Source organism: Flavobacterium sp. FlaQc-49, from assembly GCF_044005985.1.
GTDB classification, from domain to species: Bacteria; Bacteroidota; Bacteroidia; order Flavobacteriales; family Flavobacteriaceae; genus Flavobacterium; species Flavobacterium cupriresistens.
The window spans coordinates 461,371-576,713 of sequence record NZ_JBIPCS010000003.1 but is presented as its reverse complement, the minus strand read 5'-3'; the positions used below and the strand labels follow the sequence as shown (position 1 = coordinate 576,713).

Annotated in this window: 87 protein-coding genes, 3 tRNA genes and 1 riboswitch (2 of these 91 only partly in view); of the genes, 50 read left to right on the top strand and 40 right to left on the bottom strand. The window is 36.0% G+C overall.

From position 1 onward, the window contains the following. On the bottom strand, window positions 1-473 hold the 5' end (the start) of the coding sequence (gene der, locus ACHRV3_RS08885) for a ribosome biogenesis GTPase Der (RefSeq protein WP_047778006.1). The gene continues 835 nt to the left of window position 1, outside the view; 473 of the gene's 1,308 nt are visible here — the first part of the coding sequence; the start codon lies at window positions 471-473; its stop codon lies beyond the left edge, outside the window. A 399-nt stretch (window positions 474-872) separates the two neighbouring features. Next, a complete protein-coding gene (gene era / locus ACHRV3_RS08880) occupies window positions 873-1,754 on the bottom strand; it encodes a GTPase Era (protein ID WP_047778007.1) in 882 nt (293 codons plus the stop codon). A 149-nt stretch (window positions 1,755-1,903) separates the two neighbouring features. Here era and ACHRV3_RS08875 point away from each other — a divergent pair. Together ACHRV3_RS08875 and ACHRV3_RS08870 are read left to right on the top strand one after the other, a co-directional pair. Further along, window positions 1,904-1,976: transfer RNA gene (locus ACHRV3_RS08875), tRNA-Met, on the top strand. Between the two features lie 895 nt (window positions 1,977-2,871). Further along, window positions 2,872-3,279 (top strand): XRE family transcriptional regulator, encoded by a 408-nt coding sequence (locus ACHRV3_RS08870; RefSeq protein WP_230004700.1) that lies wholly within the window; start codon window positions 2,872-2,874, stop codon window positions 3,277-3,279. A 111-nt stretch (window positions 3,280-3,390) separates the two neighbouring features. On the opposite strand, the gene ACHRV3_RS08865 is transcribed toward ACHRV3_RS08870, so the two are convergent. The 4 genes from ACHRV3_RS08865 to ACHRV3_RS08850 form a co-directional block, all read right to left on the bottom strand. Continuing rightward, window positions 3,391-4,779 (bottom strand): serine hydrolase, encoded by a 1,389-nt coding sequence (locus ACHRV3_RS08865; protein ID WP_395433988.1) that lies wholly within the window; start codon window positions 4,777-4,779, stop codon window positions 3,391-3,393. Window positions 4,780-5,224: 445 nt separating this feature from the next. Then, entirely contained in the window at window positions 5,225-5,365 is a 141-nt protein-coding gene (locus tag ACHRV3_RS08860; RefSeq protein WP_395433987.1) for a hypothetical protein, read from the bottom strand. Between the two features lie 512 nt (window positions 5,366-5,877). Continuing rightward, window positions 5,878-7,890, bottom strand: a complete 2,013-nt coding sequence (locus tag ACHRV3_RS08855; RefSeq protein ID WP_395433986.1) for a M13 family metallopeptidase — start codon at window positions 7,888-7,890, stop codon at window positions 5,878-5,880. 362 nt (window positions 7,891-8,252) lie between these two features. After that, complete coding sequence (locus ACHRV3_RS08850) at window positions 8,253-10,265, bottom strand: M13 family metallopeptidase (protein WP_395433985.1); 2,013 nt, start codon at window positions 10,263-10,265, stop codon at window positions 8,253-8,255. Window positions 10,266-10,734: 469 nt separating this feature from the next. Between ACHRV3_RS08850 and ACHRV3_RS08845 the strand changes: the two genes are divergently transcribed. The 4 genes from ACHRV3_RS08845 to ACHRV3_RS08830 all read left to right on the top strand — a co-directional run bounded on the left by ACHRV3_RS08845 (window position 10,735) and on the right by ACHRV3_RS08830 (window position 14,652). After that, window positions 10,735-11,430 carry a pseudouridine synthase gene (locus ACHRV3_RS08845; protein WP_395433984.1) on the top strand — a complete coding sequence of 232 codons (696 nt, stop codon included), beginning with the start codon at window positions 10,735-10,737 and terminating at the stop codon, window positions 11,428-11,430. A 510-nt stretch (window positions 11,431-11,940) separates the two neighbouring features. Continuing rightward, window positions 11,941-12,012 (top strand) — tRNA-Glu (locus ACHRV3_RS08840). A gap of 273 nt (window positions 12,013-12,285) precedes the next feature. Next, complete coding sequence (locus tag ACHRV3_RS08835; RefSeq protein WP_395433983.1) at window positions 12,286-12,723, top strand: hypothetical protein; 438 nt, start codon at window positions 12,286-12,288, stop codon at window positions 12,721-12,723. Window positions 12,724-13,557: 834 nt separating this feature from the next. Beyond that, window positions 13,558-14,652: an exopolyphosphatase gene (locus tag ACHRV3_RS08830; RefSeq protein WP_395433982.1), complete on the top strand. Its 1,095-nt coding sequence runs from the start codon at window positions 13,558-13,560 to the stop codon at window positions 14,650-14,652. Between the two features lie 89 nt (window positions 14,653-14,741). Here ACHRV3_RS08830 and ACHRV3_RS08825 read toward each other — a convergent pair whose 3' ends face one another. Beyond that, the gene (locus ACHRV3_RS08825; protein WP_395433981.1) at window positions 14,742-17,183 is read right to left on the bottom strand and encodes an arylsulfatase; all 2,442 of its coding nucleotides are present in this window, start codon (window positions 17,181-17,183) and stop codon (window positions 14,742-14,744) included. A 474-nt stretch (window positions 17,184-17,657) separates the two neighbouring features. Here ACHRV3_RS08825 and ACHRV3_RS08820 point away from each other — a divergent pair, with 474 nt between their 5' ends. Both ACHRV3_RS08820 and ACHRV3_RS08815 read left to right on the top strand, forming a co-directional pair. Further along, window positions 17,658-18,206 carry a hypothetical protein gene (locus ACHRV3_RS08820; protein ID WP_395433980.1) on the top strand — a complete coding sequence of 183 codons (549 nt, stop codon included), beginning with the start codon at window positions 17,658-17,660 and terminating at the stop codon, window positions 18,204-18,206. Window positions 18,207-18,277: 71 nt separating this feature from the next. Further along, a complete protein-coding gene (locus ACHRV3_RS08815; protein WP_395433979.1) occupies window positions 18,278-19,552 on the top strand; it encodes an OprO/OprP family phosphate-selective porin in 1,275 nt (424 codons plus the stop codon). A 263-nt stretch (window positions 19,553-19,815) separates the two neighbouring features. Here ACHRV3_RS08815 and ACHRV3_RS08810 read toward each other — a convergent pair whose 3' ends face one another. After that, a complete protein-coding gene (locus ACHRV3_RS08810) occupies window positions 19,816-20,055 on the bottom strand; it encodes a hypothetical protein (RefSeq protein ID WP_395433978.1) in 240 nt (79 codons plus the stop codon). 208 nt (window positions 20,056-20,263) lie between these two features. Beyond that, window positions 20,264-20,731: a hypothetical protein gene (locus ACHRV3_RS08805; RefSeq protein WP_395433977.1), complete on the bottom strand. Its 468-nt coding sequence runs from the start codon at window positions 20,729-20,731 to the stop codon at window positions 20,264-20,266. Window positions 20,732-21,026: 295 nt separating this feature from the next. On the opposite strand from ACHRV3_RS08805, the gene ACHRV3_RS08800 reads away from it, so the two are divergent. Beyond that, window positions 21,027-21,572 (top strand): GNAT family N-acetyltransferase, encoded by a 546-nt coding sequence (locus tag ACHRV3_RS08800; protein WP_395433976.1) that lies wholly within the window; start codon window positions 21,027-21,029, stop codon window positions 21,570-21,572. A gap of 191 nt (window positions 21,573-21,763) precedes the next feature. Here the strand turns inward: ACHRV3_RS08800 and ACHRV3_RS08795 are convergent, their stop codons facing one another. Continuing rightward, a complete protein-coding gene (locus ACHRV3_RS08795; RefSeq protein ID WP_395433975.1) occupies window positions 21,764-22,693 on the bottom strand; it encodes a DUF4421 family protein in 930 nt (309 codons plus the stop codon). A 404-nt stretch (window positions 22,694-23,097) separates the two neighbouring features. Here ACHRV3_RS08795 and ACHRV3_RS08790 point away from each other — a divergent pair, with 404 nt between their 5' ends. The 3 genes from ACHRV3_RS08790 to ACHRV3_RS08780 all read left to right on the top strand — a co-directional run bounded on the left by ACHRV3_RS08790 (window position 23,098) and on the right by ACHRV3_RS08780 (window position 26,417). Further along, entirely contained in the window at window positions 23,098-24,090 is a 993-nt protein-coding gene (locus ACHRV3_RS08790; RefSeq protein ID WP_395433974.1) for a fumarylacetoacetate hydrolase family protein, read from the top strand. Window positions 24,091-24,676: 586 nt separating this feature from the next. After that, window positions 24,677-26,203 carry a glycosyltransferase family 39 protein gene (locus ACHRV3_RS08785; protein ID WP_395433973.1) on the top strand — a complete coding sequence of 509 codons (1,527 nt, stop codon included), beginning with the start codon at window positions 24,677-24,679 and terminating at the stop codon, window positions 26,201-26,203. Between the two features lie 141 nt (window positions 26,204-26,344). Then, window positions 26,345-26,417, top strand: a tRNA-Met gene (locus tag ACHRV3_RS08780). Window positions 26,418-26,706: 289 nt separating this feature from the next. Here ACHRV3_RS08780 and ACHRV3_RS08775 read toward each other — a convergent pair. The 3 genes from ACHRV3_RS08775 to ACHRV3_RS08765 all read right to left on the bottom strand — a co-directional run bounded on the left by ACHRV3_RS08775 (window position 26,707) and on the right by ACHRV3_RS08765 (window position 31,866). Beyond that, window positions 26,707-27,627, bottom strand: coding sequence for a serine hydrolase domain-containing protein (locus tag ACHRV3_RS08775; protein WP_395433972.1), 921 nt, complete (start codon window positions 27,625-27,627; stop codon window positions 26,707-26,709). Between the two features lie 480 nt (window positions 27,628-28,107). Then, window positions 28,108-30,102, bottom strand: coding sequence for a hypothetical protein (locus tag ACHRV3_RS08770; RefSeq protein ID WP_395433971.1), 1,995 nt, complete (start codon window positions 30,100-30,102; stop codon window positions 28,108-28,110). 45 nt (window positions 30,103-30,147) lie between these two features. Then, entirely contained in the window at window positions 30,148-31,866 is a 1,719-nt protein-coding gene (locus ACHRV3_RS08765) for an alpha-keto acid decarboxylase family protein (protein WP_230004680.1), read from the bottom strand. 1,251 nt (window positions 31,867-33,117) lie between these two features. Between ACHRV3_RS08765 and ACHRV3_RS08760 the strand changes: the two genes are divergently transcribed. The 25 genes from ACHRV3_RS08760 to ACHRV3_RS08640 all read left to right on the top strand — a co-directional run bounded on the left by ACHRV3_RS08760 (window position 33,118) and on the right by ACHRV3_RS08640 (window position 67,428). Then, the gene (locus ACHRV3_RS08760; RefSeq protein WP_230004679.1) at window positions 33,118-33,720 is read left to right on the top strand and encodes a DUF4255 domain-containing protein; all 603 of its coding nucleotides are present in this window, start codon (window positions 33,118-33,120) and stop codon (window positions 33,718-33,720) included. Then, complete coding sequence (locus ACHRV3_RS08755; protein WP_395433970.1) at window positions 33,717-34,556, top strand: hypothetical protein; 840 nt, start codon at window positions 33,717-33,719, stop codon at window positions 34,554-34,556. Before ACHRV3_RS08760 ends, ACHRV3_RS08755 begins: the two co-directional genes overlap by 4 nt. A 19-nt stretch (window positions 34,557-34,575) precedes the next feature. Continuing rightward, the gene (locus tag ACHRV3_RS08750; RefSeq protein ID WP_047778579.1) at window positions 34,576-36,672 is read left to right on the top strand and encodes a phage tail sheath C-terminal domain-containing protein; all 2,097 of its coding nucleotides are present in this window, start codon (window positions 34,576-34,578) and stop codon (window positions 36,670-36,672) included. Between the two features lie 29 nt (window positions 36,673-36,701). Further along, on the top strand, window positions 36,702-37,130 hold the full coding sequence (locus ACHRV3_RS08745; RefSeq protein WP_047778578.1) for a phage tail protein: 429 nt from the start codon (window positions 36,702-36,704) through the stop codon (window positions 37,128-37,130). Between the two features lie 2 nt (window positions 37,131-37,132). Next, the gene (locus tag ACHRV3_RS08740) at window positions 37,133-37,579 is read left to right on the top strand and encodes a phage tail protein (protein ID WP_047778577.1); all 447 of its coding nucleotides are present in this window, start codon (window positions 37,133-37,135) and stop codon (window positions 37,577-37,579) included. A gap of 2 nt (window positions 37,580-37,581) precedes the next feature. Further along, window positions 37,582-37,740 carry a DUF5908 family protein gene (locus tag ACHRV3_RS08735; RefSeq protein WP_165579391.1) on the top strand — a complete coding sequence of 53 codons (159 nt, stop codon included), beginning with the start codon at window positions 37,582-37,584 and terminating at the stop codon, window positions 37,738-37,740. Window positions 37,741-37,743: 3 nt separating this feature from the next. Next, window positions 37,744-38,427 carry a LysM peptidoglycan-binding domain-containing protein gene (locus ACHRV3_RS08730; protein WP_395433968.1) on the top strand — a complete coding sequence of 228 codons (684 nt, stop codon included), beginning with the start codon at window positions 37,744-37,746 and terminating at the stop codon, window positions 38,425-38,427. Further along, window positions 38,427-40,172, top strand: a complete 1,746-nt coding sequence (vgrG, locus tag ACHRV3_RS08725; RefSeq protein ID WP_230004676.1) for a type VI secretion system tip protein VgrG — start codon at window positions 38,427-38,429, stop codon at window positions 40,170-40,172. Before ACHRV3_RS08730 ends, vgrG begins: the two co-directional genes overlap by 1 nt. A 4-nt stretch (window positions 40,173-40,176) precedes the next feature. Next, window positions 40,177-40,467: a PAAR domain-containing protein gene (locus ACHRV3_RS08720; protein WP_047778574.1), complete on the top strand. Its 291-nt coding sequence runs from the start codon at window positions 40,177-40,179 to the stop codon at window positions 40,465-40,467. A gap of 2 nt (window positions 40,468-40,469) precedes the next feature. Next, the gene (locus ACHRV3_RS08715) at window positions 40,470-40,880 is read left to right on the top strand and encodes a GPW/gp25 family protein (RefSeq protein ID WP_047778573.1); all 411 of its coding nucleotides are present in this window, start codon (window positions 40,470-40,472) and stop codon (window positions 40,878-40,880) included. An 11-nt stretch (window positions 40,881-40,891) separates the two neighbouring features. Continuing rightward, window positions 40,892-44,065 (top strand): baseplate J/gp47 family protein, encoded by a 3,174-nt coding sequence (locus tag ACHRV3_RS08710; RefSeq protein WP_395433967.1) that lies wholly within the window; start codon window positions 40,892-40,894, stop codon window positions 44,063-44,065. Next, window positions 44,053-46,800, top strand: a complete 2,748-nt coding sequence (locus tag ACHRV3_RS08705) for a hypothetical protein (RefSeq protein ID WP_395433966.1) — start codon at window positions 44,053-44,055, stop codon at window positions 46,798-46,800. The genes ACHRV3_RS08710 and ACHRV3_RS08705 overlap by 13 nt, the downstream gene beginning before the upstream one ends. A gap of 12 nt (window positions 46,801-46,812) precedes the next feature. Beyond that, window positions 46,813-49,509: a hypothetical protein gene (locus tag ACHRV3_RS08700; RefSeq protein WP_395433965.1), complete on the top strand. Its 2,697-nt coding sequence runs from the start codon at window positions 46,813-46,815 to the stop codon at window positions 49,507-49,509. 206 nt (window positions 49,510-49,715) lie between these two features. Further along, entirely contained in the window at window positions 49,716-51,296 is a 1,581-nt protein-coding gene (locus ACHRV3_RS08695; RefSeq protein ID WP_395433964.1) for a contractile injection system tape measure protein, read from the top strand. A gap of 12 nt (window positions 51,297-51,308) precedes the next feature. Next, window positions 51,309-52,256, top strand: coding sequence for a DUF4157 domain-containing protein (locus ACHRV3_RS08690; protein WP_395433963.1), 948 nt, complete (start codon window positions 51,309-51,311; stop codon window positions 52,254-52,256). A 20-nt stretch (window positions 52,257-52,276) separates the two neighbouring features. Beyond that, complete coding sequence (locus ACHRV3_RS08685) at window positions 52,277-54,598, top strand: DUF4157 domain-containing protein (RefSeq protein ID WP_395433962.1); 2,322 nt, start codon at window positions 52,277-52,279, stop codon at window positions 54,596-54,598. A 74-nt stretch (window positions 54,599-54,672) separates the two neighbouring features. Continuing rightward, a complete protein-coding gene (locus tag ACHRV3_RS08680; RefSeq protein ID WP_395433960.1) occupies window positions 54,673-55,779 on the top strand; it encodes a hypothetical protein in 1,107 nt (368 codons plus the stop codon). 31 nt (window positions 55,780-55,810) lie between these two features. Beyond that, window positions 55,811-58,234: a DUF4157 domain-containing protein gene (locus ACHRV3_RS08675; RefSeq protein ID WP_395433959.1), complete on the top strand. Its 2,424-nt coding sequence runs from the start codon at window positions 55,811-55,813 to the stop codon at window positions 58,232-58,234. Between the two features lie 91 nt (window positions 58,235-58,325). Next, window positions 58,326-58,679: a hypothetical protein gene (locus ACHRV3_RS08670; protein WP_395433957.1), complete on the top strand. Its 354-nt coding sequence runs from the start codon at window positions 58,326-58,328 to the stop codon at window positions 58,677-58,679. A 26-nt stretch (window positions 58,680-58,705) separates the two neighbouring features. Beyond that, window positions 58,706-63,634: a DUF4157 domain-containing protein gene (locus tag ACHRV3_RS08665; protein WP_395433956.1), complete on the top strand. Its 4,929-nt coding sequence runs from the start codon at window positions 58,706-58,708 to the stop codon at window positions 63,632-63,634. Window positions 63,635-63,682: 48 nt separating this feature from the next. Next, window positions 63,683-64,258, top strand: a complete 576-nt coding sequence (locus tag ACHRV3_RS08660; protein WP_230004666.1) for a hypothetical protein — start codon at window positions 63,683-63,685, stop codon at window positions 64,256-64,258. After that, window positions 64,255-65,559, top strand: coding sequence for an ATP-binding protein (locus tag ACHRV3_RS08655; protein WP_047778564.1), 1,305 nt, complete (start codon window positions 64,255-64,257; stop codon window positions 65,557-65,559). The genes ACHRV3_RS08660 and ACHRV3_RS08655 overlap by 4 nt, the downstream gene beginning before the upstream one ends. Before the next feature lie 114 nt (window positions 65,560-65,673). After that, window positions 65,674-66,144 carry a hypothetical protein gene (locus ACHRV3_RS08650; protein WP_395433955.1) on the top strand — a complete coding sequence of 157 codons (471 nt, stop codon included), beginning with the start codon at window positions 65,674-65,676 and terminating at the stop codon, window positions 66,142-66,144. 166 nt (window positions 66,145-66,310) lie between these two features. After that, the gene (locus ACHRV3_RS08645) at window positions 66,311-66,892 is read left to right on the top strand and encodes a TetR/AcrR family transcriptional regulator (protein ID WP_230004662.1); all 582 of its coding nucleotides are present in this window, start codon (window positions 66,311-66,313) and stop codon (window positions 66,890-66,892) included. Window positions 66,893-66,942: 50 nt separating this feature from the next. Then, window positions 66,943-67,428, top strand: a complete 486-nt coding sequence (locus tag ACHRV3_RS08640) for a thioesterase family protein (protein ID WP_047778560.1) — start codon at window positions 66,943-66,945, stop codon at window positions 67,426-67,428. Between the two features lie 1,078 nt (window positions 67,429-68,506). Here the strand turns inward: ACHRV3_RS08640 and ACHRV3_RS08635 are convergent. After that, window positions 68,507-69,229: a hypothetical protein gene (locus ACHRV3_RS08635; RefSeq protein WP_395427019.1), complete on the bottom strand. Its 723-nt coding sequence runs from the start codon at window positions 69,227-69,229 to the stop codon at window positions 68,507-68,509. A gap of 321 nt (window positions 69,230-69,550) precedes the next feature. Beyond that, window positions 69,551-69,786, top strand: a riboswitch (cobalamin riboswitch). Window positions 69,787-69,905: 119 nt separating this feature from the next. Between ACHRV3_RS08635 and ACHRV3_RS08630 the strand changes: the two genes are divergently transcribed. Further along, entirely contained in the window at window positions 69,906-71,039 is a 1,134-nt protein-coding gene (locus ACHRV3_RS08630) for a PKD-like domain-containing protein (protein WP_395433954.1), read from the top strand. A gap of 474 nt (window positions 71,040-71,513) precedes the next feature. On the opposite strand, the gene ACHRV3_RS08625 is transcribed toward ACHRV3_RS08630, so the two are convergent. Together ACHRV3_RS08625 and ACHRV3_RS08620 are read right to left on the bottom strand one after the other, a co-directional pair. Next, on the bottom strand, window positions 71,514-71,819 hold the full coding sequence (locus ACHRV3_RS08625; protein ID WP_047778555.1) for a hypothetical protein: 306 nt from the start codon (window positions 71,817-71,819) through the stop codon (window positions 71,514-71,516). A 780-nt stretch (window positions 71,820-72,599) separates the two neighbouring features. Continuing rightward, window positions 72,600-73,457, bottom strand: a complete 858-nt coding sequence (locus ACHRV3_RS08620; protein WP_230004658.1) for a Two component regulator three Y domain protein — start codon at window positions 73,455-73,457, stop codon at window positions 72,600-72,602. Between the two features lie 181 nt (window positions 73,458-73,638). Here ACHRV3_RS08620 and ACHRV3_RS08615 point away from each other — a divergent pair, with 181 nt between their 5' ends. After that, window positions 73,639-74,127, top strand: a complete 489-nt coding sequence (locus tag ACHRV3_RS08615; protein ID WP_395433953.1) for a DUF1761 domain-containing protein — start codon at window positions 73,639-73,641, stop codon at window positions 74,125-74,127. 120 nt (window positions 74,128-74,247) lie between these two features. Then, window positions 74,248-75,393: a GNAT family N-acetyltransferase gene (locus ACHRV3_RS08610; RefSeq protein WP_395433952.1), complete on the top strand. Its 1,146-nt coding sequence runs from the start codon at window positions 74,248-74,250 to the stop codon at window positions 75,391-75,393. Between the two features lie 2 nt (window positions 75,394-75,395). Here the strand turns inward: ACHRV3_RS08610 and ACHRV3_RS08605 are convergent, their stop codons facing one another. Beyond that, window positions 75,396-76,265: a diacylglycerol kinase family protein gene (locus tag ACHRV3_RS08605; RefSeq protein WP_047778551.1), complete on the bottom strand. Its 870-nt coding sequence runs from the start codon at window positions 76,263-76,265 to the stop codon at window positions 75,396-75,398. Window positions 76,266-76,328: 63 nt separating this feature from the next. On the opposite strand from ACHRV3_RS08605, the gene ACHRV3_RS08600 reads away from it, so the two are divergent. Further along, window positions 76,329-77,291: an App1 family protein gene (locus ACHRV3_RS08600; RefSeq protein ID WP_395433951.1), complete on the top strand. Its 963-nt coding sequence runs from the start codon at window positions 76,329-76,331 to the stop codon at window positions 77,289-77,291. A 230-nt stretch (window positions 77,292-77,521) separates the two neighbouring features. On the opposite strand, the gene ACHRV3_RS08595 is transcribed toward ACHRV3_RS08600, so the two are convergent. From ACHRV3_RS08595 to ACHRV3_RS08525, 15 genes are all read right to left on the bottom strand, one after another. Continuing rightward, the gene (locus ACHRV3_RS08595; RefSeq protein WP_047778549.1) at window positions 77,522-79,435 is read right to left on the bottom strand and encodes an ABC-F family ATP-binding cassette domain-containing protein; all 1,914 of its coding nucleotides are present in this window, start codon (window positions 79,433-79,435) and stop codon (window positions 77,522-77,524) included. 270 nt (window positions 79,436-79,705) lie between these two features. Beyond that, window positions 79,706-80,704, bottom strand: coding sequence for a TerC/Alx family metal homeostasis membrane protein (locus ACHRV3_RS08590; protein WP_047778548.1), 999 nt, complete (start codon window positions 80,702-80,704; stop codon window positions 79,706-79,708). Between the two features lie 31 nt (window positions 80,705-80,735). Further along, window positions 80,736-82,247 (bottom strand): helix-hairpin-helix domain-containing protein, encoded by a 1,512-nt coding sequence (locus tag ACHRV3_RS08585; protein ID WP_395433950.1) that lies wholly within the window; start codon window positions 82,245-82,247, stop codon window positions 80,736-80,738. Window positions 82,248-82,250: 3 nt separating this feature from the next. Beyond that, window positions 82,251-83,660 (bottom strand): PP2C family serine/threonine-protein phosphatase, encoded by a 1,410-nt coding sequence (locus ACHRV3_RS08580; protein WP_395433949.1) that lies wholly within the window; start codon window positions 83,658-83,660, stop codon window positions 82,251-82,253. Between the two features lie 5 nt (window positions 83,661-83,665). Next, window positions 83,666-84,718 carry a TerY-C metal binding domain-containing protein gene (locus tag ACHRV3_RS08575; RefSeq protein WP_395433947.1) on the bottom strand — a complete coding sequence of 351 codons (1,053 nt, stop codon included), beginning with the start codon at window positions 84,716-84,718 and terminating at the stop codon, window positions 83,666-83,668. 1,000 nt (window positions 84,719-85,718) lie between these two features. Then, window positions 85,719-86,354 carry a VWA domain-containing protein gene (locus tag ACHRV3_RS08570; protein WP_230004650.1) on the bottom strand — a complete coding sequence of 212 codons (636 nt, stop codon included), beginning with the start codon at window positions 86,352-86,354 and terminating at the stop codon, window positions 85,719-85,721. 26 nt (window positions 86,355-86,380) lie between these two features. Continuing rightward, the gene (locus ACHRV3_RS08565; RefSeq protein ID WP_047778543.1) at window positions 86,381-87,040 is read right to left on the bottom strand and encodes a TerD family protein; all 660 of its coding nucleotides are present in this window, start codon (window positions 87,038-87,040) and stop codon (window positions 86,381-86,383) included. Window positions 87,041-87,059: 19 nt separating this feature from the next. Then, complete coding sequence (locus ACHRV3_RS08560) at window positions 87,060-87,611, bottom strand: TerD family protein (protein ID WP_047778542.1); 552 nt, start codon at window positions 87,609-87,611, stop codon at window positions 87,060-87,062. Between the two features lie 8 nt (window positions 87,612-87,619). After that, on the bottom strand, window positions 87,620-88,585 hold the full coding sequence (locus ACHRV3_RS08555) for a hypothetical protein (RefSeq protein ID WP_395433946.1): 966 nt from the start codon (window positions 88,583-88,585) through the stop codon (window positions 87,620-87,622). Between the two features lie 26 nt (window positions 88,586-88,611). Next, window positions 88,612-89,700, bottom strand: a complete 1,089-nt coding sequence (locus ACHRV3_RS08550) for a toxic anion resistance protein (protein WP_047778540.1) — start codon at window positions 89,698-89,700, stop codon at window positions 88,612-88,614. A gap of 4 nt (window positions 89,701-89,704) precedes the next feature. Next, window positions 89,705-90,313 (bottom strand): TerD family protein, encoded by a 609-nt coding sequence (locus ACHRV3_RS08545; RefSeq protein ID WP_047778539.1) that lies wholly within the window; start codon window positions 90,311-90,313, stop codon window positions 89,705-89,707. Window positions 90,314-90,316: 3 nt separating this feature from the next. Then, window positions 90,317-90,871, bottom strand: coding sequence for a TerD family protein (locus ACHRV3_RS08540; protein ID WP_047778538.1), 555 nt, complete (start codon window positions 90,869-90,871; stop codon window positions 90,317-90,319). Window positions 90,872-90,874: 3 nt separating this feature from the next. Next, window positions 90,875-91,681 carry a phosphoribosyltransferase family protein gene (locus ACHRV3_RS08535; protein ID WP_395427011.1) on the bottom strand — a complete coding sequence of 269 codons (807 nt, stop codon included), beginning with the start codon at window positions 91,679-91,681 and terminating at the stop codon, window positions 90,875-90,877. Between the two features lie 2 nt (window positions 91,682-91,683). Then, complete coding sequence (locus ACHRV3_RS08530) at window positions 91,684-92,349, bottom strand: HAD family hydrolase (protein ID WP_395433945.1); 666 nt, start codon at window positions 92,347-92,349, stop codon at window positions 91,684-91,686. A gap of 208 nt (window positions 92,350-92,557) precedes the next feature. Next, the gene (locus ACHRV3_RS08525) at window positions 92,558-93,133 is read right to left on the bottom strand and encodes a TerD family protein (RefSeq protein ID WP_230004645.1); all 576 of its coding nucleotides are present in this window, start codon (window positions 93,131-93,133) and stop codon (window positions 92,558-92,560) included. A gap of 345 nt (window positions 93,134-93,478) precedes the next feature. Between ACHRV3_RS08525 and ACHRV3_RS08520 the strand changes: the two genes are divergently transcribed. Further along, window positions 93,479-93,874 (top strand): DUF983 domain-containing protein, encoded by a 396-nt coding sequence (locus tag ACHRV3_RS08520; RefSeq protein WP_230004644.1) that lies wholly within the window; start codon window positions 93,479-93,481, stop codon window positions 93,872-93,874. A gap of 4 nt (window positions 93,875-93,878) precedes the next feature. Here the strand turns inward: ACHRV3_RS08520 and ACHRV3_RS08515 are convergent, their stop codons facing one another. From ACHRV3_RS08515 to topA, 8 genes are all read right to left on the bottom strand, one after another. After that, window positions 93,879-94,928, bottom strand: a complete 1,050-nt coding sequence (locus ACHRV3_RS08515; RefSeq protein WP_395433944.1) for an NAD(P)/FAD-dependent oxidoreductase — start codon at window positions 94,926-94,928, stop codon at window positions 93,879-93,881. A gap of 76 nt (window positions 94,929-95,004) precedes the next feature. Further along, window positions 95,005-95,994, bottom strand: coding sequence for a gliding motility protein GldN (gene gldN / locus ACHRV3_RS08510; RefSeq protein ID WP_047778531.1), 990 nt, complete (start codon window positions 95,992-95,994; stop codon window positions 95,005-95,007). Window positions 95,995-96,402: 408 nt separating this feature from the next. Next, a complete protein-coding gene (gldN, locus tag ACHRV3_RS08505) occupies window positions 96,403-97,392 on the bottom strand; it encodes a gliding motility protein GldN (protein WP_230005148.1) in 990 nt (329 codons plus the stop codon). 44 nt (window positions 97,393-97,436) lie between these two features. Then, on the bottom strand, window positions 97,437-98,978 hold the full coding sequence (gene gldM, locus ACHRV3_RS08500; protein ID WP_047778529.1) for a gliding motility protein GldM: 1,542 nt from the start codon (window positions 98,976-98,978) through the stop codon (window positions 97,437-97,439). Window positions 98,979-99,030: 52 nt separating this feature from the next. Then, window positions 99,031-99,678 carry a gliding motility protein GldL gene (gene gldL / locus ACHRV3_RS08495; protein ID WP_047778528.1) on the bottom strand — a complete coding sequence of 216 codons (648 nt, stop codon included), beginning with the start codon at window positions 99,676-99,678 and terminating at the stop codon, window positions 99,031-99,033. Between the two features lie 60 nt (window positions 99,679-99,738). Continuing rightward, window positions 99,739-101,133, bottom strand: a complete 1,395-nt coding sequence (gldK, locus tag ACHRV3_RS08490; RefSeq protein WP_047778527.1) for a gliding motility lipoprotein GldK — start codon at window positions 101,131-101,133, stop codon at window positions 99,739-99,741. Between the two features lie 263 nt (window positions 101,134-101,396). Continuing rightward, a complete protein-coding gene (locus tag ACHRV3_RS08485) occupies window positions 101,397-102,548 on the bottom strand; it encodes a formimidoylglutamase (protein WP_230004642.1) in 1,152 nt (383 codons plus the stop codon). Between the two features lie 3 nt (window positions 102,549-102,551). Further along, window positions 102,552-105,068 carry a type I DNA topoisomerase gene (gene topA / locus ACHRV3_RS08480; protein WP_047778525.1) on the bottom strand — a complete coding sequence of 839 codons (2,517 nt, stop codon included), beginning with the start codon at window positions 105,066-105,068 and terminating at the stop codon, window positions 102,552-102,554. Between the two features lie 326 nt (window positions 105,069-105,394). On the opposite strand from topA, the gene ACHRV3_RS08475 reads away from it, so the two are divergent. The 8 genes from ACHRV3_RS08475 to ACHRV3_RS08440 all read left to right on the top strand — a co-directional run. Further along, entirely contained in the window at window positions 105,395-106,984 is a 1,590-nt protein-coding gene (locus ACHRV3_RS08475) for an FAD-dependent oxidoreductase (protein ID WP_395433943.1), read from the top strand. Window positions 106,985-107,000: 16 nt separating this feature from the next. Next, on the top strand, window positions 107,001-108,497 hold the full coding sequence (glpK, locus tag ACHRV3_RS08470) for a glycerol kinase GlpK (RefSeq protein WP_395433942.1): 1,497 nt from the start codon (window positions 107,001-107,003) through the stop codon (window positions 108,495-108,497). A 25-nt stretch (window positions 108,498-108,522) separates the two neighbouring features. Then, window positions 108,523-109,254 (top strand): MIP/aquaporin family protein, encoded by a 732-nt coding sequence (locus ACHRV3_RS08465; RefSeq protein ID WP_047778522.1) that lies wholly within the window; start codon window positions 108,523-108,525, stop codon window positions 109,252-109,254. 803 nt (window positions 109,255-110,057) lie between these two features. Then, window positions 110,058-111,503: a tRNA (N6-isopentenyl adenosine(37)-C2)-methylthiotransferase MiaB gene (gene miaB, locus ACHRV3_RS08460; RefSeq protein ID WP_395433941.1), complete on the top strand. Its 1,446-nt coding sequence runs from the start codon at window positions 110,058-110,060 to the stop codon at window positions 111,501-111,503. 85 nt (window positions 111,504-111,588) lie between these two features. Further along, window positions 111,589-112,113 carry a YcxB family protein gene (locus ACHRV3_RS08455; protein WP_047778413.1) on the top strand — a complete coding sequence of 175 codons (525 nt, stop codon included), beginning with the start codon at window positions 111,589-111,591 and terminating at the stop codon, window positions 112,111-112,113. A 55-nt stretch (window positions 112,114-112,168) separates the two neighbouring features. Beyond that, entirely contained in the window at window positions 112,169-113,428 is a 1,260-nt protein-coding gene (locus ACHRV3_RS08450) for a sigma-54-dependent Fis family transcriptional regulator (protein ID WP_047778412.1), read from the top strand. A gap of 145 nt (window positions 113,429-113,573) precedes the next feature. Continuing rightward, entirely contained in the window at window positions 113,574-114,077 is a 504-nt protein-coding gene (locus ACHRV3_RS08445; protein WP_395427004.1) for an LptE family protein, read from the top strand. A gap of 97 nt (window positions 114,078-114,174) precedes the next feature. Next, window positions 114,175-115,343, top strand: the 5' portion of a protein-coding gene (locus ACHRV3_RS08440) for a hypothetical protein (RefSeq protein WP_395433939.1). The gene runs 271 nt beyond the window's last position; only the first 1,169 of its 1,440 coding nucleotides appear in the window; the start codon lies at window positions 114,175-114,177; its stop codon lies beyond the right edge, outside the window.

The window sequence follows — 115,343 nt, the reverse complement described above, 5'->3', positions numbered from 1 at the left end:
GCATCTAACAAATCTCCGGTTCCGCTTCCTGAAATACTGGCGAAAGTGAAATAATCTCCTAAACCAAGATTATAAAACTCAATCGCGTCTTTCTCACGCATAGCGTTATCAACCTTATTTACAGCCAATAAAACAGGCTTAGTTACTTTACGCAACAATTTAGCCACCGTTTCATCCATTGGTGTAATACCTTCCTCAACATCAACTACAAAAATAATAACATCAGCTTCATCGATAGCAAGCTCTACTTGTTTACGGATTTCACCTTCAAATACGTCATCACTTCCGCGAACGTATCCACCGGTATCAATTACAGAAAACTCTTTTCCGTTCCACTCGCTTTTACCGTAGTTTCTATCTCTGGTAACTCCAGAAACTGAATCTACAATAGCTTCTCTTCTTTGTATCAGCCTATTAAAAAGGGTTGATTTCCCTACATTAGGTCTTCCTACTATCGCAACAATGTTATTCATCTTTTTTTATTTTAGATCCCGGACTTTAGATTTTAGATTCCGGTTTCCCAAAATCACAACTCTTATAAATCCAAAATACTGTATTTTAATTTTTTGCAAAGGTAGTTAAAAAAGTGGCTAAGTCACTATCTAACTTTTTTGCTGTGGTTTTTGTTGTTTTTTTTTAGTTTCAGGTTTCACGTTAACGTTCCAAAACTTGAAACTTGAAACCTGAAACTAAAAAAACAAAATAATTTATTCTCTAAGGAGCTGATTCCTGCTATCCGTTTCAATCTTTTGTTCGCTAAAGAAGCTCACAAAAGGATTTCCACTACTATCAGGGCTAGTCCAAAATACACAAGAAATTCTCGTTTCACATTTCACAACCTCAAACCTCAAACCTGAAACAAAAAAAACTCCTTACTGATTATATCCAAATCGTTTCAACATATTCGCATTACTTCTCCAGTTTTTATTCACTTTAACATAAAGTTCAATGTGAATTTGTTTTCCGAAGAATTTCTCTAAATCGATACGGGAATCCATACCTACTTTTTTAAGAGCTGCTCCTTTATGTCCAATGATAATTCCTTTTTGTGTTTCGCGCTCCACCATAATTACCGAACGAATTCTGATGATTTTTTCATCTTCAAAAAATTCTTCTGTCACAATTTCAACTGCGTATGGAATCTCTTTACTGTAATTCAATAAGATTTTCTCACGGATGGTTTCGTTTACAAAGAAACGTTCCGGTTTGTCTGTCAATTGATCTTTTGGATAATAAGCAGGTGATTCCGGAAGCAACTCAATAATTCTCGAGAAAACTTCAGGTACATTAAAATTCTGCAAAGCCGAAATTGGGAAAATCTCCGCGTTTGGTACTTTTGCTGTCCAAAATGCTACTTGCTCTTCTAATTGTTCCTGATTTGAATTGTCAATTTTATTCAACAATAATAGAACCGGAATTTTAGCATGAATGATTTTATTAAAGAAAGCTTCGTCTTTTAAGTCCTGCTCCCCTATTTCGACCATATAAACCAGAATGTCTGCATCTTCAAAAGCTGACTTCACGAAGTTCATCATCGATTCCTGCATTTCATAAGCCGGTTTGATGATCCCTGGAGTATCCGATAATATAAGTTGAAAATCCTCACCATTTACGATTCCAAGAATACGATGGCGTGTTGTTTGTGCTTTTGATGTAATGATCGATAATCTTTCTCCAACAAAGGCATTCATCAATGTTGATTTTCCAACGTTTGGATTCCCGATGATGTTTACAAAACCTGCTTTATGTGACATTTGTGTATTATTTAATTTTATTCCGTACGGTTCGACCCAAAGGTCTTGGGTGCAAAGGTAGTCATATCAACTCAATACAGAAAATAAAACATTTTTTTAAGTTTTCGTTGGATTTCTCAAAAATCAGCGTATCTTTGCACCCGAAACAACGCGGGATAGAGCAGTAGGCAGCTCGTCGGGCTCATAACCCGAAGGTCACAGGTTCGAGTCCTGTTCCCGCTACTAGGTAAAGCTTCAGAGAAATCTGAGGCTTTTTTGTTTTTGCCATACTCATAAGGAAAATTCCAATATTTTTAAATTCCAAATTCCAACTTTTTGCGAATCCTTTTCTATCCAATAACGGAAACTATCAAAATAGAAAACTATTTAAAATCTAGTATTGAAAGATAATTTATTATAAAATCTAATTTTAAATTATAATCCAGAGGTCTTATATCCGCCGCGGCGGACACAGGTTCTAGTCCTGTTCCTGCTACTAAGTAAAGCTTCAGAGAAATCTGAGGCTTTTTTGTTTTTGCCATACTCATAGGGAAAATTCCAATATTTTTAAATTCCAAATTCCAACTTTTTGCGAACCCTTTTCTAGGATCAAGTCCGAAAGTTGTGGGGAAGTAAAAATCTCGAAGAGTCGCAAAATCGCAAAGTTTTAATGAAAAAACAGAAAAAACATTGAGACTCTATAATATTTTTAGAAATCCAAACCGAGAAAGTAGAAAGGTGGTACTTAAAAATAGGAAAAAAACTTAGCGGCTTGGCGTCTTTGCGAGATCGTCAAAGCGAGAAGTTGGAAAATTAGGCACTTAAAAAGCTCTGGCGAAAAAGTATATGATTTGCCACTTCTAACAAAAGAAATTTCTAAAAATTATTTCACAACTTTTGAACTTGATTCGAAATTACAGAACTACAAGATATTTGTTCCTCCACAATAATATGTCTTGATACCACAGATCCCAAATCTGTTCTAATAAATGAACTATGGATCAACACAAAACCATTCCAGATTCGGATATAATATCTGACAAAAATAATATTTACAGGATATTTTTTTATCTTTGAAATTCAGTCTTTTTAATCCGAATAGCTTTATCTTTGAGCCTTCGGAAAATCAAATTCGTTTATGGAACAGAAAATACATCAGGGAAGAAACGTAAAACGTTTTAGAGAAATGCTTAACATTAAACAGGAAGCATTAGCTTATGATCTGGGAGAAGACTGGAACCAGAAGAAAATTTCTTTACTGGAGCAGAAAGATGTTATTGAAGATAATCTGCTTAAACAAATCTCCGCAGTTTTAAAAATTCCTGTTGAAGCTTTTCAAAATTTTGATGAAGAGCAAGCGATAAATATTATTTCTAATACATTTTCAGATTTTAAAGATGGAGCTTCGGCAATTAATATTCAGCCTACATTTAGCCCTATAAAAGAAGTTTTAAAACTTCACGAAGAAAAAATTGCGTTATACGAACGTATGCTGAAAGAAAAAGATGAGATGATGCAGAGACTTGAAAAACTGCTCAACAAATAATTATAAGTAAAAAGCCTCAGAGAAATCTGAGGCTTTTTTGTTTTCAAAACTTTTATTCGTTGTGTTCACGAGCGAGACGCAAGCGCTAGTGAGGTGTATTGGTGGCAGTTTTTATTTCGTCCGTTTTGCTTCTATCTTATTTCCATTCTGTAATAAAAACAAATTTGAAATTTCTCCTTTTTCGTTCTTTTCAAACTGAATTTGTGCATCTACTACTTTATAGAAAAATAACATTTCACTTTCTACAAATATCGGGAACACATTTTGTCCTGTCAATTGTGAAAATAGTTGGTCTTTATCTAATGAAATTTTGATTTCAAAATCTTTTTCAACTTGATAAGTCCCAACAAACTTTTGAAGTTCTTCAGTTGTAATAATAACTTCTTTTCTGATTTTTTGCACAGGTAATGGTTTATTATATAGAATACTTCTAATTGCTTTTGAAGGAATTGTAACGTTGTTGTGATTTTGAAGTATTATTATTGTTTTATCATTTGTAATATGTCTATCGATAAAAGTTACATAACCGGGCCAACCACCATTATGGTTTGCAATTTTTCCAAAATCAGCATTTTCTTCAATTCCCCAACCAAAACCATAATTTCTTTTAGCTCCGTCTTTCAAAGTTGTTACTTCAAAAACTGCTTTCATTCCCTCTTTTGTGAGTAATTTATTGGTGTATAATGCTCTATCCCAAATCAGCAGATCCTTTACAGTTGAATTAACTGTTCCGTCTCCAACAATACCATCAAGCCAAATAACCATTTTAGTTTCTTTCAATTCATCTGGTAAAACATATTTTTTCAAACTATCTGAGTAAACATAACCAAAAGCATAATTGTCAATTTTCTTTGGCGATAATCTACGAGTGTACACAAAGGTATTTTTCATTTTCAACGGTTGGAAAATAGCTTTCTTTAGATAGTCAGCGTATGTCAAACCCGATACTTTCTCAATTATTGATGCCAATAGTGCATAGCCCGTGTTGCTATATTCCCATTTAGTATTTGGCTCAAATAATATTTTTGGCTGCTGTTTACTAAATATAGTAATTATGTCTTTGTTAGTAGCAATTTTAGATTTGTCAAATAAACTATCCATAAGCTGCATATAGTCTGGTAGACCTCCAGTATGATTTAATAAGTTTCTTACAGTTATACCTTTATAAAAAGAAAGTTCGGGTAAGTATTTTTTGATGTCATCGTCCAAATTCAACTTCCCTTTTTCTTTAAGTATCATTATCCCCATAGCTGTGAACTGCTTTGAACAAGATGCCAATTCAAAAATCGAATTTTCGTTCAATTTATCTTTTGTTGTTTCGTTTGCAAGTCCAAAACTATGGCTATATATAACTTTCCCTTTTTCTGCAATTAGAACATTTCCATTGATTTTCTCTTTTGAATAAAGGGAATTAAGTAAACTGTCAATTTTTTGAATTCTGTCTTGTCCAAATGTAAGATGTCCAATTAAAAGAAGTCCGATTGTAATTGTTAATTTCATTTTTTATTTCTTGTTAATTAATGTAGGTGAGAAGTCTCGCAAAATTGCCACCAAAGTATTTATATGTGTGATAAATTTTATATATTATTTATTTTCAAATATATAATATTTCCACTACAAACTATCAAAAGGATATTAAATTGGATTGATGCTTTTTAGCACTTATAGGAGTGGCTATACAAACAAAAAGCATAGAAAAAATTAAGATGCACATGCTAAAATATTGTAATAATCCGCTGCGCAAATGTCTTCGACTTTGCGCTTTTTAAAAAGTCTTAAAATCACAAACCTCTATAAAGTCTCTGACTTTAAAACAAATTTATACATTACTCTCTTTATACAATTAAATTAAAACAAACTGAATACAAATCTTATTTATCACCAAAACACAGAAAAAAGACAGTCATAAAGCTGTCTTTTCTTTAAACTCAAAAAACTTAAACTTCTAATCTTTTGGCTTGTGGATATGAGGTTTTAAATCCGGATGTTTTGGTTGATTTGGCGGAGCAACTCTCCTTCTTTCATCAGGTGTTCCATCAGGAGTTTTCGGCTTTGGCCCTGGCTTAATAGCTTCAATTTTTTCCATAATATATTTTTAAATTAAACAATAAACTCTTCAACCAAGAAGAGTACTAACAGCAAATAACATTAATAAATTCATAGCTTTATTATGGAAATCCATAATTACCTTATATTGCGGAGTTTCTTGCGAAGATTTCTCCTTCGTCGAAAGGACAATACTGGAGAAATTTCGTTAACGATACACTTTTATGAAATCTACGCAACCCTGTTGTGCGAAGTCTTCCTACTTCGTCCCCATAAACTAAGAACAATTTAGTAAAAGTCTCCAATAAGCTGCATAGCTATTTGAATAGCTCCTGGTACTAGACAAAAGCTTCGGAGAAATCTGAGACTTTTTGTTTTTAGTCATACTCAGAGGGTAAATTCCAATATTTTTAAATTCCAAATTCCAACTTTTTGTGAGCTCTTTTCCTGTTCAGAAGTTGAAACATAATTTCTAATAAGCCAAAAAGCTACGCAAAGTTCACAGGGACCTTTGCGTAGCTTTTCACGGGAATACTCCACAGAGCGAAGGTATTACCAAATTGTTATTCTGTCTTTCTTCGGCAAAAACATTTTATCTTTTGGTTGTACATTAAAGGCGTCGTAAAAAGGTGTCGTATTCATTAGGGGGCCATTAACACGCCAATTTGGTGGAGAATGTGGGTTATTGTTAATCAACAAACGCAGGGACTCGTCTTTCATTTTTACTCTCCATATTTTGGCTATAGAAATAAAGAAGCGTTGGTCTGGAGTAAAACCGTCAATTTTTGTATTTCCCTTTCCTTCTTCAGTCATTTTAAAAGCATCATAAGCAACTGCTATTCCGGCAATATCCGCCGTATTTTCACCAACTGTCATTTCGCCATTAACGTGTAGATTGCCTAAAACGGTATAGGTACTGTACAAATTGATAACCTGTTGCATTCTTGATTTAAACTTTGCATAATCCTCTTTTGTCCACCAGTTTTTTAAGTTTCCATCCTTGTCATATTGGGCACCTTGGTCATCAAAAGTATGGGTCATTTCGTGGCCTATAACCATTCCAATACCTCCATAGTTAAGCGCATCGTCTGCATTATTATCAAAATACGGGGGTTGTAAAATACCTGCAGGAAAAACAATTTCATTTGCAGTTGGGTTATTATAAGCCGCAACTGTTGGAACTGTAGTATACCATTCTGATTTACCGACTGGTTTGCCCAATTTTGCCAATTGAAATTGATAGGCAACTGTAGCAGCCGAAACTACATTCTCAAAATAGGTGTTCCTCGCTATCTGTACATTGCTATAATCTTTCCATTTGTCCGGATATCCTATTTTCTTAGTCATAGCTGCCAATTTTTCTTTGGCTTTTTGTTTTGTACTTTGACTCATCCACTCCAATTTATCAATTCTTTTGGCATACGCTTTTTGCAGATTATTCACCAGAATCAACATACGCTTTTTGGCATCTTCTGAAAAATATTTCTTTACATACAATTCGCCCAACGCGTCGCCTAAGTAATTATCAAGGACATTCGCCATTATTTCGCCACGTGATTTTTGAACAGCTTGACCGGAAAGTACTTTGGTATACTCAAATGAAGCATCTACAAAAGGCTTACTTAAATCATCTGCATATCTTTCCAGAGAATTTGCTTTCAAGTAAATTTTCCAATTCGTTATGGAAATGGTTTTTAAGAGCTTATTAAGGGCATCATAATAGACAGGTTGGCATACATTAATAGAATCGGTTTTGGCACCTAAATTATTTAAAAAAGTAGTCCAGCCTATGTTGGGATGTCTTTTTACAAGATCTGTCACAGCCATTTTATTATAATTTGCCTGCACGTCCCGAAGTTCAACTTTTGTTTTATGCGAAACGGCAAGTTGTTTGTCAATATCGTAAACCAAATTAGCATTCTTTATAGCCTCTTTGGCATTGCTGCCTGTTTGCTGAAATAATGCGGCAAGGTATTTTTTGTACGATTTCTGTATGGCAACAGTTGATGAATCTGATTTGAAATAATAGTCCTTATCAGGCAAACCGATACCCGTTTGGTAGACTTGGGCAATATTCATACTGCTGTTTTTATCATCGGGTAACACTCCGAAACCTATAATAGAAGAATTGTCCACTTTTACTTCATTAACCACAAAGTTCATTAAGGACGGTACATCGCTGATTGCTTCAATTTTGGCAAGTACGGGTTTGATAGGTGTATAACCACGTTTATCAATGGTTACAGTATCCATACCTGATGCATAAAAGTCTCCTACCTTTTGTGCTATACTTCCTGCCGGATTCTTGCTTTGCGAAATACTGTCCAATATTCCTTGCAAGCGCATTCGTTGTGGGTAATTCATAAACATACCAGCACCAACTCCGGCTTGAGATGCAGGTATTGGCACAGAATCATACCATTTGCCATTTACATATTTAAAAAAATCATCACCTGGTCGCAGTGTGGAATCTATTCCAGTGATCGCAACATTTTTTTTCCCTTGATGTTTTGAACACGATGTAAAAGCTAAGAATGCAATGAAGAGTAGTAATGAATTTTTCATGATTTAGATTATTTCTATTAAAATGAACGGAAAAACATTTGAAGACAGCTATTCTAAAGCGTATCTGTTTGGTATATACAATTTTAGCAGAACAATATACGAATTCAGTTTTTAATTTTAAAGTTTTTGTTGGAAGGCTTTCTGGTACTGAAATAAAGTCTTGGTGAAATCTAGGGATTTTTTGTTTTTAGCAATACTTATAGGGGAAAATTCCAACTTTTTAAATTCCAAATTCCAACTTTTTATGAGCTATTTTCCTATTCAGAAGTCGAAACATAATTTCTAATAAACCAAAAAGCTACGCAAAGTTCACAGGGACCTTTGCGTAGCTTTTCATGGGGACATTCTAGAGAACGAGGGTATTACCAAATTGTTATCCTGTCTTTCTTAGGCAAAAACATTTTATCTTTTGCCTGCACATTAAAGGCGTCGTAAAAAGGTGTCGTATTCATTAGAGGACCATTAACACGCCAATTTGGTGGAGAGTGTGGATTATTGTTAATCCACAAACGCAGGAACTCGTCTTTCATTTTTACTCTCCATATTTTGGCTATAGAAATAAAGAAGCGTTGGTCTGGAGTAAAACCGTCAATTTTTGTATTTCCTTTTCCTTCTTCGGTCATTTTAAAAGCATCATAGGCAACTGCTATTCCGGCAATATCCGCCGTATTTTCACCAACTGTCATTTCGCCATTAATATGTAGATCGCCTAAAACGGTATAGGTGCTGTACAAATTGATAACCTGTTGTATTCTTGATTTAAACTTTGCATAATCCTCTTTTGTCCACCAGTTTTTTAAGTTTCCATCCTTGTCATATTGTGCACCTTGATCATCAAAAGTATGGGTTATTTCGTGACCTATAACCATTCCGATACCTCCATAGTTAAGCGCGTCGTCTGCATTATTATCAAAATACGGGGGTTGTAAAATACCTGCAGGAAAAACAATTTCATTTGCAGTTGGGTTATTATAAGCCGTAACTGTTGGAACTGTAGTATACCATTCTGATTTATCGACTGGCTTGCCCAATTTTGCCAATTGAAATTGATAGGCAACTGTAGCAGCCGAAACTATATTCTCAAAATAGGTGTTCCTCGCTATCTGTACATTGCTATAATCTTTCCATTTGTCCGGATATCCTATTTTCTTAGTCATAGCTGCCAATTTTTCTTTGGCTTTTTGTTTTGTACTTTGACTCATCCACTCCAATTTATCAATTCTTTTGGCATACGCTTTTTGCAGATTATTCACCAGAATCAACATACGCTTTTTGGCATCTTCTGAAAAATATTTCTTTACATACAATTCGCCCAACGCTTCGCCTAAGTAATTGTCAAGGACATTCGCCATTATTTCGCCACGTGATTTTTGAACGGCTTGACCGGAAAGCACTTTGGTATACTCAAATGAGGCATCTACAAAAGGCTTACTTAAATCATCTGCATATCTTTCCAGAGAATTTGCCTTCAAGTAAATCTTCCAATTCGCAATGGGAATGGTTTTTAAGAGCTTATTAAGGGCATCATAATAGGCAGGTTGGCACACATTAATAGAATCGGCTTTGGCGCCTAAATTATTTAAAAAAGTAGTCCAGCCTATGTTGGGATGTCTTTTTACAAGATCTGTCACAGCCATTTTATTATAATTTGCCTGCACGTCCCGAAGTTCAACTTTTGTTTTATGCGAAACGGCAAGTTGTTTGTCAATATCGTAAACCAAATTAGCATTCTTTATAGCCTCTTTGGCATTGCTGCCTGTTTGCTGAAATAATGCGGCAAGGTATTTTTTGTACGATTTCTGTATGACAACAGTTGATGAATCTGATTTGAAATAATAGTCCTTGTCAGGCAAACCAATACCTGTTTGGTAGACTTGGGCAATATTCATACTGCTGTTTTTATCATCGGGCGACACTCCAAAACCTATAATAGAAGAATTGTCCACTTTTACTTCATTAACCACAAAGCTCATTAAGGACGGTACATCACTAATTGCTTCAATTTTGGCAAGTAGAGGTTTGATAGGGGTATAACCGCGTTTGTCAATGGTTACAGTATCCATACCTGATGCATAAAAGTCTCCTACCTTTTGTGCTATACTTCCTGCCGGATTCTTGCTTTGCGAAATACTGTCCAATATTCCTTGCAGGCGCATTCGTTGCGGGTAATTCATAAACATATATACACCAACTCCGGCTTGAGATGCTGGTATTGGTACAGAATCATACCATTTGCCATTTACATATTTAAAAAAATCATCACCTGGTCGCAATGTGGAATCTATTCCGGTGATCGCAATATTTTTTTTCCCTTGATGTTTTGAGCACGATGTAAAAGCTAAGAATGCAATGAAGAGTAGTAATGAATTTTTCATAATTTAGATTATTTCTATTAAAATGAACGGAAAAACATTTGAAGACAGCTATTCTAAAGCGTATCTGTTTGGTATATTTAATTTTAGCAGAACAATATACGAATTCAGTTTTTAATTTTAAAGTTTTTGTTGGAAGGCTTTCTGGTACTGAAATAAAGTCTTGGTGAAATCTAGGGATTTCTTGTTTTTAGCAATACTTATAGGGGAAAATTCCAACTTTTTAAATTCCAAATTCCAACTTTTTATGAGCCTTTTTTCTATTCAAAAGTAGAAACTATCAAAATAGAAAAAGCTATAAAATCCAAATTCCAACTAACGGATAACATAATTAACCAATTTACAAATCAGAAGATTATTATCCGACGTCTCTGACATCGATTTGAGTCTTATTCTCGCTACTAAAATAAAAGAATCCAAATAAATAAGTCTTATAAGTGATTTTAATCGAAATCTCCTTTATTTTTGCCAAATGTTAGAAATTCTTTACCAAGACGAATATATTATAGCAATCAATAAACCAAGTGGATTGTTGGTTCACAAATCATTTTATGCGCGCGATGCAAAAGTTTATGCTATTCAAGAATTGAGAAATCAAATAGGACAACATGTCTATCCTGTTCATCGGTTGGACCGAAAAACATCCGGTGTCTTGTTATTTGCTTTGGATAAAGAGGTCTTGAAAATTATGAATGATCGTTTTGCTACACGCGAAGTCGAAAAAAAATATTTAGCAATTTTACGTGGTTGGTCACCCGAAGAACTAACGATTGATTATGATCTAACCAATGATGATGACATTAAACAAAATGCAATAACATACTTTCGTCGTTTGCAAAATGCTGAAGTTGAGTTAGAGTTTAACAATAAACCAACGTCACGATATTGTTTGGTAGAAGCGATTCCTGAAACTGGACGTATGCATCAATTACGAAAACATTTCAAACATATTTTTCATCCCATTTTAGGAAGTCGTCCACATGGTTGTAACAAACAAAACAAATTATGGCTGGAGAATTATGACCTGAAAGAAATGATGCTTCATGCACATCAGTTAACTTTTACTCATCCGAAAAAAGAGGAACAACTAATCTTGAACGCAAAGATTAATGAAGAGTTTAGCAGAGTTGGCACTATTCTTAATCTGGATTTGAGTAAATACCAATAGAAATAGTCATTTGTAAATTCTACTATTTTAAATTCCAAATCCCAACTTAATTGATGGTTTGGATTGCAACCCCATACTGTTTAGAGTAAAAAATTCAACCTATTTTGTCTCTTGGCTATCGCTCGAATCTAAATTTTAAATTTTTATAGCTCTTTTTCCGTTCTAAAAGCAAAGGTTTGAGAAGAAATCGACAACTAAAGACTGGAATTAAAAGAGGACTTATTAAAAATCACAACAAAACACAGTAAGAATACTCCTTAAAAAATAACTATTTTAAATTTTATTGAAAATTATTTATTTTAATAACGAAAGAAAAAAACGCTCTTCCTCTCTTCCTAACACAAAAACAAACGATTATTAATCAAATAAATACACATTACTTAACTCTATCACTTTACGATTTCTTACTTTTTAATGCCTTGTTTTTAGAAAAACGAAAAAAATAAATTTTCAAAATCTCATTGTGTATTCCAAAAATAGTTGCATTTTTGCACTCGCAATAACAAAGCAGGCCCGTTCGTCTATCGGTTAGGACGCATGGTTTTCATCCATGTAAGAGCGGTTCGATTCCGCTACGGGCTACTAAAGACAAAGCTTCAGAGAAATCTGAAGCTTTTTTGTTATACACTGTTTTTAGACAAAATCAATTGATTCTTTTTGGATCAAGTTCAAAAGTTGTGGAGAAGCTAAATCTCGCAAAGTCGCAAAGTAAAAAGGTTACGCTCTCCGTTTATCCTTTTGACAAACTAGAAATCTTCTTCTTCTTTTTTACAGAAATTTTGAATCTAGTCTATTTTTTATTTTGCTACAGATTAAATGAATTAAAAAACCTTAATCAACTATACTAATTAAATCATGAAGATTAAAACTTTAAACACTGTTCCTTTTGTGATTGCTTACCTGATTTCCTTACCAATTGAAGGATTTATTTTGACCCTTTTAGGATTTAAAGCTCTAACTATTCCATTGCTTGTTTTTAATATTGCCTCTACCATTTTACTATTCCGTGCATTTACCGGCACATTGCATATTGATTTACAAAATGAAGCAGAAATAATTATAATACAATGGGACAAAAAGCCCTTATTTTCTAAAATGGAAAATCAAACGATTAAGCTATCGGATATAAAAAACTGGAAGTTTTACAGTGGTCGTATTGCCGATAGACTGAAAATATACTTTAATGACAATAGTTCTCTAAAAATAGATTTTAACAACATGATTGATTTCGGAGAAAATGGTAAAAACGCCGAGAAACTGTTGATTTTTTTAGACACAAAAAATAGTAAATAAGAGTAATCTGAATGTGAAACTGGTACTCAACAATCCTTTGTACTATTGTTTTTTATTCAACAAATCTGACCAATTTTTTAAAGTTATCAGATTAATTATTTACGAATTAGTAGTAGATTACAAGGAAAACAAAAGACTTTACGGACGTTTAGTTCAATCTGAAAAGCATAAAAACGAATATTTAGAAAAATTACTGAAAGAAAAATACTCTTTTAAAAGATATAGTGATTCCAAAAAGAATTAACTACTAAGTCAAAGCTTCGGAGAAAACTGAGGCTTTTTTTTGCACTAAACACAATTCTTATCTTAATTTTATTCTTTTGAAGTAGCGGAAACCTTTACCGGCAACTCCGATTATGTAAGTCCAAAATACTTCCTGAAAACAAAAAGTATCAGACGATATTTTTGACCTACCATTTCGCTTCTTACTCTTATTCAACACTTTACAAACCTAAGTCCACCCGTCCATAACTTTGAAACACCGTACCAGTAATTAAACCCTATATTTTTTTAATAACTGAGTTTGTATTCGTAAAGGTTTTTATAAATTTGCAAACTCAAATTTAACAGTTTTTACTACGCCGTTTTAGGCCGGGTAACCAACTATTATCTTTCATTTTATAATTTACACATTCGCAACCATGATATCCTTTTTTACTTTGAAGGCTACTCTAAAAATTAATCCATTCTTCTTGAAAAGTATACCGCTGCGGTCCTAAATTATTAGCCTCTAAAACAACAATAACCTACATATCTATGATTTACAAACAAACACAACAACAAATTACCCTAACTACTTTATTCAAAATTATACTAAAACCGTAATTAAATCCAATGTTTACAAAAAACAAACCCCAAATTTTATTTTTCATTCTTTTTAGCTTATTATTTTCCATTAATACATTTTCTCAAAAAAATATTTATGCCGGAATTGAAATCGGACGTCGTGCGATCAAAGTTTCCGTTTTAGAGATGAATAATATCAAAAAAGCAGAATACGATATTCTATACTTTTCGAATAACAGACTTAGTCTTGCCGATCATATTTCTGCAAACGGTGAGCTTACTCAGGACGACATCAACAAATCGATTAATATAATTGTTGACCAATTACAGAAAATAAAAACTGAATTTAAAATTCGCGAAGATCATATCTTTATCGTAGCGGCTCCCGTTTTCTCCGCTGCCCGCAACGTTGACGTCTTAAAAAATAAAATCAGTACGCTAACCGATAAAAATTTAGATATAATGAATGTTAGCGAAGAGGCTAAAGTATTAGTTAAAGGCGGTATTCCTCCTGCTAATTACTCTAGTGCTCTATTACTGGATATTGGCGCTCAGAGCACAAAAGGGGGATACATTGATGAGCTTGAAGACAACAAATTAGAGTTCATTCCTTTGGAACTTGATTTCGGTACGATGACTCTTACTGATGCCGTACAAAAAACGGTTGTAAATCAAAGTCAGGCTAATGATCTTTCGACATTTCAAGAAAAGTCGTTTGATTATAACACGGTACTGCGTAAGAAGATAAAAGAAATGCTTGATGCTAACCCTCTTTTACTAAAAAAAGATAAAATCTACTTATCGGGTGGCGCTGTCTGGGCTTTTGCAACTCTTTATTACAATGAAAACGTTAAAGATCATTATATTCCTTTGACCTTAGAAGACGTTATCAATTACGATGCTATTGTGAAGAATAATTTCAACAAACTTAATAGCCTTTCTAAAACCAATAAAGAAGCAGCCAGAGTTTTGAGTACCTATGACCAGAAATACCTTATCTCTGCAAACAACATACTATTGTCTTGTCTGGAAAGCATTCCAAGTTTAGAGACCAAAGAAGTGTACTTTGTGAAAGAAGGACAGGTAACCTGGCTTATCTCCTACATTGCAGATCGTTCTAAAAAAGTGAATACTAATTTTTAAGCAACTGCTTTACGGCATTACAAAGCCAATAAATCATAAAAGCCCGATCAGATTTGATCGGGCTTTCATTTTTCTTATTCTATTATTTTTTAATCTCGCTTAAGTGCTCTTGCAGCTTCTTTTTGCAAATCCTGATATTGTTCTTTTCCAACAGAGACACCAACACCCAATATCGTTCCTCCTTTGAAGGTTCCAGGGGTTTTGTACTCCTTACTTACAGCATCGCCACTATCAAAACCTACACAAAGTCCGTCTCCGGAAAGTGTAAATTTACCGGGTTGCGTTTTCATCGGTCCTGAAGCAACTTCTTTGTCATTGATGTATAATTTCATCTGACCGATTTGTTCTCCGTGTTCTCCTGTTTTTTCTCTGATAAACTCCATACCCAGTGTATATTTACCCGGCGCAAGTGTAGTCGAAGAAACAAATTTTTGTTCGGGTTGAATTCCTAAGAAATTGTATACATAATTTAATTTACCGTCTTTTATAAACAAGGTATGTCCACCAAAACGAGAACCGTGTGCAAAAATTACTCCTGAAGCCTTAGCGTCCTTAATTTCTACATCACCAACAATTTTAAAAGATCGCCCTCTTACGTTTACAGCCACCCCTTCCGGTACTGGAGCTGTTCCTGGATAGTACACGTATTTTTCACGTGGTGCTTCTTCAGAAGGTCTTTCTAATCCAATAATTTCAATTGCGGTTCTGTCATCCAGTGGCAGCACTAAGTTTTTATCTGCTTCGTCGAACCAGGCGTCAATTAATTCTTTTAATTTATCCGGATTTTTCTTTGCTAAATTAGTCGATTCAGAACGGTCAACATTGGTATTGTACAATTCCCATTCGTCTTTATCAAAATGCCCTTTACCGGTTAATGGTGCATGAAGCGCAACTGCTTTCCAGCCGTCTTTCCAGATGGCACGAGAACCTAACATAGCGTAATATTGAATGTGTTTTTCTGTAGCATCATCCGGTTTGGCTGCAAAACTGTATTTCATAGACACTCCGGAAAGTGGATACTGCCCCACCCCATTATGAACCTTTGGCATTTCAAGACCACAGATATCTAAAATAGTAGGAACAATATCTGTCGAATGGTGGTATTGATTACGCACTTCACCTCTAGCTTTTATTCCTTTTGGCCATGATATTACCAATGGATCAGCGGTTCCTCCTGCATATTCGCTGTAACGTTTAAACATTTTAAATGGAGTAGAAAATGCAGCCGCCCATCCTGTCGGATAATGCTCGTATGTATCAGGGCCACCTAATTTGTCCAGTAATTTTAAATTTTCAGCCAATTCATCCGGATATCCGTTAAAGAATTTATTTTCGTTTACAGAACCGTTTGGAGACCCTTCACCAGAAGCACCATTATCGGCTGCATAAATTACAACTGTGTTTTCTAACTGACCTGTTTTTTCCAGATAGTCGACTACTCTACCCACTTGAGCATCTGTATATTCAGAGAAACCAGCATATACTTCCGCTAATTTTGAGAATAATTTTTTCTCTTCCGGTTTTAATTTATCCCAAGGGCGTACATAATCGGCCTCGTTGGCAATATTTGGTGGTAAAAAGTTAAGATCCGTTAATTTAGTATCTTTTGGTAAAACACCTTTCGCAATCATACGAGGTAAAACCCATTTACGATACGATTCATATCCGTCATCAAACTTCCCTTTGTATTTATCAATATACTCTTGTGGAGCATGGTGTGGCGCGTGATTAGCTCCCGGACAGTACCATAAAAACCATGGTTTCGAAGGGTTCGTCGCTTTTTGATCTCTAATATATTCTATTGATTTATCCGCTAAATCTTTAGATAAATGATAACCTTCTTCCGGGCTGTAAGGCGCTTCGGTAAAATGATTATCTTCCACTAAATCAGGATACCATTGATTGGTTTCTCCTCCTAAAAATCCATAATAACGGTCAAAACCTAACTGAGTTGGCCATTGTTTACGACTCGCTCCTGAAGCTACATCCTGCTCCGGTACGTTATGATCTTTTCCGATCCAGAAAGTACTCCAGCCATTTTCCTGTAGAACTTGTCCAATTGTAGCACATTGTTCCGGAATACGTCCATGAGCTCCCGGAAATCCGTTAGCCGTTTCTGTAATAGCCGCATTACCGGTCAGGTGATGGTTTCTTCCTGTCAATAAAGTGGATCTTGTTGGCGAACATAAGGCTGTTGTGTGCCATTGGCTATAAATCAACCCATTATCTGCCAGTTTTTGCAAGGTCGGCATATTAATAGCTCCTCCATAAGGAGACCATGCCGCCATACCGGTATCGTCATATAAGACAAACAGTACATTCGGTGCTCCTTCGGGTGCCTTTTTTGGAGTATATGGCGCCCAGTCGGCTTTTGAATCTCTTACATCGAGTTTGATAACTCCTTTAAAATTTTCTTTTCTAACTTCTCTTGGATCTGATTGTGCGCGTGCTTTTTGAGAGAGAACAGCAAAAAAGCATACCATAATCAGTAAAAAAATGGGCTTGAGCATCGAATCTTGAATTGTCTTCATAGTTAATAAGGATTAAATTATTATATGTTTCTGAATTTAGAGATGCTGTTATCTTATGCATTTATGAGTAAAAAATTAGTTACTTTCTATCATTGAATTTTTCAAAAAAAATGAATCTATAGCAATTCTTTCAATTGATAAAAACTAAAAAATCTTCATAAAGAAAAGACCAAACATCCTAAAATATGGTATCCTTTCAAATTTCCTGATTTCATTTAAGTTTACCTCTTCAATTAGCTCTAATTTGGTTGCAAGTTATAAGATGAAACATGTTTTTTACTAAAAAATCCCAAACAACACTAGCGGTCAACTACTTTTATTATATTTTTTAAATTTCTTGCCACAAGAAGAAGATCATAAATACAACACTCTTTTTTGCTAAAAAAACGGCGTAAATTATTCCATTAATGAAGCTCCTTTTTAAGGAAAACACAATAAAGAAAAACGATTTTTAAAAACTAAAAAGAACTGTAAATGAAAATAACAGCTTTACTTACCATCCTGCTTTTAAGTTCATATGTCCATGCACAGGAAGAAAATAGCGAACAAAGTGAGAAAGGAAACCATCGCATTTCGTTAGGCCTTAGCCATGTAAATATAGCACAAGGCGTAAAAGATTCCGGATCAAAATGGCTATCGGTGCCTGCATGGTCTGTAGATTATGACTACTGGCTTTCTGACCAATGGGCAATTGGTCTACATACCGATATAATTGTAGAAAGTTTTGAAGTAAAAGCAAACTTATCAAGCGAAGAAGAAACCTTGGAACGAAGCTCTCCAATAGCACCTGCAGCGGTCGGCATTTATAAGGCCACGAAACACAGTAGCTTTCTTTTTGGCGTAGGGGCTGAATTTGCCAAAGAAGAAAATCTATTCTTAAACCGGATTGGGTATGAATGGGGCACAGAAATAAGTCCTAAATGGGAACTTGGACTTTCTGCCTGTTACGACTTCAGGTGGAATGCTTATGATAGTTTTTTAATTGGCATTAGTGTTTGTCGAAAATTCAAAACTAAAAAGTAAAAAACTTAAAGTTCTTTTTCCTGAAATAAAAACAAACCAGTAACAAACCGGCAATTTAAAATTTGAAAACAATGGTGAAAAACTGCATTTTAAAAATCTCAATTTTCTTATTTTTCTTTTTTCTAAGTCCTAAAATTTTTGCTCAGCATACTGATTTAGTTGATGATTCGCAAACTCAGATTTTAGCCGACACTACCCGAACTTACTTTATTCCTGATGCCACTCATAAAGGAATGAGGTGGTCCAGATTGCATAACAAATGGTTTTCTACCAAACTGGGATTTGCTCCTATTTTGGATTACAATACCAGTTTTCAAGATCAGGACAGTAAAAATCAGGTAGGGCCTCAGGAAAACAGATTTGATATTAGAAGTGCAAGAGTAATGCTCAGTGGGAAAATCAATTTCAGAAACCCCTGGAAATACTTAATTAGTGTCGAATACAAAGGATTTGACAGAGCTGAAGACGATCCGAATTTTGGAATTACGGATTTGAAATTTGTAATCCCGTTATCTGAAAATAGTGATATAACCGTTGGAAAAATAAAAGAAACCTTTGTGTACGAAATGGTTGGAGATGCTGCTAATCTCCCTCATTTTGAACGATTGCTTAATCCGTTTTTTAACAGTCGGAATATCGGAGTCATTTATCATCATTTTTTTATGAACAACAGATTAGCTGTTGCTGGTGGTGTTTTTAAAGACTTTATAGGCAATGATAAAAGTTTTTCAAATTCAAACAACACTTTTACCACCAGAATCACCGGACTCCCAATATGGAACAACAATGGAAAAGAGTTCATACACATTGGAGTTGGTGTTCGTTACGTTGATGCCAAAAATGATGTTATTCGTTTGAAAGGAAAAAATGAATCCAATATATCATCCAATTATGTTGACACCGGAAATCTAAATGCTTCGCATCAATGGAATATGAGCTTAGAACAACTTTGGAGCTTAGACAATTTTTCGGTACTAATGGAATATGCACATAACTGGACGGCAACAAAAGACTTTGGCACGGAACAATTTAGCGGTTATTATGTAACTGCCAGTTATGTTGTAAGCGGAGAACAAAGACCCTACGACCAAAAGGCAACTTATGCCCGAAGAATCAAACCAACAGGAAAATATGGTGCATGGGAAATTTTCACAAGGGTTGGGCAAAATGACTTAGAAACAAAAGAAGTCCATGGCGGAACAAACAATCGCTATGATTTAGGATTAAATTGGTGGGCAACCCAATACTGGAAAGCCGGAATGGTATATGGCATAGGTAATTTAGATAAAGGCGGAATCACCGGCATAACCAATAATTTTCAATTCCGACTACAATGGATTTATTGAAAATTTTATTCCTGAATTAGTTAGACAATACAGCTGAGCGGTTTAATAAAATTGGAAGTATAGCAGAATCCGTGTGGATTTTTAATTTTTTGATAGTATCATTTGATACTATCAGCATTATTTTCGGCGCCAAATCTTAATTCTAGAACCGCTATTTCTGAAATATAACAAATCACCTAAACCTTTTGATTTGAGCATTTTATCAACTTCAAATTTCCCACGAAGAAAATTTATACAGATATTAGTATCAAGCAAGTATTTCATTAGAATTTGATTTCTTTTGTTCTAAATTTTCTGCTTAATTTTATTTCCATATTTATTTCGTCAGAAGTTTTTTCATCCGAAAAGGCTCCAAAAGATTTATAAAAATTATTCTCTTTACTTCTAGTCTCCGCTTTTAATGATTTTGTTAGCTTTTCGACAAGCTCAAGTTTGCTCATCGCATTTAAACTCTCGAATAACTCAAAATAATTTTCTATAATTTTTTTGTCCGTAATAGTCATTTTCGTGTTTTTATTCAAAGATAAACTATTTTCCTATTTTGGTCAAAAATTACATACAACGCATTGATTATTAAAAGCATTACGTTTTTTTTTTTTAGAAAGTGAATAGTATCAAACTTCCTTAGAATTTTAAGCGAAATATTCAAGCGCTTCGGATTCTTCTGAATATTTCAACAAACCATTCTTACCAAACATCCCTCTGCAAAAGTTATTCTTTTTGCTTTACACGGATAGTTTCCTTTTTTATAGAATCATTTTGCTTTTCTGTATATTCTGCCTTGGTATTAATTTCATTTTCATTTATGGTATCATTAGTAATCACTGCCGGCTCTCCGTCAACTACTGCTTTTCCCATGCAACTTGTTAAAGTAAAAACTAAACTTAATGAAAACAGTGCCATTTTTTTAATTGGCTGTATTCTGATTCGGCTAAATCGATCTCTTAACTTATTATATTTAGTATTGCCTTCCGTTTCTACCTGACTGGATTTAAAATGTCCGCAAATCCTTTCTTTATTGGCATTTTCAACGAAATATTTTTGAATTTCTATGGGCTTCATTTTTGTAAAATCAACTACTGTTTTACCGCAAGAATTACAAAATCTGCCGGTATCATTTGGTGACATTGAATTCCAATTTTCGTTGCAGGGTTTTGGTATATTTATTCTATTTTCCATATTATTTTTGACTAAGTATCAAGGTGATTAAAAGCGTTAATTCCGCTAGAACCAAAACCTTGCCAAATGACAGTTCTTAGACGTTTTTTGTCATTCGATTCATTAATTAATATTTAAATTTTTAATTATCAAAAAGATACGACTATACAAACAAATTCCAGGTTTTGGTAAGCATATAGGTATTCGTGAAATTTTAGATGCAGAAATCCCTCAACTGTTTCAAAAAATATAATTTTAAAACGGTATTTCTTTCTAATTACAACTATTTTTGATAAACTATTTAAGCAACCAAAATATGAATATAGATTTTACAAATTTCCCTGATCTAACAACCGAAAGATTACGTTTAAGAGCGATATCAGAACAAGATGCCGAGGCAATTCACAAACTGCAATCAGATCCTGTTGTCAATGCATTTGTAGGCAGAAACATTGCTTCTACTCTGGAAAGTGCAAAAGCCTATGTGCTACGAATGCGTACTTTAGTTCAGAAAAATGAATGTATATATTGGGTAATTGCCTCAAAAGACGACAATACATTTATCGGCAGTGTTTGTTGCTGGAATTTTGATCTCGAAAATAAAATTGTAGAGATCGGCTACGAAATGTTACCTGAATTTCAAGGCAAAGGTTTTATGACGGAAGCCTTGAAAGCAGTAATTGAATATACTTTTGGTACCATTAAAGCCAAACTTATAACCGCTTTCCCATCATCTGATAATAACAATTCTGTTGCGATATTAGAAAAGCTAGACTTTATTTTTGAAAATGAATCGTACAACAACAAACATCAAAATATAAAAAACCTGACGACTTACACATTGAGACCCCAGACTCACTAAAAACAGAAAATCTGAATTTTTTTTTGCCTCACGTTACTAATTCAAATTTTAAGGTATCAGGAACAAAATCAATGACTGTTTTATATTTTGCCACAGATTAAATGGATTAAACTGATTTGATTCTTTACTCTTTACTCTATATTCTTTACTCTATATTCTTTACTCTATATTCTTTACTCTATATTCCTCACTTAAATCCCCAATCTCCATATATAAGCAATTTGAAAGTTCCCTGAAGCCAAACCTGTACTATTACCATTATTAGTACCATCACTGTCCTGTGAGAAAGAAGAAAATATAAGATTATTGATATAGGACAGTCCGAGAGACCATTTTTCTTTATTGTATCCGGCAGAAATTCTGGGAAAAAAGGTTGGATAAATCTCTATCTTTTTTTTGCCAAAATCATTTATTCTTTCGGTGCCAAAATTAACACCCGCTGTTATCGATCCACTGGTAAACCATCTTTTACTAATTGCCCAGGTATAAGCATATCCTCCGCTTACCCCAAATTGAAAGTTACGTAATGAATTTTTAGACTTGTGGACAAAAGAACTATCCGAGTCTATTTTTGTAAAATACACCCCTCCGCCCAATAACCAACTCCCGGCAGATTTTAACTGTCTTTCATTTTGATTAAAGGCCGCTTTATAAGAGAATTTTTTATTGTTAAAAATATACTGTCCAAAAGCACCATACTGCTGAATCTTTAAATCGGGATACAGCTGTATGTTTTTATTGGAGTTGTCTGCCGTATAAAATCCGCGGTATTTTTGAATGAAAAGATCAACTGTGAACTTACGCCCGTAGTTGTGAAGCTGAAAATCAAAGGCTTTTGTTCTTCCTTTTTTGTCATCTCTCATAAAACCCAAACCATAGCCATAACTAAAATTGATTATAGTATTGTTTACCGTAACTCCCAGACCTAAACTCATAGGAGTGTTTGGCATGAATTTTTTAGTTTCCCCGTTTGTCTCTTGTTCCAGTGAAAGGAATTTCAGAGCTAAATAAGACGACACAGAAAATTTATTCTCGAAGGGTTTTATGTACGTCGTGTCAATTTGTGCTGCACAAAAAAAGGGGGATACTAAAATAAGTAAAAGTGAAAGATATAATTTCATTGTGGTATTAAACGGAAAAAAATTACTGCTATTACTTCGGGTACAACTGTTTTTAAAAGGTTATAATCCATTAAAAAACAATCTAACAGAAAACAAAAATAAAGTAAAAACCAAAAAAACTTCAAAGAAACATACATTATTATTGATAAAATAACAGAACCTGTAAATTAGTAAATTTTAAACAAAATACCATCTAATTTGTAACCGGTTACTCGAACAGTGCAAGACAATAGCTATGAAACGCTTTACAAATAACCGCTACAACCTCTACGAAGAGTAGTTTTTTGTACCGTTATTATTTTATATATTCGTTCAACGCAAAGAAAACGATTTCGAAAACTAAAAATCATTAATAATCAACTAGTTACTTTTAAAGTTAACATAAAAATTAAATAAACAATATAATGAAACTAGCATCAATAGATAATAATACAAGAGACGGAGAATTAGTTGTTGTAAATAAAGAATTAACAAAAGCCATCCGCGTTCCTGAAATTGCCTCAACCATGCAACTTGCAATCGATAATTGGGCAGACAACGAAACTAAACTTCAAAATATTTACGAGCAATTAAACTCAGGTACACTTACAACGGGAACTTTTGATTTTACAACTGTACGTGTATTAGCGCCAATTCCGAGAGCTTACCATTGGGCAGACGGGAGCGCTTATGTTACCCACGTTGAACTTGTTAGAAAAGCAAGAAACGCAGAACTTCCTGAGTCTTTTTGGACAGATCCTCTAATGTATATGGGTGCTTCTGATGCTTTTATTGGGGCCCATGATGATATAGAAATTGAAAACGAAGAATGGGGAATCGATTTTGAATCAGAAGTAGCGGTAATCACAGATGACGTTCCAGCTGGAGTAAGTGCTGAAGAAGCACTAAATCACATTAAATTCGTCACTATTATAAACGATGTTTCACTGAGAAATCTAATTCCAAACGAACTTTCGAAACAATTTGGATTCTATCAATCTAAACCTTGGACTTCTTTTGCTCCGGTGATCGTTTCGGTTGATGAATTGAAAAATGAATTTGTCGATGGAAAATTACATTTACCCTTGATATCTGCATTAAACGGAGAAATTCTTGGAACTCCAAATGCGGGTATTGATATGACCTTTAATTTTGGTGAATTAATCGCTCACGCTGCAAAAACCCGTTCATTAATGGCTGGTACTGTTATTGGTTCCGGTACAGTAGCCAACCAGGGAAGTCCAACAGGTTCCAGCTGTATTGCCGAAATCAGATGTTTGGAAACCATAAAAGATGGAAAACCTTCTACTCCTTTTATGAAATTTGGAGACCAGATTGAAATCGAAATGAAAAACGCCGCTGGTGCTTCTTTATTTGGTAAAATCAATCAAAAGGTAAAAAAGTACGAAAAGAAATAATTTGTACAAGATCATAGTATTAAATTTAATGAGCTCGATATTGTATCGGGCTCATTTCTTTTTAGTTTTATTCAATCCTTTTGATGTTTAAAATAGTACTGTAATATTTTATCGAACAAGTTATAGCGCTTATTACTATAACTTTACTAAAAAAAGATAGGAAAATAGTCTATTGCAAATAAATTTACTCGTCCCTTTTTCTTCTTTCGTGTTTGATGACACCAATATTTCACAGCAATCCGTTTGAGAAAACTCCTTATTTATCTATCAACGCAAAAATAAAATCAAACAGATTTAGAACGATTCTTTTAAGCCAATTTTTCTTTTTCTCCATTTTATTTTAATGAGTTAAACCTAACAATGCATTCGCTTGAGTTGGCAAAATACCTAAATTGGTTTCAAACATTCAAATAGAAAATGGTTTTTCTTTCCTTATTTTTTAGCTATCCATAAACATAGTATAGGAAAGTTAGTTTTCAATTTTTTATTCATTAATAAAAATTTCGATTTCAAATTAAACTTAATATCTTAGCTAAGCGTTTTAAACACTGATTTAAAACCTCTTACCCAACAAACCAAATTTCCTATGACTAAAAAAACAATCATTTTAATTGGGTTTATCATTCTAAAATTTGCTTTACAGTTCGTTTTACTGAGTCCCGAGTATGATTTACAGCGTGACGAATATCTCCATCTCGATCAGGCACATCATTTGGCTTGGGGCTATTTATCGGTTCCGCCTGTCACTTCGTGGATTTCTTATATTATATTTTTACTCGGAAATGGCGTTTTCTGGATTAAGTTTTTTCCTGCTCTCTTTGGTGTTTTAACGCTAATCGTAGTCTGGAAAACTATAGAAGTTCTAAAAGGCAACCTCTATGCTTTGGTTCTAGGAGCGACCTGTATCGTATTTTCCTCCTTGCTGCGAATCAATATGTTGTACCAACCTAATTCTTTAGATGTATTGTGTTGGACCACCTTTTATTATGTCATAATTCAATACATCACCACCGAAAACACAAAATGGTTTTATATTGCCGCTGTTGTATTTGCTTTTGGTTTTTTAAACAAATACAACATTCTCTTCCTGCTTATCGGCTTCTTGCCTGCTCTTTTGCTTTCCGGTCAAAGACGGATTCTGGCACAGAAAAAACTTTATTTTGCCCTAGTTCTTGGCTTGTTATTGATTCTGCCCAATCTTTTATGGCAATACAACAATCAGTTTCCTATTATCCACCATATGAAAGAATTAGCCGAAACACAATTGGTTAATGTAGATCGCATTGCTTTTTTGAAAGAACAATTATTGTTTTTTATCGGAGCTTTTCCAGTTATTCTTTTCGCTTTATATGCCCTGCTATTCCATAAACCTTTCTCGAAATACCAATTCTTTTTTACTACAATACTCTTCACATTACTCGTCTTTTTATATTTCAAAGCCAAAGCCTATTATGCCATTGGCCTCTATCCCATTTATATTGCTTTTGGTGCTGTTTTCCTTTCTGATATTCTGAAATCAGGTTGGAAACGTTACTTGCAACCTGTATTTATTCTGATTTCACTATTGTTTTTTATACCGATGTACAATTTAGCTTTTCCAAATAAGAGTCCGGAATACATCGTAAAACATTCAGAAAAACGCAAAAAAATGGGGATGCTGCGTTGGGAAGATGGAAAAGATCATGCACTACCACAAGATTTTGCCGATATGTTAGGCTGGAAAGAACTTGCCCACAAAACTGATTCTGTGTATGCTACTTTAGCAAACCAGAAAGAAACGCTGGTCCTTTGTGATAATTATGGACAGGCCGGAGCTATTAATTATTACTCCAAAAAAGGAATCAAAGCGGTTTCGTTTAGTGCCGATTATGTTAATTGGCTTAATCTTGACATCCGGTATAAAAACCTCATCAGAGTGAAAGAATACGAAGAAGAGAACAACGAGTTTAAAGAAACCAGTCCGTATTTTGAAACTTCTCAGATTGCGGGTGAAATTACCAATCTATACGCTCGTGAATATGGGACAACTATCTTTGTATTTACTGGCGCTAAAGTCAATATTAATAAAAGAATAGAGCAGGAAATTAAAGAAGAGAAAGATTATAGTAAGTAAAACCCAAATAACTACCAAAAATCTACTCTTATAAACCACTAAAGGCTAGCAAATTATCAGATTCTATTAAATAAAAACAAAAAAAAAGCACTAATTCCTTTGCTAAACTGTATTTAGTGTGTATCTTTGCACCCGAAACAACGCGGGATAGAGCAGTAGGCAGCTCGTCGGGCTCATAACCCGAAGGTCACAGGTTCGAGTCCTGTTCCCGCTACTAAAGTAAAGCTTCAGAGAAATCTGAGGCTTTTTTGTTTTTGCCATACTCATAGGGAAAATTCCATTTTTTTTAAATTCCAAATTCCAACGGATCAAGACATATTGGGATCAACACGAAAACCTGTGGAGTAGCAAAAATTAAGCATATATATTCGTTAGTCTAAAAAGGAAAATGGATGTGAGAATTTAGTTTATCTAACACGCGCACGCTATTTAAAATCTGGAACTGGAAGAAAATTTACCAAAAGTCTAATTTCTAAATTAGAATCCAAAGGACTCAAACCCTATCAATTCTTTTCAAGTAAAACTTGTATCGAAGTACTGATTTCCTCTAAAGTATTTTGTTTGTTATTTGATACTAAAATAATTGTTAATCCAGGATTACTGACTAACAGAGCTTGATAATTGAAAGCACTCCCATCATGTATATGGTTTGTCACTTGGTTTTGTTGAATATTTCCTTCTCCAAGACCTGTTTGATTCCCAGTGGAAAAAGGTTTTAAAAGTTCAATTGTTGATTGGGGTGTGATTAGTTTAAATGAATTAATAGCTTCAGACCATTTGTAAAAATCTTCCAGATTTAATGCTGTCCAACCCGAGATATTATATTTAAGAACATCTTGTTTTCCGCTATTATTAAAAGACTTTGCAAAAAGTTTTTCTGCTTCACCAGGATCTACGACTCCATTTTTTATTCCGATTGGCGGAAATATCTTTTTTTGTACAAAAGAATTGAAAGACATTTTAGTGATTCTTTCTATGATTCTACGTTGTAAAAACACATTATTGTTATTATAATCATATTTTGTTCCCGGCTCAAAATCAAGGGATTTCGTCCTTTTTAATTCTTCCATGTTCTCAGAATCGTTATTGACTTCATTCCATTTTATTTGTGGAAGGCCACTTGTATATTGAAGCAAATGAATGATTTTAATTTTGTTCGCCCAAGAAGGAAGTTCGGGAAGAAATTTTGATATCGTATCGTCAAGTTTTAACTTTCCTTGTTCTTTGAGCATCATAATTCCAACAGCATTAAATTCTTTTGCAATTGAACCTATATGAAAACGATATTTTTTATTTAATTGAATTGCCCCGCTTGCGTCAGCTTGTCCAAAAGCTTTTTCGTATATTATTTTCCCGTTTTTAGCAATTAAAACGTTTCCGTTGAACTCTTTTGATTTATTTGCTTTCAGAAATAAACTGTCCAATTTTGCTTCTTTTTGTGCAGACTGACTATAACAATTAATACAAATTGTTAGAAAGATAATAAAAAGTAAAAACCTATTTTTTTTAGTTATATCCATAGTATAAATTTCAATAAATATAAAGAATAATCCTTACTAAAAAACATTGGATTAATTTAGAACCCAAAAACAGTCTGCTAATGAAATGCTTCTACCGTATTTCTTTGCAAGTATTTAGAGCATTGCAGATTAAATGAGTTTACCCGAATGACAGCATATTCAACGAAAAACAGTTGTTTTTTAACGAGTGGCTCCCAAAATATCGCTCATTCACAAACCTGTACCACCATTTAAAATTCGTAATAATAAATAAAACCAGTAAAGTTTCCCTTACTGGTTTTTCATATGTAAAATTGGTTGCTTTATGTTTGAAAGAAGAAGACTTTCTTTTTTTAATCTCCTTAAAAGTTTCGATAACACTTTCAATGATTTTATCCGGGTAAATTATTCCGGACAAATAAAAGGATAGTGTACTTCACTTATAATTGGCTCGATACCGAAAAAGTCATTCAGAACAGATTCAGCTGTACAAAAAGCACCTTCTACCCAGGCTTGATCATTTGAATAGGTCTCGCCAACGATAAAAATATCGCAATCGGTTTTTGGAATAAGCTGTGATGGCTTTCTGATCTTTCTTTGCACATCGCCCAAATCATAATGCGATTTGTAGGCATGATAACCTGCGTTAAAAGGAGGCAGCGACCAGTCCATGTATTTTGTTTCTAAAGGTTCCGGTACCGCAGAATAATCGGTTTGTGGACCAAAATGTAAGGATGCCAGCTGTGAGCGAAGCATTTTTACCATTACCGGTGTGGCTGTTCTTGGTCCTATAAGTGGTTGGAGGTCTCTGGACTCCGGAATTTCGCGTGTTGCTTTTGGCCCAAGTTCTAAAGCTTTCCAAAATGTTGTATATAGAATATCATCATAACTGGCCAAAATACCATATACTTTTTCTCCTTTTTCTTTTAAGGCATTATCCCCAAAATAGACCACTTGTCGGATCGGCATATCGGTAATACTTGGACCGATGGTATCTAACTCGGCTACTGTTGAGATTTGACCTTCCTGTTTATAGGTTAAACGCTCTTGAATGGCATTTTCTACCGCAGCTACAAAACTGGCTTTATCGTTAAACGGATTACCTATAATCTCCGGACTTTTAGCTTCTGCTATTTTTTTAAGGTATTCAGCAGGGAACTTCTCTTGTTTTAATTTTGCTATTCCTTCATCCGTTAAAAAGTAACTCGTTAGCTTAGCCGGATAAGTTGGGCCACCTTCCGGAGTTTCTCTCCACCATGGCGTTTTGAAAAACATCCCTACTTTGTACGAAGGCTCCATAATTACGGATTCTAAGTACAGCTGCACTTTTTCATGATTTAATACATCCAAACCTTCTTTGTCGATATATCTGCTGGCCTGAGCTACTAATTCTATTGCCGCTCTTGGCATAGCAAGAAACGCAGCATCACATATTTTACTTTCTGCAAGTTTATCAGGAGCCTTGCGTGTTGCTGTTGTAAAATGTGCTTTGGACTTATCGTGCAAAATAGAACGCAGTCTGGTATTTGGAAAATAACTCAGTGTAATCCCTTTCTTTTTAGCTAATTTTTCAACTTCATTAAATAAGGCATCAAATAAGCTGGAATATCCTTTTATTAAAGTTTTGTATTCTGTACCGGGCGTAAACTCGTCATTGACATTAAACGACTGGGCACTATTGCTGTTTACTACGTTTGAACTATAACCATTACCATCGGACAAATAACCAAAACCTTCTTGTCCAAGCATATCGTAACCCAGATTCCAATAGCCAATTTCTTTTAGTAAATCTCCTTTTTTAAAGATCGAACTCTCCGGCATTTCGATATTGATTCTTCCTTCATCATAAAACTTACACCATTCTCTTCGAGTTGTAGGCCCTGAATCTTGTGTAATCGCTACCGATTGTATCGTTGTAAATCCATCATCCGGTGGAGCGTCTTCACCATAATTGTTTGCCGCATAGGGAGCGGGCTGATTAGAACTAACATCAGAGACATACATATTTTTAGCACGTAAAGACATCAAAGGATCAGCGGACTCATTGAAGGGAATTGAATCCTTCTTTAAGTCTAATTTCTCAATGGTTTTAGTAACTACACGATGCCCGGCTCCCATTGGAGTACCGTTCCAGTAAGAATACCTCATACCGCCCAATTCCAGATACGAATTGTCTTTATTGTCTTTATAATGCCAGGTACAAACACGTGCTCCTGGTGCTCTGGTCCCCGGATCTTTTTTAGAAAAATCGTATTCTCCCCAATCATAAAGTTCCAATACATCGCCTTTTTCAAGCATTTTTTCGTTTTTCTTAAGCTTGGAAGTTCCGTCCAGCAACCTCCAGGCTGTATAGAGCCCGGCTGCACCTGCTCCAAAAATAGAGTATGTTTTTTTTGTCATTGTCGTATGTTTTATAGTTGTTAATCGTTTGATTTGTAATTGTCTTTATTCCTCTCCCAGCCTTTTCATTTGTCGGGCGAGATCTTTTTCCGGAATTACGATTTCTACTAAACTCGGAAGATTTGTTTTCTTCTTAAGTTTAAGAAGTACTTCGTCTAATTCTGTAACCGTTTCGGCTCGGTAACTGTTTGCTCCAAATGCTTTAGCAAGTGCCTGATAATCCCATTTTGGAAGAATATCAAATGCATCAAACTTATGAGACGGCCCCGGTTTAAAGGCATCCATATCTACATATACCTGCTCTATCGCGTACACTCCGTTGCTCATTACAAAAATTACGGAATTGATATTGTATCTTGCAAGAGTCGAAAGCGACTGTGCGATCATCATAAAACCACCATCGCCGGCTACCGTCCAGGCTTGCTTACCACTCCCCAATTGAGCACCGGAAGCTGCTCCGGTTTCAAAACCAATACACTGCCACGCAGCCGAGGAGATATAAGCGTTCTTAGATAAACCATAAATATTAGTGGCCACATACATAGACGTACTTACACCATAAGTCATCACAATTTTGTCGAGCATTTTCTGCTTTTCTAAAAAGGAAACGGTATGTTCAAAAAAGCGGTTAAAGGTTATTACCTCGGGTGTTGCATCATATTTCGGATCGGAGTTAGATCTCCAAGGTTCCGGAAATTTTGGTTGAGGTGGTGCCACAACTTTTAAAGGATAAGCAGCAGCTAGTTTAAAACGTTCAGTTAAAGCTTCAATAAAGTCTTTTAAGGTTACGCCATTGTACGTAAAATAACCCACTCGCATTTCCTGCGTAGTAGCCTGAATCATGTCCGAAAATTTATTTTCTACCAACCATAAATAATCATCGGTAATGATCGTACCTAAAGACAGTATACAATCAGATCCTTCAACAAGGCTAATCACTTCGGGTATCGAGGCCTGATCCGAATAAGTTCCTATAAATTTATCTCCTTTCTCATCCAGCACTGTTTTTCCCAGTGACGTTGTCGTGTACAACATGCCACTTTCTTTAATAAGTTTTTCTAACTGGGTAGTTAAATCATGTCGCAAGAGCTCGACACCTGCCAAAATTATAGGCTTTTTTGCCTGTGTAATTTGAGTCCAGGCTTGAGTAACAGCATTATCAAGTGCCGCCGGTTCACTCTTTATGATTTCGGCCTGTAGTTTTTTAGCCGGTGGTTTAGGACAAGGTTCGCCCCACACCTCTTTATAACAGGCTATGTACACCGGACGTTGATAGGTAAGTGCTGCAATAAGTAGTTTATCGATTTTTTCGGGAGCACCTACCGAAGTACTTAAAGTCTCGGCAGCAACCGTTACCCTTTCGTATACTTCCTGATCTGCGTTGAGGTTACCTGTTGAGTGGTGGTAAAGTACGTTGTACATACTTCCTATTTGTCGGGCATCTGATCCCGGAGTGGCGCTAATTACCACAACAGGACTACGCTCTACATAAGCACCGGCAATAGCATTCAAGGCACTAAAAGTACTAACCCCATATTGCAAAGACACCGCACCTAAACCTCGGGTACGCGCGTAAGCATCTGCCGCATAAGAAGCGTCTAATTCGTTAGTAGTTCCGATGGTTTCGATGCCATTGAAATCTTCTAAGGCTTGTGTAAAATGTTTTACATAATCCCCCGGAATTTGAAAAACTTCAGTAACATTTAATTGTTTGAGTCTAGTGAGCAGATAATCTGCAACTGTAAATTCTTTCTTCGCTTTCATCTTTTTATATTCTAAATTAAAAGTTGTATTTGTCTGTCGATTAGGGATTTCTTCGTTTTTCTTTTTTGAAGACCTCTCTATTTTTATGTTTTACATTTTTATAAGAATCTTTAAACTATCAACCTAATTCGGTCCCATTTTTTTACCTGATAGCTAAAAAACATATCCTGAAAATAAAGCTAACAGGACTTGTATTTCCTCATAAAAATACAAGGACACAAAAGTTTAAATTGAAAAATAGGTATGAGTACCGGATTCTTATCCGCAGGAAACCGAAATGGCAGTATAAAATCGTTTTTTACATTTTTAGAACATCCGCTTTTATTTAAACATGCCTGATCCCTCTATAAAATTCCTTTTATCACCTTTATTTAAAACAAAAAAGTATCCATTATTTGATTCTCAAATGTTTTAAAGGAATCAAATGTAGAAGAAATAGACTACATTACACTAAGTATAATTACCCGTTTTATATCTTAATTGTGCATTAAAAAAATTAAAAACAGCAATACTATTTCCCGCCTGTAAAAAATAAAATGGTATTCGAATAATTTTATAAACTACCCCAAAAAAAGAAAGACATACTTCCGGAACTAACAAAGGAGATCACTTCCCTTTATTTCTTTAAGTCTTACACAAAATAGCCCTAAAATTTTCTACAAATAACAAGTCCAATAATTTTAAGAATAACTACTGACTTAAAAATGAACACTTTATAGTTTTTATACTATAATTTTTTAAGGTTTGTAATAAAATACGACGGTTTTATTTTTGTAGAAATTAAAGCTAAAATTTGCAATTACGACTAATTATCTGATAATCAATATTTTACAAAAAATAAATTAAACGAAAAAAGGGTAAAAATACCCTTTTTTGATGCCCTTTCTTTTTTCTAACTTAGACATAACTATCAGCCATACAAACCATTACAATTTTAAAGTAAAATCTACACCCCCTTCTTTTACTTTTTAATCTACGCCTTGGAACTAATCCCTTTTAGTCAAATTTTATATAGTGTTAGTACAATTCGGATGTCATGAAAAAAGCAAAAAAACACTTATTTGATTCCTAAAATAAGGGAATAAATCAAAAACTGAATATCGATTATATCTAAAAAAGTAAGCTCAAAATGAGCATACAAATACTGCTTTTAAACAGTTAGAAATTAGGAATTATACCCTCGCAAAGTAGGTTTGTGTATAAGGCAATCAAATTAGTAATACGTATAGAATATTTAAACTTTATCCCAAGATGATTTTTGAAGTTATTCAGATAATTACAGAACAAGTAAACAGCTATCTCGAAGAAATTGGGCTGGAGAAAACGATTGTGGCTGAAAATATCGCTTTTTTAGAGTCTCAAAACGAAACCATAGCGACAAATTTAGACGATAAAGTAGCGCTTACGTTAATTAATCTGGACGAGGAAGCTACTTTAAAAAATGTTCCCAATCACGCTATTGAAAATACTAAAACAATATACAAAAACAGTATTATCAATTTAAACCTGTACATCCTTTTTAGTGCCAACAGAACGAAATACATCAACTCCCTTAATGACATTTCGAAAATCATTGCCTTTTTTCAAGGGAAAAAACTATTCACACAAGCCAACACTATTTACAACAGAAATAATGTTGCCATGGCCAATATTGACAATTTCAGATTCACAGTAGAACTCTATACCCCCACTTTTGAGGAATTGAACTATATCTGGGGAACATTAGGCGGCAAACAGCTTCCATCGGCTTTATACAAAGTCAGCATGATACAAATTGAGCGCAATATTGCACAAGGAGAAGGAGAATTGATCAGCAGAATTAAAGGTGTAACAAAAACAAGCGAGCAATCATGAGTTTTAACCTTACATATGGATTGTTATTTGAAGTAACCGTTTTTCACAATTACTTTCTGAACAACGGCGAAGAAACTTTTGCGGCCATGTCGGGCGCTGACAAAGAAAAAATGCTGCAAAATTACAGTACCGATGACTTTGTAACGATAACGCCAACTTTAGAAACCAATACAACGCTCAAAAACTACAAAATGGTATTCAAAAAAACCAAAACAGGTTTTAGAGTATACATCAAAGTCAAAGAAGCAGACGAATTGGATCCTTTTATACCAACTCCCGTTGATGTGAACTTAAACTTCTTAATAAGCACAAACGACTATCAATTTGAAAATTATACTGATTTAGACTTTGCTTTCGATCAAGTATTTTTATTCAGCAACGTCAGACCTGCGAGCGAGCCGGTCACTTTTGAATACCTTCCAAAAATAAACGACAACAAGTTGATTTCAAATGCCTTTTTAGTATCTGAAGCAACCACTGTCGATTTAATAGCTACACTACACCCATCACAGAAACAAGATGTATTCGGACTTGTTTCATTGACGCTGCAAGGCGACAATGCTCCTGATAATATTATTGACTTGGGCAAATTGAATAGCCCGCACTATAAAATTCATTTTGACAATCGAAAAACGCTTTGGAAATACATCAACCGCAAAGCAGCAACTGAAATTGAAACCAATGCTGCAAAACCACTGACTTACTCGGGTTTTGTTGAAATTGATCCTCTTACCGATTTTACGCCTCCGGAGCCGGCCAGCAGCCATTATCCTAACCCATCCGTAAAATCAATAACAAAAAACAATGGTGATTACTATTCGGAAATATTTATCTAATAATTAAAAACAATCAATTATGGCAACAACTTACAAAACGCCTGGAGTATATGTTGAGGAAATCGTAAAGTTTCCTCCTTCCGTTGCCCAGGTAGAAACAGCGATTCCCGCTTTTATTGGTTATACTGAGAAAGCTACGAACAAGATTAATGGAGATTTGAAATTGAAACCGACAAGAATAACATCTCTCTTAGAATACGAACGCTTTTTCGGCTTTGCAAAACCAGAAACAACCATTAGTGTTACCATTAATGATGTTTCAACTGATACTGGCGACACAAGATCTATTATTGTGGATCAACCGACTTCAAAACAACCTTTCTTGATGTACTATTCCTTACAACTATTTTTTGCAAATGGTGGTGGTCCTTGTTACATTGTATCGGTAGGTCGTTACGGAAATGATTTGGATGATGCAGACAGTCCTGTTATAGCAATCAACAATAGCGTAGCGTTGAACAATGGATTATTAGAATTAGAAAAAATTGACGAACCCACATTAATCCTGTTTCCGGACGCCACAAAAGTATCCGCAATAACAATCACTGATTTCTACGGATTGTACAACAATGCCTTAGCGCAATGCCAAAATCTTCAGGACCGATTTACTTTAATTGATACCTTAAATTATGATGAAACAAGTCCAACAGATACTAATATAGATGATTTAAGAAATAAAATCAGTTCTGAAAAAGATACTATTAAGTACGGAGCCGTTTATTATCCACACTTAGAAACCATATTGGACTATGCTTTTGATACTACCAAAATAATATTAAAACATTACTCTTATACGGCAAAAGCTTATGATAAAATCGCTGCAGCACTTGTACCTATTGAAAGTCCTGTTACCGGAATTGCGGCAACAGTAAACAAGCTGGTTAATGAACCTGTTGTGGGAAACATTGCGGGCCAAATAAGTAACATGTTTTTACAGATGTACAATAATGGTCCGAACGATTTTAACCTGGCAGTAAGTTTTACCAGTGACGCTACCAAAAAAACAACGTTTTTGAACAACCTGAATATTTTACTTGCAACCTTAGAAGAATTATCCCTTTTGAGAGATGCATTAAACGACGAAGCAAACGCGGCAATTAGCACAATATCAGACGAAGATATGGTTATTGCAGGTACGATTTCAAGTACTTTGACGGCCTTTAACTTGCTTTTTACGGCGAACAATAAAATTGATTCTGTATATAAAAACTTAAAAACATTAAAGAAAAAAATACAGACTGAGAACGCAACAGCAAAACTGCTAAAAATTGTTCAAACAGATACCGTAAGTTTTGATACCGAATTAAAAAAACTGGTAAACTATACTCCTTTGACCACTCAAGTAGCTATTACCGGGCTTACAAGTAGCTTTACAGGTTTTACCGTGGCCTTACCTGCGCTTATAAATGCTATTAAATCCGTTAGTGGAAAAGATTTAAATAATGGTGAATTAAACGGAAGAAAATTAAGCACTTTAGAAAGCATTGACAACGCTACTTACAACAAAATTCTAACAGAAATTTACAACCTGCCGATCACACTTCCTCCAAGTTCTGCTATAGCCGGAATTTATGCCAGAGTAGATAAAGACAGAGGGGTTTGGAAAGCACCTGCAAATGTTAGTTTGAATTATGTTATAAGACCTACTGTTAAAATCACCAACACCATTCAGGACAATCTAAATGTTGATACAGTTGCCGGTAAATCCATCAACGCCATCAGAAGTTTTACTGGAAAAGGAACCTTGGTTTGGGGATCAAGAACCTTGGCAGGTAACGATAACGAATGGCGTTATGTTCCGGTACGTCGCTTCTTTAATATGGCCGAAGAATCCATCAAAAAAGCATCTGAACAATTTGTATTTGAACCTAATGATGCCAATACCTGGATCAGAGTGAGAGCCATGATCGAGAATTTCTTAATTCTTCAATGGCGCGCCGGAGCATTGGCCGGAGCAAAACCTGAACAAGCTTTTTATGTTAGAATCGGACTGGGACAAACCATGTCGGCTATTGACATTCTGGAAGGCCGAATGATTATCGAAATCGGAATGGCAGTAGTGCGTCCGGCAGAATTTATCATTCTACGTTTCTCTCACAAAATGCAGGAATCTTAATTAATATCAACATTAAAAATATATAGATCATGAGTTATCCGCTACCAAAGTTTCATTTCTCAGTTGACTGGGGTGGAACAAAAATAGGATTTACAGAAGTTTCGGGATTAGATGTAGAAACTGAAGTTATCGAATACCGCCAAGGAGCAAGTCCTGAATACAGTAAGATCAAGATGCCCGGCATGCAAAAATTCTCCAACATCACGTTGAAACGAGGAACCTTTGCAAGCGACAATGAGTATTACGCCTGGTGGAACACGGTAAAACTAAACACCATAGAAAGAAGAGATATCACGATCAAATTACTAAACGAAGAGCACGCACCGGTGCTGATCTGGAAAGTAAAAAATGCGTGGCCAACTAAAATTCAATCCACTGATTTGAAAGCTGACGGAAACGAAGTCGCTATCGAATCTATGGAATTGGTGCACGAAGGTTTATCCATTCAAAATGACTAATCATGGCTAACTATTATCCACCTGTCGGTTTTCACTTCTTAGTTGAATTTGAAGGTCTTGGTTCGAAAGAAAAAGACCATCAGTTTCAGTCTGTTTCCGGCTTGTCTGTTGACATTGAAACCGAGGAGATTGCCGAAGGTGGAGAAAATAGATTCAAGCACAAACTCCCTGTAAAGACAAAATATCCAAACCTGACTTTAAAGAGAGGAATACTGATTGATTCTGTTGTTATTGATTGGTGCAGAGATGCTATAGAAAACTTTTCTTTCAAACCCGTAAACCTGACCATCAAATTGCTGAATCAAGAACATCAGCCTTTGATTTCATGGAACGTGGTTCATGCCTATCCTGTAAAATGGTCGGTGGAAGATTTTAATGCCGAAGAAAGTAAGCTTGTAGTAGAAAACTTTGAGCTTACCTACAATTATTTCACCTTACTTAAAAGCTAGTTATGCCCATAGAAATAAAAGAGCTTCACATTAAAATAAACGTGAACGAAGGATCGAAACCGGCAACTTCTCCCAGTACTCCAAAAAGTACCGATGAAGATGCGGTAGCCGAATGCGTAGAACAAGTACTGAAAATCATCGAACGTAAAAAAGAACGCTAAGTCATGTTAGGAGAATTAGAAAAACTAAAAGTCGTTGCCTATAGTGACCCGGAATTTAACACCAAAATTTCCGACGGTACCTTTTCTACGCTCATGAATCCGGAAAAGTACACGTATCACTATAAAATCGAAACCGATAAAACACAGGCTTCAGGAACGAGCACCATCGCTCCAAAGTTCAATAAAAAATTACCTGAAAACCTCGAACTCGATTTTGTTTTTGACCGATCCGGCGTAATCAACGGCTACGAAAGTTCCGACGATGGCATCATTGATGACATTGAGAAATTTAAAAAAGTGGTTTTAAATTACAATGGAGACAAACACAAACCCAATTACCTGATTATTTCGTGGGGAACATTGCTCTTTAAAGGAGCTTTGACTGAAATGGATGTAGAATTCAAACTCTTTAAACCCGACGGAACACCCATCAGAGCAGTTGCAAAAGTGAAATTTCAAGGTTTTGTTGAAGACAATTTAAGAGCCGCAAGAGAAAATAATAAGTCACCCGATTTAACGCATTACAGAACGGTAAAAGAAGGTGATACTTTACCCTTGATGTCCTTTCAGATCTACGGCGATTCTAAGTATTATCTCGAAGTCGCCAAAGCCAATAACATTGTCAATTTCAGAAAATTAAAAACAGGGCAAAAACTATTTTTTCCACCCTTACAAAAACAATCTTAATGAACAATAGCGGAGTCATACAAACCAGTAAAAGTGCCGATTTAGTAACACTTAAAATTTTAATTGAAGGCGAAGAATTATCTAAAACCTATCAAGTAAAAAGCATAGTGGTGCAAAATGAAGTCAATCGGATTCCTATGGCTCAAATTGTTCTGGTAGACGGAGAAGCTTCTGAAAGAGAATTCAAATTGAGCAACGAAGACCTATTGATTCCGGGTAAAAAAATTGAAATCCATGCCGGTTATCACAGTGATGAAGAAACCATTTACAAAGGCATCATCATCAAACATTCCATTAAAATAAAAAGCAGTGCTTCTTTGCTGATTATCGAATGCAAAGATGAAGCGGTAAAACTCACTATTGGAAGAAAAAGCAAATACTTTTATGAGGTAAAAGACAGCGAAGCATTTGAAAGTATTATTGATCTTTACGGACTGGAAAAAGACGTTGAAGCGACTAATTTCAGTCATAAAGAACTCGTTCAATACAATACCTCCGACTGGGATTTTATTGTTTCGAGAGCACAAGCCAATGGCAAACTTTGTTTTGTTGAGAACGGAAAAATTACCATCAGCAAACCTAATGTAACAGCTTCGTCTGTTGAAACGATCACTTTTGGAGCTACTATACTTGATTTTGATGCCGAAATCGATGCCCGAAATCAATTTGCCAAAGTATCCTCCTACAGTTGGGATTATACCAATCAGGAGTTAGTTGAAATTGAAGCCAATGACCCAAGCGTAAGTTTGAACGGCAATCTTTCGGCTTCTGATCTGTCTGAAATTATCAAGCTTGAAAACCTTGAATTACGCCACGGCGGTACCATTACCGAAGTAGAACTTCAGGATTGGGCCGATGCTAAATTGTTGTTTCAACAATTATCTAAAATCCGCGGAAGAGTTAAATTTCAAGGCATTCCTGCCGTAAAACCGAATACCATAATTACGCTGGAAGGTGTTGGAGATCGCTTTAACGGTGATGCCTATGTCACAGGTGTTTTTCATGAACTGTCAGAAGGAAACTGGACAATCGATGCCCAATTCGGACTAAATCCGGAGTGGTTTTCTGAAACATTCGACATTCATACGCCAACCGGCTCAGGAATCATTCCCGCCATAAAAGGACTGCATGTTGGAATTGTCACCCAATTAGAGAGTGATCCCAATGGTGAAGATCGCATTTTGGTAAAAATCCCCATCATCAACAACGAAGAACAAGGCATTTGGTGCCGGGTAGCTTCACCGGATGCAGGGGAAAACAGAGGTGTTTTTTTCAGACCTGAAATAGAAGACGAAGTCATTATTGGTTTTGTCAACGAAGACCCGAACAATGCCATCGTATTAGGAATGCTTCACAGCAGCGGAAAACCCGCTCCAATTGTAGCTTCCGATGACAACCACCAAAAAGGAATTGTAACCCGAAGCGAAATGAAGGTTTTATTTGACGATGAAAAAAAATCCATCGGAATTGAAACCCCTGCCGGTAAAAAGATCACACTCGATGAAGACAAAGGCGTGATTATAATTGAAGATGAAAATTCAAACGTAATCACCATTGACAGTAAAGGAATAAAAATGGAAAGTGCCGGAAACATTGAGTTAATCGCAACCGGCGATGTAACGATTGAAGGCGCAAATGTTTCCTTAAAAGCAAAAGCACAATACAAAGCAGAAGGAAGCGCAGGTGCCGAAATGTCATCGAGCGCCGTTGCGATTGTAAAAGGAAGTATCGTACAAATAAATTAAAATTATGGGAGCACCAGCCGCCAGAATTTCAGATATGCATGTTTGCCCAATGGTTACCGCAACGGTTCCTCATGTGGGTGGTCCGATTTTACCTCCGGGTTCACCAACCGTATTAATTGGTGGAGTTCCCGCAGCATGTGTAGGCGACATGGCCACTTGTACGGGACCACCGGACAGTATCGTTGCAGGCTCTGCAACGGTTTTAATTGGAGGCAAACCCGCCGCACGAATGGGCGATTCAACCGCACATGGCGGCACAATAGTAGCCGGATTAGCAACGGTTTTAATTGGTTAATTATGGAAACGGAACAAGATTTTTTAGGTATTGGATGGAGTTTCCCTCCTGAATTTAATGCAGGCAGCAAAACAGTCACCATGCTCACTGATGAAAACGACATCAAAAGCAGCCTGGAGATTTTGCTTTCAACCAAAATTGGCGAACGCATCATGCAACCCAAATACGGCTGTAATATGGATGAGTTGCTGTTTAATCCATTGAACCAAACCTTAAAAACGTTTGTTTCTGAATTAATTAGAACAGCCATCCTCTATCACGAACCAAGAATTGACGTTGAAAAAATTGACATTACAAAAGGCGACGATTTGAATGGCGAATTATTGGTACTAATTGATTTTATAGTACGCGCCACCAATTCGAGAATAAATATGGTGTATCCATTTTACAAACAAGAAGGAACCGATTTATAAATTGTTAGAAGATGAGTAATTGTACCAATATAGTGAGTGTTTTGACTTCGAATGGCAGCGACCAAAAGCAGCGCTATATCAACGCGTTGCAGCCTGAAAACATTCGTCTTAACGATTTCGAACTGACCGACTGGGTTTTATTTGCTTATAATTTTTCTGAGTATGTAAATTATTTCGAAACGGCTAATCCCAAAACCCCTTCAGGTGATTGGAAACCTTTTTTCGACTTTTTTAAATTAACGGGAAAAAATCCATCCATAGAAAATCAATTGTTACTGGATCGGATTAAAAAAGAACTCGTTGATCTGATTACGGAACAAAAACAAGAGTTTGCCATTACACCGCATTTGACTTTGTTTATTACTTTTTTGATGTTGTTGGAAAACAGCAAAAAAAGATACAACAACCTCACCAAACGCCATCTTGATTTTTATTACAATCAAGTTTTACATATTGACAAACTCCCTGCGACACCGGACAAGGTGTATCTTGTTTTTGAATTAGCCAAAAATGCGGTTCAGGAAAAAATTGACGCCAAAACAGGCTTCGACGGTGGCAAAGATGCAATCGGAAAAACCAGAACTTATTCTTCAAACAACGAATTGATTGCCAATAAAACGGTTGTTTCTTCATTGAAAAACATTTATAACGATGTCCTTTCCAAAAAAATAGTAGCCAGTCCGGTTGCTAATTCTTATGATGGTTTAGGAAAAGCATTTCCCGATAAAAACAACACCCAATGGTGGCCTTTTGGTTATGTGAAAGACGACAGTTTCCCAACAGAATTACCTGATGTTACGCTGGGTTTTGCCATTGCCTCTCCTATTTTTTCATTAGCCGAAGGAAAACGAACCGTACAGATCAGCTTTACCTTTCAAAACAACATCACTAATGTCACTTCTGCTGCTCTGAGAGCTTGTTTAAGCCTGCAGTTAACCACCGCTAAAAAATGGTTTGAAGTGGCTGAAATTTCAGAGATAGCTCCCATAAAAGTTGGGGAACCTTTCAATACTTCCGTTAACGGAAAAATCATGAAAATTGCTTTTGTGCTCGATGAAAATGCAGACGCCATTACGGGTTATACCCCCAAAATACACGGCGAAGAATTTGCTACGGATTTGCCTCTTGCCAAATTCTATCTCGATACAACAGAAGCCGGTGGCTATGATCTTTACAAATCATTAGCCCAAAACAAATTAGAAACTATCACGATAAACATAGATGTACAAAACATTCAGAACGCGGTTTTAGAAAATGATATGGGTACTATCAATGCGGTAAAACCCTTTTTCCCTTTCTCAACACAACCTGTTATCGGTTCGAATTTTTACATCAAATACGACGAGGCTTTTACAAAAAACTGGAATGCAATCAACACTGAAATTTTTTGGAAAAATACACCTGAAAACTTTAAAGATCATTATAAAGGATATAAAAAAAGCAACTACAAAGTGATTAACCGTGTCAATTTTGCCACAAACGATGCTATTGCAGCCCCAACAGGAGATGTCGTTGACATTGTAGCAGATAAGAATTATTTTAAATACAGCCTTTCCGTTTTAACCAATAACATTTGGAAAAATAACGGATTAGATGCAGTTTTATTTAATGAAATTACACCCATTAGAACCACCTTCACGTCTAACAATGCAAGTTACATTACCGAGAAAAACGGGCAATTAAAATTGACCTTAACGAATTCTTTTTTGCATGACTTATATGCAAAAACCTATGCGCTGGCCATTTCCAATGACATCAAAACGGTCGGAATTCCAAATGCGCCTTACACCCCAATGGTGGAGCGTTTTGTTCTGAATTATACGGCTTCAGAGACCACTCGTTTTATCGCCTCGGGAACACAAACCATTGAACAGGTTTATACCACAAACAAAGCCAAATTATTTCATATACATCCTTTCGGACATGCAGAAGAACATTCTTATCTAAAATCAACTTTAGATTATGTAGAAAACAAAAACTCGTATTTGCTTCCTACCTATTGCAAAGGTGGGGAATTGTTTATTGGTCTCGAAAACGTACAGGAATTACAGCAAATCACCTTGCTTTTTCAGGTATTGGAAGGAAGCGAGAATACCTTAACCCCCTCCTTCACCGCAAAACAGAAAATAGAATGGTCTGTTTTGGGTAATAATGAATGGCGTACGCTTAACTATTCTGATATTTTACTGAATGAAACCGATAACTTATTGCAATCGGGCATCCTGAAATTCAGTTTACCCAAAGAAGCCACTCAAAACAACACCAGACTTCCTAAAAATTATATCTGGCTCAAAGCCAAAATGCATAAAAAATACGATGTCGTTTGTAAAATGATCGGCATTCATTCGCAAGCGGTTTTGGCTACTTTTCAAAACAATTCCAATGAACTTTCGCATCTCAAAACCGGATTAGAAGCCGAAACTATTTCCAAACTAATCCAGAGATTGAGTAATGTAAAATCGGTAACACAACCGTACAACAGTTTTGATCACAAACCCGAAGAATCTAACGAAGAGTATTACAGAAGAATAAGCGAACGCCTTCGACACAAAAACAGAGCGATTACCATGTGGGATTACGAGCATATCGTACTGCAAAAATTTCCGGAATTGTATAAGGTAAAATGCCTGAATCATACTTCTGAAAATTCTTATCAATCGCCCGGCAATGTGACTTTGGTTGTGATTCCGGACACGGTAAACAAAAACGTATTCGATATTTATCAACCTCGAGTAAGTACGGCGACCCTTAACAAGGTCAAAAAACATATCGATCAATTGAATTCGCTGCACGTAACTACTTTTGTCATTAATCCAAATTATGAAGAAGTTAAGGTTGATTTAAAAGTAAAATTCAAACCCGGTTTTGATGAGAATTTCTACTCACAACAACTCAATACCGATATAATCAAATTTTTATCACCCTGGGCACTCGACAAAAATAGTCCGATCACATTTGGAGTCAGTATTCACTCGAGTTTGCTCATTAATTACATCGAAAAGTTAGGTTATGTTGATTATCTGCAAGATGTAAAACTATTAAAGAATGGCGCCCTGTCAGATAAAGTCGCGGTTCCATCCAATCCGAAATCGATTTTAGTTTCAGCAAAAAGTCATTTCATCAGCACCGACATCAAACAATGTACTGTTAACACCATAGAAAACAAAGAAGAATGTCAACTGTAAACCAACATATCAGCATCCCGAAAAACGTCAGTTCCAATGATGACATGAGTTTTGACTTCCTTCGAAAAAAGGGAATCGAGTACATTGAATCGTTAGGAAGCCAATTTTGGACCGACTACAATACGCATGATCCCGGAATTACGATTCTGGAAGTGCTTTGTTATGCGATTACCGATTTGGGTATGAGAATCAATTTGCCGATCGAAGATTTGTTAAGCAATAATTCCACCCCAATCGACGAACAGTTTTTTACCGCTGCCGAAATTTTGCCAACACAAGCAGTTACAGCTCTTGATTACCGCAAAATTATAATTGATATTGAACCCGCAAAAATCAAAAATTGCTGGCTTCAAAAAACGACCAAAAAGTTATTTATCAATTGTAAAAAGGGAAAGATTTCGCTTAAAAAAGAAGACTTCGCAGACACCCTGCCTACTTTTATTAAGGAATCTGAAATCAAAGGGTACTACAATATACTGGTTGATTTTGAAGAAAGTACGGTTGCCGAGAAAAAGCTGCTTAAAGCTAAAATAATTGAAAAATTTCACGAGAACAGAAACCTTTGCGAAGATGTTTTAGAAGTACGCGAAGTAGAAATTCAGCCTATAGCGGTTTGTGCTTTAATTGAAATTATTCCCGAAGCCAATGAAGAATATGTTCATGCCGCAATTACTTTAGAACTCGAAAAATACTTATCGCCAACCATCAGATATTATTCGTTAGCCGAAATGTTTGAGAAAGGTTATTCAAGTGATGAAATCTATGAGGGCCCTTTTCTGAATAACGGATTTATTGATACTACAGAATTAGAAAGCTCGTCTTTAAAAACAGAAGTACGCCTTTCGGACATTATGCAAATCATCATGAATGTAGAAGGTGTAGCAGTAATTAAAGACATCTCATTGAACAATTGTGATGCTATAGAAGCAGAAGGAAGCGTTTGGAACATCTGCATTCCGACCAATAAAAAACCAAGTCTTTGTTCTAAAAGCACGCTGAACTTCAGCAAAGGAGTTTTGCCTGTTACAGTCAACAAAGTAAAAGCCAAAAAGTACTTAGACGAATTAAAAGAAGACCTTGCCTACTCCCAACAAAAAGCAGCTAAAAACAGGGAATTAAAAATACCGCAAGGCCGAATTGTAGAATCTGATTTTTATACCAGTGTTACCAATAACTTTCCTGAAAATTATGGCATTGGCGAAATTGGTTTGTCAGAATCTGCCAGTGCGGAACGAAAAGCCAAGGCCAAACAACTTAAAGGATATCTGCTGTTTTTTGATCAGATTCTGGCCAGTTATTTCAAACATTTGAGCAACATCAAAGAATTGCTTTCTATCAGCAACAATCTGCCAAATACCTATTTTACGCAGCCCATTTCGGATATGACGGGTTTTAACGAAATCGTAAACAATACCTATCTGAATTCAAGCGAAGAAAAACTGGACGAATTGTTATTTGGTCATCTGGACAATGCTGTGCAAAGACAAAATGAAATAAAAGACCACCTTATTGCACGATTTGCAGAACGATTTGCAGAATATGCCTTTTTAATGAAATCATTATACGGTGCTGCTTCTGATGAAATTGTACTGCAAAACAAAGCCGATTTTCTAATCAATTACAACACCATAAGCAGCCAACGAGGAAGCGGGTTTAATTACTTCAATCAGCCTGTGTCTAATTTGTGGAATACGTTTAATGTAACAGGATTAGAAAACAGAATTGCGGGTTTGTTAGGAATTAAAGGCGATCAAAATCCGTATACAAGCAAAAGAGGAATCAAAAGAAAAAACATCTCTAATTTATTTGTTCAAATCTATGATCCGAGTCCTGCTGTGCTTCCGAATCTTTTTAGATGGAGAATCAGAAACAGTGCGACCAACATACTGCTAACGGCAACCGAAGATTACCCGAATCAATCGACTGCTATTAAGGAAATGTATCTTGCCATCCTGAAAATCTACGAAACCACTGAAAAAGAAATCGAGCACGCGTTTGATGCTCTTATAAAAGACCGAGACAACGGAATTCCTTTTAAAGATACCGTAATGAACACTTTTGAAGTGATTGAATCCAATACACATAAATATTCGTTTCACATTATCAATCCGGAATTTGTTAACGATCTCAACAATCCGGATCGAATCATAGCCCGTCAGTACAAATTGCATCTGACTTTAGAGGATGTAAAAGAAGCGATGCTGGATTTACTGACTTTCTTTAAAGAAGAATTCAGCGATGAGGGCATTTTTCTGGTAGAACATATACTGCTGGTTCCCGACCCCGACAAAGTAATTGACGAAAGTTATTATATGCCCATTTGCATAGAGGATTGTTCGGAGGATTGCTGTGTACCCAATCCGTATTCGTTTAAAATCAGTGTGGTTTTACCCGGTTATACCTATCGTTTTGCAGATGTTGACTTTAGGAATTTTGCCGAAAACGTAATCCGGCAAGAAATTCCGTCCCACATTTTGGGTAAAATCTGCTGGATCGGATATCGAAAAGACCATATCACCCCAAAAAACAATGACTTGATGGATTTTGAAGAGGATTTCAAAAAATTCCTGACCGATAAAACGCAAAACAAACAAGATGCTTTGCCGGACTTCATCAAAACATTATCAAATTTAAATTCTATTTATCCAACAGGCACCTTGTACAATTGTGTCGACGAAGAGGAAGAGATTTCAGGAAAAATAGTTTTAGGAAGAACAAATTTAGGAACATTATAAAAATACAAGGTCATGGCAACAAAACTTACCACCATTACAGGGCATTATCATAGTTATGTAGAAGATCAGGTGTTAACCCACTATCAGCTCAATGAAACTATTGATTATTTTGATGACCAAAATCGATTGGATAGAATCTCTCTTACGGGTACAGGAATTGTTTGTGGCTTTCAGCTTTCTGCCAATGCCGACTATTCTACCGTAACCATAACACAAGGAACCGGAATTACGACAGACGGGGATTTGATAAAATTAAAAAAAGAGACAGACAAGCCATTGTCCATTCTCCTTAAACAAAAATTGTTTACCGTTGATTTTGCCAAGATCGATTACAAATCCTACCGATTGTTTGATAATGATAAAGGCAAGTACCTTCCTTTTAAAGACATCAACAATGTGATCCTGCCGATGTGGGAATTACTGCCTGAAAAACCACTCGGAACTCCTTTGGAAAGCGGGGAATCTTTATTAACCAGTTTTGTTAATTTAAAAGATCATGTTGTAATACTGTATCTTGAAAATTATACCAAAGATGCCTCTTTGTGTGATGAAATTGATTGTTCCAATAAAGGTGGTGAAGAAATTTTCAATATCAGAGTTTTGGTAGTGAGCCAGGCAAATGCCAATAGCATTATTGGTAAAAATGGTTTTCCGGAAAAAGACAGTCTTTACAATAAATATGACGTTTTTCAAAAATACAGTCAGCTTGACGAATTGGGGGTCAAAAAAGTAATCCCAACCTTTAACAGTACCTCAACAACCAATCAGATCAAACAACTTTTTAATACGGTGGTCAATGATAATTCGTTCCGAATTGACTTAATTGCCAATTTAAGTACTGTTCTTTCGTCCTTTGGTTATTCAGCTCCGCTTTTAAGTATTGTTAACCGCATCAATATTTTATTTACAATTGACCCGAACAATATCCCGGCAGACATTCATTATCGATACGATTTATTAAAAGATATCGTGGCGACTTACAAAGAATTGAAAGACCTTTTCATACAACTCAAATCAGAATGCAATCCATCTATTACTTCATTTCCAAAACATTTATTGCTGGGAGTGGTAACCGATAACAGTCGCTTTAAAAATTACAGACATCAATTTTACAAAGCGTCTCTTTTAGATCAGAACAAAACGTTCAGCAATTTTGACTCTTTGGTGCGAAGACTTAAAGGTATTTTAGATAATTATCTGGTAACTGCTAATAGTATTAAAATTACCCCTTCCAAAACAATGGGTAAATTAGGTGCTAAATCGGTTCCTTACTATTACAATGTCGATGACAATTTATTGCATGCCTGGGATTTTGAAAAAAGCAATCTTTATATTCATCAAACCAATTTCAGTTACCACACGACTAATCTGTTGAACAACGATTATATCAAAGCACCGCTGGGGTATTGCATAGACGATTATGATTTTTACCGAATCGAAGGTTATTTGAATGATAGCGTTGATGATGTAAAAACGTTTCTAAATGCAAAGAAAATCGAGTACGGATTGGATTTTGATTTTTACATCCTGGACATCGTTGAAAATGCAGCCGATCTAAAAGTTTTATTCAACACCAATTATTCGTTTGAGCATAAAGCCGGTGTAAAAAAAGGAGGAACTTTATTACTGCTGAAATCAGGAGCCACCTTCATAACCGATTTTGCCATTGAGGGAAAAATAAGTCCCGACAGCGGATTGGGCTGTTGCGCCATTACAGAATGCATGTACCCTTGGATCAGTTCCTTAAAATACATCAATAATTTATCGCGAAGTCTTAAAGGAACACCAAGTAACATCAAGGCAATGCCAACGCATTATATTCTTAATGTGAGAAAGTACAGCATCAACGGGGTGAATTTAATCACTGCTCCGGTCATCGTCAGAATTCCGTTGACCGATGTGTTTTTACGCAGACTTCATGTGGTCATGCAAACACTCAACACCCAATTTCCGACAGGTCTTTTGTTTGATTTTATTGAAGAACAAAAGAAACTCAAAATCATGAAATTGGACAAAGATAAATTTGAATTTGAAGTTCAGGACATCACGCAAAAATCGACTAGTCCTGTCTATAAATTTACGGAAACCGGAGTGACCAGAAATGGCAGAATCTATCGTGCTGAAGGTATCACCTGCTCGGTTCTTAATGCACACAATCAAAACATCTATCGAAAAATTCACAGCAACTATGATCCGATCAATAAGGATGATGACGCCTTTGGAAGATTTGATGAAGACTGGAGAAAATGGGAGATCCTTAAAAAACGTTTAATCCGTCATACCGCTATCGCTAACTACCGCAGATTTATTGACAATTTTGAACACTTCGAGAATATTCCAAGCGTAGATGTAAATAAAAGTGTGGGACTTGAATTACGTGAAATTGCACGTGCTCTTCGCGCTGCCGATACAAGAGTTACCGATATTTATATTGGAGGAGACTGGACCAATGGGAACTGGGTAAACAGCACCATGTGCAACTACTATAGTACCATGCCTTGGAGCACCAACGATGATGTAGTTTTATTCATCAACCTTAGAAAAAAATTACATAATGAGGATCGTGTGAGCAAATACATGATTCACATCAACAATAATATAAACATAAATGTAAGTCAGTTGGCCGGAGTAATCAGTTTGTATTCTAAAAAAGCAGAGTTTTATTTTCAGAAACCGACAGAAGGAAATTTTATTAAGATACCGGTATAAAAAAAGATAAGCTTCAGACCAAATAAAGCTAGCGAGTCTGAAGCTTATAAGGGGCGGCAAACCATCGAAAACACATGAGAGAGACGAGATAAAAGATACACGAGTGCACCACACGACGCAAACAAAGCAAACAACAGAACAAATGCCCAGTATTCCCACATCGGGAGTATCAAAGATAGAAAAAAAAATCAAATTACCAAATAAAAATGACTAAAAATTCACATAGCATCCAAAAAGTTTTTTTAGAGATAGACACCCATTCTATGGTGATGGCTGATGCTATCAAAAACAACCTTGCTGTGTTTATAGAAAAGGAGTTGGTTCCCATCTTAGAGGAACAATTTAGTCACATTAAAAACCCTGATAATCAAATCATTCAAATAGAAAAACTGGAAATTTCTATCCAATCCGATGCCGAAAAAAATGATGCTTCCTTCTTTACCAGTGAGACCAAAAACGATATAAAAAACCGAATCGAAAAAGAGATTCAAAAGGCTTTACAGGACGTACAAAAAACGTCTAAAAATGAAGTCGAAGAAGCACCCGAAATGCGCATAATTTCTTCAGACGATAAACAAATCAAAACCTTACTATATTTCATAGAAAATGGAAGTATGCCCTGGTGGACTACCAGTGAAGAAGAAATCACTTTTTTTGAAATAGTAAATTCCAATACATTTCAAAATGATCGTTTTAAACTTTCCTTTCACAAATTAATACATCAAAAAAGGGTTCAAAAACGTATTATCAATCAATTCTCTAATTCTGAAATTGCGCTTTTGAGTGCCGTTTTTTTAAGTTCCGAAGTGAATCAAAAAACGCTTTCAAAAAACAGTTTATTAGAAGTACTCTCTAGTCAGTCGCACGAATTTAAAGCTTCGTTTTGGCAAGTGATTTTTGAGATTTGGACCGATCAAAAAGTAGCTTCCCTTATCCCCTTTTATTACAAAAATCAAGCTCTTTTTTCATCAAAAAACACAACACTTGAGCTTTTCATTCAAAGCATAAAAACCTTTTTTCCGCTTCCCATTAATGACGATGAGCTCCTGCAAATAAAGACTGCTTATTTGATTTCTAAAGAAACCAAACCAATTATAAAGCCCTCTCTTTCAAAAGGTAATAACGAAAAAAACAGGATTAAAGGAAAAGAAAAAGAACAACCTTTTCCTGATACAAATTCGGATACTACTAAAGAAAAATATGCCTCGGAATTGGCATCAGAAACGCCTTTGATAAAAGAAGAATTATTAATTGAAAAGGAGAACGATGAACTTCAGGAAGACAATAGCGATTTCAAATCCTGTTATGTGAAAAATGCAGGTTTAATCCTCTTGCATCCCTTTTTAAAAGAAATGCTAAAAAGCTGTGATTTAATAGATGATAACAACATCCTTTTAAACAAAGAATTGGCTGCACATCTTTTGCATTATGCTGCTACCAAAAGAGAAAATGACTACGAACATGCCCTGCTTTTTGAGAAGTTTTTATGCGGAATCCCATTGCAGCAGTCCATACGAAGAGAGGTTAAAATTAACGACAAACACAAACAACAAGTAGAAGAAATGTTAGACTCTGCCGTGTATCACTGGTCGGCTTTAAAGAATACTTCTACAGCTGTTTTAAGAAGCGAATTTCTGCAAAGAGAAGGCAAATTGGACTGGAGTGAATCGAATCCAAAATTGTCTATTGAACGAAAGACGCAGGATCTTTTACTCGAAAAAATTCCGTGGAATATTAGCATTGTCAAAATTCCGTGGATCGAAAAATTAATCTATACCCAATGGTAAAAATTTATAGTTATGAGAGCATTTGAAAAACGAAAAAAAGACAATCCTTCTAACACTACTTTTTTTAGCTCTAAAATTCAAAAAAAGCTAAAAACCGGAAGTGTGGGAGATCAATTTGAAGTAGAAGCGGATCATGTAGCAGATAAAGTGGTGAATAAAAGTTCGGCTGATAGTGGTCTTTTACAATCGAAAGAAGAAGTGCAGCAAAAATCTGTTTCAGAAACGATTTCTTCCGTTCAAAGCAAGGAAATGAAAGAGGAACCTGCACAGAAAAAAGCAGAAGAAAAGGAAGAGCCGGTTCAAAAGAAAGCAGAAGAAAAAGAAGAACCCGTGCAGAAAAAAGCAGAAGAAAAAGAGGAACCGGTACAAAAGAAAGCGGAAGAGAAAGAAGAACCCGTGCAGAAAAAAGCAGAAGAAAAGGAAGAACCTGTACAAAAGAAAGCGGAAGAGAAAGAAGAACCCGTGCAGAAAAAAGCAGAAGAAAAGGAAGAACCGGTACAAAAGAAAGCAGAAGAAAAAGAAGAGCCTGTGCAGAAAAAAGCAGAGGAAAAGGAAGAACCTGTTCAAAAGAAAACAGAAGAGAAAGAAGAACCTGTACAGAAAAAAGCAGAGGAAAAGGAAGAACCGGTACAAAAGAAAGCGGAGGAAAAAGAGGAAAAGAAACCCAAATCCCACGTTGAAAATAATTTAAAAAAAGGAGGCGGAAATCCTCTGGGACGGGAGATCAGACTGGAAATGGAGAATGCTTTTGGAGTTGACTTTGGTGCCATCCGAATCCATACCGACGAAAATGCGGTTACCATGTGCCAAGAAATGGGTGCGCAAGCTTTTACCAATGGTGTGAATATCTATTTTAATAAAGGAAAATACAACCCCAACTCCGGTGAAGGTAAAAAACTATTGGCTCATGAACTGACGCACACCATTCAGCAAGGAGTAACAGGCAAAAAGAAAAAATAAAGTACCAAAACGTAGTTATCATGAGTTCTTTTTCTAAAAAAAATAATTCTCTTTCCAATCGCGCCGTTCCGTCAAAGGAACAGGGGGAAGAGTCTTTTTTTGGAGTTCAGGCAAAACTGAATATCGGGAAATCCAATGATAAATACGAAGTTGAAGCCGATGCTACGGCAGACAAAATAGTTTCAAACAAAGAGAGCAATTCCAAGGGATTCTTTACTCCAACCCAAACTTCTTTAGTTCAAAAACAAGCGGCAAAAGAAGATAATGAAGTCCAAAAAAAGGAAGAAAAGGAAGAGAAAGAACCCATTCAGAGAAGCGCTACGAGTGATACGACTCCTACAAACACTTCCGCTTTAGAAAGTAAACTTCAAAGCAGTAAAGGTGGTGGATCTCCATTAGGAAATGCAGCAAAAAAAGAAATGGAATCGGGCTTTGGAACCGATTTTAGCGACGTAAGAATCCACAACGATGCTACCGCCATTCAAATGAATAAAGAATTAGGGGCACAAGCCTTTGCCAGCGGAAACGACGTTTATTTCAATCAGGGAAAATACAATCCGGAATCACAAAGCGGTAAACACCTGCTCGCTCATGAGCTTACCCATACTTTACAGCAAGGGGCTAAACCCGATATCCAAAAACAGAATACACCACATTTAGAAAGTCTGAATGAAATGTTGGATAGTTTTAATGTGCCAGAAGATGAGGTTATATTGATGTGTTCTCAACTTAACGCCTCAGAAAGAGCCATTGTGTTAAGTGACGGCAGTTATAAAAGAAGAATGGCCAGTGCGCTTGATGTAGCAGAAATGACCAGAGCGGTAAACAATTTAGGATTGCCTCTGAATAAAAAACTGGAATGGGTAAAAGAAGCCGCCACTTTTGGAACTTTCTTTATGGCATACAGTGAGATTAAAGATATGATTACTTCCGCAGATCAGCCGCAGAGAGATGCTTTAAAAACCGATACTTGGAAATCCTTTTTTGTTGATGTTTGCACCGATGCCACTATCATCGAGGCTTTAAACGATTTGCAATTTGATCTGATCACTAAATTAACCTGGCTTAAAGCCGAAGTGATCATCACCAGCTGGGAAGTTGATTATGCCATTATAAAACCTTGGATTACACATGCCAATACCACTCAGACCGAAAGAGATTCACTAAAAACAAATGCTACTGTTGGTTTGAATTTCTTTGTTGATATCTGTACCAATACCACCATGGTCGAAGCTTTGAATGATTTGCAATTTGATCTGGTAACCAAATTAACCTGGCTAAATGCCGAAATGTCCGTAACCAGCTGGGAGCTTGATTACGCCACTATAAAACCTTGGATCATTAGCGCCACCCAGGTAGAAAGAGATTCTTTACAAACAAACACCACTGTTGGTATGAATTTCTTTGTTAGTGTCTGTACCAATACCACCATGGTAGAAGCATTAAACGACCTGCAATATGATCTGGTAAATAAATTAACCTGGCTGAACGCCGAAATGATGATAACCCGCTTCGAGCTCGATTATGCCACTATAAAACCATGGATCATACACCCCAATACCTCGCAAGCTCAAAGAGATGCTTTAAAAACAGATCCCTGGAAAGCCTTCTTTGTCACGGTATGTACAAATGCCACCATCACTGAAGCCGTAACCGATTTGAATTTCGACGTCCCCACCCAAATGAGTTGGCTGACTGCAGAAGGTCTTGATTTTGTCGCCAGACTCACCTGGCTTATTAATCATACCACAGATTATGATACCATCAGAACTGAAATTATAAGTGTTTCTATCAGTGATAGACAGGCTGCATTGGCCGACGCTTCTATTCGGGCTTTAATCAACACAAAACTAGCGGCGCCTTTTTCGGTGGGTATTTTCTCCCATCTTCTTTTAGGTTCAATGTATTGGAAAAATCCTGATAACAATGACTTTTTTGCTCACTTTGTAACAAGTGGCGGAAGCGCACCACTACCTCCAACAGCGACAATGAATTGTTGGGAAAGTATTATTTATGCAGCGTTTTTAGCCAATAAAGTAGATGCTGCCTGGATTCAAGCTTTTTACAATACTGCCTCTACTGGACGTGATCCAAATGTACTTATATGGAGTCAATTGGGCTGGAATAGCGCCTTGCCTACCTCTCCGCCTGCAACACCAACTGCAGGACAAATGATTTTTTATACCGAAATTGGTGATCCTTATCCCGGACACGTGGCAATGGCAATCGATGCGACCCATGCCATAAGTCTTTGGTCGCAACCTAAAAACACCTATTTTATACAACGCATAAACATTACAGATCTGACAGGTGTAGTTCAAGTTTCAAACCCTCCATGGTAAAATAATTGAACATGAAAAAGACATTGTTATTATTATTATTTTTAACATTCACTAAATGCAAAAAACCCGTTAACATGAATATTCAAGCCAAAAATGAACTTACTCTTGAAATCGTCTACAGCCAACAGACCGATTCAATTCCGGTTTTGTCAAAAGACAATTCGGGTACTCAAAAGGGTATTGAATATTCCCGAATTGACATCCCAAATCCTGCCCTTGCATTTCCAAAAACATATCTGGAACTCTTTGGTTCTCCTGAGCATCTTATTGGGCGATACGCTTCTGAAAACGGCAAAAAAGACAATACTTTCTTCACTCTTTTCAATAACAATTTTAAATATGTTGCTGTCGATTCTGATGTTATCGATCTCTTAATTACGGACGCCGGAGATTTTTTAAAATTAACTTTCGACTCGATTACTCTGGAAAGAAAAGACGGAACTAAAATTCAATATCCTCTAAGTGGAATGAAAATTATTCCAGCTGAAAATAAAGCTATTTGGGTTATTGGTTTAAACGATACATGGTTAATCGATGCTGATTTTAAAAATATAAAACGCTTTGAGTGGACTGGTGGCATCAACACCATTTCATACAACGATAGTCTTATTTGCTTTAATAAATCACGCGATGCTATTCTTTCGCTGGACAAAAACGGTGTAACAAAATCAGAAAAAACAGCCTTGAAATATGGCTACTTTGAAAATTTAGCAGGCTACTGGGGCAACCAATATATTACTTTGGAAGGTACTACTTTGAGATGGTATGATGGTGCCGAATTAAAAGGAGAAATCGGACTGCAATCAGCCGGAGTTCTGAATAATGGTGAAGCTTTTATTTCCTATACTAAAAACAAAACCACTTATTTACTATCGAACTCCTTATCAAAAAAATGGGCGCTTCCGGAAAATTTCGACAAGCAAATTCTCCCTGTTGTTTTTGAAAAAGAGAATGGTTATTCAGCGTATAATTTATCCAACTATTATGAATTCAGTAAAAATGGAACAACAGCCGAGTCCTTACATGTTATAAATGAAATGCAATACCAAAAGGGTGTTGCCCCTTACAGATGGATAATTGGACAAAGCCACTATTTTAAAATCGTTAATTACAACCAGTTGATTCTATCAATAGCAGGTCCTAAAGAAATAATTTTGATTGAAATAAAGAGCCCCTTTTAGATTATGGAATAACAAATGAAACGAAAAGTTTATGAGTACCTTTCCAAAAAAGTCAAATTCTAACTCAAAACATTCCCCTTCGACAGCGGAGAGAGGAGAAGAATCCTTTTTTGGTGTACAGGCAAAGCTCAACGTTGGCAAATCAAATGATAAATTTGAAGCCGAAGCTGATGCTACAGCCGACAAAGTAGTCTCTAATAAAAAAAATAATTCGAAGGGATTTTTTACTCCACCCCAACCCGCTTTAGTTCAAAAACAAACCGCCAAAGAAGATCAGGAAGTACAGACCAAGGAAGAAAAAGAGCCACTTCAAAAAAGTGCTACAACGGATACCAATCCTACCAATACCTCAGCATTAGAAGGTAAACTTCAAAGTAGCAAAGGCGGTGGTTCTCCGTTGGCCAATCAAACAAAAGAGGAAATGGAGTCGGGTTTTGGAGCCGATTTCAGCGATGTGAAAATCCACAGTGATTCTAACGCCATTCAAATGAATAAAGAATTGGGATCACAGGCTTTTGCCAGCGGAAACGATGTGTATTTCAATCAGGGAAAATACAATCCCGATTCACAAAGCGGCAAACATTTACTTGCCCATGAGCTTACCCATACTTTACAGCAAGGAGGCAATAAACCCAACATTCAAAAAGAAGATCCACCCAACCATCTGGACAGTCTAAACGAAATGCTGGATAGTTTTAACGTTCCCGAAGATGAGGTGATATTGATGTGCTCTCAACTTGAAGAATCGGAACGAGCAACGGTTTTGGCGGATGGTAGTTATAAAAGACGAATGGCCGATGCACTCAATGTAGCTGAAATGACCAGTGCCGTCAACAATTTAGGGTGGACTCTGGATAAAAAACTCGAATGGGTAAATGCTGCGGCGACTTTCGGAACTACATTTATGAGCTACAGCGAGATTAAAGGAATGGTAATCGCTGCAGACCAACCCCAAAGAGACGCTTTAAAAACCGATACCTGGAGAAGCTTTTTTGTTGGAGTTTGCGACAATACGACTATGGTGGAAGCCTTAGACGATTTACAATTTGATCTGATCACCAAATTAACCTGGCTAAAGGCAGAAATGACCATAACCAGTATGGAACTCAGTTATTCCACTATAAAACCCTGGATCACACACACCAATACCACTCCGGCTGAAAGAGATTCCCTAAAAACAAATACGGATGTAGGTATGAGTTTCTTTGTTGATGTTTGCGACAATACGACTATGGTGGAGGCCTTAGACGACTTACAATTTGATCTGATCACCAAATTAACCTGGCTAAAAGCAGAAATGACCATAACCAGTTGGGAACTCAGTTATTCCACTATAAAACCGTGGATCATTCACACCAATACAACGCAAGCGGAAAGAGATTCCCTAAAAACAAATACGGATTTAGGCATGAGTTTCTTTGTTGATGTTTGTACCAATGCCACAATGGTCGAAGCCTTAGACGACTTACAATTTGATCTGATCACCAAATTAACCTGGTTACACGCCGAAATGACCATAACCAGTTGGGAGCTCAATTATCCCACCATAAAACCGTGGATCATTCACGCCAACACCACACAAATTGAAAGAGACTCCTTAAAAACAGAGGAATGGAAAGCCTTTTTTGGCAGCGTTTGCACCAATGTCACGATCATCGAGGCCTTAACCGATCTGCAATTTGATTTAAAAACTAAAATCGAATGGACCCGAACAGAAGCCGGTTTAGAAGAAGTCAAACAAATTATCGAACTCGCCACAAAAGCAGATCGTGATTTGGTATGGAATGATGCCGCCTACCTCGCCTCTCTTCGTTCAGAAGTTGGAGACGACTATTATTTATGGGTAATTATTAAGTTAAGAATGCTGTTTGTTGGAAGTATTGCGCATACTTCTGCTGTAGATGCTGACGCCGCAATTCAAACGCATCTGTCTGCTTATGTAGGCGGTGGGGTGGCAGAAGGACGTCAAATTGAAGGATTTGTAGCCGTTGTTGATACCTTAAACTGGAATATTGCCGGAGAGAACCATTATGGCGCATCAGTATGGGCAACAAAAAACGTAAGTGGTTTTGTAGACAGCGAACGCAGAGTATGGATCGAGCAAAATAGCGGTAACCCCGGTACTATGGTGCACGAGGGAACACACAAATATTCGACGCGGACATTAATAAACCTCAGTCAACCGCTAAATGAAGGAGTGACCGAATATTTTACCAGAATGGTTTGTAACGCAGCCGGAATAAACATTTCAACAAGAACAAATTATCAGGACAATTGGACTACCGCCACAAAATTAGTCGCATTAGTCGGAGAAGCCGTTGTAGCCGCTGCGTATTTTGATGGGGATACAGATACCTTAGAAAGTACTTTTGTTAGTGCCGGAGGTACAGGCTGGAGTACTTTCCTAAATGAAACTAAAAGTGGAAACTGGACTGCTGCCGATGCGTACTTATAAAAAAATAGGGATTTATTGTCTTGTAAGCTTAACACTGGCTACTTGTTCCCGAAAAGACAACAGAAATAATAACCAATTAAAAACAACCAACATGTCAGATTATTTAGAGCATGAAAAAACTAAAATAGACCGTTTAATGCATTCCTTTTCGAAGCCTCTCAAAGAGATTCCTCCTACTCCTACAGCCGATGAAGCAGCTGCCGGATATGCCGTGAGTTATGAGGTAATTGACGAAAATGTTGTTTGTGTCATCTATATTTATGAAAATCAGCAAAAGCATGAGGATGCTCTAAAATACTTTACCGATAACCCGAATGTCAATCTGAAAAATTCATTATTCAGTTCTAACGGACGGCTCTTTTTTTGGGGATATCAAAAAACAGACGATCCAAAAGAACGATATACTTTAAATACCTTAGCAGCTGCTTTTGCAGGTGAAGAGTAAATAATCACAGCTTAGAATAAAGGTTCATGGGAGCATTTCACCAAAAAGCAAAAGCAAATCCTTCAAACTCGTCCGGACTAAATTCGAGACAGGGCGAGGATTTTTTTGGTGTACAGGCAAAGCTTAACATCGGAAAATCAAATGATAAATTTGAAGCCGAAGCCGACCATGTAGCGGAAAAAGTAATCTCCAATACGCAAAAGAATACAGCACCGGAACCTTTTTTCAGTCCCTCTCCTATTGCTCAGAAAAAACTAAATGACGTACAGAAAAAAGAAGAAACCGAAAATACTCTTTCTGAAAAACCAATAGCTGAGAACATCAGTCCGGTGGGTCAGTTAAAATCGGAAAAAGAAGAAACAGTCCAAAACAAAGTTGAGGTTGCGACTCCTGAAATAATTCCGTCTGTTGAAAGCAATCCTTCCATTTTGCATTCCAATTCAGAAAAAGAAGAAACGATTCTAAACCAAACAGAAGTTGCTATTCCCGAAACAACAGCAGTAGGAGAAAACAACGCTACTCTTTTTCATTCGAGATCGGAGAAAGAAGAAACCGCTCCAAATAAAATCGAAGTTACAACTCCTGAGGCAACTGCAACTGTTGAAAAAACGCCGACACCAAAGCCATTGATTCAACAAAAGAAAGTCGAAGAAGAAGTTCAATCCAAAGAAGAAGAGGAAACGCAGTCAAAAGAAGAGGAAAATGGACTCCAAATGAGTGCGGGTGCTGATGCGGATCCTAACGACAATTCTGATCTTGAAACCGATTTAAACAATAGCAAAGGTGGTGGTTCTCCGCTTTCGGAAAATGCCAAAACAGAGATGGAATCAGGGTTTGGAGCCGATTTCAGCGATGTAAAAATCCACAATGATTCCAATGCTGTTCAAATGAACCAACAACTGGGCTCTCAGGCATTTGCAAACGGGAATGATATTTATTTTAATGAAGGAAAATTCAATCCCGACTCTCCATCCGGAAAACACTTGCTTGCTCACGAACTGACACATACTGTTCAACAAGGTGCATCAGCTCCTGCCGTTCAAAAAAAGGAAGAAGAACCCAACAGTTCAGCACCGGAAAATTCAGGAACCGAGAATACCTCGTCTGAGAACACTTCTTCTGAAAACACCTCTTCTGAAGACACTTCAACACAACAAAATCAATCGTCTCAATCCAATAACGGAGGTTCAACTTCTGATAGTACAGCAGCCGATCAAAACACTTCTGGAACCGATTCGACTTCGCAATCGGGTACACCCGCAAATGATACTCAAAACCAATCGGTACCGGGAACACCCTCAGATTCAACCAACCAGTCAACGACAAATGCAAGCGGAAATGAAGAGGCCAACCAATCAACAACACCAGCAACAGCAAGTCAAAACAACGAGTCTACCAGCAGTGATTCATCGGGTGGTACCGGTACAACTTCGTCAGAAACCACCTCAACATCTTCTACCGGTGGTGCAGAAACGGGTGGTGGTTTTGCCAGTTATGATTTGTTTATTGCTTATGTTGAAGAGAAAAAACAAGCCTCTATTACCTATTTTACAAATCAAAAAACAGCACTTACAGACGGAATCAATGAGGAGAAGAGAAAAACCAAAGAGGCTGTTCAAACCGAAATCGACCGATTAAAAGAAACCAAAAGAGCGACTCTTGAAAAAATCAATAAATCCTACGAACAGGCAAGCAATGCTATAAAAGAAAAACGAGACACTGAAATACAACAAGCAAAAGATACCGCCATTGAAGAAATAGCAAGGGTAGATGATGTCATCCTAACCAAAAAAGAGTTACTTACCTCTATCGCCGAGGATAAAGCAAAAAGTGTGACTACTACAGGAACCGAAGAATCTACCAATGCTCTCAAAACTACTTCTGCCAACATTAAGCAGATTGACGCCATTATTCAGCAGAAACAAAGCCAATATAGCGGCAAGGACAATGCCGGCGACATTGTTGAAGCCGCCTGGTCCAGTAAGCCTGATACCATTCAGAAAATTCAGGAAGCGGGTGATCTTATTTCTTCCGAAGTCATTTCGCATTCCTTAAAATTAGCCGGCAATTATCGCGAAGATGCGACGAATGTTTGCTCCGAATTTGGTAACAAAAAAGAGGAAGCAATAAAGGCAATCAATGACAAAAAAGACGAAATCATCAAGGCCGTAACCGAATCTGCGGCAAAATCACTCACTTCTCTGGAGGAAGAAACAACCAAGTTAAAAACCGAACTAGGAACCAGCATCACTTCGCAAATTGCCGTACTGGAACTGATCCCGACAAAAATAGATACGGAATTAGACGATATTTTAAAAACCGGAATTTCAAATACTGATAAAAATCAAACAACCACACTGGAAGAGATTGATAAGTTCAAAACCGACATCAGTGAAATTTACTGGTATAACGAAGAAGTGACAGAAGCACAAAATGATTTAGGCAAAGCTATTGACGAACATCATAAAGACGTTGACAAATACATTAAAGACGTCATCAAAAAAGTGTCTGATGTTACAACAGAATTCAAGACTAAATTTATTTCAACTCAGGACACCATTAATACTTCTTTATCTGAAACAGCAAGCGGCTATCAGGAATCTGCCGACAAACTAAAATCAGATACCGTAAAAGAAATTAATGGCAGCGCAAGAGAGGCTGAAACCGATACCAAAACCGTGGCAGATGATTTGGGTTCAGGCTTACAGGAACAAATTGATAAAAGCGAAACCAAATGGAACAGTCAACTTACTGACGACGTCTCTAACATGCACGAAACGGTAAGCAAAGGTCTGGAACAGCAAACAGAAATAGTAAACCAGTTTACCGCCAATCTCGACAGGGAATTCAATCGTTCCAGTTCCTGGTGGGATACGTTCACTGATTTCATATCCGGAATGGCAAGAGGTTTTGTGGAAGGTTTTACCACTTTGATCACTACTATAGGAAAAGCAATGGGAACTTTAATTTTCTGGATCATTGTGATCATTATTGTCATCATAATCCTCGTCCTGATCTTTAAATTCGGAATTGCTTTGGCTGTTATCCTGAAAGTACTGCTGGTTGTCGGAATTGTTATAGCGGCTCTTTTTGCCATCTATTACATCTACAAGGCGGTCACTACAGAAGGTTTAAGTCCTTACGAAAGAGGACGATTATTCGGAAGAGCTCTTTTTGAAATTGCTTTAGCCCTCGTCGGAGCAGGTGTTTATTCCCGATTAGTTGGCTGGTTGGCACGCATCGCAAGAATCTCGGCAATTGTAGCAAGAGTTGGAGGGCTGGCGCGATTCCTCAGAATTGTTGTTCTTGTGGGAGATGTAAAAGCCTTTATTGCTCTGATCGACAGCATGGCCAATATTGAAAGATTGCTGCTATTAATCGAAAAAATTAAAGACGTTAGCGGGCTGATTAAACTACTGACTAGCGCAGATGATGTAGCCCGAATAATTGAAGCATTACTCGCCGTTGGTAAGGCTGATGAATTACTTAGTATTCTGACCAAAGCAGATGATATTGGCCGGGTTTTAGCCCTTATCGAAAAAGGAATAGTAGCCGGTCATGCCGAAAGCCTGATCACCATAATGGGGAAAGCAAAAGAGCTCGTCAAATTAATTACGATACTGGAACGTTCGGGCGATGATATCGGAAGACTAATAAGAGTACTGAACAAAGCAACTGATCTGGACAAAATGATCATTGCTATCGAACGTGTCGGAGCATCCAATCTCGGAAGATTAATCACCTTAATCGAGACCGCCGACGATACTGCAGCATTGCTTCGAATTGTAACCAAAGCCGCAGATTTTGCCACCTTACTAAGAATAGTAGAAGAAGCGACAGAAGTAAATAAAATAGTAGCCCTATTTGACAAAGTTGCCGAATTGGATAAACTGGTTATAGCCTTTGACCGATTTGCAGACACCGATCGCTTACTGGCAGTATTTAACGGGGTAAATGAATTCAACAAGTTGGTTACTGTTCTGGGAAGAAGCACAGCCTTAGATCGTCTAGTTCCTTTCCTCGAAGGATTAGCAGATATAAACGCAGCCCTACCAAAATTAGATGGCTTGGCTGCTGAATTGGATGATTTTGTAAGATTCCTTGACGAAGTGGGAATGACTATTGGCAAACTGGAAAGAATCCTTCATATGGAGAATTTAACCGTAGCCAAATTAAGAAATCTATTGACTCAGGCCGGTGGCATTGTAGATGATTTGATGAGAGTACTAGATGAAATTAAGGATCTTGATAAAATAGCCAACTACATCACTCATTTTGGTAATTTTGCTGATGTACTGGCTGTCGTTGACAAAGCAATTGCATCCGGTTTATCACGTGCTACTTCGGGATCTACTTTTATTCTTGAATTTCTTGACGCCTGTGCGGCACGCGGGTTTAAGAATGTTGGCAAAATAACAGAATTTTTTAATCTGGTGTTAAGCTATCCAGGGGCAAGCCTAACGACCTGGAGACAAACCCTTCAATATGGAATAACTTTCTTAGATGCCGGATGTTTAGGGCGAACCGCTAAAGTGGGCGGAAGAACAGCTCCCGGATCGGGAGGCATAGCTAAAAGAATGCTAACACTCGCTGATGGATCATCACTTGAAGTTACAGTAGAAGCCCATGATATTCTACACATGATCAGCAGGCATACCTGGAAATATTTTGCAATGGTTCTGAATAATTGCAAAGGACAAAACAGCATGTGGCCACTTAATATCGGAGCCAGCGAAGTTAGAGCTTTGGCTACTGATGCTCTAAACTCTGTTGAAGTACAGAATTTAGTACGAACTATGTTACCGGGCGATAGTAAACTTGTTCAAATTGGTGCAAATGAAGTAAGGGTAAATCTAGGACCTAGAGGTATTGTATCTATGTATCCTAAACCCGGTACTCCTGATGTTCCAAAATTACTGATGCAGGCTGCCGTTGCCTTATGGCAAAGTATTTAATATTAATCATTAACTTTACCTGAATAGATTTTTATAAAAAATTATTTTATGATAGAATTCATTTTACAAAATCCAGATAGTGAATACGGAGATTCATCTTCCCAAAACAATATGAATGTTGATCAGTATTTAAAAATCAAGCCCGATTGGGAACCTGCTTTGGAAGATACTACATTAAATTTCCATCCATTATCAATATCTCAAAATTCAAGGTTAAATCCTTTTGGATTCATCGATTTCATTCTACCTCAGTTAACTGAAATAGAACAACGTTTAAAAAACAAGCAATTTGCAATCTTAAAGACCACAGGTGACTGGACACCAACATTCTTTATTTTTGAACCCAAAGACAACATAACCTATTTTTCGGCTTTAGGCCTACTCCCTGAGCCTTTTTCATCCTATTATCCGCTAACCAATTCCCCTATGTTTATCAACGGTGACATAAACCAACAGGAAGAATTATATAATTTCATTCGTTTAAACCCAAATGATATAACTCCTGATGAAAGTTATCCCGACATAAAAAATATTGAATTTAACACCTCGCAACTCATTTTATCTCTTACTGAACAAGTAAAATTAGGAAATGAATTAATTGAATTTTTAAGAAAACCATCATGAAAACACTATTTGAGATTCTAAAAAACCAATTCATCTTTCAGCTTGACACTCTTTTTCAGGTAGAAAATCCAGCGGAAAAATTCATTGTCAGAAAACTGGATGCTACGGGATTTGTGAACGAATTCATCATAGAAAATAACCTGTCCGAAACCGATATACTGTTACTGGCATTGGCACTGGTTCCCAATATTCATCCCGATTTTTTAAGCTCCATCATAGCCGAATACCTACCCAATGGTGGTGAATTACCCGAATTTGGCGGCATAAAAACAAAGAACCACCGCGGGATTTTACCAACGGGTGAAACTGCTCAATTTTTAATCGCAGGAAACCATCTCGAGGACAGAATCTCCTTTTATAATTACCTGCACAACAAGTCTTTCCTTTATCAAAAAGGAATCATCAAAATAGACTCGGTTAGCAATGGCGAACCCAAACTAAGCGGTTTGCTTGTTTTAGATGATGAATATGTCGAAAAATTCATTACCGGAAAAATCCTGAAACCGCAGCTCAGCAGCATCTTCCCCGCACAATTAATCGAAACTCAATTAGAATGGGGCGACTTGGTACTCAATTCTACTACTTTAAATAACATTAAAGAAATAGAAACCTGGTTGAAATTTAACGACATCATCCTGAACGAATGGAACATGAAATCCAAAATAAAACCGGGATACAGAGTCATGTTTTATGGTGCCCCGGGAACCGGAAAAACGCTCACCGCCTCCCTCCTTGGGAAGTATACTAAAAGAGATGTCTACAGAATTGATTTATCGATGGTAATTTCAAAATACATTGGTGAAACCGAGAAAAACCTTTCCTCACTATTTGACAAAGCCGCCGACAAAGACTGGATCCTTTTCTTTGATGAAGCTGATGCCGTCTTCGGAAAACGAACCAACGTTCGGGATGCCCATGACAAATACGCCAATCAGGAAGTTTCGTATCTGCTGCAACGCATCGAAAACCATCCCGGATTGGTTATTCTGGCTTCGAATTTTAAGGCGAATATTGATACCGCTTTCACCCGCAGATTTCAATCTATAATTGAGTTTGAAGTCCCTTCCTACGGGGAACGCTTGCGTCTTTGGGAAAATAACCTCCCAAGAGGAATTAGAATTTCTGAGGATGTAAACCTAAACGAACTTTCCAAAAAATACGACATTACGGGCGCCAATATTGTAAACATCATTCAATATGCCTGCCTGAAAACATTAGAAGACGAAAACGAAACTATTAACCTCACGCACCTTCTTCAGGGGATAAAAAAAGAGTATGCTAAGGAAGGGAAAATGATGTGATTAAAATTGTTTTTTTGGTAGATTTGTTTTTAAAATATCCATATTATGACCATAGATTGTAAATCTTCAATCGGCTTTGAAATAAAAGTTAAGACTGGATTTAATAAATAAAAAATGTATAGAACAATTTTCCATCCTAGTAATCAATCTGAATATTATCGTGACAATCAATTGTTATTTAAAGTAAAAAGAAAAAGATTACTTCTCGGAATAAGAAATCAATGTACCATATATAAAAACGATGATTTAGTCTGTGAATTCTATAGTTCAGAATTTATGTTTTTATATTGGGAATTACAAATACTACAACAAAAATTTGACAAAGAAATCACTCTTAAAAAGAAGGGCTCTAACTATAATTTAATGGTAGATATGAAATCCATTTCCATAAAATTTACAAGCAATCCATTTCAAAAAATGATTGGAAAAATATTTATTGATGAAGAGTGTGTGGGAGAAATCAAAAAAAATGAAAAAAAATCTGAAACTCATTTCGACTTTGACTTCTATAATTTTACTGGTTTAGAATATTATATTTTAGTTTTATTTTCTATGTATTCAGTTGGAATTACAGATAGTCCCTAGCGACTTTTAAAAAATACGTATTGTATATTCCTTCTAATTCCAATAGACCCGATTTAACATATATCCTCGTAAAGTATAGCTAAGAAAAAAAAACCATTTTCTCACATACCAATCGGTATTTGTTTCTTATATTTGTCCTACTATTAGTCACAAATCCAAACAAGCTATGAATACTTCTGAATTTATATTGGATAAAATTGCGCCCGTTTTTAACAAACAGGGGTATATTGGAACCAGTTTGTCGGATATTACAAAGGCTACGGGGCTGACCAAAGGGGCTATATATTGCAATTTTGCCAACAAAGAAGATTTGGCACTGCAAGCGTTTAAACTTAATGTCGGTATTGCTATAATTCCGTTGTTTAAGCTGGTGGCGACCAAGGAAGGTGCTATTAACAAATTACACACCATAACCAACTACCATCGCTCCTATTACGATTTGCTCAAGGACAGAGGTGGTTGCCCGATGTTACGGGTTTCTGTTGACACCAAATTTGTAAATCCTCTATTGTTCGAAGCTGCCGAGAAGTTATCTCAAAAATTCATTAATGGACTAACCGATATCATCAGCGAAGGGATTAGCAAAGATGAAATTCAGCCGGATACCGATGTAAACAAATATGCACAACTCATTTTAACTATGATAGAAGGCAGTTCTCTTTTGGCATTCACACACAATGACGACTCCTACATTACGCATGCAATGGATTTCATTGATGACATACTAATTAAAAACATAAAAAAGTAAAAAAATTTAACCCTACATATACCAATCGGTATGTGATAATTTAATTAAAAATGGAAAAAGTATTAAAAACAAAAAGAAAAATCAGATTTCAGGATTGTGACCCTTTCAATCATTTGAACAATGCAAAATACCTTGAATATTTCATTAATACCCGTGAAGATCAAATTGCAGAACACTACAATCTTGATATTTTTAAATTGATGAAAACAACCGCGCTGAGCTGGGTTGTGGCTTCCAATCAGATCAGTTATATGAGACCGGCCTCTACAATGGAAACCGTAGTAATCGAGTCTCAACTGATTCAATATACTGATAATGTTTTACTGGTAGAAATGAAAATGTGGAATGAGAATGAAACAGAACTAAAAGCATTGCTTTGGATAAAATTCATTCATTACAACCTTCAAACAACAAAAGTAGCCAATCACGCTGATAATTTGATGCAATTATTCCAATCGGTTGTGGTTCCTGTTGAGCAAACTGTTTTTGAAAATCGTTATTTAGAGATCGTTCAGAAAATGAAAAGTTATGCTTAAACCGGAGATAACCGCACGCAAAGTTTAGTTATAGTATTACGAATTCTTTTTAGTTTTATACTTGTTTTTTTACACGCAGATTTAGCAGGTTGCACAAATATTTTTTTGAGAGATAAATAAGATCAGTCTAATCCGCTACCCGAGCGATAGCGAACTGGCTAAGCAAATCTGCGTGCAAAAGAAAATCTTTGCGAGCTTTGCGTTAAATTTTCCGCAATCCAACTATAAAGAATAAAAAAAGGGCAGAACCATTCTATAAGGTTCTGCCCTTTTTACATTTCACACAATTACAAAAAAATCTTTCAAGAACTGAATTAAAATTTACTGAGAGCAAGAATTAAATACTATTGTTATTCACATTCTGGCACTATTAATGTTTACACAGTGTTACATCAAAACTTTATTTATAACCAAAAGAAACCAACACATGAAAGAAACCCTTTTTAAAAATCTAACCTTCTCCCTGATCATAACAAATATTTGGACAATTTGTGCTTTCTTCATTTATTTCTTTGAATCACCTGGCTGGTTTCATGGGTTCGGGGTTTTTGGTTTTTACTTAAACAGTTGTTGGGTTTCCGGGGCAATTGGAGTGATTTTAATACTATTAAGATTCTTTTATTTTAAAAACGACAAGAAGAACAAATTAAGTTTAAGTTTTCTTTATTGCTTTTTCGGCATATTTAATCTGCTTTTATTTGCACTGTTTTTAATACTTGCTCTCTTTGAAATTATAAATGGCGGTTTTTTAGACCTGTTTTTATTTGCCAATCTTATTACTGCAGTTTTTATTCTTTTTGATATTTATAAAACGGTAAAGTTGAGCGATCCTACTAATTAATTCAAGCTGCTAGTTAATAATTAGTTGATCCTATTTGACGAAAACATAAAAGGATTGAGAGGTGTATCTTGTCTTTAGCCGAAAGAACCAATATTTTAAAATTCTTAAAGTACGAATAGAATGATTCATTATCATTTTATATACACAAAACTCCTTAATTTCTTAAGGAGTTTTTGTGTGTATTCTAAAGAAAGTATTTCGCAGTCTTGCCTGAATTAGGGAACTAATATCCGTAGTCTAGTATCCAAAATTCGTTACCTGAAAAGCTTCCATTCTTCTGCTTTGTCCAACAGTTCCGGCAACCTGACCACTGCTTACCCATGGTAACCAGCCTAATTCTGCCACATAAGCTCTGTAGTAACTTGCAGCATATACCTGAATTGCCTCCATTCTTCTGCCTAAACCAACGGTTCCTAATGTTCTCGAACATCCCTGATCGTACCAACCAAGTCCTTCTACGTGAGCAATTCCAATTTTACAAATAGGACTCGGAATGTAACCTCCAAATTCAACAGCCTCCAATTGTCTGCTTTCTCCAATTGTTCCTATTACTTGTCCGTATGGCGTCCATGGCAACCAACCTTTACCTGCTACATGTGCTCTATATCCACTTGTCGCTTCAGCTGCTTTGCCAGTCAGTTTCTTTTCAGTGGCCAGTTCATTCAACTTTTTAAAATAAGCATCGCTTCCGGCTGCTTCTTTGGTTAAATTCCCTGTCTCAAAATCATAAGAATTTCTCAGTATCTCGATTTCACTTTTCTTATTCGATAACTCAAACTCCTTTACCATTAAGCTGATAATTTCGGGTGGAATATTTTGTAAGATCTTGCCATCCGGATCAACGGCAAATTTCAATTCTTTGTTTTGCTCCACAGCCGATGGCTCCTGAGCAATTTCATCTGTTTGACAAGAAATAAAAAGGGATACTAAAAAAGCAACTAAAATAATTTTTGTTTTCATAATACAATGATTGGTTAATTAATGGTTAATACTAATGCTTAATTTTACTTGATTTAACAAAAAATACATTTATACATTATCAGTCAACGACTTAACACTATAACATTTTCAGCAATACATCTTCAAAACAATCTATTTTTAATCATTCTACTATATCAAATATATAAAAATAGTTTTAGTATCATGAGAAATTTCGTATTATATAACCCGCCGTTAAAAAATTTATTCTACCATTTATTTGGGCTGTCTTATAAAAAGGAACCTCGAAAAAGACACTTATTTTTTTTTGAAATTAACATTCAAAGCACCAAAGAGTTTATTTACATTTGTACGCGCAATGGTTCAACTGCATTTTTCGGTGTAGTTGATTAAAAGGGAATTAGGTGCAAATCCTGAACAAGCCCGTTACTGTAAGTTTCATGCAACATTTTGACAGATTGCTGTTGATTTTTCAAATCTCCAAAATCTAATCTTTTGCCACTGCATTTTTAGAAATGTGGGAAGGTTGCTCAAAATGGAAACAAGTCAGGAGACCTGCCACTGCTTAATAGTTTAAAGTTTTCGTGGAGCAAAACTTTAAGCCCGAACACAAACATCAAATTCAAATTTGGTTTTCGTTTTCGTTTTTTCGCTTTTAAAGCAAAAACAAGAATAGAAAATAATACTCTTTTCGTTTATGAATAAATTTTTAATTGCATTAGCCACAACTCTATTCCTCACTGGATGTTCCAAAGATGAGACACCTTCCGAAGTGGTATTACCGGAAGTAACATTTGATGAACCAACAAATGGTTTTACAATTGAAAAAATGCAATGGTTTCACCTCCAGCCTAAACTTAAAAATCCGGATAACGTGACTTATACCTGGCTGTTAAATGGAAAAATAATTGCGACCACACTTGATCTAATGTACGTGTTTGCACAAGCCGGAACCTATAAAATTGACTTTAGAGTAAAAAACAATTCCGGTGAAATCTTTAAAAAAATCACCGTTAATGTAAAAGAAAAAACCTATCTGAACGGAGTCAAAAATGTCTTTGATTTTTTTCCTGCTCCCGGGCAATTTACAAATGCGCTACCCGAAGCAACTGTAAAAGACACTGACGAAACCATGCGAAAAAAAGCAGAAACGGCACTTACAACAGGAAGCTTGGTAAGTCTTGGAGGATTTGGAGGTTATATCGTAATGGGATTTGACCATACGATTATCAATAAAGAAGGCAACGATTTTATTGTCCTTGGAAATGCGTTCAGCAATTGGGCCGAACCCGGTATAATCATGGTTTCCAGCGATGTAAACAACAACGGAAAAGCAGATGACGAGTGGTACGAAATTGCAGGCTCAGAGCACAATAAACCAACAACCATCAAAAATTACGAGCTGACGTATTACCAACCCAAAAGCGAACCTGAAAATCCATCGGAGCCCAATTACATTCGTTGGACTGATAATCAAGGACAAACAGGTTATATTTCTAAAAATGCTTATCATAGCAATCCTTTCTATCCAACCTGGAAAGGCACCAGTATTACCCTAAAAGGAACTTTCTTAAAAGCCAACCTATTCGATAAATCCGGAACAGGCACGTATTGGGTAAACCCTGCCTACGACTGGGGCTATGCCGACAATTGGTCCAACACCGACGAAAAAGCCCAAATCGATATCAATTGGGCCGTAGATAAAAAAGGAAACCCTGTAAAACTACAAGGAATTAACTTCATCAAAGTCTACAATTCAAACCGTGCCGAAGGTGGATGGCTAGGGGAAGTTTCTACTGAAATTTCGGGTTTTAAAGATTTGAATTTATAAAGTCATAAAACATTCGTTTACAAACAAAAGCTTCAGGACAATCTGAAGCTTTTTTAGTTCTATCACAAAAGAGATCACTTTTACTTCCCCAAACTTTGCGACCCTTGAACAAAACTTAGCGCTCCTCGCGTTTAAATTCACACAGAACTTTCCATAAAAAAAGTGCTCAGCAAGTGTGATTTCTCCTTCGTCGAAAGGACAAACTATGCGCAGAAAAAAAATACAACCAACAAAATAATTCACGCCAATTCGTGAAATTCATGGCAAACATTTCCCTTTGTAAAGTACCAATTATCCACTTTCGAAAGGACAAACATTACGCAGCAAAAAAACGCAACCAACAAAATAATTCGTGCCAATTCGTGAAATTCGTGTCAAACATTTTTCTTTATAAAGCACTAATCCTCCTCTATGAAAACAAAAAAAAGACCATCTCAATAGACAGTCTTCCGCATTTTTACTAAGTAAAATGACCTAAGCCATAAACAAAGCATATTTATTATAGTCATACAAAACCTTATCGTAAGGCACTAATTTAGGATTTATAACTTCAGAAGAAGCATCAAATTTAATCCCGTTATGTTTTCTGAACAAATAGATCTCTTTCAGGCAATTTGATAAACTCTGGTGAATAGACGTGGTAAAAGTTGGCAATTGTTTATCACCTACCAATAAATCTATTTGATAATTTGAACTGCTTTTAGAAAGGTTATTACCAATGATTCTTATTGTAAATTGTGTCTCCTTTCCGTATTGCTCACCTTTATATTGTACTACCATAATTTTATAATTAAAAGGGTTAATTTAAGATTTTATTTTTCATTCCAAGATTGATAACTAAAGTTATGAAAAAAAAGCAAATGAATAAAAAATAGCTTCAAAAATAAATGTTATTTAAATCATGTCCAAAAGTTACAGCGTCTTTATGAAGATTTCTGTCTAGTCAAAAGCACAAGACCGCAAACCAGAAAAAATCCTCCTAATCTTTTTAATCTGTGGCGAAATAAAAAAAAAGATCTGCCACAGATTAAAAGGATTGAAAGGATTACTTTTTTCTACAGAGTGACTATGAGTCTTCTTTTCATACGGATAAGGTTTGACCTAAAAAAAAACACGAATTGCACGAATTAACACGAATTGATTAGTGGAAATTTGTGAGATTCGTGGCTATAAAAACATCCCGATAAAGTCTAACCTAAAAAAAACACGAATTACACGAATTAACACGAATTGATTAGTGGAAATTCGTGTAATTCGTGTCCATAAAAACATTCCAGAAAGGTTAGCTTCAAAAAAAACGCCACAAATTGCACGAATTGATTAGTGAAAATTCGTGTAATTCGTGTTCATAAAAACATTCCATAAAATTTAGCTTCAAAAAAAAACGCCACAAATTGCGCGAATTGATTAGTGGAAATTCGTGTAATTCGTGTTCATAACAATTCCGTACTCCACTCACTTTTGGGCAGAAAAAAACCGTAACGAATTACGGTTTTCAACAATTAACTAAATATATTTAATCAACTTTTTAACGAGAGTGAAATTCATTCATAAGCATGATTAATTTTGGGTAACAATTGTAGTTTCTTTTTCATTATTAATTTCTAACAAAACCGGATCTCCGTTTTCGTCAAACATCGTCATATTCAGTGCATCTAATAACACCAGGTTTTTAGAAACGGTTCCTTCAAATTTATTGTATGAAAGATTCATTTCAGACAAATTATGCAACTTCTCCAGCCCTTTTGGAATTTCACCTCCAAAACTATTGTCAAACAGACTCAAATTTTCAAGAGCAGAAAAATTAAGTATTTCATTACTTAAGTTCCCGGACATCTTATTATTATTGAGCAACAATACCTTCAATGTCTGAATTTTATATAAAGAACCCGGCAGTTGCCCTTCCAGTTCATTATTAAACAACGACAGTATTTCTAACTGCTTTAATTTTCCAATCTCTATTGGCAATTCTCCTGAAATTTTATTGGCAAAAAGCTCCAAATTTTTCAGTTTTTTTAATTCGCAAATCGAAGCCGGTAATGTCCCTGATAGCTCATTTAATGAAACATCGAGAACTTCAAGCTCCTTCAGATTTTGAATTGCCACAGGAAGTTGTCCTTTCAGACCATTTTCATGCAAATCGACGGCAATCAGATTTACTAAATCGTAAAACTCACCGGGTAATTCTCCCTGCAAATTATTGTTGGCCAAATTAAGCCCGACAACTTTTCCGTTTTCAGCTGTTACTCCATACCATGTAGCTACTGATAATGACAAATCCCATTTTATTTTCCATTGTGATCCATTAGTAGCATGGTACAACTTAATAAGGGCATCTTTTTCTTTGTCCGAAACAGTATCTGCAAAAATATTTAGAGAAAAAACAAGTGCTAAAAAAAGAGTGATATAACTTTTCATAACAGATTTGGGGGTTTGTTTTCAGGAATAAAATTATACATTTTACAGACATAAAGCACATAATGTCGATAAAGTGTTAATAAGTAATTTATTAACGTTATTTATACTACTTATTACAAATTTCCAAAAGTTTTACTTTATTTGATTAAATTTGACTAACTAATCATAAAAACCTCATATTATGGAAATTAACTTTATTGCACTACTAGTTGCTGCTATCATGACACTTGTCGTTGGTTTTATCTGGTATCATCCAAAAGTCTTTGGAACAGTATGGATGAGAGAAAGTAATCTGACCGAAGAGGTCCTTCGAACCGGAAACATGCTTAAAATTTTCGGATTAACATATGTTTTTTCGCTAATGATTACCATCGTTTTGATGGCATTGACTATTCATCAATCCGGAGCAGTAGGAATGGTCGGCGGCCCTCCGTTGATCGTCAGTGCAAAACCATCGTTTGCTGCTTTTATGGCAGATTATGGAACCGCCTATCGCACTTTTAAACACGGTGCGTTGCACGGTTTTGTCTCAGGCCTGTTTTTTGCTTTTCCCGTAGTTGGGATTAATTCGCTATTCGAAAGAAAATCATGGAAATACATTTTGATTCACGCCGGATTCTGGATCGTCACACTGACTTTAATGGGTGGAATCGTTTGTGCATTTGCCTAACCACATAAAAGAACACAACCCGTTTGAAATCAAAACTCAAACGGGTTTTTCTTAATAATAACTTAAACAGGATTGGTTCTTATAAATATTATCTAATTTTGGCAAAATTAGCATCTACTTTTGAGTACAACTTATTCTTTCCAACTATACAATAGCGCTTCATCACTGCCTTTAGAATGGGATGCGCTAACCACCGAAAACATTTTTTTGACCCGGAAATATCTCGAAGTACTCGAAAAATCTTCTCCGGCCAATATGCTTTGTCATTTTATTGGGATTTTTAAAAATGACAACCTAATCGGAATCGCTTTAACTCAATTTATTTTCGCAGAAAAACTCGAATCTTTTGGAGAACGGGATCAATGCTTAAAAACATCGGTTCGTAATTTTGCATTCAAGAATTTTGCTTCGCATGTTTTGTTTGTGGGCAACAATATGCTTACGGGACAAAATGCTTTTTCTATTGCTGAAAATGCGAATCAGGCAAAAGTGATTAAAACACTCCACAAAGCCATCACTGAACTCAAAAAGGAGCTTAGAGCAAAAGGGAAGAAAGTTCATATTACCAGTATAAAAGACTTTACCGAAAGTGAGATTGAGCCTTTAAAAAGTGAATTCAAAAACAACTTTACCTTCTCTACCCAGCCCAATATGATTTTTGAAATCAATTCAAATTGGAAAACGGAACAGGATTATATTGAAGCACTCTCTAAAAAATATCGCGACCAATACAAACGCGCCCGCAAAAAAGCAGAAGGAATCGAAAAACAAAAAATGTCGCTGGATGAAATCATAAAACATGAAGATACGATTTATGATCTTTATTTTCATGTGGCGAAAAATGCACCTTTCAACACTTTTTTTCTAGCTAAAAATCATTTCCGCACTTTTAAAGAAATCATGAAAGAAGACTTTCTTTTTTATGGTTATTTTTTAGATGAAAAGTTAATCGGATTCAATACTTTGATTCAAAATGGCGCTGTGATGGACACCTATTTCCTAGGCTATGACGAGAGCATTCAGCGTGATAAAATGCTATACCTCAACATGCTTTATGATATGATCGCCTATTCCATCAATCATGGATTTTCGGAAGTTGTATTTGCCAGAACTGCTCTCGAAATAAAAAGTTCCGTAGGTGCAAAACCTGTAAAAATGTACGGTTTAATCACCCACAGCAATGCTTTAATCAATAAAAACATCGGTAAACTATTTGATTACCTGGAGCCCAAAACGGAATGGAAAGAAAGAAATCCTTTTAAATAATTCTAAGGAATGGCTATTTTCATTTGTTTGTGCAGAATATGAATATCCAAAGAAGTCTGCGCGCCGCAATACTCCCCGTCAATCTGAAAATTAACCGGATAATTGGTTTTAATAGTAGCTTTATCGGTCGAAATGATCACAATATCCTCGGAATCAATGGGCATATTTCCCGTAATAATCTTTCCAAGCAATAATAAATCGAGGCTTTTAAGAATCACCAATTCAAACTTACCGTCGTTCATTGCTCCGTGAGGATTGATCGTGACACCTGTTCCGTATTTCTGAGAGTTCGCAATGACAATCATTCTTGCCGTGTGCTCGCTTGTTTCTTTATTAGTCGTAATTGTGGCAACAAAAGGATCATTGGAATCCACCAGCGTCGTGTAGGCCTGCAAAGCGTAGCCCCAAATGCCTCTCCAATTACTTTCTTCGTAGTTTTTTACTAAATCAGCATTGATCCCGATATCACTCAAGTGAATGCTTTTCTTGCCGTTAATAGAAATCATATCTATTTCCATATAAGAATGCAGAAAAGCAATTTCCAGATTCTCTTCTGTTGAATCCGGTAAATTTAAATCGACAGACAAACCATTGGCAGAACCGGCGGGCAAAATACCAATTACAATATCGTATTGCTCCATTGCTTCGGCAACCATTTTTATAGTTCCGTCACCACCAGCCACTACAATTCTTTGGGGACTGCATTGCTCATAAAGCAATTGTATCGCTTTAACATCGGACTGGCCTGTGGTTTCATACACCACCAAATTGAAGTTATTTGTGATCGAAAACTCATAGACAGCCTCCATTAAATCTGACTTATCCAAATCACCCGAAATAGGATTTACAACAAAAACAATATTCTTTTTCAAAATTTAATTTCTAAAACCGATTAAAATAATTAATTTCCAACTTTATATAAAAGTACACAATTAATGAAGCCAATTCTACAATTATACCGGGGTTATGCTAATGATCAGGAATTAATCGTGATGGGGCATGTCTTTAAAACATTGTATGATTATGATTTTCAGAAGAAAAACTTCAAAAACGCTACTTCTATCGTCAACTTATTCCGGATAAAAACCATTCGAAATTTTGATGTCTACCTAAAATTCGGTCATCAGGAAATTCACTCGAAAACACTTGATGATGGTTATTTTAAATTTTGTATTCCAATTCAGGATGAGCCTAATTTTGGATGGATGGAATATGAAGTCAGCATCCGATATAAATCAGAAATTATAACCGCAAAAGGCAGTTTTATACGGCCTCACGAAGGCAATCTTGGAATCATATCGGATATCGATGATACTTTTTTGATTTCTCATACGCGAAATGTCTTCCGAAAAATATACATTCTTTTATTTAAAAATGTCAACGACAGAAAGGTTTTTAATGATGTCGTTCCGCATTATCAGGCTTTAAGTTCTGCCGGAAGAAACAATAAAGAAGAAAAAAACGCCTTTTTTTTTGTTTCCAGCAGTGAATGGAATTTATACAATTTCATCGTAAAATTTACCAAAATACACCGACTGCCCAGAGCTGTTATTTTATTGAAGGATATCAAAACCGGAATCACCGATTTTTTTATGAGTGGCAGAGGCAATCACGATCATAAATTTGACAAGATCAAACATGTTTTAGAGTTCTACCCCAATCTGCAGTATGTTCTGTTGGGAGATGATTCGCAACATGATCCTGTTTTGTACGAACGCATTTGTAAAATATTTCCCGTAACCGTAAAAGCGGTTTACATCAGACAAACGGGCAAATATAAAAAAGAAACAACCAAAACCATACTTAAAAACTTAGAAGCTTTAGACATTGCTGTTTGTTATTTTAAGGACAGCAGCGAGGCTATTATGCACTCTAAATCTATTGGAATTATTAAGTGATTTGCGAGATGCTTTTTTTTATTAGATTGTCACCCTGAGCGAAGTCGAAGGGCTGGTTAGGTAAAAAGGGCTTCGACTTCGCTCAGCCTGACAAATGGGAAATAGATGAGATGAAATACGTTTAAAAAAAAACAGATTTTCTATGAATAATTGTACCATAGAAAATCTGTAAACTAAAACTGTGACTGAGACTGTAAACTGTGACCGAGACTAAAAACTGCGACTAAAACCTAGACACTAAAATTATCAATCTCTTCCTGAACGATTTCCCAATCTAATAGTAACTGATCAAGATCTGCTTTTTTCTTGTTGTAAGCTTTGAAAAAAGAAGCGTCTTCTATATGTTTGTCATAATTAGAAGTCAACATTTTATCGTCGTGTTGAATGTCTTTTTCTAATTGTTTGATTTGACTTTCGATTTTACTTAATCTGTTTTGCAGAGCTTTTCCTTTTTTCTGATCTTCGTATGAAGTCTTATTATTTTCTTTTGGAGCAGCTACTTTTGCAACGTCTTTTTTCTCGACTTCACGCATGTTTTCAAGATTGCGTTGCTCTAAGAAATAGTTGATATCACCCAGATATTCTTTTATTTTCTGGTCTTTAAATTCATAAACGATATTCGACATTCCCTGAAGGAAATCTCTATCGTGAGAAACCAATAATAAAGTACCACCGAATTTTTGAAGTGCCGCTTTCAGAACGTTCTTAGATTTGATGTCTAAGTGATTCGTTGGCTCATCCATTAGCAATACGTTGATAGGCTGTAACAATAATTTACAAAGTGCCAAACGGTTACGCTCTCCTCCTGAAAGTACTTTTACTTTTTTCTCTACATCGTCACCACGGAATAAAAATGATCCTAACATATCACGAACTTTAGAACGGTTCGTATCTGTTGCAGCATCTTCCATGGTTTGAAGTAAGGTGATTTCACCATCCAGATATTCTGCCTGATTTTGGGCAAAATAACCCAACTGAACGTTGTGTCCTAACTTAATATTTCCCTGGTATTCAAATTCATTAACCAATGCTTTGATAAAAGTAGACTTACCTTGTCCGTTTTGTCCAACAAAGGCAATTTTACTACCGCGTTCTACCAATAGGCTAATCTCTTTTAGGATTACTTTATCGCCATAACTTTTAGTAACATTCTCTGCCTCAACGACTACTTTTCCGGGTTCTTTTGAAACAGGGAAAGAAATATTCATTACTGAATTATCGTCTTCGTCAACTTCGATTCGTTCTACTTTATCTAATTTTTTAATCAACGATTGCGCCATCGAAGCTTTTGAAGCTTTCGCACGGAATTTCTCGATTAATTTTTCTGTTTCTTCAATCTTTTTGGCTTGGTTCTTTTGAGTTGCCAATTGTTTCTCACGGATTTCGTGACGCAATTCCAAATACTGAGAATATGGTTTATTGAAATCGTATGCTTTTCCTAACGAAATTTCGATCGTACGATTGGTCACATTATCCAAAAACATTTTATCGTGCGATACAATTACCACAACTCCCGGATAATTGCGAAGGAAACTTTCTAACCAAATGATACTTTCGATATCTAAGTGGTTGGTAGGCTCATCCAGCAGCAATACATCATTGGATTGTAATAATAACTTCGCCAACTCGATACGCATTCTCCATCCTCCCGAAAAAGTCTCGGTTTGGTTATTAAATACTTCTCTTTTGAAACCTAATCCTAAAAGAATTTTCTCTGTATCTCCCACATAGTTATAACCTCCTAAAAGATCAAAACGGTGTGTATAATCAGATAAATCTTCAATGATCTGGCTGTATTCTTCACTTTCATAATCGGTTCTGGTAACCAATTGATGATTGATTTCTTCTAATTTTTTTTCAACAATTTTAATCTCAGTAAAAGCTTCATAAGCTTCTTCCAATACGGTTCTTCCTTGTTCGAAATCAATATCCTGGCGTAAAAACCCCATTCGGATATCTTTTTCCTGAGAAATAACTCCTGAATCCGGAGCAAAATCTCTCGCTAACATTTTAAGCATTGTCGATTTACCTGCACCGTTTTTACCAACAAGACCTACGCGGTCTCCTGCTCCTAAACGAAAAGTAACTTCTTCAAATAAAAATGTTCCTCCAAAAGAAACCGACAAATTGTGTATATTAAGCATAATGTATGACTATTGTTGTATGCGACAATGGCTGAATAAACCATTGTTATTTATTAAATTAACGTGTAAACGGGTTGAAAAAACAACCTTTTTTACGATACGTTTTGAAAGTGCAAAAGTATAACAATTAATTGAAGTTTCTACGTTGAAAAACAATAGCTTTTGCAATATTCTCCCGTACAAAAAAACGGACTGAAAATTACATGTAATTTCCAATCCGTTTTTTAATACGTTTATATTCTTTGTGGTTCTAAAAACCTCTTTTCAAAATTAGGCTTCTTTAACCTCCGGCAACATGATCGAAGCCACAACCGAAATTAAAAGAACGCCTCCGATTACCAATAAAGAGTAAACAGAATCGACATGGTAAAATGGCGAAATGATCATTTTTACTCCAATAAAAGATAAAATAATTGCCAAACCATATTGTAATTTACTGAACAAATGAATGAAATTATCCAATAAGAAAAACAATGCTCTAAGTCCTAAAATCGCAAAAATGTTTGAAGTATAAAGAATAAACGGGTCATTTGATATCGCAAAAATTGCCGGAATAGAATCTACTGCGAACAATAAATCGGTAAATTCAATCACCGCAACCACAACTAAAAGTGGTGTTGCTAATTTTTTTCCGTTTTCATATGTGAAGAATTTATCTCCATCGTACTTATCGCTAACACTGAAAAACTTTCTAATCAGTCTTGCTCCTCTTGTATTGTTGTAATCTTCGTCCTCGTCCTCATCTCCTGAAGACCATGATTTGATCCCTGCATAAACCAAAAACAATCCGAAAGCGGTCATAATTAGGTTGATATCGTATTTAAATCCTGGGATTCCTGCAAAGCTTAACAATTTATTCAAATAGGTAAGTTCGATTAAGAAAGCACCTGAGAAGATAAAGATCGCTCTTAAAACTAATGCTCCGATAATTCCCCAAAACAAAACTTTATGTTTGTTTTGATTGGCAACATCAAAAAACTTAAATACTAAAATGAAAACAAAAAGATTATCAACAGAAAGTGCTTTTTCAATCCAATAAGCCGATTGAAATTCATAGAATTTTGCCGATCCGGCGAAGTGGTACACTAAACCACTAAAAATCATTGCTAAACTAATCCAAACTAAAGACCAGGTTACTGCTTCTTTATTGCTTACTACGTGACTTTTTTTATTGAAGATTCCTAAATCCAACAATAGCATGATGACTACTGCGATCGCAAAAACGATAACCAGACCGGGATGTTCTGAAAAAATTGGGTGTTGATTCATTTTAGATATTAATTAAGTTAAATTTTAAATTTTATGTATTAGCCATTGTTATTACGATCACTCTTCCTCCTTCTTCTTTTGAAAGAAGTATTTTTTTTCCATCGGTAAGTTCTACCATGGTGCCTATTGGAATTTCTTTATCTTCTGTCAAATCTTTCAACGAATTCAACTTCTGATTGACCAATACCCACTTCCCTTTGAAAAAAGTAAAATAACCAACCGGTACTTTTTGCTCCGGGGTCAATTTCTCATTTCTGGCAATATTACGATTAACGTGCCATAGAAACAAATATTGATCATTATAAACCATTAGTCTATGATTCTCGGGCTTCCAAACGGTGTCCTGATATTGATAGTACAAGTCTAAAACCGGAAGTGTCCCTTCGTGAGCTGTTCCGCAAAACGGGCATCTTGGACGATTTGTATTGTCAAAAACATACCATTTTTGTTCGCAAGCCGTATTATGGCATTTCTGCATTAAATCGGTTGTTTTTAATAAGGCATTTTCCCACTCTTCTGCATTAGGTCTTTGCATTGGATTGTGCAATCCGTCTATAAAAACTTTATCAAACAATGTTTTTAAATAAGGTCCCGTGATTGCGTACGGCAACTTGGCAATATCTGCCCAAGGCAAATCCCATTTTGAAATCTGATTGAGTTTGGGTCTGTTCGTAACATCTGTTGGGTGCTCGATAAACATTGCCCTCTCTCCCATCGACAACAAATCGTCTTTTTCGGTATCTAAATCGTGTACTTTTCCTCCTTTTAATGGATGCCTGTGCAGCAAAAACATATAAATAAGAACAGGCAGTGCATGCAAATCCGTAAGTCTGTTGGGTAATTTTCTGTTGGGATCTGATTTGTCTAAATGTTTGGTAGCAAGTACTTCGGGGGCAATAAATTCTGCCGTACCAATTACTTCTGCTTGAAACACACCCGGCACGACCAATCCGTCTAAATCAATCATACAAGCCGATCTTTCAACGGGATCAATCAAAACATTATTGTACGACAAATCAGAATGTGCCAATCCCATCGCGTGCATCTTTTTTACGCCTCGTGACAGATTTACACAAACCTGAAAATAGCTCAGCCAATCTCCCAACTCTGAATTTGCAACCCGCAACGGGAAATGTGGATTTCTGAACTTAGGCCCTGCAAACCATTTTCCGTTTTTTTCTTTTCCTTGAATTAAATCGCTCGTCTGATATCCTTTTCTAAAGAAAAACTTCGAATGGTAAACCGGAACAATTATCCCTGTGAGACCATTATACCCGATGACATCGGTTGGCCATCTGAACACTTCATTTAAATAATAATCACTCGCTTCACCCTCCTTAATCTGAGCAAAATATTTACCGGTTATGCGCTGCAATCTTTCTTTTTGATTGTCGTCTAACTTGTCTCTAAAAATAGCGACGACATATTTTTTATCAGGACTAAAATAAACATCTTTTACCCCACCGCGCATGGGTTCACCATTATCAACAAATTGATAGGTTTTTGTGGTGTCGTTTATTGATTTTACCGTAACTATACTCATCTTCTAGTAAATTATAGCAAGAGTTCTGTCGTCGTGATTTCCGGGGCTCCAAAAATCCATCCAGTCCGAGAGCTGTGTTGCAATAGCTGCATTGTCACGCTCAAAATCTACTTTGGCTTTTTCTGCATTATCGCCTTTCAAATCGGACAGAAATGCCTTCCATTTCTCTATTTTTTCTAAGTTGGCTTCAACCTCAAACTTTGGATCATAGATTCCGTCGGTCATCAATACCAGATAAGAGAAATCATCTACTATTTTAAAACCAAATCGGGACGAAAAATTCTCGTTTTGAAAGATTTCCGGCATGGTTATAAATCGGGTGCCACCACCAAATTCTCCAGCGTCTATAAGATTCATTAAACTTACCTCAGTTAAATCTTTGCTGATCAAATTTATCGGGCAATCTCCAACTCCAAAGCTTAAAATGGCATAACCAAAATCATATTTTTTAACCAAAGTAAAAATCAAAGTGGCATGAAAATTTTTCAATTCCTCACCCTGCTCTGTTGCAAATTCTGCTATCTTTTGATTTACAAAATGTGCCGCTTTCGACAGATTAGTACATACAAAATCGTTTGTTTTTTGAATTAATTCCGGATCTTTTTTAGCATAATAATTTAGCGCCAACTCTTCGAACTTGCTCCAAATTTCAGTATTTAAATGGGTTTCAAAATAGTCAATTATAGCATAACACGCTAATTTTGATCCTTTTCTGGACAGCGTTGCAGAACCTGCTCCGTCCGAAACAGCCAAAACGCTCCATCCGTTTGCTTCGAAATTTCTGAATGCAAAATCATCTTCTCTAAAAGAACCTACATTAGCATGACTGCGACCTCTTTTGGAAGCGACTACAATATTTTTGTCCAAAAAAACAGCTGAAACAGCTACATTGTCTTCTTTACTAAAAGGGGCATTGGGATCACTTTCAATATTTTTCCACAATGACTTTGGATCCGGGTTTATGATCAGCGTAACTATTTTTTCGTTTAATAGCGCTTCCTCAGCTTCTCCCTCTATTTTAAAACGTAATTTTATTTTTAAATCGCCGCTTCTTTTTGGGATTCCAAAAAGCAATTTTTCGGCAGCATCAAAATAAAGTCCTGTTTCTTCTAAATTTTCAATTTCGTAAAAAATAATATCTTCCCAACCCAGTTTTATAAAGTCAATTTTTGATTCATATTCTTTATTCACCGTACCGTTGGGCAAGAAAAAAGAATGCTGCATAATATCGTCAATTCTATTCTTTAACTTCCAATTGTCCATAATCAGCTGTTGCTTTTCTTTTATTATTTTTACTGCTGCACTGTTTGTTTCATCACTAATAAAATCTTCAAAAAGCGATTCTTTGCTTTTTGGAATATCGATTTTATTTTGGAATAAAAAAGACTGAAGATATCTTTTGGTCTCTTCCATAAGTGTTATCCTTGGGTTCTGCTGACATCAAAACCACCTTCTCCGTAACCATAAGATCCCTGATTATGGCACCACGGACAGGTACTGATCTCTTCGTCTCCAATACAATGTATTTTATCGCAAACACAGACTGCAAAAGCAATTTGGTTCCCACAACAAGGGCAGGTAGGAAATCCAGTGAGTTCTTCTGTATTTACGGTAGTATTAAAGGTCGATTCGTCTGCCAATTCGAAATAAGAATTATCGACTTGGTATGCGCCAACGAGTTTGTAATTTTTTGAACTCAATTCAACTCCTGCATAAATTGACGGTGCAATTGTTTTGCGGTATTTCATCAAATACGGTCTTTTTGAATTTTGACATTTACCGTTCAAAACCACATAATTATCATCAACATATTGTCTAACAGGTTCTGCTTTGGTCAAATCTATTTTAGAAAGTGTTTCGCCTTCTAATTTTGCCAATTCAAAACCTGATGAATTATTCTCGACACTAATACTGCTTGTCTTGATCGAATCAGTAACCCATCTGAAAAACTCTTTATACGATTGTACATTGGTGTTTTTAAAATGAAGTACATTTTCTGTCAACTGCCCCAATAATTTTGTATCGGTTTCGTTTCCGAAAGAAACAGCAATTAAATTAGCGGTTCGTTGCCAATTTTCTTTCCATTCGTTTATGGCGGCCTGACTGTCGTCGGTTGGTACTCCGTCTGTAAACAGAAATACAATTGGTTTCCAGTCTCCCTTTACTTCATAAGTTGTTTTTACAATATTATTTCTTAATTCGTACATCAAATGTCCTAATCCCTTACTCAATGATGTTCCACTTCCAACTGGAAATTTAGGCGGATAAAAACTCACTATTTCCTGTAAGGGTACCAATGTTTTTGGCTGACCTGCAAAAACAATGATCGAAACAAAAACCGTTTCCAGCGCATGTGGATCTGTTTTTAATGCCTGAATTATGGTGGCTAATCCTTCTTCAACTTGCTGAATGGGTTCTCCAACCATTGATTCCGAGATGTCAATCAAAAAATATATGGGTAATCTTCTCATTTTATGAAGAATTTTAAAACATTAAAAAATATTTATTATAACCTGTTTTGGGGAATCAGCTAATTTTTTTAACACATAGACACATAGATTTTGAATTTATAAATTGAAACGTTTCAAGAAAATTATATTTTCTTCACATAAGCTTATGCGATTTATTTTAAGTGAAACGTCTTTTTTATACTTTACTAGCTATGGCTCTATGTGTTAAAATTAATTGAACCCAATGGGTTACTATAATCCGCTAGGTGCAATTCTGCTAAATCTTTTTAACACATAGAAACATAGATTTTGAATTTATAAATTGAAACGTTTCAAGAAAATTATATTTTCTTCACATTAGCTTATGCGATTTATTTTAAGTGAAACGTCTTTTTTATGCTTTGCTAGCTATGTCTCTATGTGTTAAAATTAATTGAACCAATGGGTTACTATAATCCGCTAGATGTAATTCTGCTAAATCTTTTTTAACACATAGAGACATAGATTTTGAATTTATAAATTGAAACGTTTCAAGAAAATCATACTTTTTTCACATAAGGTTATGCGATTTATTTTAAATGAAACGTCTTTTTTTATGTTTTGTTAACTATGTCTCTATGTGTTAAAATTAATTGAACCCAATGAGTTACTATAACCCTCTAGGTGTAATTCTGCTAAATCTTTTTAACACATAGAGACATAGATTTTGAATCTATAAATTGAAACGTTTCAAGAAAATTATATTTTCTTCACATTAGCTTATGCGATTTATTTTAAGTGAAACGTCTTTTTATATGTTTTGTTAGCTATGATTCTATGTGTTAAAATTAATTGAACCCAATGGGTTATTACAACAACTTATATCCTAATTACTAAACTACTTTGATACGGGTTTTCGAAAAACAAAATAGTAGTAAAATTTACGATTGAAGAAGTCGAAAATTGATTTAAGTTACCTTCCGAACTTGTCTTTGTCAGACAACAATTCGAAAATGTAAACTTAAAACTGAATTGATCAGGATTAAATGACTACCGTTATTTCGCTTGGTGGTGGTGGCAGCAGTACGCTTTCTCCGGTTCCCTGGCTTTTATTCCCTTGTTCGATCGTTTCAGAGACCCATTTAAAAAATTGTTTTAAAGTCGAGCTGTCTGCTGAGGCCAAATGAACGACATTGGCAGTAAGTTCCTTAAGAATACTATCATCTGCCATGTGACCGGCTGCACAACCTACAACAGCGCCAAAATTTAACGCTTTAATTTCTTGCGTTTTTTCTCTGTAAAACTGAATATCCGAAGGTTTTCCATCGGTAAAAACAAAAAGTAAAGGTTTCCAGTCTCCTTTTTGAGTCGGGGAACCTTTTATTACTTCTGCATTTACTTTCTGAATTATAAAATCTAATCCGGCTCCTGTATTGGTAGGACCACTTTGTGGACAAGTAATCTCCGGAAGCTGAAAATGAACCAACTCGGTTAAGGGTACAATCTCTTTTACTTCTCTGTCAAAAGTTACAATACTGATCCAAAGCGAATCTAAAGCTTGTGCATCTGAACGCAGATTATTAATCATACCGTTCAACGCATTATTCAAAGCCTGAATAGGTTCGCCGTACATTGATCCGGACGTATCTAATAAAAAATATACTGGTAATCGTCTCATCGTACTATTTTATTTATAGTGGAATACTAAAGGTATGACGCTACAATTTTATGAATAGTTTGTCCTAAAAAAGTATCTGCTGTCGGGTCACCAATGGCACTAAATTTCCATTCGTTATTTCTTTTGTATAGCTTCCCCATGATGATCGAACGTTTGTTTACGTATTGCGAATCTGCAGAAACGTTATAAGAGGCAAACTCAGAAACCACTCTGGTTGGAGTTCCTTCGTACATTCTGATTTTAGCGTAAGGAATTTGAGAGAAATCTTCCGTCCCGGCATTATTCAGGAAGAAAAATATCTGGTTTACGTTTGCATTAACTTTCGATAAATCAACTGTAATGATTTCGTTGTCAAGACCATCATCTCCACCGGTATCTCCGGCAAGATCATCGCCTGTATGTTTTAAAGCCCCGTCAGAGGTTAACAATTTACCTTGTGGCAAACCAAATTGCTGTAAAGCTTCTATTCTGTATAAAGGAGAATACAAATGATCACAAATTTTATTTTGATCGTCAATAAGTACACAACTTAAATCTAAGTCGATCTCTTTTATGTTTTTAGATAATCCTAAAAAACCTTTAGTTTCGATAGCTCCCCAGTTCACACCAACACAGAAATCGGTTAGTGTTTCACCACTTGATTTTCTTAAATCAATTTTTTGTCCTTTGGTTAAGTTAATTGCCATGTTTGTAAATTGTGTTTAATTAGTTGTATTTATTTAAGTAATCTTGTAAACCACCTTTCATTCCGATACCAACTGCTTCAAATTTCCACTCTTCGTTTCTTTTGTAAATTCTTCCAAATTCAACGGCTGTTTCGATAGAGAAATCTTCATCAAGCTCGTACTTCACCAATTCTACATTAGATTGATCTAAAATTCTGATAAACGAATTTCTGATTTGTCCAAAATTTTGTCTTTTTGTATCGGCATGATGAATGGTAACTACGAAAGAAATCTCAAAAACATCCGGTGAAATTTTTGATAAGTCTATTTGTATTTTTTCATCATCTCCGTCTCCTGCTCCTGTTAGGTTATCTCCTGCGTGAATAACCGCCTGATCCGGTGATTTTAAGTTGTTGTAATAAATAAAATGATTGTCATTTGGAAGTTTTCCATTTGCACCAACTAAAAATACTGACGCATCCAAATCAAAACTTGTCCCGGTGCTGCTTGCATTACTATCCCATCCTAAACCTACAGTAAATTTAGGCGCATCAATACTTTGTCTTTGTCCTTTCTCTAAGTTAATTGCCATTTTATTCTTTAATTAATATTAATATTCAACATTGTTTTTAAAATATTTGTTTGTTCATCAACGTTCTGTAATTCGTCCAGAAAATCTACTGATGAAATTTTTTCGTGGTATTCTTTTAACACCTCGAGAACTGTTTCGGGCAGCGTTGTTTTTATCGTACTGAGTTCTTTCTTTAACTCGGCATTTTTGGTTTTCAAATCTCTCAAAATACTTTCTTTGGCAGAACCGTTTTTCGAAATATCAACTCCTAACGTCACTTCTTCATTCCAGAAATAAAACGATTTTTCGTTCGAGACAAAAACAAATTTGTCATTAGAATCTCTAAACTCGTAAATCTCTATGGTCTCGTTGTTGCAAACCAATCCACACAAAAACTTGATTTTAAAATTCAGGATGTTTAACCGTCCTAAAAGTTTTTTTTCAAATTTAGCATGTGCATTTTCGTATACGCTTTTATTGAATTGGGAAAGCTTTTCATATTGCTCAATTGTAATCTCTCTGTAATATTCGGCCTGAATATTTTGAGAAAAAGCCACTATGTCATTCCAATTAAAAAAACTGTCGGTATCTGAAACGAACAACTGATAAAGTTCTTCGATCTTTTTGGACATGTTTTGTGCGTGAAGCTGCATTTGTTTGGCAAACTTGGTCTCACCGATTTCTAATTTTAATTTTGATACAATATCATCATTAATATAAATCTCGTCTGTGATTAAAAGATACTGCTGCTCTTTTGATTTTTTTATTTTTTGAAACAAATCGATCAGACTGTTGGTAAACTGAATATGAAATAATTCTAATTTATTAATGTCTAATATTCGATTGTTTTGAAATAGCGTATGAATGATTTTCGTTCTTACCAAAACCCCAACAAGATCCTTGTGATTAAAGAAATTGGATAACAATTCTAAAATCACAAGTTTTCTGTTACTGTCTTTTATTATTCGAAGATAGCTCTCCTCTTCCTCCTGCATTTATCTAATTTCAAATATTCAATTCTCTAGCTTACGACGCCTTTTTTCAATTCTTGTTCCAGACTTTGTAAACCGGCATCCAATTGTCTTCTGGTTTCTGTACCTTGATCGTGTATTTGTTTTACTTCTGTCAGGGTATCGATCAAAGATTTTGTCGTCATTTTAAGTGTTTCAAGTGAAACGATGGTGTTCTCGTTTTCTCTTGCCACTTCGATACTGTTTTGTTTCAGCATTTCTGCATTCTTTTGCAAAATAGTATTGGTCGTTTCAGACACTCTTCTTTGAATCTCAATATTCTGTTTTTGTCTTTGTAAAGCAACGGCCAATGTAAGTTGGTTTTTCCAAACCGGCATTGTAGTGGTCAAAATAGACTGTGCTTTTTCGGCAATAGAGGTGTTGTTGTTTTGCACTACTCTAATTTGCGCCAAAGATTGCAACATGATAAAACGCACGATTTTCATATCAGCAAGACGTTTGTCTAATCGATTAATGAAGGTTCTTTTATCTGAGATTTGATAATCCTGATAATCGGCACTTTTTCCTTCCATTACAGCAAGTTCTTCGTTCAATTCTTTAAATCGAATTTGCCCTGCAATAATGTGTTTTTCCATTTCTTTGATCAGATTCACATTACCGTCAAACATCGTTTGAAGTGCACTGTTATCTTTCACAGAATTGATCATTCCGGCTTTTACCTTATTACTGATTTTATCAATGTTTACCGTAATTCTGTCGTACTCCTGGAATAACTTTTTTACATCGGTAATTAGTTTATTCAACAAAGGAATCTTAGACAAGAACCTTTTAAACGGCCCTTGATCTAACTGATCTACGTCTACATAATTTAATTCGGTCAGTAAATCATTAATCAAAGTTCCTACCTCACCGGAATTATACGTTCTGACATTGGTCAAAAAAGTATCACTTTGTTTGGCGATCGAGTTTTGAATTTCGGCACCATAATTCAGAATCGAATTGGCGTCGTTTTCATTCAACTGATTGGAGATGGCTTTGTAATTGTTTACATCTGCTTCTGTAACGGAAGCCAGATTTACATTTCCGTCTTTATCAATTAAAGCAGTATTCTCCTGAGTAACTAATTGATTTTCTAACATGATTTTATAAGTGGTTCTGTTGAATAGTAACTATCGTTTGCTCCAGTTTTTTATCGTTTGTCGGTACACCCACTGCGCTAAATTTCCAGTCGTCGTTTCTTTTGTAAAAAACACCTAAAACCATCGATACATTTCCGGCAAAAGTAGCATCGTTTGCAATATCATAACGTGCAAATTCTTCACTTACTCGGGTTGGAGTTCCTTCGTAAATTCTGATAGAAGCAAAAGGAATATCTTTAAAATCCTGTCCTCTGAAACTGTTTATAAAAAAAGCAACGTGGTTAGCAGACGGTGACAGTTGAGAGAAATCTAACGTAATAACTTCGTTGTCTAATCCGTCATCACCATTTAAATCTCCTGTTAAATCATCTCCACTGTGTTTCACAGCACGGTCATTAGAAATTAGTTTTCTAAAGTTTACAGAATCAATGTGATTTTTTTTATCATCATAGATCGCACAGCTGGCATCTAAATCTACCGCTTCTTTTTTAGTACCGAAAAATCCTTTTTTCTCAATAGCGCCCCAGTTTACACCTACGCAAATATTTTGTAATTTTGTACCGTTACTTTTTTCAAGATTAATACGTTGTCCTTTTTCTAAATTAATTGCCATATCTTAGTTATATTTATTTAAGTAATCTTCTAATCCGCCTTTCATTCCGGCTCCCTTAGCTTCAAATTTCCATTGTCCGTCTTTGTTGTATATTCTTCCAAATTCAACGGCCGTTTCTATAGAGAAATCTTCTTCTAATTCGTATTTAACTAATTCAGTCGTATTCGAATCGTCTACAATACGAATGAATGAATTACGCACCTGTCCGAAATTTTGCTTTCTGTTGTGGGCATCATGAATCGTAACCACAACACAAATTTCTTTTGCCGCTGCATCAATTTTGGTTAAATCTATTTTTACTTGCTCATCATCTCCGTCTCCGTCTCCTGTCAGGTTATCTCCTGTGTGAATAACTGATTCATCCGGTGACTTTAGATTATTGTAGAATATAAAATGAGAGTCTGATAATATCTTACCGTTATCTCCCAGAATAAAAACAGAAGCATCAAGATCAAAACCTGAACCTGTACTACTGTTGTTTGTATCCCATCCTAAACCAATGGTGAATTTTGGCGCATTTATATTTTCTCTTTGTCCTTTTTGCAAATTGATAGCCATAATTTAATCTATTTTTATTACGTTAATATTGCTTTTATATTCTAAAATTTGATGATAGTTATTACTAATTGCCAGATGAAATAATTCGTTGCTTTTTGCCGTCGGAATATTGGCTGCCAAAAAAGCAAACTGCTCTGCGTCCAGACTCAAAATAAATTTCACAATTCTGGTATTGTACTGAAAATGCTCACTGTTTATAATAGAAACAATATCTTCTACATTGTGAACTGCAAAATAATTGTAGTGATTTTCGATTTTTGGATGAATTCCTTTGTTTACTAATTCCGCAAAATAAACAAAAACAAAATCTCCTTTTACATCATATTGATCCAGAATCTTTATTACGGTATGCTCATGACTACCGGTAATCTTGATGTCATCAACAAAAATGCAAAGTTTGCCTTCGATAAAATTGCGATCGATGTAATAGGTATCGTTTGAGATTAATTTAACTCTCTCCTCAAAATCCAAATTTCCATAATCGGTAACATAGGTTTGATTTCTGTAAATTTTAGATTCAATACAGGCCTTTTTACCATTTTTAAACAAAAACCCATTGAGTTCTTTTTTAAAATAGTAGCATAAAAAGTTTGATGCTGTCGGAATGGACAAATAAGGACTTGGTAAAATGACAATCTCTGTATTAGACAAGATCAGATCTTTAAATTGAACAGCAAATCCTTCAAACAATTCTTTTGCAAATTGCTCTGCATAGAATTTATCTCCAAATTTAAATCTGCTATAGGCTGCCTCCTCAAAAGGGCAGTTTTCTTTTTCTGTTATTTTGTGTAAGCTGTAACTTTTATTCACTTTTAATTTTTTAATAAATGCGCATTAAAACCAAACTCTAATGCTCCATTGTAATCTGCAATAGGATTATCTCCAATATGCAAAACATCTTTTTTTTCTATTTTTTTATAAGTCTCAATTTCATCCAATACCAATTGAAAAATCTCCTGGTTTGGTTTTGAAAACCCAACTTCATCCGAGTAAATCTGAAATTTAAAATACTCCGACAACTCATAATGTTGCAATACCTTTCTTAAAGTTCGACCTTTAATAAAAGCGGTATTGCTCAAAATGTTAATCGTTTTACCCTGATCGGTAACGTCTTTAAACATCTTTTGTATCTCCGGATAAATTAATACCGGTTTAAACTCCAGAAACAATTCTTCTGTATGATCATAAAACTGAGACAGTCGATCTGTTCCGTTTTGATCCATATCTACGTCTAAAGCGCTTAAAATTAAATAATAAATCTCGTATGTATCTAAATTTAATCCTGTTTTTTCGTTAATTGTATTGCATAAAACATCATAATACCGAACTACTTCATTTACTTTTTCAATTCCATGGTTAATTTCAAAGAAATCCTTGAATAACAAGTTCCTTCTTTGCTTAAATTCCGGATTTGATTTTATTAAAGTCAGCCACAAATCAAAAGAAAGGTGACTGTAATTTTTATAATTTATTTCCAAAAGTCTTTATTTAAAAATGCATATTCGAAACGATATCGTTTACTCAACCCATACCACAATATCATTAAGTTAAGAGGTTCTTTCACGCAGATTTTGCGGATTTTTCTGTTCTGCTAAAATCTGTGTAAGCCTTTTTTTTGAGAATCCTTAATTTAATGACATTGCCCCATACTCTAATAGATTCTTACTCTATTTGAAATCACAGGTTTTATTTAATAATTTCTCCTGAGTAATATTTCTCCAGAAAGAAACTTAAATCGGCTCTATACCCGATACCGGAAGCTTCAAATCTCCAATTACCGTTTCGTTTGTACAACCTGCCAAATTCTACTCCGGTTTCTATAGAAAAATCTTCGTCTAATTCGTACTTGGCAATTTCCTGACCGTTTGCATCATCTACAATTCTGATATAAGAATTTCGCACCTGTCCGAAATTTTGTTTTCTACGTTCAAAATCTTCGATAGTCACTACAAAAAGAATTTCTTCAACAGTAGCATCTAATTTACTGAGGTCTACCTTTATTGCTTCGTCATCATCACCATCACTGTTTCCTCCTGTCGGATCATCTCCTGTGTGCTCTAATGCTCCATCGGGAGAGTTTAGATTATTGTAAAAAACAAAATAATTTTCTCCTAAAAGCTTGCGGTTTGCATTAATCATAATCGCTGAAGCATCTAAGTCAAAATCATGTCCCGTTCCTTCATTTGGATCCCATCCTAACCCAATTGTAATCTTAAACAAGCCAATATCAATTTTTTGCCCTTTTTGTAAATTTATAGCCATTACGATATTTTAATTAGAATTTCTTAAACTATACAATGATACAAAAAAGCCCCTCATGAAAAATGTGGGAGTACGTAAAAAGAGAAATATTTATCAACAAAATCTACAAAAATCATAGAAAACAATACTATTCTGAATATTCTCCGGCAAACCTGTTCAACCCCAAAGCACTAGCAAAAATGACTCAAAATACAAACAAACGAGATTCCCAATTCAATAAAAAAGAGAAACTTTATCACTATATTTACATTGAATTCGAAGCAATCAAAAAAAGACGATCGTTCAGTACGAATTATTGAAACTTTAAATCAAATCCACACTATTTCATAAATACGCCCCATATAAATGTTCAAAAAAGGATCTAAAATAAATAGTATTTTAACAGGAAGTTGTCCAAAATGTCAAAATGAAAGCATGTATGCAGACCAAAATCCGCTTCATTTGACTAAAGTTCTCAAAATGAATGAGAACTGCAGCCATTGCGGATTAAAATACCAAATTGAACCTTCCTTTTTCTACGGTGCAATGTATGTGAGCTACGGATTAAATGTTGCAGTGGGAATTGCCGCTTTTATTGTTTCATTCGTATTTTTTGAGAGTACTATCGAGCAATCGTTTCTGGCTATTATTGTTACTTTAGTGGTGTTATTCCCTTTTGTTTTGCGTCTTTCAAGAAACATCTACATCAATATGTTTGTCTCTTACGATGCAAAAGCAGATCCAAAAGCAAAAAAACAATAGACCGTTATTTTCTTTTTTTATAAAAACGGTAAATATCAATCACCGGATCCAAAGGCGTTTTGTCTTCAATATAAGCAAACAAATCTTTTGCCATCGCCGGTCCGAGCATTACACCACGTGTTCCCAGTCCATTTAAGAGGTGTAATCGTTGATGTAGGTTATGTGTACCAATAATAGGTCTTCGGTCTTTTACTGTTGGCCTTACTCCTCCAAAATGCGATACAATCTCGAAATCACAATTGATGATTTCTTGAATACGCTCTGTTAACTCCGCTCTTCCTTCTGCTGTTGGAGTAGCGGTTTTGTCCTGCCAATTGTAAGTAGCACCCACTTTGTATAAATCATCTCCCAAAGGCAAAATAAAGACGCTGGTGTTCACAATAACATCCAAATCAAGATCGGGTGCTTTTATAATAAACAACTCCCCTTTTGTGCCATCAAGCGGTAAATCCTGAAAAAATGGATTGGCGTGTAAACCAAAGCCTTCTGCGAAGATTACATTTCGGGCTTCAATCCCATTATAGGTTACAAAATCTTCTCCAACAATCAATTTAGAATAGTCAAATGATTCCTGTTGCAACAACTTATTCTGAATCAAATACGCCTGATATTTATCCAACAAAAGTCCTGTATCGACATAACCTGTGTGTAATACTTCACCATAATCAAAAGACGAATCGATTCCTGTATATTTCTTAAAAATCAACTTTGTAGAAAGGAAATTGGCCAAAAGTGGTTTATCAGAGGCTGAAAACCAATTGTTCTGCTCTTCAATAGAAAAGAATTTTCTGAGAATAGGAAGCCTGAAATTAAATTTGGTCTCCAATTTAGCTTCCACCTGACTGTAGAATTCATCCATCAAATCTAATTGTTCCTGTGCTTTCCAGACTTCACTAAATCGCTTTAGAATAACGGGATTGTATAAACCTCCCGCCACTCTTGATGATATTTGAGATTTATCATCAATTACTAAAATAGTTTTATGGTTTTGAAGCGCTCGTTCAGCAAACGAAATTCCGGCTAATCCTGATCCGACAATGAGATAATCAATCATATTCAATAATGGTAAAATAAAAAAACTCTTACTACAAAGGTACTAAGAGTTTTTCTTATAATTTAATTTTACGAGCCTAGTAGGTCCACATATCTTGTTCGAGGTCGCGAATCTTTTCCTTAACTCTTTCAGCCTCCCACAATTGATAGTCGGCATTGTTTTTCATATAATCTTTTATTTCACGATCCCCATAAACGTTTTCTTCTTTGTAGATAACAGCATTAAAACGCCGCGAATTTAAAAGCTGATCGAACGAAATCGGAAGTGCCGAATTTTTATCATTAAAAGCCTTCCCTTCATGTAACACCTCGCGCGCATTGGGAAAGAAAACCCAAAATAATTCAATATAGTCCTTTTCATCACTATTCATCGTATACACATCAGGAGTTACAGGGCAAATACCCAGTAAACGGTATTTCAATTCACTCTGACGTTTGTCAAAATACCAATACCCTTTTATTTTATATTGGGTCACATCAGCTGCGGTAAGGTCTTGCTTCAAAATATATTCGGCAGGAACAGTTCTCGAAGCCGGAACGGTCTGATCAACATACGTCACGCTTTTCTTCTTACCGGTACCGGTCACCACTTTTTTCTTTACAACACGTGTCCTGTAATCGTCCGGATATTGATTAATTAACTCTCTTCCAGCGTCCGTTGTATCAACACGCGATAATGATCCCTGAATGTCTTTCAACGATTTTTTAGTATTGAAATAACTATCCGCATAAACTTCGGTTATTTTACCGTTCCGCATCGCTTTTGTCAAAACATCATATAACGAACGTCTCTCCGAGCCAATATTGGCGGTATCAACCGGAAAGTATAATGGGAAGTTAATTTTTTCATTCAAGTCGATGATCTCCCAGACGGTCTTACCCAACAATACATCTCTGTCGTCAACATAACCATAAGCCAAAGGTTTATCATTATCTGATATACGCTGAGCGGGGGTCTTAAGTCCAATTTGATTCGCCGTTTTAGCATTAAGCAAATTGGATTGTGAGTTTGAAGTAAAACTTCCTGCAATAAAAACAATTGTTACTAAGAAAAATCTAATCTTCATCATGATAAATACTATAAGATATTAAACGTAACTCCGTACACTCACTGAATATGCATCAAGCCTCATTTTCCGCAATGCTGTCAATTTCAAAAAAGGAAAAATCTTTGTTTACTAAGCTCGTTTTTACAGAGCTACTTGTGGAGATTTCTTCTTCGTCGAAAGAACAAACGCTGCCTATATTTTCAAAACAAACTAAATTATGACATCCAATTTTACTGCTTCACAACTTCAAGACTTGAACCCTTAATATTCTCGACACATTTATTAAAATTACAAAAAAATAACGACAATACCCTAAATCACATTGAAAACCAAGTATTTACACCTGAAAGTACCTCAGATACGACCAAAAAAAAACTCTTACTACCGAGGCAGTAAGAGTTTTTCATATAATTTAATTTCAGAAACTTAGTAGTTCCACATATCTTGTTCGAAGTTACGAATCTTCTCTTTTACTCTTTCAGATTCTAACAACTGATTCTGTGCATTGTCTTTCATGTATTCTTTGATCTCACGATCTCCGTACAAGTTTTCTTCTTTGTACAAAATAGCATTAAAACGTCTTGAGTTTAAAATTTGATCGAATGAAATCGGAAGCGCTGAGTTATTGTCATTAAAAGCTTTTGCTTCGTGCAATGCTTCTCTTGAGTTTGGATAGAAAATCCAAAACAACTCGATATAATCCTTCTCATCACTGTTCATAGTATAAACGTCAGGAGTTACCGGGCAAATACCCAATAAACGATATTTCAATTCACTTTGACGTTTGTCGAAATACCAGTATCCTTTTATTTTGTACTGTGTAACATCAGCAGAGGTAAGATCTTGCTTCAAAATATATTCAGCAGGAACAGTTCTGGTAGCACCTACAGTTTCGTCAACATAAGTTACTACTTTCTTTTTACCTGTACCAGTAACTACTTTTTTCTTCACAACGTGAGTTTTGTAGTCATCAGGGTATTGGTTAATTAACTCTCTACCTGCATCAGTTGTATCGATACGTGATAATGATCCTTGGATGTCTTTCAGAGATTTTTTAGTATTAAAATAGCTATCTGAATACACTTCAGTTATTTTGCCATTTTTCATAGCTTTAGTCAAAGCGTCATAAAGAGAACGTCTGTCAGGGCCAATATTAGCCGTATCTACCGGAAAATATAATGGGAAGTTAATTTTTTCATTTAAATCAATGATTTCCCAAGTAGTTTTCCCCATCAATACATCTCTGTCATCAACATAACCATAAGCTAATGGTTTATCATTATCGGAGATAAGCTGCGCAGGAGTTTTAAGTCCTATCTGATCCGGTGTTTTTGCATTAAGCAAATTCGATTGCGCATTAGAAGCAAAACCTCCAGCGATAGAAACAATAGCTATTAAAAAAATTCTTACTTTCATCATGATACCATTATAAGATATTGAACGTAGTTTTACCTACTTTATTATTGTATTTCGTAAATTACCGGAGCAGTTCTTGGTAATAAATAACTACCAGCTCCAACAAGTTTAGTTTTAATTTCAGAAATAGTAACTTGATCTCCTTTACCTGCTCTTGAAAGAATTTGTTTGCATTGTGCATTTAATCTGTTACCGCTAACTACAACTGTAGGTTGTCCAGTAACTTTTAAATTAAATCCAACAACATCTAAACCAACTTCAAAATCAAAATCAAGTAATTTAGCACCAATAGTAGCAATTTCTAAGTTAGATTTAGGTCCTTTAACAACACCCATCTCACCTCTAATTGTTCCTGTTGGTCCAGGAATACCTTTAATTCTGAATGTTTTCTTGTCTGTTACTTTATCACCGTTTGGTAATGTTCCAGTCACAGAAATTGTAGCTTCAGTACCTTGACCCGGGCTCATGTTATATTTACCTGGTTTACCTGCAGAAACTAATCCAGGAGCACTTGCAACAATTTTGTTTGCATCAACACCAGCGAATGATACAGAGATTGGGTTAACCACTCCTCTATAAACTACATTCATTTTATCTGCAGAAATAGTAGCAGCGTTTGGTCTTGGTACTACAACATACTTCCCGGCAAATTTAAGAGGAATGTTTTTTCCGTCTTCCAAGAAAGTAAATTGACCATTAATATCTTGCTCTCCAACACCTCCGGCAGTTAATGAAATAACCGCTTGTCCGTTAACGATTTGTCCAGGACCTTGGAATGAAGTTGGTTTAGTGTTTTCGTCATAACGACCTAAAACTACCTTACCTGTAACTTTTTCTCCTTGGAAGTAAGCATTTTTGTCTAAAACAACAATTGCTTGATAATTGCTATAAGATGCAGCAGCAACCGCAGCTTTACCTAAAGCACTGTTGTAAACATCAGTTTCCAATTTAGTAACATCATTTTGCCAAGCTGAAAGTTTAGCAGCTGATGCGATTGCAGGGAAACCTTTAAAATGATAAGCTAAGTATTTTTCTTTTATACCGTCTTTGTTTTTAACATCAGATACATCAAATTTTTGATCGATCTCTGAAATAATGTTAGCGTATTTTTTATCTGATCCTAAAGCAGCTTTAATGTCTGCTTTGTATTTTTGAATTCTAGCGATAATCTCATTCCCTTTAGCAGTATAACCGTCTCCTGTAAACCAGTCGTCGATATTATCTCCTCTGTCCATAGACTCGTAAGGTAATTTACCAGTTTCTTTATCTGCTTCAAATCCTTTGATAGATTGTGCTTTTAAAGTTCCGATGTAAGCGTAAAAATCTTTTGAAACTGCTTCAATTTTGTGAGCTGTTACTGCAGCGATAGCAAATTCTCCTTTTGCTTCAGCCGCTTTTTGATCTAAGGCTGTTAATAGAGAGGTATTATTTGTAGTTGCTGTAGTGTTAGAAGCTTCGAATTTTTCGTTAAATAAACCAAAACCTGATATTACTTCTTTCGACACGTTCATTGCCAACATTGCGATGAAAACCAAGTACATCAGGTTAATCATCTTCTGTCTAGGGGTTAATTTTCCTCCTGCCATTTTTTTCTAATTAGTTCTTATTAATAATTTTAATATAGTAGTTAAAAACTAATTATCCTTTGTTACTCATTGCAGAAAGCATACCACCGTAAACATTGTTTAAAGAAGCAATGTTTGCAGTCATTGATTGCATTTGTTCTTTTAATTTAGAGGCATTGTCAGCAATTTCTTTATTAGCATCTGCATTTCTTGCAGCGCTTTCTAATTGTACTTTGTATAAGCTGTTTAATGATTCCATTTGTGCAGCAGCCATAGACAATTCTTCGCTGTATTTTTTAGTAGAAGCGATAGAATCTACAGTAGGAGCAATTCCTTTAGCAGCTGATTCGAAATTTTTAATACTGTTTCCTAAACTTGACATTAATTCACCGTCAATTTTAGCTTCTTTCAACATAACGTCTAACTTTTGAGACAACAATCCTTGGGCATCAGAAGGAGTTTCAACTTTATCCGCTTTTTTTCTAGCTTGTCCATTAGCTAATTCAGGGTAAACAAGAGTCCAGTCCAACTCTTCGTCAACAGGTTCGAAAGCAGAAAGTGCAAAGATTAACGCCTCAGTTAACAATCCGATTGATAACATCAATGTTCCTGTTAATGGTCCAATCTCAAAGTGAGTAATTTTGAATAATGCTCCAACGATTACTACTGCCGCTCCCATACCATAAGCGAAATTCATTGCTTTTTTACTTAATAATGCCATAATACTTTTTTTTAGGTTTTAATTTGAAATAGATTTGATTTGGATATTTAATTTATGAAATTACTTCTTTTTGCCAGTTACCTGAGTACCCATATAATCCTGAACGGTACGGAAACCAATATAACTTCTAGCTGAATCTGCGTATTCGTGGTCACGAGTACTTACTTGTAGGAAGTAAGCAACATCTTTCCATGATCCACCGCGAACTACTTTTCTTTGATTGTTTCCATCAATAACGTTAGGGTTCATTGTTGAAACATATTCGTATGCATTTGGATTGTAAGCTGAATCTGTCCACTCTGAAACGTTTCCTGCCATATTGTACAATCCGTAACCATTTACGTCGTAAGATTTAGCTTCAACAGTATACAAAGCCTCATCAGCTGCGTAATCTCCTCTGCTTGGTTTGAAGTTTGCCAAGAAGCAACCTCTGTCACTTTTCGTATAAGGACCTCCCCAAGGGTATGTAGCAGATTCCAGACCTCCTCTTGCAGCATACTCCCATTCTGCCTCTGTTGGCAATCTGAAAGCATTTACTAAGTCACGTCCTTTTTTCTTAGATTTAATATAACTGTTTTTGTTCAAAGTTCTCCAAGCACAGAATGCTTTTGCTTGTTTCCAAGTAACACCAACTACAGGATAATCTCCATAAGCTTTGTGCCAGAAATAGTCATTGTGCATTGGCTCATTATAAGAGTAAGCGAAATCTTTAATCCAAACCGTAGTATCAGGGTAAACACTTACTTGTTCTGTTTTAACGAAATCTTTTCTTTTACCTACTTTAGCTTTTGCAGCAGCCTGAATATCCATCCAAGAATAACGGAATTTCAATTTATTTACATCAATTGTTCTTAAACCATTGTAAGACTCTTCGATAGGCAAATACATAGAATCCATTACTTCAGTGTAATACTCATCCGGATACGCTTTAGTATCTTTAATTAACTTAACTTTTTTATTCAATTTTCTACCTGCATACGGATCATCTTTCGTTCCTACGCTGTAGTAATTATCATACATATACTTATCGTAAGCTGTCATTTTTTCAGGATCAGAATCGTTAAATGCATAATCAGCAATACTACCTGCTTTTTTACCTTTACCATCTCCTGCTCCTTTTTGACCTGTTTCGTCAGCTAAAATAGCCAAACGAACTCTCATTGTAGAGTCTTTTACCCACTCCACAAATTGACGGTACTCACTGTTGGTAATTTCAGTTTCGTCCATATAAAACGAACGAACTGTCACTGTTTTAGTTGGAGCATCTTCTACATTAGCCAAATCAGCATCTGATTTACCCATAATAAAAGACCCACCTGGAACCAATGTCATTCCATAAGGTTTTTCAGGATGCCATTTTCCTCCTGTAACACCAACTAACTCACCTTTATCACCTGATTTTCCACAGCCGACAACTAGGGTTAATATTGTTGCAAATGCAATAAACTTCTTCATATAAATTTGGGATTATCTATTCATTATTATAAGTCCGTAAACGTATTTATTATTTAGCTAAAAAACAATACTAGTCACGAAATTTATTTCACCGTTCAAAAATAATGTTAAATAAAATAAAAAAAAAATATTTTATCGATAAACTAACGCAAAAAATCGACGTAAAACGTTATTTTTTATACTCTATAAATCTTTTCCTACTAATGTTTCTTAACTTTTTTCTCGCAACTTTAAAAAGTCCTGATTTTCGCTAAAATTTCCGTCTACAAAGCGTTTTTTCGCTGCGCTTTCCACCATCTTTCCGGTAATTCCTGATTGCAAGCAAGCAAATATTCATCGTAAGAACAGGGTAATAACGTATTTCTTTTTAATTTATTGTGACCGTTTGATTCGTACGGAATTTCAATCCACCAACGATCGGTTTTGTCACTTTTATAAAATATCAACTCTTCCTCTTCTAAAGGAACAATATACTTTAAATAATTCGCTCTGCTTCCAAATGGGTATTCTTTGGATCGGTAGTGATATCCTTCGATAAAATACCAAACAATCTGACCAATAATTGCCGCTTCCGGTACGGTACTGTTGTGATTAAAAACCCCAAAAGACGAAACCTTATCGCTAATTCCGGCATATCTCGCCAAGGCACAAATCTCTTTTCCATTAAAACCATTCGGTTCAAAAGAAACCATATTCCCCGAAGCCGATGACTTTACCGAATTTAAATCAATACTAACCAAATCAGCATCTCTGAAAACAGGTTCAGCCAAAGCGATTTTATTCGAAATCTCACCTAAACGGTAAGCGTCAAAAAACAGCTTTTCAATTAAATCAATTTCTTCTTGAGAATTGTAATACGTCTGAAATCCAATATTACAATAATTAAAGAGATTATTCGGTTCGTCAATAATAATTTTTGTTAAATAAGAATTCGCAGAAACCGCTTCATCGTCTTTACCAAAATCAAATTTATTATCCACCGAAACCATGTTCACCATTTGCTCCAAATCGTCATAAGCACGATACAAAGCATACGTCAAATCCTGTGAACCTCCTAAAACTATCGGAATCACTTTATTCTTAATTAAAGCTGATGTAACTTTTTTAAGTGCGAAGTACGTATCCTCTACAGAATCTCCTGCAAGGATATCTCCTAAATCTGCTATCGAAGCGTCCCAATTACCGGGAAACATACCATAAAATTTCTTTCGAACAGCTGTCAGATTTACCTCATTAACAACACCACTATTACGGCGATCTTCTAAAACACCAATAATCGCAATAGTGACTTTACTAATATCCGGAAACTGATCCTGAGTATGAAAAACAACCTTACTGCCTAATTCCTGAGAAGACAATGAACTAATGAATTTTAAAATCCCGTCATTAACCGGTTCTAGAAAATCAAATTCCATTTTTTATTTCTTTTTAGCAGCTGGTTTTTTAGCTGGAGCTTTTTTAGTTGTTGTTGCTTTTTTTGCCGGTGTCTTCTTTGCCGGTGTTTTTTTGGCGATCATTTCCTGAACCTCAGCCAATGTCAGCTTTGTAGCATCAACCTCTTTGCTTAGTTCAATTTTAATCTTACCTTTTGTTATCACCGAACGACCCCAACGTGCTTTTTCAACTAAAATCCCTTCATCCTCCCAATTGTGAAGGACTTTATCTATATTTTTCTGTAATTTATCTTCAATCAGTTCTTCAACATCTGTTTGTGATAAATTATCAAAGTTGTATTTTTTACTTACGTTTATAAAAAGACCATTCCATTTAATGAAAGGACCAAAACGCCCCACACCTTTCTGAACCGGTTCTGCTTTGTAAACTGCAATTGGTGCATCAGCAAGTGCTTTTTCATCAATTAGTTCCTGTGCTCTGTCTTTCGAAACACCTAATGGATCTTCTCCTCTTGGCAAAGAGATAAAAACACTTCCGTGACGTACATAAGGACCATAACGACCATTACTTACCTCTACTTCTTCTCCTTTATATTCTCCTAAACTTTTAGGCAATAAAAACAGATTAAGAGCATCTTCTAAAGTGATGTTTCCAATATTCTGATCCGACATCAAACTGGCGAATTTCTTATCTTCATCATCCGCTTCTCCAATTTGAGCCATTGGTCCAAATTTTCCTAAACGAACAGAAACCTGTCTTCCGTCTGCATCTTTTCCTAAAATTCTTTCTCCGCTTTCACGTTCCGCATTCGCTTCCACTTCTTTTACATTCGGATGGAATTTATCGTAGAACTCCTTCATCATGACAGCCCAGTCAATATTCCCTTCGGCAATCTCATCGAAATCTTGCTCTACTTTTGCGGTAAAATTATAATCAAGGATGTTTCCAAAATTCTTAACCAGGAAATCTGTTACGATAGTTCCGATATCTGTAGGAACTAATTTCCCTTTATCAGAACCTGTATTTTCTTTTAACAACTTTTCACCAACCTTACTGTTTTGTAAAGTAAGTTGGGTATAATTACGTTCCTGACCTTCAAGAGTTCCTTTCTCAACATAATTTCTGTTGATGATCGTCGAAATAGTTGGCGCATACGTAGACGGACGCCCGATTCCTAATTCCTCTAATTTTTTAACCAACGAAGCCTCTGTATAACGTGCCGGTGGTCTTGAATATCTTTCGGTAGCGGTAATATAATTGTTTGCTAATTTCTCGTTTACTTTTAATGCCGGAAGCATTCCTTCTTGCTCTTCCTCATCATCATCATGTCCTTCCAAGTATACTTTTAAGAAACCTTCAAAAAGCAAAACTTCTCCTGAAGCTGTAAAAATTTCGCCGTGATTGTTGGCTTCAATTTTTACGTTTGTTCTTTCTAATTGCGCATCACTCATTTGAGACGCTAATGTTCTTTTCCAGATCAAATCGTACAAACGTGCCTGATCACGATCAATATTTACGGTGTGACGTGACATATCTGTCGGACGAATTGCCTCGTGTGCCTCTTGCGCTCCTTTGCTTTTATTGGCAAAAGTACGTGGCTTAGAGAATTCTTTTCCGTATGATTTGATGATTTCAGCTTCAGCGGCATCCATGGCATCTTTAGAAAGATTCACACTATCGGTTCTCATATAGGTAATAAGTCCCGCTTCGTATAAACGTTGTGCTAATTGCATGGTAATACCAACCGGTAAATACAACTTTCTGGCCGCTTCTTGTTGCAAAGTCGACGTTGTAAAAGGTGCTGTTGGAGATTTTTTGGTAGGTTTAGTTTCTAAATCCGCTACCTTATATATAGAACCGACATTTTGTTTTAAGAAATCTTCGGCTTCTTTTTTTGTATTGAAGTTTTTTGGCAGTTTTGCTTTGAATGTTTTTCCGGCTTCGTTAACAAATTCTGCTACTACAGAATAACTTGCTACAGCACTAAAATTCTGAATCTCACGTTCTCTCTCTACGATCAAACGAACAGAAACGGACTGTACACGACCGGCAGACAAACCACCTTTAATCTTTCTCCATAAAACCGGTGATAATTCGTACCCCACTAAACGGTCTAAAACACGACGCGCTTGTTGAGCATTAACCAAATTATAATCAATTTCTCTTGGATTGTCAATTGCTTTAAGAATTGCACTTTTGGTAATCTCGTGAAAAACAATTCGCTTTGTCTTTTTGGTATCCAGTTTTAGTTCTTCCGCAAGATGCCATGAAATAGCTTCCCCTTCGCGGTCCTCATCACTCGCCAACCAAACCATTTCGGCATTTTTAGATAGTGTTTTCAGTTTACTTACTAAAGCTTTTTTATCAGAAGAAACTTCATATTTAGGTTTAAATCCATTTTCTACATCTACCCCTATTTCCTTTGATGGTAAGTCGGCTATATGTCCATAACTTGACTCTACCTGAAAATCACTTCCTAGAAATTTCTCTATCGTTTTCGCCTTTGCAGGTGATTCCACTATTACTAAATTCTTTGCCATTGCTCTATTTTTCTGCAACAAAAGTATCTATTTTTTTTAAATATTAACCTTGCTTATTCATTTTTGAAGTATTTTAATAATATGTTTCCAAAAATTACAGATTTATCTGTAAACATCGCGATTACATATATAGGTATAACTTTTAAGGGGTTATACTCCAAAAATAGATGATTTTTAACACTCAAAATCGCATAAGTTACATCAAAACAGATACAATTCTCTGCTCCTTTTTAACAGCAATCATATCTGCTCTCTATTCACTTCCGCTTCATTTGGTTTCGTTATATTTGGTATTCAAAATAAAATCAAACTAAAAAAAGCATAGGATGAAACGAACAGAACAGCTAACAAAACTAAAACAAACTCAGGAATGGGATGTTATAGTGATTGGAGGTGGTGCAAGCGGACTCGGGACTGCCCTTGATGCCGCAAGCAGAGGATACAAAACCGTTTTGGTTGAAGCAGTAGATTTTGCAAAAGGTACTTCCAGCAGAAGCACTAAATTAGTTCATGGCGGCGTTCGTTATCTGGAGCAGGGAAACATCCCTTTAGTACAGGAAGCTTTAAAAGAAAGAGGGTTACTGGCGCAAAATGCAGGTCATTTAGTCAAAAATCAATCCTTTGTGATCCCTAATTACAACTGGTGGGGCGGTTATTTCTACACCATCGGTCTTACGGTTTATGATTTGCTGGCGGGAAGACTAAGCTTGGGACGATCGAAATACATTTCAAAAGAAAAAACCTTAGCACTACTTCCTACCGTAGAACCAAAAAACCTAACAAGCGGCGTTGTTTATCAAGACGGCCAATTTGATGATTCCCGTCTCGCCATAAACATTGCACAAACTGCAGTAGAAGAAGGCGCTTGTCTTCTTAATTATTTCAAAGTCGTCAATCTTTTAAAAGACGACCACAATCAGGTAACAGGTGTACAGGCGATTGATCACGAAACTGGCATCAAATACGATATAAAAGGAAAGGCCGTCATCAACGCGACGGGCGTTTTCACCAATGCGATAATGAAACTAAACGACAAAGTATACAAAAAATATATTGTTCCTAGTCAGGGTATACATTTGGTCTTCGATAGTTCCTTTTTACCGGGTGATCAGGCCTTGATGATTCCAAAAACAAGCGACGGAAGAGTTTTGTTTGCGGTGCCCTGGCACAACAAAATAGTAATAGGAACGACTGATACTTTAATTAAAAAACACAACCTCGAACCCATTGCACTCGAAGCAGAAATCGAATTCATTCTAGAAACTGCCCAACGATTTTTAACAAAAAAACCGACACGTGCCGATGTGCTGTCTGTTTTTGCCGGACTAAGACCGTTGGCAGCACCAAAAGAAGAAGGAAAAAGCACCAAAGAAGTATCCAGAAGTCACAAAATCATTGTTTCTGAAACCGGATTAATTACCATAACCGGCGGGAAATGGACCACCTATAGAAGAATCGCTGAAGACATTATTGACAAAGCCATTGCGGTACATCGTCTACCTAAAAAGAAATGTAAAACTGAACAGCTCTCCATTCACGGAAATATCAAAACGGATTCCGCTGCACGAGCAAATCATTTGTATATATATGGAACTGATATTCCTAAAATAGCAGAATTACACAACACGGAACCCGAATTAAAAGAAAAACTACATCCGGATTACGACTATACGATGGCAGAAGTTGCCTGGTCTATTCGCTATGAAATGGCCCGAACGATAGATGATGTACTAGCGAGAAGAGTTCGTTTGTTATTTTTAGACGCACGGGCAGCCATTAGCTGCTGCGAAAAAGTAGCGCAATTACTGGCGAAAGAACTCGGTCATGACGAAATATGGATTCAAAGACAAATAGCCGAGTTCAAACATCTTGCCAACGGATTTTTATTATCCGATTTTCACGAAAAACAAACCTAACCACATACCCACCATTATGCAAAATAAATTAATCTTAACATTGGATCAGGGAACCACTTCCTCCAGAGCCATCGTGTTTAATCATGATGGCGAAATTGTGAGCATTTCTCAAAAACCTTACGAGCAGATTTTCCCAAAACCGGGGTGGGTAGAACACGATCCAAATGAAATCTGGTCTTCCCAAATTAGTGTTGCAGCCGAAGTGATTGCAAAAGTAGGAATTTCAGGAAGAGAAATCGCGGCAATTGGAATCACGAACCAACGCGAAACCACCATTGTCTGGGACAGAGAAACCAGCGAACCCTTGTACAATGCCATTGTTTGGCAAGATCGCCGAACAGCCAAGTATTGTGATGAATTAAAAGCAAAAGGGCATTCCGATATGATTCAGGAAAAAACAGGACTGATACTGGATGCCTACTTTTCCGGAACCAAATTAAAATGGATTTTAGATCATGTTGAAGGCGCACGTGAAAAAGCAGAACAAGGAAAACTGTGTTTTGGAACTGTAGACACCTGGCTTATTTGGAAACTAACGCGAGGCAAAATGTTCATGACCGATGTTTCTAATGCAAGCAGAACCTTATTGTTAAACATTCATACCTTAGAATGGGATGACGAATTACTCGAATTATTTGACATCCCAAGAGCCATGTTGCCCGAAGTAAAACAAAGCAGCGAAATATATGGCGAAACCAGCACCACGTTATTTTCCTCAAAAATTCCGATTTCGGGTGTCGCCGGAGATCAGCAGGCAGCCCTTTTTGGGCAATTGTGCACCGAACCCGGAATGATGAAAAATACGTACGGCACCGGTTGTTTTATGCTAATGAATACCGGAGACAAACCTGTTTATTCTAAAAACAATCTCTTAACCACCATCGCCTGGAAAATAGACGGCAAAACAACTTATGCGTTGGAAGGAAGTGTTTTTGTAGGCGGAGCGGCCGTACAATGGCTGCGCGACGGTGCAAAAATGATTAACTCATCAGACGAAATCGAAGCCTTGGCGGCAAGTGTCCCGGACAATGGCGGTGTTTATTTTGTCCCTGCCCTGACAGGATTAGGTGCCCCGCATTGGGATCAATATGCGAGAGGAGCTATCTTAGGTATTACCAGAGGAACAACCAGCGCACATATAGCACGTGCCACTTTAGAAGGGATTGCCTATCAGGTATATGATTTAGCAAAATCAATGGAAGCGGACTCGGGAAATGCAGGAACAGAATTAAGAGTCGATGGCGGAGCTGTTGTCAACAATCTAATGATGCAATTCCAATCTGATTTATTTGGTTTTAAAGTAATACGCCCCAAAACTTTGGAAACAACAGCACTGGGCGCCGCCTATCTGGCCGGATTAGCCGTAGGGTATTGGAAAAGTGTAGACGAATTACAAAAACAATGGTCGGTTGACAGAGTCTTTTCTCCCGAAATGCCAAAAACAGAAGTAGACCAACTCGTACACAACTGGAACAAAGCCGTTGGACGCACGACTAAATGGATTGAAGATTAATCTACCAACCTCAAAAAACACAAAAATGACCCCATTTACAGCAGAAATAATAGGTACCATGCTTCTTATACTACTAGGAAACGGTGTGGTAGCAAACGTAGTTTTAAAAGACACCAAAGGCAACAATTCAGGATGGATTGTTATTACCACAGCCTGGGCTTTGGCTGTTTTCGTAGGCGTTCAAGTTGCAGGTCCGGTGAGTGGCGCGCACTTAAATCCTGCCGTAACAGTTGGTTTGGCCATAGCGGGAAAATTTTCATGGGCATTAGTACCTTCCTATATTATTGCTCAACTAATTGGCGCAATGGCAGGAGCATTTTTAGTCTGGCTATTTCATAAAGATCATTTTGCCGCCACAGAAGATGAAGGGGCAAAATTGGCTTGTTTTAGTACCAGTCCCGCAATCAGAAATCCTTTTTCTAATCTTATCAGTGAAATAATCGGCACTTTTGTACTGGTCTTTGTGATCTTTTATTTTTCCGATCCCAGCATTTCATTAGCCAGTGATCCTTCTGCAAAAATAGGATTAGGTTCAGCAGGTGCGATTCCTGTTGCTTTTTTAGTTTGGGGCATCGGCCTGTCCTTAGGAGGAACTACGGGTTATGCGATTAATCCGGCTCGTGATTTAGGCCCTCGAATTGTACACAGCCTCCTTCCCTTCAAAGGAAGTAGCGATTGGAGTTATGCCTGGATTCCCATTGCAGGACCACTTTTGGGTGCTTCTTTGGCCGCATTCTTATTCGGGATTTTAAATTAGTCCATTCAGATCATTAGTCTTCTTATTCTTAATATTTAAAAAATTACATCTCATTTTCTGAATTAAAATGAGATAAATCTCCAGCAAAAATCAGAATGTTTGCAAAAGTATCATTTTGAATAACCTCTTGCTTTAGCTCAAAGTCATTAAGTTAAGGATTGTCAAAAAAAGTCTCACGCAGGTTTCAGCGGAATGAAATTAAAAAAATCCGCAAAATCCGCAGAATCTGCGTGAAAAAATCTCTTACCTTAATGACATTGGACTTTAGCCAAACTGGTGCTTATTTTGGCTAAAGCCATTAAACTCTTAAATCAAACTATACTCCTCCAGCTAAAGCAGGAGGCAATTCAAAATAATGCCTCCTGCTTCCTAGAATTACAAAATTTTATACCAATTGATTTTTGCAAAAGTATCATTTTGAATCGACCCCTACTTTAGCTCAATGTCATTAAGTTATGGGTTGCAAAAAAAGTCTCACGCAGGTTTCAGCGGAATGAAATTAAAAAAAACCACAAAATCCGCAGAATCTGCGTGAAAAAATCTCTTACCTTAATAACATTGAGCTTTAACCAAACTGGCGCTTATTTTGACTAAAGTCATTAAATTCTTAAATCAAACCATACTCTCCCAGCAAAGGCAGGAGGCAATTCAAAATAATGCGATCTATAGTGCCCTTGAAACAGCTTTTTAAAACTCAAAAAAAGCATCAAAACAATGTTAAATCTTCATCTGACATCTTGTCATAATCATTCAAATAATTGTACCTTTGCCACCTTATTAAAATTCACTTCTGAAAGTGCCTTATGGAAAAGATTATTGAAGAAAGCAAACAGGGCGAAAGTCTTGTTTTAGAAAATAAACCTGAGAATACAAAAAAACTTTTTATAGAGAGTTACGGTTGTGCGATGAATTTTTCGGACAGTGAAGTCGTAGCTTCCATTTTATCACAAGGCGGATATAACACCACTTCAGTTTTAGAAGAAGCCGATCTGGTTTTAGTAAACACCTGTTCTATCAGAGACAAAGCCGAACAAACGATTCGCAAACGTCTGGAGAAGTATAATGCTGTAAAACGAATTAATCCAAAAATGAAAGTGGGCGTTTTGGGCTGTATGGCCGAGCGTTTGAAAAGTCAGTTTTTGGAAGAAGAAAAAATAGTCGATCTGGTTGTTGGTCCGGATGCTTATAAAGATTTACCAAATCTATTGGCAGAAGTTGAAGAAGGTCGTGACGCTATCAATGTAATTTTATCGAAAGAGGAAACTTACGGAGATATTTCACCCGTTCGTTTAATGAGTAACGGAATCACCGCTTTGGTTTCTATCACGCGTGGTTGCGATAATATGTGTACGTTTTGTGTGGTACCTTTCACACGTGGACGTGAGCGCAGCCGTGAACCGCAAAGTATCATGCAGGAAATTCAAGACTTATGGAGCAAAGGCTTTAAAGAAATTACGCTTTTAGGACAAAACGTTGACAGTTACCTTTGGTATGGCGGCGGTCTAAAAAAAGATTTCGTAAATGCGTCTGAAATGCAAAAAGCAACAGCAGTAGATTTTGATCAATTGCTTGAAATGGTTGCAGTTGGTTTTCCTAAAATGCGTATTCGCTTTTCGACTTCAAATCCGCAGGATATGCACGAAAGCATTTTGCACGTTATTGCAAAATACCCGAATATCTGTAAACACATTCACTTACCGGTTCAATCCGGAAGTAACCGAATTCTAAAAGAAATGAATCGTCTGCATTCGCGTGAAGAATACATGGCTTTGATTGATAAAATCAGAGCAATTGTTCCCAATGCATCGATTTCACAAGATATGATTGCCGGTTTCCCAACAGAAACCGAACAAGATCACGAGGATACGATGAGTTTAATGGAATATGTGAAGTATAATTTCGGTTATATGTATTCGTATTCAGAGCGTCCCGGAACTTTGGCAGGAAGAAAAATGGAGGATGATGTTCTCGAAGAAACCAAAGCCCGAAGATTGCAAGAGATTGTTGATTTACAGCAAAAACACGCCTGGTTCCGTTCTGAAGAGTTTATCGGTCAAACAGTAGAAGTTTTAGTCGAGAAGGTTTCTAAAAAATCAAAAGAAGAATTCTCAGGCAGAAACTCTCAAAGCATCACAGTAGTTTTCCCGAAAGAGAATTATAAAATTGGGGATTTTGTCAATGTAAAAATCACAAGCTGCACCAGCGGAACTCTTAAAGGAGAAGCTGTGGGGTATTCTGGGATGAATTAGATTGTTTCAGGTTTCAAGTTTCAGGTTATTTCCGTAATTTGAGATGTATGATTTAAATTAAATAGCCCAGTTGCAAGAAGTAAGAATGGAAAAAGAAATCACAATTAAATATAAGCCTAACCTAGATAAATTAGTTAAAGTCTCTAAATACTTACTTTTCAACATCCCTTATCTAAAATGGATTATTTTATTTATTCCTGTCATTCTTTTAAAACATAAAATTATTTCGCTATTTACAGGATCGTATAAAGCAATAGAATGGGACATATTTGATGCTTTACCTTTGGTTTTAATTATTTTTATTTGGTTTTTTGCCTATATCAGATTATCTTCAAACATCAAAAAAAAATTAGTAAAGGACAAAAGAAATTTAGAAACTCAAAAAATAACATTTAACAGAAATTCTTACATACAAGAAGGTGAAACTTTTAAAATAGAGAATTTCTGGAATGAAATGTATCAAATTAAAGAAACTAAATCCTGGCTATTAATATATGTTCAAAAAAACTCTGCTTTACCTATTATTAAAGAAGATTTAAACGACAATCAATACAATGAATTAAAACAACTTTTTAATTCGTTAGACATAAAAAAGAGTTTAAAAAGTTAAGTTTTAAGTCTTGCAAAAAAACTTGAAACAAATAAAAACTTGAAACAAAAAATATATGGAGACCGTTCAAGCAATAAAACAACGTTTTGAAATTATTGGAAATGATCCAAAATTAAACCGCGCTATTGAAAAAGCAATTCAGGTTGCTCCTACCGATATCTCCGTAATGGTAACGGGAGAAAGTGGTGTTGGTAAAGAAAATATTCCACGAATCATTCATTCGCTTTCGCACAGAAAGCATGGTAAGTATATTGCCGTAAACTGTGGAGCTATTCCGGAAGGAACTATTGACAGTGAACTTTTCGGTCATGAGAAAGGCGCTTTTACAGGAGCGACGAGCACCCGTGAAGGGTATTTTGAAGTGGCAGACGGCGGAACAATTTTTCTCGATGAAGTGGGTGAATTACCGCTAACCACTCAGGTTAGATTACTCCGTGTCCTTGAAAATGGAGAGTTTATAAAAGTAGGATCTTCACAAGTTCAAAAAACCAATGTGAGAATCGTTGCGGCAACCAATGTCAATTTGTTCAATGCCATCGAAAAAGGAAAATTCCGTGAGGATTTGTATTATCGTCTGACTACGGTTGAAATAACCTTGCCGCCTTTGCGTGAAAGAAACGAAGACATCCATTTATTATTTAGAAAATTCGTGGCCGATTTTGCACATAAGTACAAAATGCCGCCTTTGAAATTAGATGATGATGCTGTTCAGTTGCTGCAAAAATTCAGATGGAATGGAAACATTCGTCAGTTACGAAATGTAGCCGAGCAGATTTCTGTTTTAGAAACCAATCGCGATATTACCTTATCTACTTTACAATCTTATTTACCTACGGAAGGAAGTAATTTACCTTCGGTAATCAGCGATAAGAAAAAAGAAAGTGATTTTAGTACGGAAAGAGACATTTTGTATAAAGTCCTTTTTGATATGAAAAGTGATTTAAATGATTTGAAAAAGCTCACTTTAGAATTAATGAAGAACGGCAGTTCAAAAGTGCAGGATATCAATCCTAATTTAATTCAGAAAATATACGGCTCACAGGAAAATGAAAGTGAAATTGATTTTGAAGAAGAACCAAGAACAGCTGTCATGACACCTACCGCCCGCGAAGACAATTATCGCATGCAGGATGACAACAATTATCTCGATGCCGAAACAATTGAAGAGGAAGAGATTTTACGTCTGGAACAAAAAGAAATCGAAATGATCAAAAAGTCATTAGAGAAAAACAAAGGAAAACGTAAAGCTGCCGCTGATGAACTAGGTATCTCAGAACGAACTTTATACCGAAAAATCAAACAATTCGACTTGTAGATAAAAAACTAAATTCCAAAAAATAAATTCCAAATTCCAAATTGGTATATTTGAAAAAAAATTGAAAACTCACAATTCCAAAAACGGTCCTTGCCCAAAATTGGAATTTGGAATTTCAAAAAATTGGAATTTTTCAAAAATTATTATGAAAAAAATATATTCTCTCTTAGCTCTAATCAGCCTCTTTTTATTAAGTGGTTGCAATGTTTACAATTTCACAGGAACAGGACAAATTGAAGGCAAAACGTTTCAAGTTAACTTCTTCCAGAATAATGCTGCTCTGATTGAGCCGGGAATAGACAGAGATTTTACTTTGGCTTTACAGGATTTAATTCAAAATCAAACCAATCTAAACTTAGTCAGTACTGGCGGGGATTTGGTTTATGAAGGAGAAATTGTAGATTACAGAACTACTCCAATGACAGCAACCGCCGACCAACAAGCGGCTCAAAACCGTTTGACGATTCGTATTAATGTTCGATTCACCAATAGAAAAAAGGAAGCGGATGATTTTGAAAGAACATTTGAATTCTACAAAGATTATCCGGGAACAGAGCAATTGGTAGGTTCTACTTTAAATTCTGCTATTAAAGAGATTTACGACAGAATTACCCAGGATATTTTTAATGAATCCTTGGCAAAATGGTAGTTTTGGTTTAACCGTTACATCTCTTATTCATTAAAATGATGTAACAGTAACCTTCCCGATTAAACAAATAAACAATTCGACGATTAAACAAAAAGAAATGAACGTAACTGATTATACATACCTAATAAACAAACCCGATGCTATTACCGAAAAGCAAACGGAGGGATTAGGCAATGTTCTGAATGAATTTCCGTATTTTCAAAGTGCAAGAGCATTACGATTAAAAGGACTTTATGATCAGAATAGTTTTAAGTATAATTATGCTCTAAAGGTTACTGCAGCTCATACTACAGATCGTTCTGTATTATTTGACTTTATTACTTCTGAGAATTTTGTATCCATTCAAAATGACTATTACGATCAAAAACTGCTGGATCTTTTAAACATTACTGTTTTTGAAAGTGAAATTGTTTTACCCGAAATCCAAAAAGTTCCGGAAATTCGAATCGACCCAATCGAACAATCTATACTGACTTCAATAAGACAGGCCACAACTGTTGTTTTTGAAGAGTCGGTAAAAACAGAAGAGCAACCTGTTATTGAACAGCCTGTTATTATTCCAATAAAAATAGAACCGGAGGTCATTTTTGAAGAACTGATAAAAACCGAAGAACAGCCTGCAGCAATTGTTATTGAGCAACCTTTAACTCCTGCAAAAGAAGAAACCGAAGTTGTTTTTGAAGAATTGGTAAAAACAGACGAACAAACTGTTCCAACCTATATAAAGGAAGAGACCCAAGAACAAATTATACCTTCTGCCACAGAACAACCTGTTGCTGTTCCTGTAGAAGAAGAAATACTTACTGTAATTGAAGAACCAATACAAACAGAAGAACAACCTGTTGTAACTTCTACACCGGAAGAGCCTTCAATTGTTGCTGAAGAAACGGTAACAATTCCAGACGTTCGTGTTGAACCTATTGCGGAATCTGACTTTATTTCTTTAAAAGAAGCCACAACCGTTGTTTTTGAAGAGGTAGTAATTACGGAAGAATCAGAAGAAACAGAAGCTCGAGAAACCGTAAAAATTGCGGAAGAAAATCTGGAAATCGGAAAACCGTTGGATTTTTCTGTTAACGAAAAACATTCCTTTCAGGAATGGCTGCAACTATCCAGAACAGAACCAATTGACCGAACTAGTGAAGGTCCACAAGAAAATACAGAACCCGTAAGCGAAGTTGAGAAGGCTCCTGAACCTGTTGTTGAAACTATTGTTCCAATTGAAGAAACAGAAACAATAGAGGACGAGAAAAAGAAAAAAGCGGA

What these genes read in the sequence shown, in the direction of transcription:
- era (WP_047778007.1), bottom strand. Translation starts at nt 1,754, where the DNA reads ATGTCACATAAAGCAGGTTTTGTAAACATCATCGGGAATCCAAACGTT.
- ACHRV3_RS08870 (WP_230004700.1), top strand. Translation starts at nt 2,872, where the DNA reads ATGGAACAGAAAATACATCAGGGAAGAAACGTAAAACGTTTTAGAGAA.
- ACHRV3_RS08865 (WP_395433988.1), bottom strand. Translation starts at nt 4,779, where the DNA reads ATGAAATTAACAATTACAATCGGACTTCTTTTAATTGGACATCTTACA.
- ACHRV3_RS08860 (WP_395433987.1), bottom strand. Translation starts at nt 5,365, where the DNA reads ATGGAAAAAATTGAAGCTATTAAGCCAGGGCCAAAGCCGAAAACTCCT.
- ACHRV3_RS08855 (WP_395433986.1), bottom strand. Translation starts at nt 7,890, where the DNA reads ATGAAAAATTCATTACTACTCTTCATTGCATTCTTAGCTTTTACATCG.
- ACHRV3_RS08850 (WP_395433985.1), bottom strand. Translation starts at nt 10,265, where the DNA reads ATGAAAAATTCATTACTACTCTTCATTGCATTCTTAGCTTTTACATCG.
- ACHRV3_RS08845 (WP_395433984.1), top strand. Translation starts at nt 10,735, where the DNA reads ATGTTAGAAATTCTTTACCAAGACGAATATATTATAGCAATCAATAAA.
- ACHRV3_RS08835 (WP_395433983.1), top strand. Translation starts at nt 12,286, where the DNA reads ATGAAGATTAAAACTTTAAACACTGTTCCTTTTGTGATTGCTTACCTG.
- ACHRV3_RS08830 (WP_395433982.1), top strand. Translation starts at nt 13,558, where the DNA reads ATGTTTACAAAAAACAAACCCCAAATTTTATTTTTCATTCTTTTTAGC.
- ACHRV3_RS08825 (WP_395433981.1), bottom strand. Translation starts at nt 17,183, where the DNA reads ATGAAGACAATTCAAGATTCGATGCTCAAGCCCATTTTTTTACTGATT.
- ACHRV3_RS08820 (WP_395433980.1), top strand. Translation starts at nt 17,658, where the DNA reads ATGAAAATAACAGCTTTACTTACCATCCTGCTTTTAAGTTCATATGTC.
- ACHRV3_RS08815 (WP_395433979.1), top strand. Translation starts at nt 18,278, where the DNA reads ATGGTGAAAAACTGCATTTTAAAAATCTCAATTTTCTTATTTTTCTTT.
- ACHRV3_RS08810 (WP_395433978.1), bottom strand. Translation starts at nt 20,055, where the DNA reads ATGACTATTACGGACAAAAAAATTATAGAAAATTATTTTGAGTTATTC.
- ACHRV3_RS08805 (WP_395433977.1), bottom strand. Translation starts at nt 20,731, where the DNA reads ATGGAAAATAGAATAAATATACCAAAACCCTGCAACGAAAATTGGAAT.
- ACHRV3_RS08800 (WP_395433976.1), top strand. Translation starts at nt 21,027, where the DNA reads ATGAATATAGATTTTACAAATTTCCCTGATCTAACAACCGAAAGATTA.
- ACHRV3_RS08795 (WP_395433975.1), bottom strand. Translation starts at nt 22,693, where the DNA reads ATGAAATTATATCTTTCACTTTTACTTATTTTAGTATCCCCCTTTTTT.
- ACHRV3_RS08790 (WP_395433974.1), top strand. Translation starts at nt 23,098, where the DNA reads ATGAAACTAGCATCAATAGATAATAATACAAGAGACGGAGAATTAGTT.
- ACHRV3_RS08785 (WP_395433973.1), top strand. Translation starts at nt 24,677, where the DNA reads ATGACTAAAAAAACAATCATTTTAATTGGGTTTATCATTCTAAAATTT.
- ACHRV3_RS08770 (WP_395433971.1), bottom strand. Translation starts at nt 30,102, where the DNA reads ATGACAAAAAAAACATACTCTATTTTTGGAGCAGGTGCAGCCGGGCTC.
- ACHRV3_RS08765 (WP_230004680.1), bottom strand. Translation starts at nt 31,866, where the DNA reads ATGAAAGCGAAGAAAGAATTTACAGTTGCAGATTATCTGCTCACTAGA.
- ACHRV3_RS08760 (WP_230004679.1), top strand. Translation starts at nt 33,118, where the DNA reads ATGATTTTTGAAGTTATTCAGATAATTACAGAACAAGTAAACAGCTAT.
- ACHRV3_RS08755 (WP_395433970.1), top strand. Translation starts at nt 33,717, where the DNA reads ATGAGTTTTAACCTTACATATGGATTGTTATTTGAAGTAACCGTTTTT.
- ACHRV3_RS08750 (WP_047778579.1), top strand. Translation starts at nt 34,576, where the DNA reads ATGGCAACAACTTACAAAACGCCTGGAGTATATGTTGAGGAAATCGTA.
- ACHRV3_RS08745 (WP_047778578.1), top strand. Translation starts at nt 36,702, where the DNA reads ATGAGTTATCCGCTACCAAAGTTTCATTTCTCAGTTGACTGGGGTGGA.
- ACHRV3_RS08740 (WP_047778577.1), top strand. Translation starts at nt 37,133, where the DNA reads ATGGCTAACTATTATCCACCTGTCGGTTTTCACTTCTTAGTTGAATTT.
- ACHRV3_RS08735 (WP_165579391.1), top strand. Translation starts at nt 37,582, where the DNA reads ATGCCCATAGAAATAAAAGAGCTTCACATTAAAATAAACGTGAACGAA.
- ACHRV3_RS08730 (WP_395433968.1), top strand. Translation starts at nt 37,744, where the DNA reads ATGTTAGGAGAATTAGAAAAACTAAAAGTCGTTGCCTATAGTGACCCG.
- vgrG (WP_230004676.1), top strand. Translation starts at nt 38,427, where the DNA reads ATGAACAATAGCGGAGTCATACAAACCAGTAAAAGTGCCGATTTAGTA.
- ACHRV3_RS08720 (WP_047778574.1), top strand. Translation starts at nt 40,177, where the DNA reads ATGGGAGCACCAGCCGCCAGAATTTCAGATATGCATGTTTGCCCAATG.
- ACHRV3_RS08715 (WP_047778573.1), top strand. Translation starts at nt 40,470, where the DNA reads ATGGAAACGGAACAAGATTTTTTAGGTATTGGATGGAGTTTCCCTCCT.
- ACHRV3_RS08710 (WP_395433967.1), top strand. Translation starts at nt 40,892, where the DNA reads ATGAGTAATTGTACCAATATAGTGAGTGTTTTGACTTCGAATGGCAGC.
- ACHRV3_RS08705 (WP_395433966.1), top strand. Translation starts at nt 44,053, where the DNA reads ATGTCAACTGTAAACCAACATATCAGCATCCCGAAAAACGTCAGTTCC.
- ACHRV3_RS08700 (WP_395433965.1), top strand. Translation starts at nt 46,813, where the DNA reads ATGGCAACAAAACTTACCACCATTACAGGGCATTATCATAGTTATGTA.
- ACHRV3_RS08695 (WP_395433964.1), top strand. Translation starts at nt 49,716, where the DNA reads ATGACTAAAAATTCACATAGCATCCAAAAAGTTTTTTTAGAGATAGAC.
- ACHRV3_RS08690 (WP_395433963.1), top strand. Translation starts at nt 51,309, where the DNA reads ATGAGAGCATTTGAAAAACGAAAAAAAGACAATCCTTCTAACACTACT.
- ACHRV3_RS08685 (WP_395433962.1), top strand. Translation starts at nt 52,277, where the DNA reads ATGAGTTCTTTTTCTAAAAAAAATAATTCTCTTTCCAATCGCGCCGTT.
- ACHRV3_RS08680 (WP_395433960.1), top strand. Translation starts at nt 54,673, where the DNA reads ATGAATATTCAAGCCAAAAATGAACTTACTCTTGAAATCGTCTACAGC.
- ACHRV3_RS08675 (WP_395433959.1), top strand. Translation starts at nt 55,811, where the DNA reads ATGAGTACCTTTCCAAAAAAGTCAAATTCTAACTCAAAACATTCCCCT.
- ACHRV3_RS08670 (WP_395433957.1), top strand. Translation starts at nt 58,326, where the DNA reads ATGTCAGATTATTTAGAGCATGAAAAAACTAAAATAGACCGTTTAATG.
- ACHRV3_RS08665 (WP_395433956.1), top strand. Translation starts at nt 58,706, where the DNA reads ATGGGAGCATTTCACCAAAAAGCAAAAGCAAATCCTTCAAACTCGTCC.
- ACHRV3_RS08660 (WP_230004666.1), top strand. Translation starts at nt 63,683, where the DNA reads ATGATAGAATTCATTTTACAAAATCCAGATAGTGAATACGGAGATTCA.
- ACHRV3_RS08655 (WP_047778564.1), top strand. Translation starts at nt 64,255, where the DNA reads ATGAAAACACTATTTGAGATTCTAAAAAACCAATTCATCTTTCAGCTT.
- ACHRV3_RS08650 (WP_395433955.1), top strand. Translation starts at nt 65,674, where the DNA reads ATGTATAGAACAATTTTCCATCCTAGTAATCAATCTGAATATTATCGT.
- ACHRV3_RS08645 (WP_230004662.1), top strand. Translation starts at nt 66,311, where the DNA reads ATGAATACTTCTGAATTTATATTGGATAAAATTGCGCCCGTTTTTAAC.
- ACHRV3_RS08640 (WP_047778560.1), top strand. Translation starts at nt 66,943, where the DNA reads ATGGAAAAAGTATTAAAAACAAAAAGAAAAATCAGATTTCAGGATTGT.
- ACHRV3_RS08635 (WP_395427019.1), bottom strand. Translation starts at nt 69,229, where the DNA reads ATGAAAACAAAAATTATTTTAGTTGCTTTTTTAGTATCCCTTTTTATT.
- ACHRV3_RS08630 (WP_395433954.1), top strand. Translation starts at nt 69,906, where the DNA reads ATGAATAAATTTTTAATTGCATTAGCCACAACTCTATTCCTCACTGGA.
- ACHRV3_RS08625 (WP_047778555.1), bottom strand. Translation starts at nt 71,819, where the DNA reads ATGGTAGTACAATATAAAGGTGAGCAATACGGAAAGGAGACACAATTT.
- ACHRV3_RS08620 (WP_230004658.1), bottom strand. Translation starts at nt 73,457, where the DNA reads ATGAAAAGTTATATCACTCTTTTTTTAGCACTTGTTTTTTCTCTAAAT.
- ACHRV3_RS08615 (WP_395433953.1), top strand. Translation starts at nt 73,639, where the DNA reads ATGGAAATTAACTTTATTGCACTACTAGTTGCTGCTATCATGACACTT.
- ACHRV3_RS08600 (WP_395433951.1), top strand. Translation starts at nt 76,329, where the DNA reads ATGAAGCCAATTCTACAATTATACCGGGGTTATGCTAATGATCAGGAA.
- ACHRV3_RS08595 (WP_047778549.1), bottom strand. Translation starts at nt 79,435, where the DNA reads ATGCTTAATATACACAATTTGTCGGTTTCTTTTGGAGGAACATTTTTA.
- ACHRV3_RS08590 (WP_047778548.1), bottom strand. Translation starts at nt 80,704, where the DNA reads ATGAATCAACACCCAATTTTTTCAGAACATCCCGGTCTGGTTATCGTT.
- ACHRV3_RS08585 (WP_395433950.1), bottom strand. Translation starts at nt 82,247, where the DNA reads ATGAGTATAGTTACGGTAAAATCAATAAACGACACCACAAAAACCTAT.
- ACHRV3_RS08580 (WP_395433949.1), bottom strand. Translation starts at nt 83,660, where the DNA reads ATGGAAGAGACCAAAAGATATCTTCAGTCTTTTTTATTCCAAAATAAA.
- ACHRV3_RS08575 (WP_395433947.1), bottom strand. Translation starts at nt 84,718, where the DNA reads ATGAGAAGATTACCCATATATTTTTTGATTGACATCTCGGAATCAATG.
- ACHRV3_RS08570 (WP_230004650.1), bottom strand. Translation starts at nt 86,354, where the DNA reads ATGAGACGATTACCAGTATATTTTTTATTAGATACGTCCGGATCAATG.
- ACHRV3_RS08565 (WP_047778543.1), bottom strand. Translation starts at nt 87,040, where the DNA reads ATGGCAATTAACTTAACCAAAGGACAAAAAATTGATTTAAGAAAATCA.
- ACHRV3_RS08560 (WP_047778542.1), bottom strand. Translation starts at nt 87,611, where the DNA reads ATGGCAATTAACTTAGAGAAAGGACAAAGACAAAGTATTGATGCGCCT.
- ACHRV3_RS08555 (WP_395433946.1), bottom strand. Translation starts at nt 88,585, where the DNA reads ATGCAGGAGGAAGAGGAGAGCTATCTTCGAATAATAAAAGACAGTAAC.
- ACHRV3_RS08550 (WP_047778540.1), bottom strand. Translation starts at nt 89,700, where the DNA reads ATGTTAGAAAATCAATTAGTTACTCAGGAGAATACTGCTTTAATTGAT.
- ACHRV3_RS08545 (WP_047778539.1), bottom strand. Translation starts at nt 90,313, where the DNA reads ATGGCAATTAATTTAGAAAAAGGACAACGTATTAATCTTGAAAAAAGT.
- ACHRV3_RS08540 (WP_047778538.1), bottom strand. Translation starts at nt 90,871, where the DNA reads ATGGCTATCAATTTGCAAAAAGGACAAAGAGAAAATATAAATGCGCCA.
- ACHRV3_RS08525 (WP_230004645.1), bottom strand. Translation starts at nt 93,133, where the DNA reads ATGGCTATAAATTTACAAAAAGGGCAAAAAATTGATATTGGCTTGTTT.
- ACHRV3_RS08520 (WP_230004644.1), top strand. Translation starts at nt 93,479, where the DNA reads ATGTTCAAAAAAGGATCTAAAATAAATAGTATTTTAACAGGAAGTTGT.
- ACHRV3_RS08515 (WP_395433944.1), bottom strand. Translation starts at nt 94,928, where the DNA reads ATGATTGATTATCTCATTGTCGGATCAGGATTAGCCGGAATTTCGTTT.
- gldN (WP_047778531.1), bottom strand. Translation starts at nt 95,994, where the DNA reads ATGAAGATTAGATTTTTCTTAGTAACAATTGTTTTTATTGCAGGAAGT.
- gldN (WP_230005148.1), bottom strand. Translation starts at nt 97,392, where the DNA reads ATGAAAGTAAGAATTTTTTTAATAGCTATTGTTTCTATCGCTGGAGGT.
- gldM (WP_047778529.1), bottom strand. Translation starts at nt 98,978, where the DNA reads ATGGCAGGAGGAAAATTAACCCCTAGACAGAAGATGATTAACCTGATG.
- gldL (WP_047778528.1), bottom strand. Translation starts at nt 99,678, where the DNA reads ATGGCATTATTAAGTAAAAAAGCAATGAATTTCGCTTATGGTATGGGA.
- gldK (WP_047778527.1), bottom strand. Translation starts at nt 101,133, where the DNA reads ATGAAGAAGTTTATTGCATTTGCAACAATATTAACCCTAGTTGTCGGC.
- ACHRV3_RS08485 (WP_230004642.1), bottom strand. Translation starts at nt 102,548, where the DNA reads ATGGAATTTGATTTTCTAGAACCGGTTAATGACGGGATTTTAAAATTC.
- topA (WP_047778525.1), bottom strand. Translation starts at nt 105,068, where the DNA reads ATGGCAAAGAATTTAGTAATAGTGGAATCACCTGCAAAGGCGAAAACG.
- ACHRV3_RS08475 (WP_395433943.1), top strand. Translation starts at nt 105,395, where the DNA reads ATGAAACGAACAGAACAGCTAACAAAACTAAAACAAACTCAGGAATGG.
- glpK (WP_395433942.1), top strand. Translation starts at nt 107,001, where the DNA reads ATGCAAAATAAATTAATCTTAACATTGGATCAGGGAACCACTTCCTCC.
- ACHRV3_RS08465 (WP_047778522.1), top strand. Translation starts at nt 108,523, where the DNA reads ATGACCCCATTTACAGCAGAAATAATAGGTACCATGCTTCTTATACTA.
- miaB (WP_395433941.1), top strand. Translation starts at nt 110,058, where the DNA reads ATGGAAAAGATTATTGAAGAAAGCAAACAGGGCGAAAGTCTTGTTTTA.
- ACHRV3_RS08455 (WP_047778413.1), top strand. Translation starts at nt 111,589, where the DNA reads ATGGAAAAAGAAATCACAATTAAATATAAGCCTAACCTAGATAAATTA.
- ACHRV3_RS08450 (WP_047778412.1), top strand. Translation starts at nt 112,169, where the DNA reads ATGGAGACCGTTCAAGCAATAAAACAACGTTTTGAAATTATTGGAAAT.
- ACHRV3_RS08445 (WP_395427004.1), top strand. Translation starts at nt 113,574, where the DNA reads ATGAAAAAAATATATTCTCTCTTAGCTCTAATCAGCCTCTTTTTATTA.